Consider the following 114061-nt stretch of genomic DNA (forward strand, 5'->3'; position numbering starts at 1 on the left):
TGCCGTGGTTCTGGAGGAGGCAGGCGGTGCGGTCGGTGAGGGCCCGGAGCATGTGCTCGGCGAGTTCCTCGGTGCCGTAGGTCGCGTAGGGGGCGACGCGGACGGGGCCGCCGAGGGCCGCGGACATGTAGTGGATCAGCGGAAGCTCGGAGACGAGGGTGGAGACGGCCGTCGCGTATACGGCGTGGGTGTGGACGATCGCGCGGGCGTCGGTGGTGCGGTGGACGGCGAGGTGCATGGGCAGCTCGCTGGTGGGGACCAGGGTGCCGAGGACCTGGCGGCCGGTGAGGTCGACGCCCGTGATGTCGTCCGGGCCGAGCCGGTCGTAGGGCACGCCCGACGGTGTGACCAGGATGATGTCGCCGACCCGGACGGAGACGTTGCCGGAGGTGCCGACGACGAGGCCGTCGGCTACTGTGCGGCGGGCCGTCGCCACCAGGTCGGCCCAGGCGGCGGCCGTCTCGTCCCCCGGGTCGTGATGCTGCTCGGACATGCCCTGATCCTGCCCCTTCATCCGACACTCCGATGCCCTGCCCAGTTCACCTGGCGTTCACCTGAGTTACCTACGTTCAACAAGCCAATGACCTTCGAACGATTGCCTGGGTAAATGGAAAACCTCTCACTGATCCTCGCGATTGTGGTGGTGACCGCACTCGCGTTCGATTTCACGAACGGTTTTCACGACACCGCCAACGCGATGGCCACCACCATCTCGACCGGTGCGCTCAAGCCCAAGGTCGCGGTGGCCATGTCCGCCGTCCTCAACCTTGTGGGTGCTTTCCTCTCCGTCGAGGTCGCCAACACGATCTCCAAGGGTCTGGTCGACGAATCAGGCATCCGTCCCGAGGTCATCTTCGCCGCTCTGGTCGGCGCGATCCTCTGGAACCTGCTGACGTGGCTCGTCGGTCTGCCGTCCTCCTCGTCGCACGCCCTGATGGGCGGACTGATCGGCGCGACCGTCGCCTCGGCGGGCTTCGGTGCCGTGCACGGTGACGTTCTGGTGACCAAGGTGCTGCTCCCGGCGATCGCGGCCCCGCTGGTGGCGGGCCTCGCGGCGATGTTCGCCACGCGGCTGAGCTACACCCTGGGCAAGAAGGCCGACGGCAAGGCCGCGGCGAAGGGCTACCGCGCCGGGCAGATCGCCTCCGCCGGTCTGGTCTCGCTGGCCCATGGCACCAACGACGCCCAGAAGACGATGGGCATCATCACCCTCGCCCTGGTCGCCGGCGGCTCCATCGCCCCCGACTCCGACCCGCCCATGTGGGTCATCCTGTCCGCGGGTCTGGCCATCGCGCTCGGCACCTACCTGGGCGGCTGGCGCATCATCCGCACCATGGGCAAGGGCCTGACCGACCTCCAGCCGCAGCAGGGCTTCGCCGCCCAGACCTCCGCCGCGACGGTCATCCTGGCCTCCTCCCACCTGGGCTTCTCGCTCTCCACCACGCACTCGGTGTCCGGCTCCGTGATGGGTGCCGGCCTCGGCCGCAAGGGCGGGGTGGTCCGCTGGTCCACCGCGACCCGGATGTTCGTCGCCTGGGGTCTGACCCTGCCGGCCGCCGCGCTGGTCGGCGCGCTCGCCGAGTACGTCACCGGCTTCGGCGACTGGGGCACCGCGCTGGTGGCCGTCTTCCTGATCGCCTCCAGCGCCGCCATCTGGAAGCTCTCGCGCCGCGAGGTCGTCGACCACACCAACGTGAACGACGCCGACGACGAGGAGCCGGCCGGAGTGGTCACCACGGCGATCGCCGCGGTCACCCCGCCGCCGGCGGGCGTCATGGCCGAGGAGCTCTCCGAGGACCTGTCGGCCACCATTCCCGCCCCGGCGAGCGCCGACCCGGCCGCTCCCAAGGCCGCGGTCTGACCCCCACACCCCGCTTTAAGGAATCAGCAGCATGAAGATCGACTGGGCGGCCCTCGGCTCCGTCTTCGGCGTCAGCCTCGTGGTCACCGTGGCCCTGGTGGGCCTGTTCACCCTCGGCGTCGTCGGCCTGTCCCGCCAGGAGCGGGCCGCGGCCCAGGGCGGCTCGGCCGCCCTCGCCGTCACCGGCGCCTACGCCTGCTTCGCCGCCTGCGCGGCGGCGGTGGCGTACGGCATCTACCTGATCATGGCGTGATCCACCTGATCATGGCGTGAGGCCCGGCGTCTGACGCCCGGCCCTTTGCGAGGGGGCCGTCACGGACAAGGAGAGTCCGTGACGGCCCCCTCGTGCTTGAGGACGGCCTTCTCGGCCTTGGTGTAGGTGCCGGGCCAGTGGCGGCAGAGGGCGGCCTGCCAGGTGTCGGGGTCCAGGGGGATGGCCAGGTCGCCGTTCTCGTCCCGTACGTCCAGCCGGTCGCCGGTCAGGCGGAGGTCCTCCGACGCGGCGTCCAACGGGATGGTGACGTAGGGCTCGTCCACGTCCTGCGGACGCCACACGTCCATGAACTCGTCCGGCCCCACCGTGCCGCTGAGCAGGGTGCCGTCGTCGGCGAGTGCCATCACCTGGATGTCCTCGCTGCTCTCGATGGTCTGTCCCACGAGGTCGCCGTCGGTCAGTTCGCGCCGGGCGATCGTCCTGCTGTCGAGCGGGACGGCGATCAGTTCCCCCTGCGGGGCGACGGTCAGGCCGAGGCTGACCGCGTCCGTCGCCATCGTGAGGAGACTGGTGGGCGTCTTCACCCCCGTGTCGACGTTCCGGACGGCGATCCTGCCCCCGCTGTCCGCGATCACCACCTCGTGCGGATGCGAGGGGCGCACCGCGAAACCGGCACACGGGCCGACGCCGCAGGGCCTGTTCTCCACCACACGACGGGTTCCCGACGCGGCGTCGTAAAGGATCAGCTCGTCCTCAGTGAGGATCACGATCCTGCTGCCGTACAACGGGGCGGCGAAGCCGATCGTGCTGGTGACGGGCACGGTGTGCTCGTGGGCGCCCTGGTCCGCGGTGCGGACCGACAGCATGTCGTGCCTGTCGTACCAGAGGACGAGATGACGGCTGTCCGCGGTGAAGAACACCTCCGGAGGGCCGGCGGCAGTGGCGTCCCATTCAGCCATGACCATGGGTTCGGCGCTCAGCTCCGCACCCACGCGTGCGACGGTCAGCCAGGTGTTGCTGGTCTCCCCGTCCTCGTCGGTGCCCATCGACCGGGCGTGGTGGACACCGTCGGCGCTTCTCGCGTACGCGCCGAACGAGTAGGCGCCATCGGTGTCCGGCCTCAGCAACGGCTTCCGGTGCTCCGGCGTGGTCCGCAGCACGAGCAGATCGGATCCCACGGCCGTCAGCACGCACGGGGCTCCCCCCGGCCCGGGCACGACGGCGGGACGCTGTGCCCACTCCAGCGCGCCGGTCCAGACCGGCGCACCGTAGCGCGCGCCCGTGCGCAGGTCCGTCACCCAGAGCGCGGGATCTTCGGCGCCCTGCACTACATAGCGTCCGGTGGCGTCGACCCCGCCCATCCGCATCGCCACGACCGGCGGGCCGGTGGCATCGGGCCCGGTGAGGGAATGGAACGTATACCGCCCGAGCCCGCCGTCGACGACGACGCCCTTGCCGCGCCCGGCGAGGGACTCGGCCGACCGGAACGTACGCAGCACCCTCCCGGTGCTCAGGTCGTGCACGGTCGCCGTCCCTGTGCTGGAGTCGTCGGACTCGATCATCTGGACGGCTGCGGTGCCGTCCCCCACGAGGGCGGCATCCACCGGAGTCTCGCCCTTGGCGTCCACGGGGACCGGGCGGCCGTCGGCGGTGTCCCAGACGTCGACCGTCCAGCCGCGTCCACGGTCCTCCGAGAAGTCGTCGGCCACTCTCAGGAGACGACCGCCGCTGTCGGAGAAGTCGAGCGCCGTGGTGTTCCGCCTCTCGGTCACGCGGGTCCACAGCCGCTTGCGACGGCGCAGGTCGTGAAGCGTCGTCGAGCCGTCCTCCGTGGCGACCGCCAGCAGACGCCCGTCGTCGCTCAGTTCGACGGCGTCGGCCACACCGGGCTGGTCGAACACCCGCCACGACCGCGGCCGACCCTGCAGAAGGCCCGTCCAGACGCGCACCCGCCGCTCATTGGCCTGGGCCGAGGACAGGGTCACCACGGTGGAGCCGTCGGCGGTCGTGTCGAGGGACCCGATGTCCTCGTCGGCGGGGCCGGCGTGTCCCCTGATCACGGCGGCGCCCCTCAAGTAGGCGTCCAGCAAGGCCTGTCTGGCCTCCTTGCCCTCATGGTTGTGCCAGGCCGCCATGGCCAGATGCTGTGACATCAGCGGACGGGTCGACGCCAGGCGTCCCGCCTCCTCCGCCAAGGCACGCGCCGCGATCACCCGCCCCCTCGACTCCAACCGCGTCCCCCTGTCCCACGCCGCCACCGCCAGCCCTCCCGCGAGCAGCGCCAGCACGACCAGGACGGCCACCGCCAGCCGCCATCTGCGCAGCCCCCGCTGCTGATGCCGTCGGCCCGCCTCGATGAAGTCGCGCTCGGGCTGGGTGATGTCGTCGCGGTGCTCCAGGGAGGCCAGTTGTTCCAGGGACGTGGCCAGCATGGTGCCCCGCAGCAGGGCGCCCGTCTCGCGGCCTGTTTCCTGCCAGTGGGCGAGGGACTGCAGGAGGCGTTCCTGCCAGGCGCGGAAGTCGCGGGAGGCCTCCAGCCAGGTGCGCAGGCGGGGCCAGGCGCGGACGAGTTCCTCGTGGGCGAGGTCGACGAGGGGGTCGCCGTCGGGGCCGTGGGTGATGCGGACGAAGCGGGTGCGGGTGGCCAGGGCTTCGGCGGTGGCGCGGAGTTCGGGGGGCAGGGGGGACAGGCGGACCGGTTTGCGGGTGAAGCCCGCCGCGTCGTCGGGGCGGGCCAGTTGGGTGAAGAGGCGGCGGACGGGGGCCTCGCCGTACTCGGCGATGACCTCGCCGACCCGTTGTTCGGCGTGGGCGGACAGGGCTCCGGCGACGCCGCCCAGGGCCTCGTAGCCGGTGTGGGTCAGGCGGATGCCCTTCTCGTGCGACCACAGTTCCGTCAGGGCGAACTCGACCATCGGCAGATGACCCGGCTCGCCCTCGGCGTCGTCCACGATGCGTTCCGCGAGGCCGGGTTCGAGGGTGAGGCCGGGGACGCGGGCCGCCGGGCCCTCGACGGCGCGCAGGAGGGCCGCGCGGTCCAGAGGCGCGACGACCTGGGCACAGTCGCTGAGGACGCGGGCCGTGGCGGGTTCGACGAGGTCGTCCAGCGACGCCGAGCGCAATGTGGCGAGGACCCGCAGGCGTCTGCCCTCGGCCGGTGCCGCGGCCAGGGCGATCGTCAGGCCGAGCAGCGTCCGTGCGGTGGCCGGTTCGGCGGCGACGGTCTCCTCCAACTGGTTGAGGAAGAAGACATGTCCGGCCGGGCCGCAGCTCTCCAGCACCCGTCGCCCCAGCGCGGCCGCGGCGCCGGCACCCTCGGCGTCCAGGACCTCCGCCAGCGCCAGGGCCGCCCGTTCCTGCTCCGGGACACCGGAGTCCCGCGCGAGCAGCGGGGCCAGCGCCCGCGCCAGAGTGAGCGAGGCTCGGGTGCCGGGCAGGGGCCGGATCTCGGACACCGTATGGCCGTCGGCGCGCAGGCGGGGCAGGACGCCCGCACGGACGAGGGAGGTCTTGCCGCTGCCGGACGGGCCCACGACGGGGACGACCAGGTGGCGTTCCACCGCGTCGACCAGCCGGTCCGTCTCCTCCTCGCGGCCGAAGAAGTGCTCGGCGTCCTCCTCGCGGAAGGCGTCCAGGCCGCGGTAGGGGCAGCGGCGCAGGCCCGGTTGGAGGTCGAGGAGCGTGGCGGCGGGGATGAGGTAGGAGGTGACGGCCGCGGGACCGCGGTCCGCCGCGACCGTCATGCCTACGACGGCGCCGACCTCCTCGTCCCACACCGGGGCCCCGCTGCACCCCGGGGTGATGCGGTGCGCCGTCCCCTCGGCCTCCATCGAGATCCAGCCGTGCCCCACGGCTCCGCGCAGCCGCCCGCCGATCCACGCGCCGTGCTCGGCGGCGGCGGGGAAGGCGAGGATGCGGAAGCGGTGGTCCCACACATCGCCGACCCCGGCGAGGGGGACGGGACCGCCGAAGGGCTCTGCAGAGGGCTGTGCGGAAGGCTCCCCGGAGAGTTCTGCCGAGGGCTCCCCGGAGGGCTCCCGCGAGAGCTTCCCGGACAGCTCCCCGCGGGGCTCCCCTGGAACCTCTCCTGAGGGCTCCCCTGAGACCTCCCCTGAGGGCTTCCCGGACAGCTCCCCTGAGGGCTCCCCCGAGGACCGCCCCTCCCCCGGCAGCAACCGCAGCAGCGCCACGTCCCCCGATCCGTCCGCCGTGACCGGGCGCCACGCCGACACGGACGCCCGGTGGACCGTGCCGCCCCGTTGCAGAGGGAACTCCACGGTCAGCGACGCCGTGGGGACCGTCGCGTCCCGGCCGTCGACGCGCAGGGCCTGCGCCACCACGTGGGCGCAGGTGGCCACCAGGCCCGGCGCGAGCAGGAAGCCCGTGCCGACCGCCGTGCCGTCGGCGTCCCGCACCCGGGCCACCGCGGGGCCGAGTGCCTCGGGAAAGCGGTCACCGGTCACTGCGTACGCACCTTTCGTCTCGCCCGTCCGACGTATTGCAGTCGGTACTGACGGAGCGTCACAAGCGGTGGCGCGGATTGCCGCCCGGCAGAGCGCATTTCCGCCCGAGTCGGTCCTCGCGGGCGGGCCGGCGTGGTAGCGGTGTGGGCCTCGGCACACTCCAGCCTCGCAGGTCAACAGCGAGTTGACGGGTGTTCGCGGGCCGTGGTGGACTGCCGGAGCCATCTACGGCGGCAGGAGAGGAAGCCGGTGCGAATCCGGCGCGGTCCCGCCACTGTCACCGGGGTAGCCATTCCCCGGGAGCCAGGAACTCTCACCGCCGGTCTCGTCGAACCAGGGCGCGGACACCCTGAGTGAGGACATATCGCCATGCGCGGCTGCCCAACACGGTTCACCATCCCTGCCCTGCCCGCCTGTCCGGCCGGCTGAGCCCGATGCGTGCCGATCGCGTGTTCGCGTACGGCGCCGCCGCCGGCCTTCTCGGTGACCTCCTGCTCGGCGATCCGCGCCGCGGGCATCCGGTCGCCGCGTTCGGCCGCGCCGCGGGTGCCGTGGAACGGAGGCTGTGGCGCGACCACCGCGGCCGGGGCGCCCTGCACACCGCCGTGTGCGTCGGCGGCACGGTCGCCCTGGGCGCCGCGGCCGCCCGTGCCGTACGCCGCTCCCCCGCCGCCTCCGTCGCGCTGACCGGCGCCGCCACCTGGGCCGTCGTCGGCGGTACTTCGCTCGCACGCGAGGCCCGCGCCATCGGGCAGTCGCTCCAGGAGGGCGACATCGAGGGCGCGCGGGCCCGGCTGCCGCACCTGTGCGGGCGCGACCCGCAGGCGCTGGACGCCGACGGGATCGCCCGTGCCGTCGTGGAGTCGGTCGCCGAGAACACCTCCGACGCGGTCGTCGGCGCGCTGGTGTGGGGCGCGCTCGGCGGGGTGCCGGGGCTGCTCGGCTTCCGGGCGGTCAACACCCTCGACGCGATGGTGGGTCACAAGTCGCCCCGCTACCGCCGCTTCGGGTGGGCCTCCGCCCGCCTGGACGACCTCGCCGGCTGGCCGGGCGCGCGGCTGACCGCCGTACTCGCCGCGGCCGCGGGACCCGATCCGCGCGGTGCCGTACGCGCCTGGCGGGCCGACGCCGGCCGGCACCCGAGCCCCAACGCCGGGCCCGTGGAGGCCTCCTTCGCGGGCGCCCTCGGCGTGCGGCTCGGCGGCACGCTCTCCTACGGCGGCCGGGTCGAGCACCGGCCCGTGCTGAACGGGGCGACGGGACGCGCCGTCGCCGTCACCGACATCGGCCGGGCGGTACGGCTCTCCCGCCGGGTCGGCTGGCTCGCGCTCGGCGTGGGAGTCGCCGGGCGCCTGGTCGTGAAGGGGCGCAACAGCATGAGTGGGGGCGGAAGAACATGAGCTGGGGCAAGAGCATGGGCGGGGGTCTCCTCGTCGCCGGCACCACGTCCGACGCGGGCAAGAGCGTCGTCACGGCCGGGATCTGCCGATGGCTGGTGCGGCAGGGGGTCAAGGTCGCGCCCTTCAAGGCGCAGAACATGTCCCTCAATTCCTTCGTCACGCGCGAAGGCGCCGAGATCGGCCGGGCGCAGGCCATGCAGGCCCAGGCCTGCCGCGTGGAGCCCACCGCGCTGATGAACCCCGTGCTGCTCAAGCCCGGTGGCGAGCAGAGCAGCCAGGTCGTGCTGCTGGGCAAGCCGGTCGGCGAGCTGAGTGCGCGCGGCTATCACGGCGGACGGCAGCAGCAGTTGCTCGGCACGGTGCTGGAGTGTCTCACCGAGTTGCGGGGCACGTATGACGCGGTGATCTGCGAGGGTGCGGGCAGTCCGGCCGAGATCAATCTGCGCCGGACGGACATCGTGAACATGGGGATCGCCCGCAATGCCGGGCTCCCGGTGCTTGTCGTCGGCGACATCGACCGCGGGGGCGTCTTCGCGTCCTTCTTCGGAACGGTGGCTCTGCTCTCCCCCGAGGACCAGAAGCTCGTCGCGGGGTTCCTCGTCAACAAGTTCCGGGGCGATGTCTCCCTGCTGGAGCCGGGCCTGGACATGCTGCTCGGCCTCACCGGGCGCCCCACCTACGGAGTCCTGCCCTTCCAGCACGGCCTCGGCATCGACGAGGAGGACGGGCTGCGGGTGTCCCTGCGCGGGACGGTCCGGGAGTCGAACGTGGCCCCGCCGCACGGCGAGGACGTCCTGCGCGTCGCGGTGTGCGCGATCCCGCTGATGTCCAACTTCACGGACGTGGACGCGCTCGCCGCCGAACCGGGCGTCGTGGTGCGGTTCGTGGACCGGCCGGAGGAGCTGGCCGACGCGGACCTGGTCGTCGTCCCCGGCACCCGGGGCACCGTACGGGCGCTGGAGTGGCTGCGCGAGCGGGGCCTTGCGGACGCCCTCGTCCGCAGGGCTGCCGAACAGCGGCCGATCCTCGGCATCTGCGGCGGTTTCCAGGTCCTCGGCGAGCACATCGAGGACGAGGTCGAGAGCCGTCGCGGTCACGTGGACGGCCTCGGGGTCCTCCCCGTCAGGGTGCGGTTCGCCCGCGAGAAGACCCTCACCCGGCCGGTCGGCGAGGCACTCGGCGAACCGGTCGAGGGGTACGAGATCCACCACGGCGTGGCCACCGTCCTCTCGGGTGAGCCCTTCCTGGACGGCTGCCGCGTCGGCCAGACCTGGGGCACGCACTGGCACGGCTCGCTGGAGTCCGACGGCTTCCGGCGCGCCTTCCTGCGCGAGGTCGCCGCCGCCGCGGGCCGCCGCTTCGTGCCGGCGCCCGACACCTCCTTCGCCGCGCTGCGCGAGGAGCAGCTCGACCGGCTCGGCGACCTGATCGAACAGCACGCGGACACCGACGCGCTGTGGCGGCTCATCGAGTCCGGCGCGCCACAAGGACTGCCTTTCATTCCACCGGGAGCACCCGCATGAGCACAGTGTTGTTGTTGTCGACCGCCGACACGGATCTGCTGGCGGCCCGTGCCTCGGGAGCGCCGTACCGGATCGGCAACCCGACCCGGGTGGACGTCGCCTCCGAGCTGCCGGCGCTCGTCCAGGGCGCGGACATCGCCGTCGTACGGCTTCTCGGCGGCAAGCGCGCCTGGGAGGACGGGCTCGCCACGCTGAAGGAGGCGGGCATCCCGACCGTGCTGCTGGGCGGCGAGGCCGTACCGGACGCCGAGCTGATGGCCGAGTCCAGCGTGCCCGCGGGTGTCGTGGCGGAGGCGCTGAAGTACCTGGTCGAGGGCGGCCCCGAGAACCTGGTCGAGCTGTCCCGCTTCCTGTCCGACACGGTGCTGCTGACCGGCGAGGGCTTCGCCGCGCCGCAGAAGATGCCGGAGTACGGCGTCCACGGCGAGCGCGCTCTCGTCGAGGGCCGCCCGACCGTCGGCGTGCTCTTCTACCGAGCCCACGAGCTCAGCGGCAACACGGCGTTCGTGGACACCCTGTGCGACGCGATCGAGGCCCGTGGCGCCAACGCCCTGCCGGTGTACTGCGGTTCGCTGCGCGGCGCTGATGCCGGGCTGTACGAGATCCTCGGGCAGGCCGACGCCCTGGTCGCCACGGTCCTCGCGGCGGGCGGCACGCACGCCTCGCAGGCGTCGGCCGGCGGTGACGAGGAGGCGTGGGACATCGGGGCCCTCGCCGATCTGAACATCCCTGTGCTGCAGGGGCTCTGCCTGACCTCGTCGAAGAGGGCCTGGGACGAGTCGGACGCCGCCCTGTCCCCGATGGACGCCGCGATGCAGGTGGCGATCCCGGAGTTCGACGGGCGTCTGATCACCGTGCCGTTCTCCTTCAAGGAGCAGGGCCCGGACGACGTCCCGGTGTACCGGGCCGACCCCGAGCGGGCCGCGCGCGTGGCCGGGATCGCCGTACGCCACGCGCAGTTGAAGCACAAGCCGAACGCGGAGAAACGGCTCGCGCTGGTCTTCACCGCGTACCCGACCAAGCACTCGCGTGTCGGCAACGCGGTGGGACTGGACACGCCCGCGTCGGCGGTGCGGGTGCTGGACGCGCTCAAGGGAGCCGGTTACGTCGTCGAGGGGCACCCCGACAACGGTGACGAGCTGATCCACCGGCTCATCAACGCCGGTGGCCACGACGTGGAGTGGCTGACCGAGGAGCAGCTGGCCGCCGCGCCCGCACGCGTGCCGCTGGCGGACTACCGGGCGTGGTTCGACAAGCTCGACCCGGAGCTGCGGGACGCCATGCTGGAGGCGTGGGGCGAGCCGCCGGGCTCGCTGTACGTCGACGGGGACGACATCGTGCTGGCGTCCCTGCAGTTCGGGAACGTCGTCGTGATGATCCAGCCGCCGCGCGGCTTCGGCGAGAACCCGATCGCGATCTACCACGACCCGGACATGCCGCCGTCGCACCACTACATGGCGGCCTACCGCTGGCTGGAGAACAGCTTCGGCGCCGACGCGATCGTGCACATGGGCAAGCACGGCACGATGGAGTGGCTGCCCGGCAAGGGCCTCGGGCTCAGCGGCGGTTGCGCCCCGGACGCGGTCCTCGGCGACCTTCCGCTGATCTACCCGTTCATCGTCAACGACCCCGGTGAGGGCACCCAGGCCAAGCGGCGCGGCCACGCCACGGTCGTCGACCACCTGGTCCCGCCGATGGCACGCGCCGACACCTACGGCGACCTGGCCAAGCTGGAGCAGCTCCTCGACGAGTACGCGCTGGTCAGCGACCTGGACCCGACGAAGGCACCGGCCGTGCGGGCGCAGATCTGGACCCTCGTCAAGGCGGCCGAGCTGCACCACGACCTGCATGTGGACGAGCAGCCGGACGAGGACGAGTTCGACGAGTTCGTCATGCACATCGACGGCTATCTGTGCGAGATCAAGGACGTGCAGATCCGCGACGGCCTGCACATCCTGGGCGGCGGCCCGGTCGGCGAGCCCCGGGTGAACCTGGTGCTGGCCGTGCTGCGTGCCTCGCAGGTCTGGGGCGGACAGGCGAACGCGCTGCCGGGCCTGCGGGCCGCGCTGGCCGCCCACTTCGGGCTGGTCGAGAAGGAGTTGCTGGCCGAGCCGGGTGCTCCGGTGAAGGTGCCGGTGGAGCTGACGGACCTGGTGGAGGGCCCGTCCCGTACCGCCGCCGACGCGATCGACCTGCTGGAGCAGCTGTGCCGGCGGTTCGCCGAGGGCATGGAGGCCCGGGACTGGGCCGTGGCCTCGGTGCCCGCGCTGGTGCGCGAGGTCGTCGGGGTCGAACTCCCCGAGGCCGTCGCGGTGCTGGAGTTCGCCTGCGACGAGGTCGTGCCGCGGCTCGCCCGGACGACGGACGAGATCGGGCACATCCTCAGGGCTCTCGACGGCGGTTACGTCCCGGCCGGGCCCTCCGGCTCCCCGACGCGCGGCCTGGTCAACGTGCTGCCGACGGGCCGGAACTTCTACTCCGTCGACCCCAAGGCGATTCCCTCGCGGCTGAGCTGGGAGGTCGGCCAGTCGCTGGCGGACTCGCTGGTCCAGCGGTACCTCCAGGACACCGGCGCGTACCCGAAGTCGGTGGGCCTGACCGTCTGGGGCACCTCCGCGATGCGCACCCAGGGCGACGACATCGCCGAGATCCTGGCGCTGCTGGGCTGCCGTCCGGTGTGGGACGAGGCCTCGCGGCGGGTGACCGGCTTCGAGGTGATCCCGCTCGCCGAGCTGGGCCGGCCGCGCATCGACGTCACCGTCCGTATCTCCGGCTTCTTCCGGGACGCGTTCCCGCATGTCGTCGGGCTGATCGACGACGCGGTGCGCAAGGTGGCCGAGCTGGACGAGCCGGCCGAGCAGAACTACGTCAAGGCCCACGCCGACGAGGACACCGCCGAGCACGGCGACCGGCGCCGCGCGACGGCCCGTGTCTTCGGCTCCAAGCCGGGCGCGTACGGCGCCGGCCTGCTGCCGCTGATCGACGCCCGCAACTGGCGCTCCGACGCCGACCTCGCCGAGGTGTACGCCGTCTGGGGCGGCTACGCCTACGGGCGCGGGCTCGACGGGCGGGCGGCGCGCGGGGACATGGAGACGGCGTTCAAGCGGATCGCGGTCGCCGCGAAGAACGTCGACACCCGCGAGCACGACCTGGTCGACGCCGACGACTACTTCCAGTACCACGGCGGCATGGTCGCCATGGTCCGCCACCTCACGGGCGCCAACCCCGAGGCGTACGTGGGCGATTCGGCGACGCCGGACCAGGTGAAGACGCGCACGCTGGGCGAGGAGACGCACCGCGTGTTCCGGGCCCGTGTGGTCAACCCGCGCTGGATGGCGGCCATGCGGCGCCACGGCTACAAGGGCGCCTTCGAGATGGCGGCGACCGTGGACTACCTGTTCGGCTACGACGCCACGGCGGGCGTGGTCGACGACTGGATGTACGAGAAGCTCAGCGCCGAGTACGTCTTCGACCCGGAGAACCGGGACTTCATGAAGCAGTCCAACCCGTGGGCGCTGCGCGGCATCACCGAGCGGCTCCTGGAGGCGGCCGAGCGCGGTCTGTGGGCCGAGCCGGACGCGGAGACGCTGGAGCGGCTGCGGGCCACCTACCTGGAGCTCGAAGGCGACCTGGAGGGCGACCAGTGACGACTCCCTTTCCTTTCACGGCCGTTGTCGGCCAGGACGATCTGCGGCTCGCGCTGCTGCTGAACGCCGTGTCGCCGGCGGTCGGCGGTGTGCTGGTGCGCGGCGAGAAGGGCACCGCCAAGTCGACGGCCGTCCGGGCCCTTTCGTCGCTGCTGCCGCAGGTGCCGGTCGTCCCCGGCTGCCGGTTCTCCTGCGACCCCGCGTCCCCCGACCCCGCCTGCCCGGACGGGCCGCACGAGCCGGGCCCCGGCACCGAGCGGCCCGCCCGCATGGTCGAGCTGCCCGTCGGGGCCTCCGAGGACCGGCTGGTCGGCGCGCTGGACATCGAGCGGGCGCTCGCGGAGGGCGTGAAGGCCTTCGAGCCGGGCCTGCTGGCCGACGCGCACCGCGGGATCCTCTACGTCGACGAGGTCAACCTGCTGCACGACCACCTGGTCGACCTGCTGCTGGACGCGGCCGCGATGGGCGCCTCGTACGTCGAGCGCGAGGGCGTGTCCGTGCGGCACGCCGCGCGGTTCCTGCTGGTCGGCACCATGAACCCCGAGGAGGGCGAGCTGCGGCCGCAGCTCCTGGACCGGTTCGGCCTGACGGTCGAGGTGGCCGCCTCGCGGGAGCCCGACCAGCGGGTGGAGGTCGTACGGCGGCGGCTGGCGTACGACGACGACCCGGCCGGGTTCGCCGCGCGCTGGGCCGAGGAGGAAGCCGCCGTGCGGCAACGGATCGTCGCCGCACGGGAGTTGCTGCCGCAGGTGCGGCTGGGCGACGGGGCGCTGCGGCAGATCGCGGCGACCTGTGCGGCCTTCGAGGTGGACGGCATGCGGGCCGACATCGTGATGGCGCGTACCGCCACCGCGCTGGCGGCGTGGGCGGGGCGGACCGATGTGCTCGCCGAGGACGTCCGGCAGGCGGCGCTGCTCGCGCTGCCGCACCGCAGGCGGCGTAATCCGTTCGACGCGCCGGGCCTGGACGAGGACAAGCTGGACCAGACGCTGGAGGAGTTCTCCGGGGACTCCCCGGACGACGACCCCGACCCCGACGGCCCCGGTGGCGGTGGCGGCGGGCAGCCGTCCCCGGACGCCGGGCCCGAGGGCGGGGACACCGCCGCGCGGCCGGAGGCCGGTGAGGGCGGCGAGCCCCAGCCGTCCGGCGCCGGTGAGCAGTCCGCCGTACGGGCCGCCGAGCCGTTCCGGACGAAGGTGCTGAGCGTGCCGGGGATCGGTGAGGGTGCCGCCGGGCGGCGTTCGCGGGCGCGGACCGCGCACGGGCGGACGACCGGTGCGCGGCGGCCGCAGGGCGCCCTGACCAAGCTGCATCTGGCGGCGACCGTGCAGGCGGCCGCTCCCCACCAGCGGGCGCGCGGGCGCTCCGGGCGGGGGCTGGTGGTGCGCCGGGACGATCTGCGGCAGGCGGTCCGGGAGGGGCGTGAGGGCAACCTCGTGCTGTTCGTGGTCGACGCCTCCGGGTCGATGGCCGCCCGGCAGCGCATGAGCGCCGTCAAGGGTGCCGTGCTGTCGCTGCTGCTCGACGCCTACCAGCGGCGGGACAAAGTGGGGCTGGTGACCTTCCGGGGCTCGGCCGCCGAGGTCGCGCTGCCGCCGACCTCTTCGGTGGACGCGGCCGCCGCCCGCCTCGAATCCCTGCCGACCGGTGGGCGTACGCCGCTGGCGGCCGGGCTGCTCAAGGCGCACGAGGTGCTGCGGGTGGAGCGGCTGCGGGACGCGGGGCGGCGGCCCCTGGTGGTCGTGGTGACGGACGGGCGGGCGACCGGAGGGCCCGAGCCGCTGCTGCTCGCCTCGAAGGCGGCCGGGCTGTTCGCGGCCGACGGCGTCGCCTCCGTGGTCGTGGACTGCGAGTCGGGGCCGGTGCGGCTCGGGCTCGCCGGGAAGCTCGCGGGCGAGCTGGGCGGGACCGCCGTGACGCTGGACGAGCTGCGGGCCGACAGCATCGCCGGACTGGTGAAGAACGTGACGTCGTCGAGGAGGGCCGCGTAATGCCGCAGGGACAGCCGAGTGTGGTGCCGGACGATGGACTGACCACGCGTCAGCGCAGGAACCGGCCGCTGGTCGTGGTGCACACGGGCATCGGCAAGGGCAAGTCGACGGCCGCGTTCGGGCTCGCGCTGCGGGCCTGGAACCAGGGCTGGCCGATCGGGGTGTTCCAGTTCGTCAAGTCGGCGAAGTGGAAGGTCGGCGAGGAGAACGCGCTGCGCGTGCTCGGCGCCTCCGGCGAGGGCGGCACCGTCGACTGGCACAAGATGGGCGAGGGCTGGTCCTGGGTCCAGCGCGACGCGCAGATGGACAACGAGGAGAAGGCCCGCGAGGGCTGGGAGCAGGTCAAGCGCGACCTGGCCGCCGAGACGTACCGGCTGTACGTGCTCGACGAGTTCGCGTACCCGATGCACTGGGGGTGGGTCGACACCGACGAGGTCGTCGACGTGCTCCGCAACCGGCCCGGGACCCAGCATGTGGTGATCACCGGGCGCAACGCCCCCGAGAAGCTGGTGGAGTTCGCCGACCTGGTCACCGACATGTCCAAGGTCAAGCACCCGATGGACGCCGGCCAGAAGGGCCAGAGAGGCATCGAGTGGTGACCCTGTGATGTCCTCCTCCTCGTCCGTGTCCGTTCCCCGGCTGGTCGTCGCCGCGCCGTCGTCCGGCAGCGGCAAGACCACCGTCGCCACGGGGCTGATGGCCGCGCTCGCCGCGCGGGGGCTCGCCGTGTCCCCGCACAAGGTCGGGCCGGACTACATCGACCCCGGCTATCACGCGCTCGCCACCGGGCGCGTGGGGCGCAACCTCGACGCTTACCTGTGCGGGGCCGAGCTGGTCGCTCCGCTGTTCCTGCACGGGGCGCGCGGGTGCGACATCGCGGTCGTCGAGGGTGTGATGGGGCTGTACGACGGGGCGGCCGGGGAAGGGGAACTGGCCTCGACCGCTCATGTCGCCAAGCTGCTGCGGGCGCCGGTGGTGCTCGTCGTGGACGCGTCCTCGCAGTCGCGGTCCGTGGCGGCGCTGGTGCACGGTTTCGCGTCCTGGGACCCCGAGGTGCGGGTCGCGGGCGTGATCCTGAACAAGGTCGCCTCCGACCGGCACGAGCAGTTGCTGCGGGACGCCCTGGACTCCTCCGGGGTGCCGGTGCTGGGCGTTCTGCGGCGGGCTCCTCAGGTGGACACGCCGTCCAGGCATCTGGGGCTGGTGCCGGCAGCCGAGCGGCGGGCTGCCGCCGTGGAGGCCGTCGCCGCGATGGCCGCGCAGGTGTCGGCGGGGTGTGATCTGGAGGCGCTGGTGGCGCTGGCGCGGGGTGCCGGGGCGTTGTCGTGTGCGGCTTGGGACGCGGCTGAGGCTGTGGCTTCTTCGCCCCCGCCGCCCCTTCCCGTCCCGACCCCGGGGGCTGCCGCCCCCGGACCCCCGCTTCGGCCTGAACGGCCTCGTCCTCAATCGCCGGACAGGCTGAGAATTGCCGTTGCCGGTGGGCAGGCTTTCACCTTCTCCTACGCCGAGCACACCGAACTCCTCACCGCCGCCGGAGCCGAGGTCGTCACCTTCGACCCGCTCCGCGACGAGCAACTCCCCGAGGGCACAAGGGGGTTGGTGATCGGCGGCGGGTTCCCGGAGGTGTACGCCGCCGAGCTGTCGGCCAACGAGGCGCTGCGGAAGGCCGTCGCGGCCCTCGCGCAGTCCGGTGCCCCGGTGGCCGCCGAGTGCGCCGGGCTGCTGTATCTGTGCCGGGAGCTGGACGGGCAGCCGATGTGCGGGGTGCTGGACGCCGGGGCGCGGATGTCGGAGCGGCTCACGCTCGGGTATCGGGACGCGGTGGCTGTGTCGGACAGTGTGCTGGCCGCCGCCGGGACCCGGATGCGGGGCCACGAGTTCCATCGCACGGTCGTCGAGCCGGGCGCCGGGGCGGCTCCGGCGTGGGGGGTGCGCGCCCCTCGGAAGCGCGTCGAAGGTTTCGTACAACAAGGTGTGCACGCGAGTTATCTGCACACGCACTGGGCGGCCGAGCCCGGTGTGGCCCGTCGGTTCGTGGAGAGGTGCCGGACGTCATGAGCAGCAGGCTGATCGGAGTCGGGGTGGGCCCGGGCGACCCGGAGCTGGTGACCGTCAAGGGGGTCAACGCGCTGCGGGCCGCCGATGTCGTGGTCGTGCCCGTGATGGACACCGGTGAGCGGGGGCGGGCCGAGGCGACGGTGCTGCACTACGTCTCCGAGGAGAAGGTCGTCCGGGTCGTGTTCGCGCTGAACGAGCGGACCGACCGGGGGCGCCGGGAGGCCGCCTGGGACGCGGCGGGCGACAAGGTCGCAGAACTGCTGCGCGCGCACGGCACCGTCGCCTTCGCCACCATCGGCGACCCCAATGTGTACTCGACGTTCACCTATCTCGCGCAGACCATCGGCGACCTCGTGCCCGGCGTCGCAGTGGAGACCGTGCCCGGCATCACCGCCATGCAGGACCTCGCCTCGCGTTCCGGCGCCGTACTGACGGAGGGCACCGAGCCGTTGACGCTGGTGCCGGTCACCGCGGGGGCGGCCGTGCTGAAGGAGGCGCTGGCCGGGCCGGGCACGGTGGTGGCGTACAAGTTCGGGCGGCTGGCCGCGGAGGTCGCCGAGGCGCTGCGGGAGAGCGGGCGGATCGAGGACGCCGTGTGGGGTGCCTCGCTCGGGCTGCCCGAGGAGACGATCCGCCCGGCCGCGGGTCTTGGTGAGGAGCCTCTGCCCTATCTGTCGACGCTGATCGCGCCCGCGCGGCGGGACGGCGGACGGGGCGGCAAGCTGTGACGTCGCCCGTGTCACTCGGCCAGGCCCACCACCAGCCAGATGAACCCCGCGCCCGCGACCGTGCACAGCAGCGTCGAGCGGGCCGGGTGCGTGTGGTGGGCCTCGGGCAGAATCTCGGCGGCGGCGAGGTAGAGCAGGGCGCCGCCGAAGAAGCCGAGATAGCCGCCCAGCAGGGGCTCCGGGATGCTGACGAACGCGGCGGCGGCCGCGCCCACGACCGGTGCCGTCGCGTCGGCGACCAGCATGGCGATCGCCCGGCGGCGGGCGTTGCCGTACAGGGTCGTCAGGGTGAAGGTGTTGAAGCCGTCCGCGAAGTCGTGCGCGATCACGGCGACCGCGACGGCCGTTCCCATGCCGCCGCCCACCTGGAAGGCCGCGCCGATCGCGACGCCGTCCATCGCGCTGTGCAGCACCATCGCGGCGGCGGCCGTGAGGCCCACCTCGGGCGCGCGGTGCCCGTGCTCCTGCGCGGCCCCGTGAGCCGCGCGGCGCGTCGCCAGCAGACGTTCCACCGTATGGGCGAACAGGAAGCCGGCCACGAACAGCAGCAGGGCCGCCGGTACGGCGAACACCTCGTCGCCCGCGGCCTGAAGCGCCTCGGGCAGCAGGTCGAGGCCGACGACGCCCAGCATCAGGCCCCCGGCCAGGCCCAGCACCAGGTGACGGCGGTCGGTGACACGGCCCGCCGTCCAGCCGCCGGCCAGCGTCATCAGGAACGCGCCGAGCGCGACAAGGACCGCCATGGCCCCTTGGTAGCGGATCGACCGGCGTCCGCGCACATCCAGCAGCAGCAACCGCAGTAACACGTAGGAGAGGACCGATTCCCATGGCCGATGCCCCCACCGGCAAGGTGACCTTCGTCGGTGCCGGCCCCGGCGCCGCCGATCTGCTGACGTTCCGGGCCGCGCGCGCGATCGCCGAGGCCGACGTCGTGATCTGGGCGGCGAGCCTGGTCCAGGCGGAGGTCCTCGAGCACGCGCGCGAGGGCGCGGAGATCCTGGACTCCGCCCAGATGTCCCTGGAGGACGTGGTCGCCGTGTACCGGCGCGCCCGTACGGAGGGCCTGCGCGTCGCCCGTATCCACTCCGGCGACCCGGCCCTGTGGGGCGGCACGCAGGAGCAGGTGGACCGGTGCGCCGAGATCGGCATCGAGACCGAGATCGTGCCGGGCGTGTCGTCCTTCTCGGCGGTGGCCGCGCTGGCGCAGCGCGAGCTGACCATCCCCGAGGTGGCGCAGTCGGTGGTGCTGACCCGGCTGGGCGGCGGTAAGACGCCGATGCCGCCCGGCGAGGAGGTGCGCGAGTTCGCCAAGCACGGCACCACCATGGCGATCTTCCTGTCGGCGGCCCGCAGCGGCCAGCTCGTGCGGGAGCTGCTGGAGGGCGGCTATCCGACGGCCACGCCGGTCGTCATCGCCTACCAGGCGACCTGGCCGGAGGAGCTGGTCGTGAAGTGCACGATCGGCACGCTGGAGGAGACGGTCAAGGAGCACAAGCTCTGGAAGCACACGCTGTTCCTGGTGGGCCCGGCGCTCGACGCGCACGGCACGCGCTCGCACCTGTACCACCCGGGCCACTTCCACGGCTACCGCAAGGCCGACCCCGAGGCCCGCAGGGCCCTGCGCGAGCGGGGTGCCTCCACGTGATCACGGTCGTCGGGCAGCCCGTCCCCGCGGGCGTCCTGGCCGGTGCGGAACTCGTCGTGGGCGGCCGGCGGCATCTGGAGGCGGTCACGCTGCCGGAGACGGCCGAGCGGCTCGTGCTGGGCCCGCTGGCGCCGGCCCTCGACACCGTCGCGGCGTACGTCGAGAAGGAACGGTCCGTCGTCGTGCTGGCCTCGGGCGACCCGGGGTTCTTCGGGATCGTGCGGGCGCTGGCCGAGCGGTTCGGCCCCGAGCTGCTGGACGTACACCCCGGCGTGTCCTCGGTGGCGACCGCGTTCGCGCGGGCCGGCCTGCCGTGGGAGGACGCCGTGGTGGTCAGCGCGCACGGGCGTGATCCGCGTACGGCGGTCAACATGTGCCGGGCGTACCCGAAGGTCGCCGTGCTCACCGGGCCAGGTGCCGGACCGGCCGAACTCGGGGCCGCGCTGCGGGCGTACGACCGTGTCCTGGTCGTCGCCACCGCGCTGGGCTCCGCCGAGGAGCGGCTGGAGCGGGTCACGCCCGCCGAGGCCGCCGCCCGCGACTGGGGCACGGCGGTCAGTGTCGTGCTGTGCCTGGACGAGCGGCGCGCGCTGGGTCCCGTACGCGCGCATGCGGGGCTGCCGTTGCCGGCCGCCGGGTGGGCGCTGGCGGAGGACGCGTTCGCACACCGCGACTCGATGATCACCAAGTTCGAGGTGCGGGCACTGGCGCTGGCCCGGCTCGGGCCGCGGCCCGGTGACCTGGTCTGGGATGTCGGCGCGGGCTCCGGTTCGGTGGCCGTGGAGTGCGCGCGGCTGGGCGCGGCGGTGACGGCCGTGGAGAAGACCGCGGACGGTGTGGAGCGGGTGCGCGCCAACGCGGCCGCGCACGGCGTGGACGTGCACGTGGTGCACGGGGCGGCGCCGACCGTACTGGATCGTCTCGACGATCCCGACGCCGTGTTCGTGGGCGGCGGCGGGCGTGAGCTGCCCGCCGTGGTCACCGCGTGCGCGCGGCGGGCGCGGCGGACCGTGGTGGTCGCCATGGCCGCGATCGACCGGGTGCCGGCGGCCCGTGCGGCGCTCGTCGGCGCCGGATTCACCTGCGACGGCGTGCTGCTGCAGTCGTCGCGGCTGGCCCCCCTGCCGGGTGAGGTGACCCGGCTGGCGGCGGCCAATCCCGTTTTCCTGCTGTGGGGCGTGCGGCCCCCGGCCCTCAGTGAAGGAGTACGTCAGTGATCGGCCTCATTTCCGCCACCGCGGCGGGGGCGGCGGCGCGCGACCGGCTGGCCGCGGCGTGGCCGGAGCGGACGCGGGTGTACGACGGTCCCGTCGCCGACGCCGTACGGCAGGCGTTCGCCGAGTGCGAGCAGTTGGTGTGCTTCCTGGCCACGGGCGCGGTCGTCCGGCTCGTGGCGCCCCTGCTGGGCGACAAGGCGAGCGACCCGGGTGTGGTGTGCGTCGACGAGGGCGGGCGGTACGCCGTGGCCCTGCTCGGCGGGCACGGCGGCGGCGCCAACGAACTGGCCCGCGAGGTCGGCGAGTCGCTGGCGGCCGAGCCGGTGGTGACGACCGCGACGGACGCGGTCGGCATCCCCGGCCTGGACACCCTCGGCCTGCCCTACGAGGGCGATGTCGCCGCGGTGACCCGGGCGCTGCTGGACGGTGAGCCGGTCGCCCTGGAGACGGAGGTGGCGTGGCCGCTGCCCCCGCTGCCGCTGGGGGCCGAGGGCGCCCACCGGGTGCGGGTGACCGACCGTGCGGGCGAACCGGCCGCCGGGGAGGTGTGGCTGCGTCCGCCGACGCTGGTCGTCGGGGTCGGCGCCTCCAAGGGGGCGCCGGTCGAGGAGGTCCTCGGGCTGATCTCGCGCACGCTTCAGGACGCGGGCCTGTCCCCTCGTAGCATCGCCGAACTCGCCACCGTGGACGCCAAGTCGGAGGAGCCCGGCATCGTCGGGGCCGCCGCGCGGCTCGGGGTGCCGGTGGTGACGTACCCGGCCGAGAAGCTGGCGGACGTGACGGTGCCGAACCCGTCCGACGCGCCGCTCGCGGCCGTGGGCACGCCGTCGGTGGCCGAGGCGGCGGCGCTCGTCGGCGGAGGCGAACTCCTCGTGCCGAAGCGGAAGTCGGAGCGCGCTGACGGCCTGCCCGCGATGGCGACCTGTGCCGTCGTACGACGTCCGGGGCGCGGGCGGCTCGCGGTGGTCGGGCTGGGCCCCGGCGCGCGGGACCTGCTCACCCCGAGGGCGAAGGCGGAGCTGCGCCGGGCGTCGGTGCTGGTCGGCCTCGACCAGTACGTCGACCAGATCCGCGATCTGCTGCGGCCGGGTACCCGGATCCTGGAGTCCGGCCTCGGTGCCGAGGAGGAGCGGGCGCGCACGGCGGTCGCCGAGGCCCGCAAGGGGCAGGCGGTCGCGCTGATCGGCAGCGGTGACGCGGGCGTGTACGCCATGGCGTCCCCGGCGCTCGCGGAAGCGTCCGACGACATCGACGTGCTCGGGGTGCCGGGGGTGACGGCCGCGCTGGCGGCCGGGGCGATCCTGGGCGCGCCGCTGGGCCACGACCATGTGTCCATCAGCCTGTCCGACCTGCACACGCCGTGGGAGGTCATCGAGCGGCGGGTGCGGGCGGCGGCCGAGGCGGACATCGTCGTCACCTTCTACAACCCGCGTTCGCGGGGCCGTGACTGGCAGCTGCCGAAGGCGCTCGGCATCCTCGCCGAGCACCGTGCTCCCGAGACGCCGGTCGGTGTCGTGCGCCAGGCCTCGCGACCGGACGAGTCGAGCCGCGTGACCTCGCTCGGCGAACTCGACCCGGCGTGGGTGGACATGATGACCGTCGTGACGGTCGGCAACACCGCGACCCGGAACATCGCGGGGCGCATGGTGACGCCGCGCGGCTACCGCTGGCAGGAGGCCGCCCGGTGAACCGTGTCGTCCACCCCATCGAGGAGGAGTCCTACCGCCGGCTGCGCGCCCGGCTGGACACCTCGCACTTCCCGCCGCTGACCCGGGCGGTGGTGGAGCGGGTCATCCACTCCGCCGCCGACCTGGAGTACGCGGACGACCTCGTCATGGACGAGGGCGAGCTGGAGAAGGCGCATGCCGCGCTGCACGCGGGCGCGCCCGTCGTCGTGGACGTGGAGATGGTCGGCGCGGGCATCACCCGCCGGGAGACCGTCTGCCGGCTCAAGGACGGCGTGGCCGGGCCGGGGCTGACCCGCTCGGCGCACGGCATCCGGCTCGCCTTCGAGCAGGTCGGCCCCGGCGCCCTCTGGGTGATCGGCAACGCGCCGACCGCGCTGGAGGAGCTGCTGACCCTGGACGCCGCCCCGGCGCTCGTCATCGGCCTGCCCGTCGGTTTCGTCGGCGCGGTCGAGTCCAAGGCCGCGTTGCGCGAGAGCGGCCTGCCCGCCGTGAGCAACGTGTCCGAGAAGGGCGGGTCGGCGGTCGCCTCCGCCGCCCTCAACGCCCTGCTGTACCACCCCGTTTCGCAGTCGAAGGAGACCCTGTGACCACCCCGCCGCCCGCCCTGCTCATCGCCGGACACGGCACCCGGGACGACGCCGGAGCGGAGGCCTTCCGCGACTTCGTACGGGAGCTCGGCCGCCGCCACCCCGAACTGCCCGTCGCGGGCGGCTTCATCGAGCTGTCGCCGCCGCCGCTGGGCGAGGCGGTGACCGAGCTGGTCGAGCAGGGCGTCCGGCGGTTCGCGGCCGTACCGCTGATGCTGGTGTCCGCCGGGCACGCCAAGGGCGACATCCCGGCGGCGCTGGCCCGCGAGAAGGAGCGGCACCCCGGGATCTCGTACACCTACGGCCGTCCGCTCGGACCGCACCCGGCGCTGCTGAGCGTGCTGGAGCGGCGGCTGGACGAGGTGCTCGGCGACTGGGACCGGGGCGAGGTGACCGTGCTGCTGGTGGGGCGCGGCTCCACAGACCCGGACGCCAACGCCGAGGTACACAAGGCGGCGCGGCTGCTGTGGGAGGGGCGCGGGTACGCGGGCGTGGAGACGGCGTTCGTGTCGCTCGCGGCGCCGGACGTGCCCGGCGGCCTCGACCGGTGCGCGAAGCTCGGGGCGCGGCGCGTCGTCGTGCTGCCCTACTTCCTGTTCACCGGCATCCTGCCGGACCGGGTGCGGGAGCAGACGCAGGCCTGGGCCGCTGAGCACCCGGAGCTTGAGGTGCGGTCGGCGGACGTCATCGGTCCCGAGCCGGAGCTGCTGGACCTGGTGATGGAGCGGTACCGGGAGGCGGTCAAGGGCGATCTGCGGATGAACTGCGACTCGTGCGTGTACCGGATCGCACTGCCGGGCTTCGAGGACAAGGTGGGGCTGCCGCAGCAGCCGCACTTCCACCCGGACGACGACGGTCACCACCACCACGGCCATGGGCATCACCACCACGGTGGGCACGCGCATGCGCACTGAGGAGGGTGCCGGGCACGATCTGCGGCACCACGGGGACGCGGAGGTCCGGGACGACGGCTCGGGTCTGGTGGACCTGGCCGTGAACGTCCGCGCGGACACGCCGCCCGCCTGGCTGCGGGAGGTGATCGCCGGGTCGCTGGCCGGTCTGGCGGCGTACCCGGACGGGCGGGCGGCCCGGGCGGCGGTCGCGGCGCGGCACGGGGTCGGGCCCGAGCGGGTGCTGCTGACGGCCGGGGCGGCGGAGGCGTTCGTGCTGCTGGCGCGGGCGCTGAAGGTGCGGCGACCGGTGGTGGTGCACCCGCAGTTCACCGAGCCGGAGGCCGCGCTGCGGGACGCCGGGCACAGTGTGGACCGGGTGCTGCTGCGGGAGGCCGACGGGTTCCGGCTGGATCCCGGGCTGGTGCCGGAGAGCGCGGACCTGGTGGTGGTCGGCAACCCGACGAACCCGACCTCGGTGCTGCACCCCGCCGAGACCCTGGTACGGCTGGCCCGGCCGGGGCGGACGCTGGTGGTCGACGAGGCGTTCATGGACGCCGTGCCGGGTGAGCGGGAGGCGCTGGCCGGGCGGACCGACGTGCCGGGGCTGGTGGTGCTGCGCAGCCTGACCAAGACCTGGGGTCTGGCCGGGCTGCGCATCGGGTACGTGCTGGCCGCGCCGGAGGTGATCGCCGAGCTGGAGCGGGCGCAGCCCTTGTGGCCGGTGTCCTCCCCCGCGCTCGCCGCCGCCGAGGCGTGTGTCGGCCCGCAGGCCCTCGCGGAGGCGGCCCATGCGGCGCATCGCGTCGCGGCGGACCGGGCCCATCTGCTGGCGGGGCTGGAGTCCTTCGCCGCGGCGGGGGTGCGCGTGGCCGGGCCGCCGGAGGGTCCCTTCGTGCTCGTCCGGGTCCCTGGCGCGACGCGTGTGCGTGCCCGTCTGCGCGAGCTGGGCTACGCGGTCCGGCGCGGGGACACGTTCCCCGGCCTCGACCCGGACTGGCTGCGGGTCGCTGTGCGGGACCGGGCGACGGTGTCCGACTTCCTGGACGCGCTCCGGGTCGCTCTGAGCTGAGCCCCAGGGGGCTCCGCCCCCTGGACCCCCGACCTATGCCCACGGCCAAGAAGGCCGAGCCCGGGGGGCATGTCGCCCGGGCAGGCACCAGCAGTGACCACGACGGCGGGGCAGCCGCCGACGGCGCGCAACCGAAGGGGGAGAGCCAAGCCTCTCGGCGGAGTTCTACGGGCGGTGCGCGGGTGGGAGAACGGCCGCGAAGCGGCGAGACGGCGGGAAGGCCGCCAACGGCGAGCAACCACAGCGGCGAGACGGCGGGAAGCCGAAGGACGCGCCTCAGCCCCTTCTGCGCCGCGTCACCGTCACCACTCCCCCGCCCACCACGCAGAGCGCCACCGCACCGGCCGCCACGTACGGCGTCACCGCACTGCCCCCCGTCTCCGCGAGCCCCGGCTCCTCGTGCCCGCCCTGGGGCTCGACCGGCGGCGCGGAAGCAGGGCTCGGCGGCGTCTCGCAAGTGGACTTGGCGAGGGTCAGGGTGCCCTCGACCTCGGCCACGTTCAGCTTCAACGGGTTCACCGACACGGTCAGTTCGAGGGCGGTCGCGGCGGCCGTGCGGGACGTCGTCCGCCGCTGGGAGAGGTCCAGGCGAACGTCTCCCACCCCCGGCACGTTCACCTCCGTCGGCCCGCCCGCCGTCAGCGTGACGCGCTTGCCGAGGACGGTCACCGTGCCGAGCACGTTCGCCTCGGCGACGGGCGCTTTCCCGGTCTCGCAGACCGCGCTGGAGGTGACCTCCTCGACCTCGATCAGGGACAGCAGGGGCAGACCGGGGACATGCAGCCGGGCGTGGGCGAGGCGGGTACGGCCCTCGGCCTTCCCGGCGTCGACGGTGGCCTTGGCCTCGGCCACCTCCGCGCTCAGGACGCTGACGGGCTGTCCGCCGTCGACGCCGTCCAGCTCGACGGTCAGGGTGGACTTCTCGGCGCTCCGCGGTGCCTGGACCTCGTTCAGCGAGACCGCGAGCGGGACGTTCACGGTCTTGTCGAGCAGGGCCACGTCGAGCCCGGTGCGCAGGACGACGGCGCTCGCGCGACCCTGGTCGGGGGTCGCGTGGGCCAGGGCCGCGGGACCTGCGGCCAGGGCCGTGGCGACCGCGGCGGCGGCGCATCTGCGTGCGGGCATACGGACGTTCGTGCCGTTCACTGTGGGACCCCCAGAGGAGACGTGCTGTGGGACCCCGCAAGAATTACGCACGGAGAGTGAACGGGCAGCGATCCAGCGTCACTTCACCCCATCGTGGGGTTTCCGGCCATGCATTCGATTCGTCCGGTACGGGTGTTCCCGGCCGTCACCCTCAGGCGCCCGAGGAGTGAACTCGCAGGTCGATCGGTCAGCACACGCGCGGGAGTGCACAACGACGTCCCTGCCCGCCGGTAACGTCGCGTCAGCTCACCACACGCCCGTTCAGCACCACCCGCCGCGGCGCCGCCAGCACCCGGACGTCCGCGCGCGGGTCCGTCTCGTAGACGACGAGGTCGGCCGGGGCGCCCTCGTCCAGGCCGGGCCGGCCCAGCCAGCTCCGGGCCGACCAGGTCGTCGCCGCGAGGGCGTCGAGCGCGGGGATGCCGGCCGTGACCAGCTCGGCGACCTCCTCGGCGACCAGCCCGTGCGGGAGGGAGCCGCCGGCGTCGGTGCCGACGTAGACCGGGATGCCGGCGTCGTAGGCGGCGCGGACGGTGTCGTAGCGGCGTTCATGGAGCCGGCGCATATGGGCGGACCAGCGGGGGAACTTGCTCTCGCCGCCGGCGGCGAGCCGCGGGAAGGTCGCGATGTTGACGAGGGTCGGCACGATCGCGACACCGCGCTCGGCGAACAGCGGGATCAGGTCCTCGGTGAGGCCGGTGGCGTGCTCGACGCAGTCGATGCCCGCCTCGACCAGGTCGGGCAGGGAGTCGGTGGCGAAGCAGTGGGCCGTGACGCGGGCGCCGAGGCGGTGGGCCTCCGCGATGGCCGCCTCGACCGCCTCGCGCGGCCAGCAGGCGGTCAGGTCGCCCACCTCGCGGTCGATCCAGTCGCCGACCAGCTTGACCCAGCCGTCGCCGCGCCGGGCCTCCTGGGCGACGTACGCGACGAGGTCGGCGGGCTCGATCTCATGGGCGTACCCGCGCAGGTAGCGACGGGTGCGGGCGATGTGCCGGCCCGCGCGGATGATCTTCGGGAGGTCCTCGCGGGCGTCGGTCCAGCGCGTGTCGGAGGGCGAGCCCGCGTCGCGGATCAGCAGTGTGCCCGCCTCGCGGTCGGTGAGGGCCTGCTTCTCGGCCTCCTCCTCGGGGACCACGCCGTGCGCGCCCAGGCCCACATGGCAGTGCGCGTCGACCAGGCCGGGCAGCGCCCACCCCTCGACCTCGCGCACCTCACGGGCGCCGGCGGGACGGTCGTAGGAGATCCGTCCGTCGACGACCCACAGCTCGTCCCGGACGTCCTCCGGGCCGACCAGGATCCGGCCCTTCACGTGCAGCACCGCGCGTTCGCTCATGAACGGCACCTTAGTCAGGCACTCCCGCACGACGGGAGCCGCCCACCTCGCTGAGAGGGGCGGCTCCTGTCAGGCGGCCGGACGGTTCAGTCGGTCTTGCCCACCTGGTCGCTGGTCTCCTCCTCCACCTGGGCCATCGCGGGGTCCAGCAGGCGGGAGAGGAAGTGGCGGGTGCGCTCGTGCCGGGGACGGGTGATGACCTGCTCGGGGGCGCCGTCCTCGACGATCACGCCGCCGTCCATGAAGACGACCCGGTCGGCGACCTCGCGGGCGAAGGTCATCTCGTGGGTGACGACCATCATGGTCATGCCCTCCTGGGCCAGCATGCGCATGACCGCGAGGACGTCCCCGACCAGCTCGGGGTCGAGCGCCGAGGTCGGCTCGTCGAAGAGCATCACCTCGGGGCCCATGGCCAGCGCGCGGGCGATGGCGACGCGCTGCTGCTGGCCGCCGGAGAGGGAGGACGGGTAGGCGTCGGCCTTCTCGGCGAGGCCGACCCGCTCCAGGTTCTCCGCGGCAACCTTGGCCGCCTCCGCCTTGCCCCGCCGCAGCACCCGGCGCTGGGGCAGCGTGAGGTTCTCGGTCACCGTCAGGTGGGGGAAGAGGTTGAACTGCTGGAAGACCATGCCGATCCGGCGACGCACGGCGTCGATGTCGACGTCCGGGTCGGTGACCTCGGTGCCGCCGACGAAGACCTGGCCCTTGGTGGGCTCCTCCAGCAGGTTCACGCACCTGAGCAGCGTGGACTTGCCGGAGCCGGAGGGGCCGATGACGCAGACGACCTCGCCCTGGCCGATCTCCAGGTCGATGCCGCGCAGCACCTGGTTGTCCCCGAAGGACTTGTGCAGATCCTTGACCTGGATCTCCGGTCGGCTCATTTCACGGCCTCCTGGGCCTTGGCCTCCATACGGCGGACGACGAAGCCGAGCGGGATCGTCACCAGCAGGTAGCACAGGCCGGCGACGAGGATCGGCGTGGAGTTGGCGGTGGTGCTGGCCAGGTCCCGGCCGAACTTGGACAGTTCGCGCTCCTCCAGCGTGACACCGAGGAGCAGCACGAGGGAGGAGTCCTTGAAGAGGATGACGAACTCGTTGGTCATCGGCGGCAGGATGATCCGGAAGGCCTGCGGGATGATGATCGAGACCATCGCCCGCGCGGGCGAGAACCCAAGCGAACGGGCCGCCTCCAGCTGCCCCTTGGGCACCGCCTGGATACCGGCCCGGAAGGTCTCCGCGAGGTAGGCGGCGCCGACCAGGCCGAGCGCGAGGGCGGCCTTGCCGTACGTCCCGCCGACGATCTCCGTGCCCGGGAAGGCCAGCGGGACCGCCACACCGATGAAGATGAAGATCAGCAGCGCGGGCAGGCCGCGGAAGATCTCGATGTAGACACCGGCCGCCCAGCGGTACGGCCCGACGGACGACAGGCGCATCAGCGCGAGCACCAGTCCGAGCACCAGGGCCAGGACGAACCCGGACACGGTGTACAGCACGGTGTTCTTGAGCGCCAGCGTGATGACGTCCGGGAACATCTGCCGCGCGACGTCCTTCTGCGCGAACTGGTTCTGCAGCCGGTCCCAGTCCGCCCCGACCGCGAGGGCGATCAGGGCCGCGACGAAGACGACGTACTGCGCAGCCCGCGACAGGCGCCGCTTCTGGCGCCTGGTCAGGCCCTTCTTCTTCGGCTGGAGTTCGGTGTCCGCAGCGGTCATCAGGAGGCGGCCGGGGACGCGGCGGACTCGTCGTACGGACCGATCCACTGCTCGTACAGCTTCTTGTACGTGCCGTCGGACTTCGCCTCGGCGAGCGCCTTGTTGATCGCGGCGAGCAGCTTGGCGTTGCCCTTCTTCACCGTGAAGCCGTACTGCTCACCGGTGTTGATCTGCTCGGCGACCTGGAAGGCGGCGGCGTTGGCCTTGTCCTTCAGCCAGCCCTGGACGACCGGGTAGTCGATGACGACGGCCTCGACCTGGCCGGTGCGCAGGCCGTTGATGACGGCGTCGGAGGACTCGAAGGAGACGGGGTCGAGGCCCTTGCTCTTGGCGTAGTCCTCACCGGTGGTCTGCGCCTGGGCGCCGACCTTCCTGCCCTTGAGGTCGGCGAAGGACTTGATGCCGCTCTTCTTGTCGACCAGGACGGCCTGGGTGGCGTCGAAGTACGGGTCGGAGAAGTCGACGTTCTTCTTGCGCTCCGCGGTGATGGTCATGCCGGCCGCGGCCAGGTCGCACTCGCCGGAGTTGAGGAAGGCGCCGGTCTTGAAGTTCTCGAACGGCGTGTCGAGGATCTGCTGCTTCACCCCGAGGTCGTCGGCGACGAGGTCGATCAGGGAGACGTCGAAGCCCTGCACCTTGCCGTCGATCTCCGACTGGAAGGGCGGGTAGGGCAGGTGGGTGCAGGTGGTCAGCTGTCCGGCCTTGACCAGCTCGACCCCGCCGGCGGCGGTCTTCTTGCCGCTGCCGCCGTCGTCGGAGGAGGTGCAGCCGGCCACGAGGACCAGCCCGGCCGTCGCGGTGATGGCGGCCAGGGCGCGGGCCCGGCGGCCGAGGACGGTGTTCACGGGTGGACCTCCTGGTAGGGAACTGTGCGTTCCGATTATAAGGAGATGTTTGAGGGTCTCAAATCAATCCCATGGTGCGACGGCTGTCCGGCCTAAGAAAACGGCCGTCCGGCCCACACAGCGGCCGTCCGGCCCGAGGAGTGGGCGGTGACCTAGGCTCGACCGCAGCCGCCCCTTGAGTGAAGAGAGCACTGCTGTGACCCACCCCTTCCTGGACCTCGCTCCGCTGAGCGCCGCCCGGTTCGCCTCGATCGAGGACCGGGTGGCACGCCTCCTCCATACCCGCCAGGACGTGGTGATCATGCAGGGTGAGGCGCTGCTGCCGCTGGAGGGGGCCATCCGGGGGACGGCGGGGCCGGGCACGACCGCGCTGAACGTGATCACGGGCCCCTACGGGCAGACGTTCGGCGACTGGCTGCGCGACTGCGGTGCCACGGTGATCGACCTGGCCGTGCCGTTCCATACGGCGGTGACCGCCGGGCAGATCCGGCAGGCGTTCCGGCGCCACCCGGAGATCGACTTCGTGTCGCTGGTGCACGCGGAGGCGGCGACCGGCAACACCAACCCGGTCGCGGAGATCGGTGAAGTGGTGCGCGAGCAGGGCGCGCTGTTCTACCTGGACGCCGTCGCCTCGGTCGGCGCGGAGCCGGTGCTGCCGGACGCGTGGGGCGTGGACCTGTGTGTGATCGGGGCGCAGAAGGCGATGGGCGGCCCGGCGGGTGTGTCGGCGGTGTCGGTGAGCGAGCGGGCCTGGGCGCGCATGGCGGCGAACCCGAGGGCGCCGCGCCGCTCGTACCTGTCCCTGCTGGACTGGAAGGAGCGCTGGGTCGACGCCGGCCGCAAGGCCCTGCTGCACGCCCCGGCGCAGTTGGAGATGCTGGCACTGGAGGCGTGCCTGGAGCGCATCGAGGCCGAGGGCCTGGACGCGGTGATGGCCCGTCACCGGCAGGCCGCGCTGGCCGTGCGCGAGGGCGTGGCCGGCCTGCCGGGCCTGGAGCCGTACGTGTACGAGGTGCGGGACGCGGCACCCGTGGCGACCACCCTGCGAGTGCGGGACGGGCTGGTCGCCTCGGAGGTCGTCGCCCGGGCGCTGGCGGCCGATCCGTCGGTGCCGCTCGCCGCGGGCGGGGGCGCGCTGGCCGCGGAGATGATCCGGGTCAACCACTACGGGGCCTGTGCGAGCGAAGAGGCCGTCCGGGCGAGTCTCGCCGCGCTGCGTTCCGCCGTCTGAATGCAGATTTCATTTCCCAGGCAATTCACTGAATTCACTCGAACTTAGTCGCCCATATTCTTCTGCCCGGTTTCCCCGGGGGTAAACGCGAAGATTTTGCGAACGCGATTCGCAGTGTGACGCGCTCCACAGGCGGCCCGATATGCCCTTTTCTCCTGGGGCATATCGGGCCAAAGTCATCAGCGCTCGCGCCCGCGTGATAACACGAAAGCGGCCCGGACCCAAGGCCCTGCGGCGATGCAATTTTGAATTTACGTCGCTAAATTCAATCCGCATGACTGCCGCACCAGCAGACCTGCACATAGACCGCCCCACGGTTTCCGACGGAGCCGCGCTCTGGCGGCTCGCGAAGGAATCCGGAAACCTCGATCTGAACTCGTCCTACAGCTATCTGCTGTGGTGCCGTGACTTCGCCGGCACCTCCGCGGTGGTGCGCGGGGACGACGGGGAGCCGGTGGGGTTCGTGACCGGGTATCTGCGGCCGGACCGGCCCGGGACCCTGCTCGTGTGGCAGGTCGCCGTGGACGGCGCCCACCGCGGCCGCGGGCTCGCGGCGCGGCTGCTCGACGGGCTGGTGGCCCGGGTCGCCGGTGAGCAGTCGGTCGTGTACGTCGAGACCACCATCACCCCGGGCAACACCGCCTCCGAGCGGCTGTTCACCTCGTTCGCCGCACGGCACGGCGCCCGTGTCGAGCAGGAGGTGCTGTTCGACCGGGGCCAGTTCCCGGACGGCCCGCACGATCCCGAAGTGCTGTACCGCATCGGCCCGTTGACCCTCCCGACCCGTTGAGCCAGCCGGCTTCCGTCGGACCTTCCGCCGGATCTTCCGTCGCATTGAGGAGCGAATCGTCGTGACCATCACCCAGCCCGACCTCAGCGTCTTCGAGACCCTGGAGTCCGAGGTGCGCAGCTACTGCCGCGGCTGGCCCACCGTCTTCGACCGCGCGCGCGGCAGCCGTATGTACGACGAGGACGGCCATGAGTACCTCGACTTCTTCGCCGGCGCCGGATCGCTGAACTACGGCCACAACAACCCCGTCCTCAAACGGGCGTTGCTCGACTATCTGGAGCGCGACGGCGTCACCCACGGCCTCGACATGTCGACGACGGCCAAGCGCGCCTTCCTGCAGACCTTCCAGGACCTGATCCTGCGGCCGCGGGACCTGCCGTACAAGGTGATGTTCCCGGGCCCGACCGGCACCAACGCGGTCGAGTCGGCGCTGAAGCTGGCCCGGAAGGTGAAGGGGCGCGAGGCGATCGTGTCGTTCACCAACGCCTTCCACGGCATGTCGCTGGGCTCGCTGGCCGTCACCGGCAACGCCTTCAAGCGGGCCGGGGCCGGTATCCCGCTGGTGCACGGCACGCCGATGCCGTTCGACAACTACTTCGACGGCACGGTCCCCGACTTCCTGTGGTTCGAGCGGCTCCTCGAGGACCAGGGCTCCGGGCTCAACAAGCCCGCCGCGGTGATCGTGGAGACCGTGCAGGGCGAGGGCGGCATCAACGTCGCCCGGCCCGAGTGGCTGCGCGCCCTGAAGGAGCTGTGCGAGCGGCAGGACATGCTGCTGATCGTCGACGACATCCAGATGGGCTGCGGTCGTACCGGCGCCTTCTTCTCCTTCGAGGAGGCCGGCATCGTCCCCGACATCGTCACCGTCTCCAAGTCCATCAGCGGCTACGGCCTGCCGATGTCGCTGTGCCTGTTCAAGCCGGAGCTCGACGTGTGGGAGCCGGGCGAGCACAACGGCACCTTCCGAGGCAACAACCCGGCGTTCGTCACCGCCACGGCCGCCCTTGAGAGCTACTGGGCCGACGGCTCCGCCATGGAGAAGCAGACCCGCACGCGTGGCGAGCAGGTCGAGCAGGCGCTGATCGGGATCACCGAGGAGAACCTCGCCGACGTACGCGAGTACCGCGGGCGCGGTCTGGTGTGGGGCCTGGAGTTCCACGACAAGGCGCGCGCCGAGCGGGTCGCCCGCCGCGCCTTCGAACTCGGGCTGCTCATCGAGACGTCCGGCCCCGAGAGCGAGGTCGTCAAGCTGCTGCCCGCTCTGACCATCACCCCGGAGGAGCTGGACGAGGGCCTGAGGATCCTCGCCCGGGCCGTCCGGGAGACCGCCCCCGCCATCACCGTCTGACCAGGAGGGACCGCACCACCGTGATCGTCCGTTCGTTCAAGGACATCGAGGGAACCGACCGCCATGTGAAGGCCGCGTCCGGGACCTGGGAGAGCAAACGCATCGTCCTCGCCAAGGAGCGCGTCGGCTTCTCCCTGCACGAAACGATTCTGTACGCCGGGACGGAGACGTCGATGTGGTACGCCAACCACGTCGAGGCCGTCGTGTGCGTCGAGGGCGAGGCCGAACTCACCGACCACGAGACCGGGACGTCGTACACGATCACTCCCGGCACGATGTACCTCCTGGACGGTCATGAGCGGCACTCGCTGCGCGTCCTGGAGGACTTCCGCTGCATCTGCGTCTTCAATCCGCCCGTCACGGGACGGGAGGACCACGACGAGAACGGCGTCTACCCCCTGCTCACCGAACCCGAGGAGGTGTGATCCAGTGACCGCCACCGTCACCGACCTCTACCCCACCCGCGGCACCGCCGAGGTGCAGGTCCCGCGCCAGGACCCCGTCGTGTGGGGCTCCCCCGACACGCCCGGTCCCATCGCGACCGCCGACCTCCAGGCGTACGAGCGCGACGGCTTCCTCGCCATCGACCAGCTCATCACCGACGACGAGGTCGCCGTCTACAAGCAGGAGCTGGACCGGCTGGTGACCGACCCGGCGATCCGCGCGGACGAGCGCTCGATCGTCGAGTCGAAGTCGAAGGAGATCCGCTCGGTCTTCGAAGTGCACCGGATCAGCGAGGTGTTCGCGTCCCTGGTGCGCGACGAGCGGGTCGTCGGGCGGGCCCGGCAGATCCTCGGCTCGGACGTGTACGTCCACCAGTCGCGGATCAACGTCAAGCCCGGCTTCGGCGCCAGTGGCTTCTACTGGCACTCGGACTTCGAGACCTGGCACGCCGAGGACGGCCTGCCGAACATGCGGACCGTGTCCGTCTCGATCGCGCTGACCGAGAACTACGCCACCAACGGCGGGCTCATGATCATGCCGGGCTCGCACAAGACGTTCCTCGGCTGCGCGGGCGAGACGCCGAAGGACAACTACAAGAAGTCGCTGCAGATGCAGGACGCGGGCACGCCGTCCGACGAGGCCCTGACCTCCATGGCCTCCGAGCACGGCATCCGGCTGTTCACCGGCCGCGCCGGGTCGGCGACCTGGTTCGACTGCAACGCCATGCACGGCTCCGGGGACAACATCACCCCGTTCCCGCGCAGCAACGTCTTCATCGTGTTCAACAGCGTGGAGAACACGGCGGTCGAGCCGTTCGCGGCGCCGGTACGGCGACCCGAGTTCATTGGTGCGCGGGACTTCACGCCCGTCCGGTGAACCACCGCGCGAAGGGGGCCTGCCGATCTTGGCGGGCCCCCTCGCCGTGTCACAGCGCCGGGTAGTCCGTGTAGCCCTTGGCGTCGCCGCCGTGGAACGTGGCCGGGTCGGCCTCGTTGAAGGGGCCGCCGGCCCGGAGGCGGGCAGGCAGGTCGGGGTTGGCGAGGAAGAGCCGGCCGAAGGCGAGGAGGTCGGCGGTGCCGTCCTCGATCAGGGTCAGGGCGTCCGGGCCGGTCGGCCCCTCGGTGGCCGGGTTGAGGACGACCGTGCCGCTGAACCGCTTGCGCAGGGCGAGGGTGAGGTCGCGCAGGCCGGGGCTCTCCAGGATGTGGAGGTAGGCCAGGCCGAGCGGCTCCAGTTCGGCGACCAGCGCGGGGTAGGTGGTCTCGGCGTCGGGCTCGCTGATGCTGTCGTACGGGTTTCCGGGTGAGATGCGCGGGGCGGTGCGCTCGGCGCCGATCGCGGCGGCGACGGCACGCACGGTCTCGACGGCGAAGCGGATGCGGTGCTCCGCCGGGCCGCCCCACTCGTCGGTGCGCCGGTTGCTGTCGGGCGAGAGGAACTGGTGGATGAGGTAGCCGTTGGCGCCGTGCAGTTCGACGCCGTCGAAGCCGGCCTCGATCGCGTTGCGGGCGGCGGCGGTGAAGTCCTCGACGGTCTTGCGGACCTCGTCGGCGGTCAGTTCGCGCGGGGTGACGTAGTCCTTGGGTCCCTCGTGCGTGTACACCTGGCCGTCGGCCGCCACCGCGGAGGGGGCGACGTTGTGCAGTCCGTCGGGCAGCAGCGCGGGGTGCCCGATGCGGCCGACGTGCATGAGCTGGGCGAAGATCCGGCCGCCCGCCGCATGCACGCGTCTGTGAACTCCCGCCAGGCGGCGGTCTGCTCGGCCGAGTGCAGGCCGGGGGTGTCGGGGTAGCCCTGTCCGACGGCGGAGGGCTGCACGCCCTCGGTGACGAGGAGACCGGCGGAGGCCCGCTGGACGTAGTACTCGGCGGTGAGCGCGGTCGGGGCACCGCCGGCTCCGGCGCGATGGGGGTCCCCCCGCGCGAGCGGATTCGAGCGTGCGGGAGGGTCATCGGTGCCATGACGATGCGGTTGGCCAAGCGGATGCCGGACAGGTCGATCGGGTCGAACGCGGTGGTCGTCGAACGCGGTGGTCATGGTGGCTACCGAGAAGACATAGGGGGACCGGGCCACGGAATTATGTGGCGGCCAAGTAATTGAACCGAGAGTCACTGCAGCCCATTGCTTGGTCGGCCAAGCTAATCTCGGGGGAAGTAGGGTCACGAGTCCTACGACGATCAGGGAGGAACGCCCCATGGAGGAGGCCGCCTGTACCCGGCTGCCCGCCGCCGCGCACTGTGGGCCGGTCAGCCACGCCATCAGCCGCGCCGCACGGCTGCACCGCACGACCGCGGCCGGGCTGTTGCGCCGCCTCGGGCTCTATCCGGGCCAGGAACTGGTGATGATGCACCTGTGGGAGCAGGGGCCGAGCCGCCAGTCGGACCTGATCAGGATGCTGGACCTCGACCCGTCCACGATCACCAAGATGCTCCAGCGTCTGGAGCAGGCGGGGCATGTCCGCCGGCTGCCCGACCCGGCGGACCGGCGCGCGGTCCTGGTGGAGGCGACCGAGGGCAGCACCGAGCTGCTGACGGAGGTCGAGCGGGCCTGGGGCACCCTGGAGGAACGCACCCTGGCCGGTCTGTCCGCGACCGAGCGGGAGCAGTTCCTCGCACTGCTCCTCAAGGTCGAGGGCAACCTCTGCGCCGAGGCCCGCTGACCGCCGCGTCGGCCCGTCAGCCGGACAGCGCCTCCAGCAGCCGGTCCACGTCGGCCTCGGTGTTGTACAGATGGAAGGACGCCCTCAGGTTGCCGGCCCGGTCGGAGACCTGGATGCCCGCCTCCGCCAGCCGGGGCTGGAGGTGGTCGAGGCCGGGCACGGAGACGATGGCCGACCCGGGCGAGGGCAGCGGCTCGTGGCCGAGGGCGGCGACGCCCGCGCGGAAGCGGTCGGCCAGGGCGAGGTCGTGGGCGTGGATCGTGTCCACGCCGATCTGCTCGACGAGTTCGAGGGACGCGCGCAGCCCGGCGTAGCCGAACAGGCTGGGGGCGATGTCGAAGCGCCGTGCGGAGTGGGCGAGTTCGGCGACGGGCCCGTAGCAGCTGTCGAAGGGCACCTCGCCCGCGACCCATCCGGCGAGCAGCGGGGTCAGCCCGCCGAGGTCCTCGGGCACGGTGAAGAACACGGCGCCGTGCGGGCCGAGCAGCCACTTGTAGCCGACGACGGCGACGTAGTCGTACGCCCCCGCGTCCAGCGGCAGCCAGCCGACCGCCTGGGAGGCGTCGACATAGGTGCGCGCGCCGTGCGCCCGGGCCGCCTCGCGGATCCCGGCCAGATCGGCGACCCGGCCGTCGGCGGACTGGGCGGCGCTGAAGGCGACGAGCGCGGTCTCCGGGCGGACCGACTCGGCGAGCCGCTCCAGCGGGACGGCCCGCACCTTGAGGTCGCCGCGCATGTGGAAGGGGTTGACCAGGGAGGCGAAGTCGGCCTCGGCGGTGAGGACTTCGGCTCCGGCGGGCAGCGAAGCGGCGATCAGGCCGCCGTACTCGGCGACCGAGCCACCGGTCGCGACGCGCTCGACCGGGACTCCGGTCAGCCGGGCGAAGGAGGCGCGGACGGCCTCCACGTCCTCGTACAGCGGGCCCAGCGGCAGGCCCTTGGCCCGCATCCGCGCCGCCCCGTCCAGGGCGGTCACGGTGCGGGCCGGCAGCAGGCTGTTGCTCGCGGTGTTGAGAAAGGTGTTCTCCGGGGAGAACTCGGCACGGACGAGGCTCTCGAAGGTCTCCATGGGACCACTGTGATCCCCTCATGACCTATCAGTCCATTGCGAATTTTTCCGTACGCGCACCAAGGACTGCTTATAGATCGGCTCTGACCTGCGGTTCAGCTCTGCTGGGGCACCGCGCAGCCGTCGGGGCCGCATGCGTCCGCGCCGGCCTGGTCGATCAGGGTCAGCGGGGAACGCTCGCCCCAGGCCTGCGCGAGGGCCTGCGTGAACACCTCGGCGGGCTGGGCGCCGGAGACGCCGTACGTGCGGTCGAGGACGAAGAACGGCACGCCGTTCGCGCCGAGCTGGGCGGCCTCGCGCTCGTCGGCTCGGACCTCGTCGGCATAGGCGTCCTCGTCGGCCAGCACCTCGCGGGCGGCGCCCGCGTCCAGGCCCGCCTCGACGGCCAGCTCGACCAGCCGCTCGTCGCCCTCGGTGAACACGGACCGCTCCTCGGCGAAGTTGGCCCGGTACAGCAGCTGGAGCAGCTCGTCCTGGCGGCCCTGCTCCTTGGCGAAGTGCAGCAGGCGGTGCATGTCGAAGGTGTTGCCGTGGTCGCGGCCGCGGGTGCGGTACTCCAGGCCCTCGGCGTGGGCCTGCGCGCCGACGTTGTCCTCGGCGGCCTCGGCCTGCGCCTCGCTCATGCCGTACTTCTGCGCGAGCATCGGGATGACGGGGCCGGCGTCGCTCTTGGCGCGGCCGGGGTCGAGCTCGAAGGAGCGGTGCACGACCTCGACCTGGTCACGGTGCGGGAAGGCCGCCAGCGCCTTCTCGAAGCGGGCCTTGCCCACGTAGCACCAGGGGCAGGCGATGTCGCTCCAGATCTCGACGCGCATGTTCTTCGGCTTCCTTCGGTCGTACGGCACGTATACGGAGACCTCCTCCGCTATTACGTGAACCTTCAACCGTCGGGGTTCATTCCCCGCGGACGTCCAGCCGCAGGGTGAGGTGATGGTCACCTTCGGCCGGGGGCCGCTCCGGGTCGGGCCGCCAGCCCTGGCGGGCGTAGAAGGCCTGGGCCCGGCGGTTGTCGACATGCACGCTCAGTACGGCGGTGCGCCGGCCGTCGGCCCGCCACTGCTCCAGGCAGGCCGCGTGCAGGGCGGTGCCGATGCCGGAGCGCCAGTGGTCGGGGTCGACATGGAACTGACGCAGGTCGACGGTGTCGGCGGGCACCGCCTCGACGGTGCGGAACGAGGCGAGGCCCACGATCCGGCCGCCCTCGACGACACACAGCACCTGCCCGTTCGGCCGCTCGATGGCACCGAGCCAGGCGGCCCGCCAGTCGGTGCCGTCGTCCGGGACGCCGTCCGGGTAGTACGTCGCTCTGGCCCGGGCGTGCAGCGCGGCGACCGCCTCCGCCTCGGCCCGCACGACGGTCCGGATCACCCGGCTTCCGGTCACTCGCTCAACGATCACGCCGGCTAGGACGCATTTCCGGCCACCCGGGTTCCGGATTCAGCTGCCGTCCCGCAGGTCGGCCGGCCAGCTCGGCCGGAACTCGATGTGGTCGTAGGTCACCACACAGCCCTCGCCGAGCGGCGCCTGCGCCATGAACCCGACCAGCGCCGCGCCCGTCTCCTCCTCGCCGCCCAGCGTGAACAGCCGCACGAACGTCCACCGCTCCCCGTCCCGCGAGGCATGGAACGCGAACGCCCGCCCGGTCCTGCTCACCCTGAGCCACACCGAACTCCCCGCCACCGTGAAGGAGTTGGCGTCGTCGGAGTGCCCCCGGGTGACCACCGTGCACACCGTCGGCACATCCGGGGAGTACTCCAGGCACAGCTTCGCCCAGGCCCGCTCCCCCACATGCACGTACAGCACCCCGGCATCGAAGGCCGCGTTGAACCCCACGGTGACCCGGGCGATCAGCTGAAAGTCCCCCTCGGGCGCCCCGAGCAACCGCGGCGCATCCGAAGCGGAGTCCAACGCCTCCCCGGTGGGCGGCACGAACCGATCCTGCCGCGCACCGGCCCACCCACTGAGCACACCATCGTCGTACGACCAGTGCCCGTCGGGCCCGTAAGTGCGCAGGGGGAAGGGCAGTTGGGGAAGCGATACGTCCATTGCCTGATTCTCTCAGTTGGCCTTTTGAGGGGCGCGGGGCTGTTTCGATGTGCGGCTCCGCCGCGTGGGCGCGAGCAACCACAACGCACGGAATGCCCGCGAAACACCCGCGCCCCTACGGCGCTCAGCGCTCCAAACGCCCGTTGAACCTGCGAGGCAGCCCCAGCGGGTTGTCGTCCTTCAGCTCAGCCGGCAGCAACGCCTCCGGCGCCCCCTGATACACCACCGGCCGCAGCCACCGCTCGATCGCGGTACCACCCACGGACGTGGACGTGGACGTAGTCGCCGGGTAGGGACCGCCATGGTGCTGCGCGGGCGCCACCGCAACCCCGGTCGGCCAGCCATTGACCAGCACACGCCCCGCCAGCGGCGTCAGCTCCGCGAGCAGCTCAGGCCCACGCCCCTCCCCCGCGGCCTCCTCGGCAGAGACATGCACGGTCGCGGTGAGGTTCCCCGGCAGCCGGGACAGCACCTGCCGGGCCTCGCCCTCGTCCTCGTAGCGGGCCACGACGGTGACCGGCCCGAAGCACTCCTCCAGGAGCAGGTCGTAGGAGCCCTCACTGGTGAGCTTCTCGGCCGGGACGGTCAGGAACCCGGCGCTGACGGTGTGCTCGCCGCCCGCCCCGGGGGTGACCGGGGACTCCACCCCGTCCAGCTCTCCCCGCTCGGCGACGCCGGCGACGAAGTTGTCCCGCATACGGTGATCCAGCAGGACACCGGCGTCCGTGTCGCTGACGGCGTCGGTGAGCGACTTGACGAGCCCGTCACCGGCGGAGCCGCTCGGCACGAGCACCAGCCCCGGCTTCACGCAGAACTGCCCGACGCCCAGCGTCATGGAGCCCGCCAGCCCCGTACCGATGGCCTCGCCGCGCTCGGCGGCGGCGGCCTCGGTGATCAGGACCGGGTTCAGCGAGCCCAGCTCGCCGTGGAAGGGGATCGGCACCGGGCGGGCCGCGGCCGCGTCGAAGAGCGCGCGGCCGCCTCGTACGGAACCGGTGAAGCCGGCCGCGGAGACCAGCGGGTGCTTGATCAGCTCGACGCCGGCCTCGAAGCCGTGCACCAGGCCGAGGACGCCCTCGGGGATGTCGTGCCGCGCGGCGGCCCGCCGCAGCACGGCGGCGACCAGCTCGGACAGGCCCGGGTGGTCGGGGTGGGCCTTGACCACGACCGGGCAGCCCGCGGCGAGCGCGCTGGCGGTGTCGCCGCCGGGCACGGAGAAGGCGAAGGGGAAGTTGGAGGCGGAGTAGACGGCGACGACGCCCAGCGGCACCTTGTAGCGGCGCAGGTCCGGGATCGGCGGGGTGGCGGTGTCGTCGGGGTGGTCGATGACGACGTCCAGGAAGGCGCCCTCGTCGACGATGTCCGCGAAGGCGCGCAGCTGGAAGCAGGTGCGGGCGAGCTCACCGGTGAGCCGGACCGGGCCGAGCGCGGTCTCGGCGTCGGCGGCCTCGACCAGCTGGTCCCTGGCCGCCTCCAGCTCGGTGGCGGCCGTGCGCAGGAAGGCGGAGCGGACCGCACGGTCGGCGAGCGCGGCCCGGGCATCGTGCGCGGCACGGACGGCGGCGTCCACCTCCTGGGCCGTGGCCTCCACCGCAACCTGTTCCCGCTGCTTCCCGGTACGGGGGTCGACACTCCAGACTGGTGCTGCTGCCACCGCAGATCCCTCCACGTATTCACTGGGTGAATCACCAGGTCGTTCGATATACTGAACACCGTCTCTGGTGATGAACGTTCGTCGGAGACTCTATCCTCAGCTTCTCGTCGAATGAAGGGGTCCAGGGCGACATGTCGGCAGGCGAGACGGGGGGCGGAGCGCAGGTCAAGTCCGCTGTACGGACGGTCGAACTGCTCGAGTACTTCGCCGGACGCCCCGGCATGCATTCCCTCGCGGCGGTCCAGGAGGCCGTCGGCTATCCCAAGTCCAGTCTGTACATGCTGCTGCGCACCCTGGTGGAGCTCGGCTGGGTGGAGACGGACGCGACCGGCACGCGGTACGGCATCGGCGTACGGGCGCTGCTGGTCGGCACCTCGTACATCGACGGCGACGAGGTGGTCGCGGTGGCCCGGCCCACGCTGGACCGGCTCTCGGACGACACCACCGAGACGATCCACCTGGCCCGCCTGGACGGCACCAACGTCGTCTATCTCGCCACCCGCCAGTCGCAGCACTATCTGCGCCCCTTCACCCGGGTCGGGCGGCGGCTGCCCGCGCACTCCACGTCGCTGGGCAAGGCGCTGCTGAGCACGTTCTCGGACGAGCAGGTGCGCAAGATGCTGCCGGAGACGCTGCCGGCGCTGACCGAGAACACCATCACCGACCGGGAGCGGCTCATCGAGGAGCTGCACCAGGTCCGTGAGCAGGGGTACGCGGTCGACCGTGAGGAGAACACGCTCGGCCTGCGCTGCTTCGGTGTGGCGATTCCGTACCGCACTCCGGCGCGTGACGCGATCAGCTGCTCGGTGCCGGTGGCCCGGCTGACCCCCGCCCACGAACAGATGGTGAAGGACGCCCTCTTCGACGCCCGCGACCGGCTGACCCTCGCGACCCGGAGGCTCTGAGCGGCTAGGGTCGCACCCATGGACGTCGTACTGCGCCCCGTTCACGACAGCGATCTGCCGGTGTTCTTCCGGCAGATGAACGACCCCGAGTCCCTGACCATGGCCGCGTTCACCCCGCCCGACCCCGCCGACCGGGCGGCCTTCGACGCGCACTGGAAACGGATCCGCGCCTCCGACGCCGTCAACCGGACCGTCCTGCTGGACGGTGACGTGGTCGGCAGCGCGGCGGTTTACGGGGAGCCGGGCGAGCGCGAGGTGACGTACTGGATCGACCGCGCCTACTGGGGGCGCGGCATCGCCACGGCCGCGCTGCGCGCGCTGCTGGCCGAGGTGCCGGAGCGCCCGCTGTACGCGCGTGCCGCGGCCGACAACTCCGGGTCGGTGCGCGTGCTAGAGAAGTGCGGGTTCCGGGTGACCACGCAGGCGCGGGGCTTCGCCAACGCGCGGGGTGCGGAGATCGACGAGTTGGTGCTGGTGCTGGAGGGCTGAGCCCGCGGGAGGTTCTCTCCGCCGTGCGGCGGAGGCGGATCGTCGGGCAGCAGGACGTGCGGGGTGCGGTGTCCGCGGGAGCGTGGAGGCATGACGCAGACAGTCCCCGCAGTCCCCGCCTCCGCCACTCCCGCCGCCCCGACCACACCCGACCGCCTCCGCAGGGTGCTGCGGGCCGTCGCCCTCGTCGCCTGCGCCCCGTATCTGAGCCTCAAGATCGCCTGGATCGCCGGGAGTCATCTCGGTATCCCGGACGGCAGCTCGCTGCTCGAGCACCGGGCCGAGATGGCCGTCGCCAACGGCGTCACCGTGCTGATGGACGCGATGGTGATCGTGCTGACGCTCCTGCTGACCCGGCCGTGGGGCCTGCGGGTGCCGGCGTGGCTGCTGGTGCTGCCCATGTGGGGAGCGGCCGGGCTGCTGACCCCGATCATGACCGGCTTCCCGGTGCAGCTCGCGGTGAAGGCGCTCGGCGGGACCGTGCGCAGTGCCGACGGCGGACGGGAACCGTTCCTCGACGAGTGGGTGTTCGGCGTCGTCTACACCGGGTTCATCGTGCAGGGCCTCGCTCTCGGGACGCTGTTCGTGCTCTACGCCCGAGACCGCTGGGGTCATCTGTGGCAGGGGCGCGTCTGGGACCTGCCGCGCGCGCTCACCGGCACCGGACAGCGGGTCGTCGCCGCCCTGGCCGCCGTCCTGGCGCTGCTGCCGCTGACCGCGCACCTGCTGTGGGCGAGCGGCAGCACGACCGGGCTCAACGCGGGCCGGATCGCCGACCGGACCAGCGATTTCTACGTCCTTCAGGTCCAGGACGCCGCTTTCCTCGCCGTCGCCGTCGCGGGCGGCCTGCTGCTCGCCTTCCGGCGCGGGCGTGCCCTGCCCGTCAAGGTGCCGCTCGCGCTGGCCTCGGTGGGGTCCGCGGCGACGGCCTGCTGGGCGCTGTGGCTTTCGGTGGCCTCGCTGCTCTCCCTGGACGATGCCGACCATCGGCCCACGACACTGATGGTCCTCGCCTACGCTGGCCAGATGATCACCGGCATACTCGTCGCGGGCCTGGTCGTCCGCTTCCTCGTCTCACGCTCGGCGGCCGCGAACCGCCTTGCGGCGTGAGCGCGTTCGTCCGGACGCTGTTCGGGCGGCGGGCGCGCCGGCGGTGGATCCATCTGATCCTCGGCGGCGCGCTCGCCATGCCGTACGTCTTCGTCGGCCAGCTGATCGTGGGCCCGGCCATGGACGCGCGGTACGTCTTCTACGACTTCGTCTGGCAACTCGTCTCGTTCGCGGTCGGGTTGCCGCTGGCGGCCGTCACCTCGCTGTTCCCGCTGACCCGGACCCTGGAGTCGGGGGCGGTGCGCGCGCTGTGCGGCGTCGACGCGGACTCGCTGGCGTACGGGCCCGCGCGCAGCCGGGCGGCGAAGCGGCGGACGGCCGCGTGGTTCACGCTGCATCTGGGGCTCGGCGGGATCGTGTCCGGGATGTCGCTGGCCGTGCCGCCGCTGGCGGTGGTGCTGATCGCGCTGCCGGTCGTGGCGGGGCTCACGGGCAGCCGCATGGGGATGCCCGAAGTCTTCGGCAGCCCTTGGGTGCTGGCGCTGTCCGCGCCGGCCGGTGTGGCCGTGCTGGTGGCGCTGGCCGCGGTCGCCGCCGGGTGCGGGGCGCTGCTCGCCCGGTGGGCGCCGGTGCTGCTCGGGCCCGGCCCCGAGGACCGGCTCGCGGCGGCCGAGGCGCGCGCCGCCGACCTGGCCGTGCGCAACCGGCTCGCGCGCGAGCTGCACGACTCCGTCGGCCACGCCCTCAGCGCGGTCACCCTCCAGGCGAGCGCGGCCCGCCGGGTGCTGGACAGCGACCCGGAGTTCGTGCGTGAGGCGCTCGCCGCGATCGAGGACACCACCCGGCGCACGGTCGGTGAACTGGACGCCGTCCTGGGCGTGCTGCGGGCCGGCGACGCCCCCGGCACGGCCCCGGCGCCGACCCTCGCCGACGACCTGGAGGGCCTGCTGCGCCGCACCCGCGCGGGCGGCACCGAGCTCACCGCCGACATCGCCGCGGACCCCGCCGCCGTACCGCCGATGGTGTCCCGGGAGGCCTACCGCATCGTGCAGGAGGGGCTGAGCAACGCGCTGCGGCACGCGGGCGGCGAGGTGCCGGTCGGGCTGCGGCTCGCCGTCGCCGACGGCGGCCTGGAGATCACCGTGGAGAACCCGGTGACCGGCGCCGCCACCCCCTGCCGGCCCGGCGGCGGACACGGGCTGCGCGGCATCGCCGACCGCGCCCGGCTGCTGGGCGGGACGGCCGAGGCGGGGGCCGTGGAGGGAACGTGGCGGCTGCGGGTGCGGCTGCCGCTGACAGCACAGCCGTCGCAGTCCGCACCGCCAGTCCAGTCAGGACAGTCACCGTCAGCACCGTCGGAGGGAAGCGCATGACCGACCGCCCGATCCGGATCGTCCTCGCCGACGACGAGCGCATGGTGCGCACCGCGCTGCGCGCCATCCTGTCCGCCGAACCGGGGTGCGAGGTGGTCGGCGAGGCCGCGACCGGCGCCGAGGCGGTGTCCGTGGTGCGGGAGGCGCGGCCCGACGTGGTCCTGATGGACGTCCGGATGCCCGGGACGGACGGCATCCGGGCCACCGAGCAGATCCTCGCCACGATGCAGGAGCCGCCGCGCATCGTCGTCGTCACCACCTTCGAGAACGACTCGTACGTGTACGACGCGCTGCGCGCCGGAGCCGCCGGGTTCCTGCTCAAGCGGGCGGAGGCGGACGCGCTGGTGCAGGCGGTGCGGCTGGTCGCGCACACCGACACCCTGCTCTTCCCCGCGGCGGTACGGGCCCTCGCGGTGGAGCACGGCCGGGCGACCGCGGCGCCTCCGGCGTGGGTGGGGCGGCTCACCGGCCGGGAGAGCGAGGTGCTGCGGCTGATGGCGGCCGGGCTGACCAATGCGGAGATCGCCCGGCGCATGGAGGTGGGCGCCGCGACGGTGAAGTCGCATGTGGCGGCGGTGCTGGCGAAGACCGGGACCCGGGACCGCACGCAGGCGGTGATCGCGGCGTACGAGGCGGGGTTCCTGAAGGGCTCCTCCTGACCCGGACACGAGCCCTGCGCATGAGAGGCGCATGAGAAAAGCGGGCGGAAGGGAACGATCCGGTCGGAGTCGTTCGTCTAGTGATCGGGATGAACAAGACGATCAGGCGCGCGTCGGTCTTCACGCTGCTGCTGGTGTTCGCTCTGCTGGTCAGGGCGACCTGGGTGCAGTTCTACGAGGGCAGGGCGCTGGCAGAGGACAAGGACAACCGGCGGAACGCGATCGCGCTGTACAGCGAGCCGCTCGGCAACATCGTGGTGGGCGGAGAGGCGGTCACCGGCTCGGCCCGGACGACGAGCGGCGACCTCAGATACAAGCGCACGTACACCGACGGCGAGCTGTACGCGGCCGTGACCGGCTACAGCTCGCAGGTCTTCGGCGCCACCCAGCTGGAGGGCGTCTACCAGGACCTGCTGGACGGCACCGACACCCGGCTGCAGACCGTGATGGACACGGTCACCGGCAAGCGCGCCGACCCGGGCGATGTGCTCACCACGATCGACCCGGACGTGCAGAAGGCGGCGTACGAGGCCCTCGGCGACAAGAAGGGCGCCGCTGTCGCCATCGACCCGGAGACCGGCCGGATCCTCGCGGTCGTCTCGACCCCGTCGTACGACCCCGCGGACCTGGCCACCGGTGACTCCGACGTCTGGACGCGGCTGCAGAAGGACGCCGACAAGCCGATGACCAACCGCGCGCTGCGCCAGCCGCTGCCGCCGGGCTCCACCTTCAAGCTGGTCGTGGCCGCGGCGGCGCTGGAGGACGGGCTGTACTCCTCGGTCGACGACAGGACCGTCAGCCCCGACCCGTACCCGCTGCCCCAGTCGGACCGGGACCTGAGCAACGAGAACCCCTCCGCACCCTGCGAGAACGCCTCCATACGCGTGGCGCTCCAGTACTCCTGCAACAACGTCTTCGGCAAGATGGCCGTCGACCTCGGCCAGGACAAGGTCCGGGCGATGGCGGAGAAGTTCGGCTTCAACGACGACGAGCAGGACGTGCCGGTGCGCGCCTACGAGAGCGTGTACCCGAAGGACATGGACAAGGCGCAGACCGCGCTGTCCGGCATCGGCCAGTTCGACGTCACCGCGACGCCGCTGCAGATCGCCATGGTGTCGGCGGCGATAGCCAACGGCGGTGAGCTGGTCTCGCCGCACATGGTGTCGCGGATCACCGACAGCGACGGTGATGTGCTGGAGGACTACGACGACAACGCCTCCGGCACGCGCATAGTCAGCTCCTCCACGGCCGAGCAGTTGCGGTCGGCGATGCAGACGGTCGTGGAGGAGGGCACGGGGACGAACGCGCAGATCGACGGCGTCACGGTGGGCGGCAAGACGGGCACCGCCCAGCACGGCACGAACAACTCCAAGACGCCGTACGCCTGGTTCACCTCGTACGGCACGTCCGACTCGACCGGCAAGCAGGTCGCTGTCGCGGTGATCGTGGAGCAGTCCGACGCGGCTCGCTCCGAGGTGAGCGGCAACGGCCTGGCCGCGCCGGTCGCCAAGGCCGTGATGGAGGCCGCGCTGGCGGACTAGGGCCTTTCTTCCGGATCAGGCCTCAGGCGAGCAGCTGCTTGACCGGGTCGATCGCGAAGTACACCAGGAACAGGGCCGAGGCGCCCCACAGCAGCCAGTGGACCTCCTTGGCCTTGCCCAGGGCCGTCTTGATGACGACGTAGGCCAGGAAGCCGGCGCCGATGCCGTTGGTGATGGAGTAGGTGAACGGCATCACGGCGATGGTGAGGAAGGCCGGGATGGCGATGTCGAACCGGTCCCAGTCGATGTACTTGACCTGGGTCATCATCAGGAACCCGACGGCGACCAGGGCAGGGGCGGCCGCCTGGAGGGGGACGATGGTGAGCAGCGGGGTGAACAGCAGGGCGAGGGCGAACAGGCCGCCGGTGACGAGGTTGGCGAAGCCGGTGCGCGCGCCCTCGCCGACGCCGGCCGCCGACTCGATGTAGGAGGTGGCGGAGGAGGCCGAGGAGGCGCCGCCCGCGACGGCCGCGGCGCCGTCGATGAGCAGCACCCGCCCGAGGTTCGGGACCTTGCCCTCCTCGTCCAGCAGGCCCGCCTCGGCGCTGACGCCGACGACTGTGCCCATGGTGTCGAAGAAGTCGGACAGGATCAGGGTGAAGATCAGCAGGACGACCGTGATGACGCCGACGCCGGGCTCGTCGAAGGCGCCGAACAGGCTGAACTGACCGAGCAGCCCGAAGTCCGGGGTGTCGACGACCTTGTCGGGCCACTCCGGGGTGGTCAGGCCCCAGCTCTGCACGTCCGCGGCGGCGTTGATCGCCATCGCGACCAGCGTCGTCGTCACGATGCTGATGAGGATCGCGCCCTTGACCTTGCGGGCCAGCAGGGCGACGGTCAGCAGCACGCCGAGGCAGAAGACGAGGATCGGCCAGCCGGCCAGGGTGCCGGTGCCGCCCAACTGCACCGGCACGGTGGTGTTCGCGGCGTCCGGGATGCGGCTGACGAACCCGGCGTCGACGAAGCCGATGAACGCGATGAACAGGCCGATGCCGACGCTGATCGCCTGCTTCAGCGGCTGCGGGATGGCGTGCATGACGGCCTCGCGCAGCCCGGTCACCACCAGCAGGCAGATCAGCAGGCCTTCGAGGACGATCAAGCCCATCGCGTCGTCCCAGCTCATCAGCGGGGCGATCTGGAAGGCGACCACGGCGTTGAGGCCGAGCCCGGCGGCGAGCGCGAGCGGCAGATTGCCGCCGACGCCCATGATGACCGTCATCACGGCCGCCACCAGGGCCGTGGCGGTGGTGAGTTGGACCGGGTCGAGCGCCTCGCCGTACCGGTCCTTGGCGCTGCCCAGGATGATCGGGTTCAGGACGAGGATGTAGGCCATGGTGAAGAACGTGGCGAAACCGCCGCGTATCTCCCGGCTGATGGTGGATCCCCGCTCGGAGATCCGGAAATACCTGTCGAACATGGCGGACAACTCCTCGGCGCCTGCTTGATCGTGTGCGGATGCTGGCTGGATTGTTCCCCCGTCGAACCGGTTTCAGGTTTTCCCCGTGTTACGGAATCGGGTTCGGGATGCCATACCGCGTTCGAAGACCCGTACGGATCGCTGATACAGTGCCGGATCTCGTCCCGGCGTACGGCTGTTCGACGCCTGGGGAACCACAGCGAGGAGAAACAGCCCGTGGGCACAGTCGTCGACGACGCCGCCTCCGTGGAGTTCCATGCCTTCTTCGAGCGCCATTACGCCGAACTCGCCCGCCTCGCCCACCTGTTGACCGGCGAGCCGGACGCGGCCGACGACCTGGCGGCGGACGCGCTGCTCGCGCTGTGGCACCGCTGGGACCGGGTGCGCGCGGCCGACCATCCGGTGGCGTACGCGCGCGGTGTGGTCGCCAACCTGGCCCGCACCCGTATCCGCAGCGCGGTGCGCGAGCGGCGGCGGATCGCCCTTTTCTGGCCGCGCGGCGAGGAGAGGACCGAGAACCCGGACGTCGCCGGCGCGGTCGACGTGCAGGCCGCGCTGCGCCGGCTGCCGTTCCGCAAGCGGGCCTGTGTGGTGCTGCGGCACGCCTTCGACCTGTCGGAGAAGGACACCGCGCTGGCCCTGGGTGTGACGGTGGGTACGGTGAAGAGCCAGACCTCGAAGGGCATGGCCGAGCTGCAGCGGCTGCTCGGGGCACAGGGAGCGCCGCGGCAGGTGCAAGCGGCGATGGCGCGCAGCGGCGAGGCCGGAGGAAGGAACCGATGACGCGGGACGTGCACGACGAGCTGCGCGCCCGGCTGCGCGAGGCGGCCGAGGCGCATCAGCCGGACCGCGCGCGCATCCTGGCCAGGATCGAGCGCGGCATGTCCGAGCAGACCCGGGCGGACCACCGGTCCCGGCGGCAGCCGGTGTTCGGCTGGCTGCGGGTCGCGGGCGCCACGGCCGCGGTCGCGGGTGTCCTGGCGGTCGGCGGCTATGCGGTCGCCTCGGCCGTGAAGGAGGAGCCGGCCCCGCCGCAGCGCACGGTCGCCGAGTCGGCGACGCCCACGCCGTCGCCGGACGCGACGAGCCGGCCGCCCGCCTTCCCCGCGGACCCGACACCGAGCCCCAAGGACACCTCGAGCCGGCCCTCGCGGCCGTCCGACCGGCCCGGCAGCGCATCCCCGTCACCGACCCCGACGGCACCGGTCTCGTCCGCGCCGCCCGCCTCCGGTGAGCAGGACGGCCCGCTGTGGTCGGACGGCTCGGTGGACCCGCACAGCAACGACTTCTGGGCGCAGAGCAACATCACGCTGAAGACGACCGAGGAACTCACCGCGCTCACCGTGCGGTTGGAGGTGGCGCAGACCGGCGGGGTGTCCTCCACGGGCGCCTGGCGCTCGCTGCCGGAGGACGACTTCGCCTTCACGGCCGAGGAGCGGGACGGCTTCCTGGTCTACACATGGACGCTCAAGGAGGGCCGTACGGTCCCGGCGGGCGAGTGGGTGTTCGCCGGGCAGTACGACCACGAGCGCGGCGGCCGGGACGCGAAGGACGACCGGTACGCGGCGACCGCGACGGCGGACGGCCAGGAGCTGTCCGTGGCGGGCGGCTTCGCGCCCCACGGCGACAACGACACGGCGTCCGACGGGGACTCGTGAAGGGGGACTCGTAAAAGGGGACCTGTAAAGGGGGACTCGTAAAGGGGGACTCGGCAAAAAATCTCGGGAGACGCGGCAACCCCTTCCCTGCCGGTGGCGACAAGGAGACGCAAGGATCCCCCACCACGCAAGGAATGCGTATGACAGCACGACCCGAACAGCGTGTCCGTCACCGTCGCCGCGTCACCCGGCGGCGGGCGGTCATCGGCGGCGCCGCCGCCCTCGGCATCACCGCGGCGGCCGTCGTCACCACGACGATGCTGTCCTCGGCCGGCGCCGCGTCCTCCTGGCCGACGGCCACCGGCAAGAAGGCCGTCACCAGCACCATCAAGGTGTCGGGCAGCTACGACGGCAAGTACCAGCGCTTCTACGGCAGTGGCGCCCTCGGCGGCGACAGCCAGGACGAGGACCAGGACCCGGTCTTCCAGCTGGAGGACGGCGCCGTCCTGAAGAACGTCATCCTGGGCGCCCCGGCCGCCGACGGCATCCACTGCCTGGGCAGCTGCACGCTGCAGAACGTCTGGTGGGAGGACGTCGGCGAGGACGCCGCCACCTTCAAGGGCAAGTCGGCGTCGGCCGTGTACACGGTGTACGGCGGCGGCGCGCGGCACGCGGACGACAAGGTGTTCCAGTTCAACGGCGCGGGCAAGCTGGTCGTCACCAAGTTCCAGGTGTCGGACTTCGGCAAGCTGGTGCGCACCTGCGGTAACTGCAAGACGCAGTACAAGAACCGCCAGGTGATCATCACCGACGTGGACGTGACCGCGCCGGGCAAGTCGATCGTCGGCATCAACGCCAACTACGGCGACACCGCGGCCCTGCGCAAGGTGCGCATCCACGGCGACAGCGGCAAGAAGATCAAGCCGTGCACCCGCTTCCAGGGCAACAACACCGGCGCAGAGCCGAAGGAGCTGGGCACCGGTCCCGACGGCACGAACTGCCGGTACACCGCCTCGGATCTCTCGTACGAGTGATCGCCTGAGCTGCCGGCCGCCCCCCGGCCGGCCTCCGGGCCGCGACCCCCATCGCGCCCGGACACGGAACGCCCCCGCCGATGACGATCGGCGGGGGCGTCTCCCTTGTCCTGAAGGTTCCTGAAGGTCACTTCATGGTCGCGCCGATGGCCGTGGAGCCCGTCGTCAGGAAGGGTGTCGCGGGCAGCGAGCCGCCCGCGCCCCGAGGACCGTACGCACCGGCCGCGCTGATGGAGACGAACGCCGGAGTCGCCACCCCCGCGTCCCAGTTGTTGGCCGCGGACACGGTGGCCCGCCCGAGCCTGGCCCTGCCGTCGCCGTTGCCGACCGCGAGGTTGCGGGCGAGGCGGGCCCGGCCGGTGGCGAAGTAGAAGCCGTCCTCGGTGTTGGCGTAGGCGGTGTTGCGGTAGAGCACGACGGCACCGGTGTTGGAGTTCTCGGTGAAGCCGTGCAGGGCGTTGTCCCAGGCGGCGTTGTTGCGGACCCGGTGGGCCACGGAGACGCCGCCGCCACCGAGCTTGAAGCCGTTGCCGTTGCCCTCGAAGGCGGGGTCGTTCCAGCGGTTCTCGCCGTTGCCGAACGCCCAGGAGTTCTTGACGGTGACCGGCGAGGAGAACTGCCAGAGGTCCAGCCCGTCGTCCGCGTTGTCGTAGAGGCGGGCGCCGTCGAGGACGTTGCCGGTGCCGGAGCCGAACTTGATGGCGATGCCGTCGGCGTTCTGGCCGTGGGCGGCGGCGTCGTAGTTGCCGTGGCTGTCCAGGTTCCGCACGAGGTTGTCCGTCGTGCCGTCGCCGCGCAGGGTGAAGCCGGAGTCGCCGTTGTCCGCGGTGACCAGGTTCTGGAAGACGCCCCCGGTGGAGGAGGTGACGACGAGGCCCTGGGCGGGGGCCTTTTCGAAGGTGAGGTTCTGGATCGTCCAGTAGCTGCCGTGGATGCCGGCGAGCCAGGAGCCTGCGGGCAGCCCGGAGCCGTCGATGCGGACCTTCTCGGTGGCGTAGGCCTCGAGGGTGATGCGGCGGGTGGCCGTGCCGCTCGCGGTGGACTTCAGGGTGGCGGTGGGCCGGTAGGTGCCGCCGCGGACCTGGATGACCGTGCCGGCGGTGGCGCTCCTCACCGCTGCCTCCAGCTGGGCGGTGGAGGAGACGGTCACCGTGGAGGAGGCGGCCTCGGCGCCGCCGTTCGACAGGCCGAGGCAGACGCCGCCCGCGCCCGCGGCGAGGGAGACGGCCGCGGCGATCGAGAGGGTGCGGGCCCTGCGGTGGCGTCCGGTGCTCTGACGCACTGGGGCGTTCCTTTCCTGGGGGATGCGTGGGGTCTTACGTCAGCGGGTCGCCGCCGTGCGGCATGAGGTTGCCGTCACCGCACGAAAACCACCGAAACTTTCGCTTCCGCTGAGCCCGCCCGCACCGATTGACCCGCTGTCCCCCACTGGTGACACTCCGAAGGCACGCCATTCAACAGAATCCCCCAGACTCTCACAGGATGTGCCATGCACCCCGGCAGGCTCGTGCTCCCCCTACTGGCCCTCCTCCTCTCGCTGATGTCCGCCCCGCCCGGCACCGCAGCCCCAGGAGCTCCACCCGTGAAGCAACCCCACTACGCCGGCTACCTGTTCGCCTACTTCACCGGCGAGGGCACCGCCGACGGCGAGCAGATCCGCTACGCCCTCAGCCGCGGCAACGACCCGCTGCACTGGCGCGAACTGAACGCCGGGAAGCCGGTGCTGACCTCGACCATCGGCGAGAAGGGCCTGCGCGACCCGTTCGTCATCCGCTCCCCCGGGGGCGACAAGTTCTTTCTGATCGCCACCGACCTGCGCATGTACCGCGGCTCCAGCGGCAGTTGGGACCAGGTCCAGCGGCACGGCAGCAGGTCGATCATGGTCTGGGAGTCCACCGACCTGGTCCACTGGACCGACCAGCGGCTGGTGAGGGTCTCCCCCGACAACGCGGGCAACACCTGGGCGCCGGAGGCCTACTGGGACGACACGCTCGGCACGTACGTCGTCTTCTGGGCGTCGAAGCTGTACGCGGCCGACGACCCGGAGCACACCGGCTCGACGTACAACAAGATGCTGTACGCCACCACCGACGACTTCCGCACCTTCAGCGAGCCGAAGATCTGGAACGACCCCGGCTACTCGGTGATCGACTCCACGGTGGTGGAGCACGAGGGCACGTACCACCGCTACACCAAGGACGAACGCGACCCGAGCAGTTCCAGCCCCTGCTCCAAGTTCATCACCGCGGAGAAGTCGACGACGCTGACTGCGACGAAGTACGACTTCGTGGCGGACTGCATCGGCAGCGGCGCGATCAGCCGCGGCGAGGGGCCGACGGTGTTCAAGTCGAACACCGAGGACAAGTGGTACCTGTTCATCGACGAGTACGGCGGCCGCGGCTACGTCCCCTTCGAGACGACCGACCTCGACTCGGGCGAGTGGACCATGTCGGAGAACTACCAGCTCCCGGCGAGCCCCCGTCACGGCACCGTCCTGCCGGTGACGCAGGAGGAGTACGACCGTCTGCTGGCCGCCTACCCGGCGACGCCGGCCTCGGTCGTGGACGTCACCGCGAAGGGACAGCGGGGGTACGCGATCGTCACCGAGGCCGCCTCGAAGGTGGTTCTGCCGATGGCCCCGCACGCCCAACGAGCCGCTCTGGCCCCCGAGTTCGCCGTCGCCGCGGGCGCGACCCTCAGTCCGCCGTCGGGCACGCGGCGCGACTTCCGCACACCGCGGACGTACACGGTGACGGCGGCGGACGGCACGCGCCGCACCTGGACGGTCGAGGCGGTGCCCACCCGCAGCCCCGTCCTGCCGGGCCTCACCGCCGACCCCGATGTGCGCTATCTGGACGGCGAGTACTGGATCTACCCCACCACGGACGGCTTCCCCGGCTGGAGCGGCACCCGCTTCAAGGCCTACTCCTCCAAGGACCTGGTCCACTGGAAGGACCACGGCGTCGTCCTCGACCTGGGCCCGGACGTGGCCTGGGCGGACAAGAACGCGTGGGCTCCGGCGATCGCCGAGAAGGACGGCCGGTACTACCTCTACTTCTGCGCCGAGCAGCAGATCGGCGTCGCGGTCGCCGACTCACCCGCCGGCCCCTTCACCGACGCGCTCGGCGAACCTCTCGTGGCGAAGGGCCGGTTCACCGGCCAGATGATCGACCCGGCCGTGTTCACGGACGACGACGGCACCTCGTACCTGTACTGGGGCAACAGCCGCGGCTACGTCGTCCCGCTGGCCGACGACATGGTCTCCTTCGACGCCGCGCAGGTGAAGGACATCACCCCGGCGAACTTCCGCGAAGGCTCGTTCGTGGTGAAGCGGCAGGGGACGTACTACTTCATGTGGTCCGAGGACGACACCCGCAGCCCGGACTACCACGTCGCCTACGCCACCGGCCCGACCCCGCTCGGCCCGTGGACCGAGCGGGGCACGATCCTGTCGAAGCGGCCCGAGTACGGCATCCTCGGCACGGGCCACCACTCGGTGGTGAACACGCCCGGCACCGACGACTGGTACATCGTCTACCACCGGTTCGCGCTGAACGGTCCGGGCCGCCCCGGCGGGGACGGCACGCACCGCGAGACGACGATCGACCGGCTGTGGTTCGCCGCGGACGGTACCCTTCAGCCGGTCGTGCCGACCCTTGAGTCGGTCGAGCCGGTGAAGGCGCTCAGCTGACGAAGTACGTCGGGTTCGGCAGCTTGTAGGTCCGGTCGGCGTAGCCACCCTCGAGGTCGCTGTACTGGTCGCCGAAGTTGGCGACGATCTCGTACCCGAGGTCGTCCTCGATGTGCCGGCGGGTGCCGGACTTGTACTGAACGGTCGTGCAGTTCCAGGTGCCCGGCGTGGCGCACGCGCTCAGGTAGGCCGGCGGGTTCGCCTTGTCCTTGAGGAACATGTGGTCGGCGTCGAGGTTCACATCGGCGCCGACCTTCTTCAGGTTCTCGGTGGCGGCGGCGCGCTGGGACTCGCTCAGCCCGGAGTTGTAGAAGACCTCGACGCCCTTGGACTGCGCGTACCGCACCAGCTCGGGGCTGCCGAAGACGGCCGGGCGGTCGGCCCGGTTCACGTAGTCGGCCCAGGTGGCGGAGTTGTACGTGTAGTTGGTCTTCTTCTCGTAGTCGAGGCTGAGCAGCAGCGTGTCGTCGATGTCGAAGACGACCGCGGGCCGCTCGCCGTGCTTGTGGGCCTTGCGGGCCGCCTTGTCGATGTACCGCATCGCGGACGCGTCGATGTCCGCGAGATCCTGGGCGTACGGGCTGTCGGGGGACGCCTGGTAGACACCGTTCGCGTCGAGCGTGGTGCCGTAGTAGGTGTCGATGTCCTTGACGAGGAGCCCGATGTTGTAGGGCTCGTGGGTGCTGTTCGCGGTCGACTGGCCGGCCGTGGCCGCGCCGGCGCCGTACAGGGCGGCACCGGTGACGACGCAGGCGGCGGCGACGGCCGCGAGACGCAGAGGCTTATGCATGCCAGGTTTCTACGCGCGTCACCTCCATCGGGTCAAGCCACCGTACGGGGCGGCCCGTCGGCGCCCGACCAGGTCACAGGACGGTGTCCAGCCAGGTGAACACCTCGTCCTGCATGCGGGCGTCGAAGACATGGCCGCGGTCCGGCCAGGTCCTCAGGTGCAACCGCTGCTCGGCGTGACGGGAGCGCCAGACGGCCCGCAGCCTGGCGTGGGCCGCGCGGACACCGGCGGCGGGGAACAGCGGGTCGAGCCCGCCGTCGAAGAACAGCATCGGCCGTGGGGCGGCGATGCTCGCGACGTCGGGGAGGTCCAGGTGCCGGGCGAGCCCGGGATGGAGCATGTGGAAGGCGGACTGGCCCCGCAGCGCGTTGTTGCCCGGGGTCATCAGCTGTTTCAGCCCGGTCATCCAGCACACGCTCGCGGCGGCCGCGATGTCGTCGCTGAGCGCGGCCGTCTGCCAGGCGCGGAAGGCCCCCATGGAGAAGCCGAGGGCCGCGACCCGGCGGCCGTCCACCCGGTCGAGCCCGGCGAGGAACCCGGCGGCACGGGCGTCCTCGCGGGCCATGAGCCCTGCCAGGGAGGAGCCGAGCTGGTAGAGGCTGCTCGCGAGGGCCTGCTGCTGTGCGTGGGCGAGCGGGCCGCGGTCGCCCCAGCCGAGCGCGTCGGCGGCCAGCACGACATGCCCGCGCCGGGCGAGTTCGTCACCGAGGAACCGGCCGCCGTAGCACCGCTCGGCCCAACCGTGCGCGGACTCCAGGCGGTTGTCGTCGTACCAGGGCCGGACGACCTTCTCCTTGCCGATGTCGAACCGCGAGCCGTGGTCGTGCAGGAGCAGCACGGCGGGGAACGGCCCGCTGCCCTCGGGGGTGAGCAGCAGGGCCCGGACCCGCTCGTGGCGGGTGAGGGAGAGGGTGACCGACTCCTTGGTGAAGCCGTCCCCTTGAGCCCGCTCCCCGAACTCCGGGTCGTACGGCGTGCAGTCCTGCCGGTCCACGACGAGCGCCCGCTCCAGCTCGGCGCGGGCGGCCGCGCGCCAGGCGTCGAAGTCGCGCACCGGCGCGTTCCCCCAGGCCAGCGGGAAGGTCAACTCGTCCTTGAGGGTGGCATGGAAGGGCGGCAGCACGGCTTCAGGGCCTCTCGTACGGCGTCCAGTCCCCGAGGTAGGTCCGCGGTGTGTGCAGGGACGCCTCCTGCTCCGTCAGCTGCGGCCGGTTCTCCGGGACCGTGACGGCGGACCCGGGGCCGGAGTTGGCGTACTCGGCGAAGCGCATGGTCTGCCACGGGTAGGCCTCGCGCATATTGATGTACGGCGTCACCGCGTCGATCCCCGGCCCGATCCAGGTGTCCCGGACGACGAGGGAGGGCCGGGCCGTCGTCTCGTACGACGGCACCCAGGGCCGCGCGATCTTGTACGCCCCGTCCTCCGCGCCCGAGGTGATCCGGCCGCGCACGGCGAGGAACCCGTAGGGGTTGGCACGGGCGGTGGAGGGCGCGAAGACCATGCCCTTGGGGGTGAACGGCACGTCCCGCGCGAGCGTGTGGAAGCGGCAGCGGTCGAAGACGGCACGGGCCCGCCCGAAGACGAAGTCGACGTCTCCTTCGATGTGGCAGTCGCGGTAGTAGTGCCGGTCGAAGGTGTCCAGGGCGCCGGTGTCGGCGAAGAGGGTGTCCTGATGGGCCAGCAGCCGTACCCGCTCGAAGTGCGAGCGGTCGCCGGTCACGTACGCGGCGACGGCCTGGGTGCCGGTGATCTCCGGGTGGTCGGCGCGCAGCCAGTCGTTGGCGAGGGTGAGGTCGCGCACGGTGAGGCCGGGCGCGGCGGAGGTGAAGGTTGCCGAACCGGCCGTGCCGTAGGTGCCGGAGCCGTCGGGCTTCGGGGTGCCGTTGGCGTTGTCGTAGACGATGACCGTGTCGCGCGGGTCGCGGGTGGCGCCGCGCAGGGTCAGCCCGGCCTTGTCGGCGGGAATCTTCACGACCTCCCGGTAGGTGCCGGGGTGGACGACGATCGTCCAGCCGGGCCCGGTCACCGCGTCGACGGCGGCCTGCACGGAGTCGCCGGGCCGGACGTGCAGGACGCGTCGGCCGGCGGCGAGGGCGGAACCGCCGGAGGTGGCGACAAGCCCGGCGGTGATCCCGGCGAGGAGGGTGCGGCGGCGCATGCTCAGCACTCCTTCCACGGGGTCCAGTCGCCCAGATAGGCCGCCCGGGTGGCCGACTCGCCCTGTTCCTCGGTGAGTTGGGGGCGGTTCGCGGGGTCGGTGATCTCGGCCCCCGGCCCGGTGTTGCGGTACTCGGCGAAGCGCTGCTGCTGCCAGGGGAAGGAGTTCGACATGTTGGCGTAGGGCGCGACGGCGTCGATGCCGGGCCCGAGCCAGGTGTCGCGCACGGTCAGCATCGGACGGGCGGTCGGGTCGGAGCTGGGCACCCAGGGCCGGGCCAGCTTGTAGTGGGCGTCGGGCGCCTCACTGCTGACGCGGCTCCTCGTCACCAGGTAGCCGCGCGGGTTGGCCCCGGCGGTGGACGGCGCGAACACGAAGCCGTACGGCGCGGCGGCGAGGTCGGTGCGGTCCAGGGTGCGGAAGTGGCAGTGCGCGAAGACGGCGGTGGCACGCCCGAAGACGAAGTCGACGTCGCCCTCGACATGGCAGTGGGCGTAGTACTGCCGGGCGAACACACCGAGCGCGACGGAGTCGGCGTACAGGGTGTCCTGGTGGCCGAGGAAGCGGCAGTGGTGGAACGCGGCCCGGTCGCCCTGCACCTTGATCGCGACGGCCTGGGTGCCCGAGACGCCGGGGTGGTCGGCGCGCAGCCAGTCGTTGGCGAAGGTGATCCAGCGGGCGGTGAAGCCGTCGGAGCGGATCAGGGTGGTGGCGGAACCGGAGGTGCCGTAGGTGCCGGAGCCGTCGGGCTTGGGCGTCCCGGCGGCGTTGTCGTACACGACGACCACGTCGCGCGGGTCCTCGCTCGCTCCGATCCAGGACATCTCGGGGGCGGCGACGGCCACGGTCTCCCGGTAGACGCCGGGCGCGAGGACCAGGGTGTACCCGGTTCCGCCGGCGGCGTTAACGGCGGCCTGGACCGTGGTGAAGTCGCCGCGGCCGCGCGGATCGACGTAGAGCGTCGTGGCGGTGAGCCGGGCGGCCGGTGAGCCGTAGCGGCCGAAGGACCCGTGCGGCGGGCGGGTCCCGGCGTACGCGGGCAGCGGCGCGAGGCCGAGGGCGGCGCCGGCGACGAGGAATCCCCGTCGGGAGAGGCTGGCCATGGGGAGGTGCTCCTTCACGGTGCGGGGCGTGAGGGGATGGGCCGGGGCGGACGGGCCCGTGATGGGGCCGCGGTGCGGACCGCCCCGGCCGGCTCGGGGTGCGGTCAGCGCAGCCGGCCGGCGCCCGCGCGGTGGCGGACGAGACCGGGCACGGCCCACGCGGGGTCGACCTTGGTGCGCAGCTCGGGCGTCCAGCCGGCGCCGGACTGGAGGGTCTCGGCGGGGATCTCCGCGTTGTGCACGGCGATCAGGTCGACGGGCGTGCCGTTGACGAGGTTGCCCGCGGCGGTGAGCGGCGCCTCGTTCCACTTCTTGAGGATCTTGGCGGGGCTGACGCCCGCGGGCAGCGTGAAGGCGTTGTGCTCGGCGACGAGTTGCGACTCCTTGCCGATGCCGAAGCTGTAGGAGTAGGTGGTGTCGCCGATGAAGTGGTTGTTGTACGAGTCGACCTGTCCGAAGCGGACGCGGGGCGCACGCTCGACGAGGTCGCGGAACAGGTTGTGGTGGAAGGTCACCTTCAGGTGACCCCGGTCGGTGGCGGTGGTCGCGGCGTTGTCGCTGTTGCCGATCAGGATCGTCTTGTCGTGGTCGGCGAAGACGTTCCAGGAGGCGGTGACGTAGTCGGAGCCGCGGACGATGTCCAGCTCGCCGTCGTGCTGCTGGTAGAGCATCCCGAAGTAGGTGGGGGCGGCGCTGTCGGGGTGGCTGCCGTCGGTGAAGGTGTTGTGGTCCATCCACACATGGGTGGAGCCGTACACCACGACGGAGTCGTACTCGGAGTTCCAGTTGCCCTTGGACCCGTCCTTGGGGTCCCACTGCGGGAAGCAGTCGATGGGGCTCTCGAAGGTGAGGTTGCGGACGATGACGTTGTCCACGCCCTTGATCTGGAGGCTGGCGCCCTTGAGGCCGGCGCCCCGGCCGACGCCGATGATGGTGGTGTTGGCGGGCACCTCCACCTTGATGAGCTGGTCCTGCACGGCGGCCGACGCACGCCGCAGTCCCTCGGGGCTGTCGTCGGGCTCGCCGTCCAGCCGGGTCTCCAGCCCCCAGGTCTCGGGGGCGTACTTCTCCAGGTAGGCGGCGAAGTCGTAGCCGGGCACGGCGAGGGCGTCACAGCCGTCGGCGACGGCGTCGATGGTGCCCCTGACCTTGACGATCTTCGGCGCGGAGCCGCCCTCCGCGAGCGCGGCCCGGAACTCCGCCAAGGTGCGGACGGTGGAGACGTGCTCGGCGTCGGCGGCGGCGCCTCCACTGGTGCCGGTCCCGTACGACCCCCACCCGTCCCCGGCCGGCAGCACCTGTCGGGCGACGTCGTGCCGCCCGCCGCCGTGCGCGACGGCGCCTCCGGTGACGGACAGCACCAGCGCGGTGCAGCCGAGCACAGTAATGACACGTCCATGACATTTACGGATATTCACGCTGCGGCTCTCCTAGTTACTCGACATCCGACGGCCAGGTGATCCACGAGTCCGGGATCTCGTCCTCCAGCCGGAGCACGTCCCGCGGCGCGAGCACCCGGGCCCGCACCAGCTCCCGCGCCACCATCCGGGCGACCGCGATCGCACCCGGCGGATTGAAGTGCGTGTTGTCCTGCTCTGTCGCGGTCCAGTTGAAGTACGCCTTGGTCTCCTCGACCCCCAGCTCCTGCCACAACGCCAGCGACAGCGCCTGGACGTCGAGCAGCGCGACCCCCTCCTCGGCGGCCAGCGCCCGCATCGCCGCCGGGTACTCCCCATGGCTGGGCAGCGCCTTCCCCGCGCCGTCGAACCTCCGCCGCTCCACGGACGTCGCCAGCACCGGCCGGGCACCTCGCGCCCGCGCCCCCTCGACATACCTCCGCAGATACTCCTGATACGTCGACCAGGGCTCGGTGTACCGCGTCGGATCCGTCGTCTTCTCGTCGTTGTGCCCGAACTGGATCAGCAGAAGGTCCCCCGGCCGGATGGCCGAGAGAATGACATCCAGCCGCCCCTCGTCGATGAAACTCTTCGAACTCCGCCCGTTCACCGCGTGATTGGAGACGACCCGGTCCTTGTGGAGAAAGAACGGCAGCGCCATTCCCCACCCGGTCTCGGGCGCGGCGGAGACATATTTCTGGGCGGCGGTGGAGTCACCGGCGATGTAGAGCGTGCGGCTGGAATGCCGTGAGGCATGAGCGGGGCTGCTGACGGCAGCGCCGAGGGGAACGGCGGCAAGTGCGGCGGCAGCGACCTGTCGACGGCTGAGGGACACGCCTTGAACCTTTCAACGGAGGGCGAGTTATCAGGGGCGCGGGGCAGTATCGATGTGCGGCTACCGCCGCGTGCGCGCGACCAGCCAGGGACGGCCCGCACCCTGCACAGCACAGGCCGCCCCACGGCGAGACTCAGAAAAGAACGGTCAGCCGTTCTGCTGCTTCCACTCCGCCTGAGCCTCGTTCAGCTGCTCGGCAAGCCCGTCCAGGAATTCCTTCGCACTCATCTTCCCCAGCAGCACCTTCTGGAAGTTCGGCTCGTTGTCGGCCTTGGAAATGGTGTTCCAGTCAGGCAGGTAGTACGGCAGCTGCACGATGGTCGTCGACCCGTCGGTCAGCGCGGCAGCGGCCAGCTTCGTCGGCTCGGCCTTGGTCACCCACGCGTCCGAAGCCGCCTCCGTGTTCGCCGGCACCTGCCCCGCCGACTCGTTGAACTTCGAGTTCTCCGCGTGCGACAGCGCGAACTCGATGAACTTCCAGGCGGCGTCCTTGTTCTTGGAGTTCTTGAACAGTCCCAGCCCGTCGACCGGGTTGGACACCTGGACCCGCTTGCCGGCGGAGCCCACCGGCTGCGGAATGCCCCGGAACTTCTCCGTCCCGAACGCCTTCACATGGTCCTGGTACGAGCCCAGGTTGTGGTTCAGCATGCCGATCGTGCCGGAGTCCCACTGCGCGACCATCTTGGTGAAGTCGTTGTTCAGGTCGGCCGCGGGGGTGCTCTTCTTGAACAGCCCGGCGTACTTCTCCAGTGCGGCGACGTTCTTCGGGTCGTTCACCGTCGTCTTGTCGCCGTTCCAGAACGACGTGATCCCGGACTGCCCGTACATGGAGTCGAGCGCCTGCGCGATGGAGCCCGCGCCGCCCCGGATCGTGTAGCCGAACTCGTTCTTCTTGGCGTCGGTCAGCTTCTCCGCCGCCTCGTAGAACTTGTCCCAGGTGGTCGGCTCGTCGAGGCCCGCCTTCTCGAACAGGTCGGTGCGGTAGTAAAGGACGCCGTTGTTGGCGGAGGTCGGGATCGAGTACAGGGTGCCGTCGCCGCCGCCGGCGGCCTTCATGGACTCGACCATGTCCTTGTTGAGCATGCCCTTCAGGGCGGACTTGTCGAGCCGCTCGTCCAGCGGCTCCAGCGCGTTCTGCGCGGAGAACCCGGCGAGCATGGCCGCGCCGACACCGCCGACGTCCGGCAGGCCGCCGCCCTGGATGGCGGTGTCGACCTTGGACTGGTACTCGGTGGAGGCGATACCGACGTACTCGACGTCGATGTCCGGGTTGGCCTTCTCGAAGTCGGCGATGATCTCCTTCCAGACATCGGTGCGGACACCGCCGTTGTTGTCCCAGAAGACGATCTTGCCCTTGCCGTCGCCCTCGGCGCCCGTGCCACCGCCGCCACTGCCGTCGTCGCCGCAGGCGGTCGCGGTCAGGGCGAGCACGGATCCCAGGGCCACGGCCGCGGCGGCCCGCCTGCTTCTGCTGCTGCTGATCTTCATCGGTCGGCTCTCTTCTTCTGGATCCAACGGGATTCCATCGGGGGACATGAAGTCGGGGATTCCATCGGGGGATATGAAGTTGTGGGGGGTCAGCGGGTGTGCGGCGCCCAGTCGTCGGCGCCCCGGAGGTAGTCGTCGACGCCGTACGACTCCACGTCGGCGTCACTCATCTGCGGCCGGTCCGCGCTCACCACGGCACCCGGGCCGTAGGTGTGCCACTCCGCGAACCGCGCGTCCTTCCACGAGAAGCCGCTCATGTCGGTCCACGGCGCCGACTTGATCGCGGCGGGCAGCTCGGTCTCCCGGATCAGGACCTGGCCCACGGCGTCCGGCTCCCCGCCCGGATGCCAGGGCCGGCCGAGGTGGAAGGACCCCTCCGGGGCGTCGCTCACGATCCGCGACCGGGTGATCAGGAACCCGTACGGGTTGCCCTTCCAGGTCGAGGCGGCCGTGATGTAGCCGTTGTTGCTGGTGGAGCCCCGGCTCAGGGCCCGGATCACCGACCGGTCGATGACGGTCGTCGCCCGCCCGTAGACGAAGTCGACGTCGCCCTCGATGTAGGAGTCGCGGATGTAGACCCGGCTGACGGTGGTCAGCTTGGGGCTGTCGGTCATCAAGGTGTCCTGGTTGCCCAGGAAGGCGGTGTCCTCGAAGACGATCCGGTCACCGGTCGTCTTCACCGCCAGCGCCTGCTCGCCGTTCAGCTCGTGCGCGGCCTCGTCGAAGTCGTTGCTGAAGGTGAGATGGCGCGCCGTGACGTCGCTCGCGGCGATCCGTACGGTGGCGCTCCCGTTGGAGCCGCCGTACGCGGCCGGTGTGTCGTAGACGATGACGGTGTCGGACCGGTCCTGTCCAGTCCCCTGCACAATGATGTTCGGCTTTGTCGCGGGAATGTAGACCTTCTCGCGATACGTCCCCGGTGCGACGGCGAGCGTCACCGGCACGTCGTTGCCGTCCGGCACGGCGTCCACGGCGGCCTGCACGGTCGGGTACGCGCCCGGGACGTGCAGGACGACCCCGATCTGCCGCTGCGGCCCGGAGAACCGCCCGACCAGCGCCGGCACGGCGGCGGCCGGGTCCAGCCGGTAGGCGTAGAACTCCCGCGGATCGAAGGCGGCACCCCACTCGTCGTGCCGGCCCGTGGTGTTCCTCAGGATCGACCCGCGCTGCACCAACTCCGCGGTGGCGTCCGCCTGATAGGGGTGCTGGACGTCGTCGTAGTAGCTGTTCTCGATGACCATCTTGGTGCGCCCGCGCGACCAGTTGCCGTACGTCCACACGGGGTCGCCCGGATCGGCCTGTGCCGTCAGGTAGTTGTTGTACAGGTGCGCGTAGGCGGCGTTGTCCACGGACGGGTTGCGCTGCTTGGTGCGGGCGAACCAGTTGTGGTCGATCGTGATCTGGGTGCGGACGTTCGACGTCCAGCCCAGCCCGAATGTCTTGTTGTTGTTCTCGAAGCGGTTGTAGGAGACGGTCACGTACTCGCTGTCCTTGCGGATGTCGAGCTGGCCGTCGCAGATGTTCGAGAAGCGGTTGTGGTCGACCCAGACGTGATGGGCGGTGTCCATCTGGATGCCGTCGAAGTCGGTGTCCTTGCAGTCCCAGTTGCCCTCGACCGCCGAGTCGCGGATCGTCAGATTGCGGATGATCACGTTGTGCGTGCCGGGGTTCAGATGCAGCTCGCCGTGGACGATCTCGCCGGTGTCGCCGACGCCGATGACCGTCTTGTCGGAGGCCACGTCGATCTCGGCACCGAACGGCTCCACCGCGATCGAGCCCTTGACCCGGATGACGTACGGCTCCTCGGCCGCCGCGTACCGGGCCAGCGAGGCCGCGTCGGTGACGGTGACGATCTTGCCGCCGGCCCCGCCGGTGGTGCCGCCGGCGAGGGAGGCGAAGCCATGGGGCACGTCGGTGAAGCGGGTGCCCGCCGCGGTGGCGGGAGCGGCCGGTGCGGCCTGGGCCTCCCCCACCGACCCCAGGCCGAGCGAGGCGACGAGGGCCGCGGCGGCGGCCACGGCTCTGCCGGCGCCCGGCAAGCGCTTGCTACGGAGGTGCGTCATTGCGGCTCCCAACAGGCTGACGAATGCGGTGCGTTACTGCGGCGTGATCCTGAAGTGCGTGAAGGTGGCGGTGCCCGCGTGCCCCTGGCCGGCGGGCGCGAGGGCGACGAGGCCGAGCAGGGCACCGACCCAGCGCCACGGCGTGGCGGCGAAGACCTGCCCGGACGGCGTCCAGCCGTCGCCGAGGTCGGCAAAGAACCGGCAGCGGGCCCCGGCGCCGATCTCGATCCGCAGGCGCGCCCGCCCCTCGGGCGCGGGCCGGGCCCGGGCCGCGTCCCGCTCCCCGTCGGCGACGCCCTCGGCGAACCGGTGCACCAGCTCGGCCGTGCCGTCGGCCGCGCGCTGCAGCCCGATCCACGAGAAGGCGTCCCCGAGCACCGCGAGCCCGGCCCGCGCGCCCGGCTCCTCGCTGTCCAGGCGCAGCCCGACCTCGACCGTGCAGGGCATGCCGGGCAGGCGCTGGGTGAGGACGTTCGGCAGCCTGCGCAGGTCGTGCGCGTCGGCCGAGCGGACGCAGGCGAGCTTCAGGCCGTCGCCGGAGTGGTGGGTGGCCCAGCCGTCATGGGGGTTGGCGGTCCACTGCCACTGCCTGCCGAACCGGCCCCCGGGGAAGTCGTCGTCCGTGGCGGGCGCGGCGGGCGGCTGGGGCGGCAGGTCGGGGAGCTTGTGCACAGTGACCGGGGCCCCGTCGTCGCCCATGACCGGCCAGCCGTCGGCTCCCCAGCGCATCGGCTGGAGGTGGACGACCCGGCCGTACGCGCCGCGCTGCTGGAAGTGCACGAACCAGTCCTCCCCTGAGCCTGTGCGCACCCAGCCGCCCTGATGGGGGCCGTTGACGTCGGTGTCCATCTGCTCCAGGACGACCTTCTCCTCGTACGGCCCGAAGAACCCGCGTGAGCGGAAGGCGCCCTGCCAGCCGGTCTCCACTCCCCCGGCCGGGGCGAGGATCCAGAACCAGCCGTCGTGCTTGTACAGCTTGGGCCCTTCGAGGGTGAACCAGCCGGGGACGCGGTCGGCGTCCACGATCAGCGTGCCGTCATCGAGCAGCCCGGTGGCGTCGGGCCGCATCCGGTGGCCGGTGAGCCGGTTCTTCACCCCGGAGCGGGACTTGGCCCAGGCGTGCACCAGGTAGGCCTCGCCGGTGTCCTCGTCCCACAGCGGGCAGGGGTCGATCAGGCCCTTGCCCTCCTTCACCAGGTGCGGCCGGGTCCAGGGCCCCCTGATCTCGGGGGCGTTGACCTGGAAGATGCCCTGGTCGGGGTCGCCCCAGAAGATCCAGAAGCGGTCGTCGTGATGGCGCAGCGAGGGCGCCCAGACCCCGCAGTCGTGCCGGGGCCGCGCGAACTCCTCGGCGGGCTCCAGCCGGTCCAGGGCGTGGCCCACCAGCGTCCAGTTGACCAGGTCCCGGGAGTGCAGCAGGGGCAGGCCCGGGACGCGGCCGAAGCTGGAGGCCGTGAGGTAGAAGTCGTCGCCGACGCGCAGCACGTCCGGGTCGGACCAGTCGGCGTTCAGGATCGGGTTGGTGTACGTCACTGGGCGACCGCCTTCCGGATCAGCGCGGCCGCCTCGGTGCGGTCGAGGCGGCCGTCGGCGACGACCGTGACGACACGGCGTACGAGGGTGTCGCCGGGGGCGATCGCGACGCGCTCGGTGTGGGCGAGGGAGGAGCCGACGCCCGGGTACTCGGCGGTGCGCACGAACCAGGGGTCGCGGCGGGTGGCGTCGGTGGCGCCCGCGAAGACGAGCGTCCAGGTGCTGCCTGCGAGGGCCAGCCACTCGGCCGCCCGGCCGTGCACCTGTTCCTCGCCCGCGGCGTCGGGGGTGAACACCTCCGGCGCCTCGGCCTCCTTGCGCGCCCGCCAGAAGAAGCCTCCGTAGGCCGCGCCGGGGCGGCCGTTGGTGGCGGGGCTGCCGACGGACAGGGTGCCGGGGGTGGTGTTGGTCAGGGCGAAGGTGAAGTCCAACGCCCAGGCCGTGTCGCTCAGTTCGGTCGTGGCGACGGTACGGCGCTCGTGCAGCAGCTCGCCCCGCGCGGCGACCCAGCGCAGTTCCTCGACGAACCCGTCCGGGTCGCGCAGCTGGAAGGCGACGTGCCGCTGGGCGCCGTGGTTGTCCAGCTCGGTGGGGCCCTGGTCGCGCACGAAGGTGCGGCCGCCCCAGAAGTTGTGCCCCTCGACGTCGGGAACGGCGACACCGACGCCGAGGTGGTGCGGGTGGTCGGCAGGGCTCAGTTCGGTGACGGCCGTGCCGGCGAGGGTGGTGACGGGGTGCAGGTAGGGGCGCGGGGAGAGCCGGCCGGGCAGCTCGGGCCGGGTGACATAGCGGCCGACGGGGCGACCGGCGGCGCTCAGCACCGGGGACTCGGTCATCACAGGCTCACCTCGTCGGGGGCCGGGACGGCCCAGGGCGCGCCCAGTTCGGAGTAGAGGGCGAGGGTGTCGGCGCAGGCCGCGACCAGTCCGTCGACACCGGGCACGACCCGGCGCCGCTCGGCGGGCAGCAGCCGCCAGGCCGACCCGGGCAGCGCAGCCGGGTCGGGAGCCTGCCGGATCGCCTCGACGACCTTCATGAACGCGCCGGTCGCCTCCGGCGGGACCAGCAGTTCGGCACCGGCCGTGAGGTGGGCGGCGAGGTTCTCCAGCAGGTCGGTGCGGCCGTACTCGAACTCCTCCGGGCCGTGCCCGGCGCGCTGGAGCAGCACGCGGTCCTGCTTGTACCAGAAGGTGATCCGGCCCCGGCTGCCGTGCACCAGGACGTACGGCTCGTCGGGCCGCTCCGCGCACAGGGTCGCGGCGACGGCGACCGTGCGGCCCCCGCTGGTCGTGACGCGGACGCAGGAGGTGTCGTCGGCCTCGATGGCGTTGGCGTGCCACAGCTCGGTCTCGACCTCGGTCACGTCCTCGGCCCGCCCGGCGCCGGCCAGCGCGAGGGCGGTGGCGACGGCGTGCGCGAGGGGGTTGGTGAGCGCCCCGTCGATCACGTCGGCGCCGTTCAGCTGCCGTCGGCCGGCCCAGGGCGCCCGCCGGAAGTAGGCCTCGTCCCGCGCCCAGGCGCCCGCGCCCCCGACCCCGGTGACCTCACCGATCGCGCCCTCGGCGATCAGCCGGCGGATCGCGGGCACGGCGTGCGAGCCGAGCGACTGGAACCCGATCTGGCAGACGACCCCCGCCGCCGCGACCCCGTCGGCCATCCGCCGGAACTCGGCGTACGACGGTGCCGGCGGCTTCTCCAGGAGCAGGTGGACACCCCTGCGGGCGGCCGTCAGCGCCAGGTCGGTGTGGGTGGGGATCGGCGTGCAGACGACCGCGGCCTCGGCGCCGGTGGCGTCGAGCAGCGCACCGAAGTCGGCGGACTGGGCGGGCAGTTCGCCGCCGAACTCCTCCTCGGTGAGCGGGGTCAGCTCGCAGATGCCGGCGAGCCGGACGAGTCCTTTCGCCTGGAGCCGCCTGATGTTCTCGACATGCCAGCGGCCATGGCCGCGCGCACCCGCCAGCACGATGGGCAGGCTCATGGAATCCTCCCGGCGCCCGCGCCCTTGCGCACGGCCCGGTCGGCCGCCTGGGCGCTGTCGATCCCGCCGTGCAACACGGGCGTCCAGCCGACGTCGGCCGTCAGATCGCGCTCGCTGCCGGAGTTGTAGGTGTTGTGGATGGCCAGCAGATCGACGGGGAAGCCGTTGAACAGCGTGCCCCGCTGGTACAGCGCGCTGCCGTTCCAGCTCTTGACCAGGTCGGCGACCTCGACGTGCCCCGGCACGGTGAAGGCGTTGTTCTCCGCGTAGACGGCCGACTCGGTGCTCACGCCGATCGAGTAGCGGTAGTCGTGGGCGTCCTCGGGGACGACATAGCGGTTGTTGTAGAGGTGGACCTGCCCGAACCGCACGCGCGGTGCGCGCTGGACGACGGACTCGAACTGGTTGTGGTGCAGGGTGACCCGGAGCCTGCCGCGGTCGGCCGTGGCGGAGTCGCTGTTGCCGATGAGCATGGCCTTGTCGTGGCCCAGGAACCGGCTCCAGGAGACGGTGACCAGGTCGGAGGCGTTGGTGATGTCCAGCAGTCCGTCGTGGCGCAGGTAGTTGCGGCCGAAGTAGGCCGGCTCGTCCTCGTCCGGGTGGCCCTTGTCGCTCGCGGTGACATGGTCGACCCACACATGGGTGGCGCCGGCCAGCCACAGGTTGTCGTACGCCGTCTTCCAGTCGCCGAGGCCGCCGGTGTTGGGCTGCCAGACGGGGAAGCAGTCGTAGGCGTCGCGCAGTTCGAGGTTGCGGACGATGACATTGTCCGCGCCCCTGACCTGAAGGCTGGCGCCCTTCAGTACGGCGTCGTCCCCGAGCCCCACGATCGTGGTGTGGGAGCCGACGTTCAGCACGACCCGCTCGGCCTGGCGGGCGGCCGAGGCCTGGCGGGCCTCCTCCTGCGGGCCGCTGGGCTTGGCGGCGCCCCAGGTGCGGGGGTCGTAGGCGGCGAGGTACTGCTTCAGGCTGTAGCCGTCGGTGGCGTAGTCGTCGCAGTCCAGGCGGCGGCCCTGGTCGTCGGTGTTGGCGTCGATGGTCCCGGCGACCCGGATGATCTTCGGGGTGTCGCTGCCGCCGTCGAGGGCGCGCACGAGCTCGGCGCGGTCGGTGACGGTGAAGACATGGGCGTCGTCGGCGGCGGACCCGCCGGTGGTCCCGGAGCCGTACGCCGCCCAGCCGTCGCCGGCGGCGAGGGTGTCGCGGGAGATGTCCCGCCCGTCGGCGTGCGCGGGGACGCTGAGGACCGCCAGGAGAGCCAGCGGCACGAGAAGGCGGTGCTTCCTCATCCCTTCACCGCCCCCGCGCTGAAGCCGGTGATCAGCCACTTCTGGATGAAGGCGAACACGAGCACGACCGGCACGGCCGCGATGATGCCGCCCGCCGCCAGCGCCCCGAGGTCCACGCTGTCGGCGCTCATCAGGGTGTTCAGGCCGACCGGGATGGTCTGCTTGTCGGGGTTGTTGAGGAACATCAGGGCGAACAGGAAGTGGTTCCAGGAGTGCACGAAGGCGAAGGAGCCGACAGCGATCAGACCGGGCCGCAGCAGCGGCAGGACGATGATCCGGAAGGCCGTGAACCGGTTGCAGCCGTCCACCCACGCCGCCTCCTCCAGGGAGTACGGCACGTTCTTGATGAAGTTGCTGATCAGGATCATCGACAGCGGCAGCTGGAACACCGTCTCGGCGATGATGACGCTGCCCAGCGAGTTGATCATCTGCAGCTCGGCGAAGATCTCGAACAGCGGCACCAGCAGCAGCGCGCCCGGCACGAACTGGGAGCACAGCAGGGCCAGCATGAACGCCCGCTTGACCTTGAAGTTGAACCGGGCGAGCGCATAGCCGCCGGCCAGGGCGACGATCGTCGTCATCACCAGCGTGGCGAGGCCGACGAGCAGGCTGTTCTCGAAGTACGTACCGAAGCTCCGCTCGTTCCAGACCTTCTCGAAGTGCTCGCCGGTGATCGGCCAGGGCAGCAGCGAGGTGGAGCCGGAGGGGCGGACCGCGAACAGCAGGATCCAGTAGAAGGGGATGAGGGTGAACACCAGGTAGACCGACAGCGGCACATAGATCTGCCAGCGCGGGACCTCGTCCCAGGTGCGCTCTCTGCCGCTCGGGGCGTCGGGCGTCCGCCGCGGGACGACCACGCGAGTCTCGGGGATGGCCTCCTTGACCGTCACTTGTCCTCACCTCCGAACTTGCTCAGCCGCAGATAGACGATCGAGCAGAAGAGCAGGATCACGAACGCCACCGTGGTCAGCGCGGACGCGTATCCGAAGTCATGGGATTCGACACTGGTGTTGGCGATGTAGAGCGGCAGGGTCGTGGTCTCTCCCGCCGGGCCGCCGCCGGTCAGCGTGTACAGCAGGTCGACGTTGTTGAACTCCCACACCGCCCGCAGCAGCGTGGACAGGACGATCGCGTCCTTCAGGTGCGGCAGCGTGATGTGCCAGAACTGCTTGATCCGGCCGGCCCCGTCGACCTCGGCGGCCTCGTAGAGGTCCTTGGAGACGGACTGGAGGTCGGCGAGGATGAGGATCGCGAAGAAGGGCACGCCGCGCCACAGGTCGGCGACGATCGCCGCCGGGAACACGGTGGAGGTGTCGGACAGCCAACTGGTGCCGTAGGACCCGATGCCCATGTCGGCGAGGTAACGGGTGATGCCGGTCTGGGAGTTGTAGAGCAGCACCCAGATCGCGGAGGTCAGCACACCGGACACGGCCCAGGGCGAGAACACCAGGGCACGGCCGATCGCCCGCCCCACGAAGGTCTGGTTGACGATCAGCGCCAGCGCGAGCCCGAACAGCAGCTGCAGTGCGACCTCGACGAACACCCACTTGGCGCTGAAGGTCAGGGTCGACCAGAACTGCGGGTCGTCCGTGAAGATCCGGACGAAGTTGTCGAAGCCCGCGTACCCGTTCCGCCAGGGCTTGGTGGGGTTGTAGTTCTGCAGGCTGTAGTAGAAGACGCTGATGACGGGGTACGCGATGAAGCCCAGCATCAGCAGGGCCGCCGGCGCGATCAGCAGATAGGGAAGTCTGCGCGGTGTGGCGGAGGCACGGCGCCGCCTCGGTGGCGCGGGCGGTTTCGCCACGGCTGCGGCTTGGGCCATGACTGTTCTCCGTTCGTGTGCGTGTGAAGCGCTTGCCGGTAGTCGTTCGAAATATCGGCCAAGAAAAAGGGGTGTCTAGCCCGCGTACGGGTCCTGCACCTTGCCGGGCCGCGCGAGGAACTCGAAGTCGCAGCCGGTGTCCGCCTGGGTGATCTGCTGGTCGTAGAGGAATCCGTAGCCCCGCTCGTAACGGGCGGGCGGAGGCGTCCAGTCGGCACGCCGCCGCCCCAACTCCTCGTCGTCGACGTGCAGATGAAGGGACCGCGCCTCCACGTCCAGCGTGATGAGATCACCGGTCCTGACCAGCGCGAGCGGCCCGCCGACGTACGACTCGGGCGCCACATGCAGCACGCACGCGCCGTAACTGGTGCCGCTCATCCGGGCATCGGAGATCCGCACCATGTCCCGCACCCCCTGCTTGAGCAGATGGTCCGGAATGGGCAGCATGCCGTACTCGGGCATGCCCGGCCCGCCCTTGGGCCCGGCGTTGCGCAGCACCAGCACGCTGTCGGCGGTGATCCCGAGCGCCGGGTCGTTGATGGTGCGCTGCATGGTCCGGTAGTCGTCGAAAACAACAGCCGGCCCGGTGTGCTTGAGCAGATGCGGCTCGGCGGCGATGTGCTTGATGACAGCACCGTCCGGGCACAGATTTCCGCGCAGCACGGCGACACCGCCCTCACCGGCGACGGGATTCTCCCGGGCGCGGATGACATCGTCGTTGTGCACCTGAGCCCCCGCGATCTGCTCGCGCAGGGTGTCGTACGAGACGGTCGGCCGGTCCAGATGCAACAAGTCGGGTATCCGCGACAGGAACCCGGGCAGCCCACCGGCGAAGTGGAAGTCCTCCATGAGGTACGTCTGTCCGCCCGGCCGCACATTGGCGAGCACGGGCACGGTCCGCGCGATCCGGTCGAAGTCGTCCAGCGTGAGCCGGACCCCGGCCCGCCCCGCCATGGCGATCAGATGGATGACGGCGTTGGTGGACCCCCCGAGCCCGAGGACAGTGGTGACGGCATCCTCGAAGGCCTCACGCGTGAGGATCTGCGAAAGCCGCCGATCCTTCCGCACCAACTCCACGGCGACCATGCCGGCCTTGGCGGCCATCCGGTCATGGGCGGAGTCGACGGCGGGAATGCTGGACGCACCGGGCACGGTCACCCCGAGCGCCTCGGCGGCAGCAGTCAGCGTCGAAGCCGTCCCCATGGTCATGCAGTGCCCCGGGGACCGGGCGAGCCCGTTCTCCAGCTCCGCCATCTCGCAGTCGCCGATGAGGCCGGCCCGCTTGTCGTCCCAGTACTTCCACATGTCCGTACCGGAGCCGAGCACTTCATTGCGCCAGTGCCCGGGGAGCATGGGACCGGCAGGCACGAAAACGGCCGGCAGGTCGGCGGAGGCGGCCCCCATCAACAGCGCGGGCGTGGACTTGTCGCAGCCGCCCATCAGCACGGCCCCGTCCACCGGATAGGACCGCAGCAGCTCCTCGGTCTCCATGGCGAGCATGTTCCGGTACAGCATCGGGGTCGGCTTCTGGAAGGTCTCGCTCAGCGTCGAGACCGGGAACTCCAGCGGGAAACCGCCGGCCTGCCACACGCCCCGCTTCACGGCCTGCGCACGCTCGCGCAGATGCACATGGCAGGGGTTGATGTCGGACCACGTATTGAGAACAGCCACAACTGGCTTGCCCAGATGCTCCTCGGGCAGATACCCGAGCTGCCGGGTCCGCGCCCGATGGCTGAAGGACCGCAGCCCTTCGGTCCCGTACCACTGATGGCTGCGAAGCTCCTCCGGTCGCGTCATATGGACCACCCGGCAGCGATGGCGGCGACTTCGGCCCGCTCGCTCTCCGGCAGCGGCCGGCTGGGCGGGCGAACGTCACGCCGGCACAGCCCGAGCGCGGCGAGCGCCTCCTTCACGACGGTGACGTTGTTGGCGGAGGCGTCGGCGGCACGCAGCTCCTCGAACCGCCGGATCTGCTCCCAGACCTTCATCGCGGCCGCGTAGTCCCCGGACCGCAGCGCCTCGATCATGTTGAGCGAGACCGCGGGCGCGACATTCACCAGCCCGGAGGTGAACCCGGTTGCACCGGCGGAGAAATAAGACGGCGCATAGGGCTCGGCAAGCCCGGCCACCCACACGAACCGCTCCAACCCGGCATCACGCGCGAAGCCGGCGAACCGAGCGGCGTCCGGGACGGCGTACTTCACCCCGATGACGTTGGGACAGACATCGGCGAGCTCGGCGAGCCGAGCGCCCTCCAGCTGCGCGTTACGGATGTACGGCACGACACCCAGCTCGGGAACGGCCTCGGCGACCGAGCGGTGGTAGTCGACCCAGCCGTTCTGCGAGACGTACGGATGCACGGGCTGGTGCACCATGACCATCGCGGCACCGAGGTCCCGGGCATGCCGGGCGGAGGCGACGGCGGTGGGCACGTCATGCCCCACCCCCACGAGCACCACGGCCCGGTCGCCCACTTCCTCCATGGTCAGCTCGGTGACGAGACGGCGCTCCTCGGGAGTCAGCGCGTAGAACTCGCCGGTGTTGCCGTTGGGGGTCAGAGTCCGGACGCCACCGTCCAGCAGCCGACGCAACAGAGCCCGGTAGGCGTCCTGCTCCACCGCCCCGTCCTCGGCGAACGGGGTGACCGGGATCGCCACCACGTCGGCCAGGGCCGCCCGTTGGGTCTCGAACGTCGTTGTCATGCCTGACCGTCCTCTCCCTGGGCCTCGCCGGCCGTTTCCGGGAAGGCCCGTAGCACGAACGACGCGATGTGATCGTGAAGCGCACGGGCGGCACCGTCGGCGTCGCCCGCCAGGGCGAGACGCAGGATCTCCTGATGCTCACGGGCCTCCCGCTCCCACGAAGGGGAGGCGGCCCAGGCGACGGCTGACACCAGGGCTGCCTGGTCGCGCACCTCGTCGAGCATCCGCCCGAGCAGCGGATTGCCGCAGGGCAGATACAGGGCCCGGTGGAACTCCCGGTTGGCCAGGGAACGTTCGGCGGTGTCACCGGCGTCGTCGGCACGCGAGAGCGCGGCACGCGCGGCGTCCAGCGAGGCCCCTCGCCGCACCGCGCGCCGCAGCGCCTCGGGCTCCAGCAGCAGCCGCACGTCGTAGACCTCGCGCGCCATGTCCGCATCGACCATGCGCACCGTGACGCCCTTGTACTGGCTCATCACGACCAGCCCGGTCCCGGCCAGCGTCTTCAGCGCCTCCCGCACGGGGGTCTTCGACACCCCGAACTGGGCGGCGAGCTCGGTCTCGACCAGTGCCTGACCAGGCGTCAACCGACCAGTGAGAATACGGCGTTTGATCTCCTCCAGCACGAACTGCGTGCGGGAGGGGATCGGCGTGGGCACAGAGGTCATGCGCGCCTCTCGGATCTGACGTATCGCGTCTCATATATGACGTACGAAGTACGACGCGACGAAGCTAGAAGCGCACCCAGGTTTCGTCAATGCTTCTGACAAAAGAAAGTTCAGACGGTCCGGGTCTCCCCTTCACGGGCCATGGACGTCGGTCCCCCGAACACGGCAGCCGCCCGCTCGACCGCCTCCTCCCGGTCCAGCGACGGCCCGACATGCGTGACGAGCAGCTCCCGAGCCCCCTTCGCGCACGCCCCGGCGTCCTCCGGCGTCAGATGCACCTGCCGTTCGCCTTCGCGACCGCGGTCGATGTCGGCCTCGCACACGAACAGATCCGCGCCCCGCGCCAGTTCCCCCAGCGCGTCACAGGGCCCGCTGTCCCCCGAGTACGCCAGCACACTCCCCTGGCACTCCGCCCGCAGCCCGTACGCCTCCACGTCGTGCACCACGGCCCGCGCGGTCAGCGTCAGGTTCCAGTGCCGCACGGAATGCCCGTCGTACAACGGCCGGAAGTCGAACACGTCCCTCAGGAACTCCACGTCCGTCCGCCCGAAGAACCCCGCGATCCGCCGGTCGCACCCCTCGGGCGCGTACACCGGAACGGGGCCGGCCAAGGTGATCCCGCCGTACGCGAAGGCGTAGTGCGCGGCCAGCAGATCCGCGCAGTGATCCGCATGCAGATGCGACACCCAGATCGCCGTCAGCCGCGCCGGATCCATGTGCCTCCGCAACTCCGCGAACGTCCCGAACCCGGCGTCCACCCATACCTCCGCCCCACCGCCGCGCAGCAGATAGCCGGACGTGGGGCGGTCCGGCCCCGGGTGCGGAGATGCGGTACCGAGCACAGTGAGGCTGAGGGGCATGCCCCGGAGCGTACGTTTCCCTCCGGGGGTTGGCCGCGCATTTGGCGTGCCGCCGCGCCTCCCCGCCATCCCACCTGCCCCCTTCCCGCCGTACGCGACCGCGGGCCGCCGTGGGCTGATCGCGCAGTTCCCCGCGCCCCTTAAGGACACGACCGTCAGCCGCGTACGGTCGCAAGGAGCCACGGACGGTGGGCATTGGGGCCAGTCGCGGACGGCGGGGAGGGGACGGGACGGGGGGTTGTCCGCCCGCAGCGGCCGGCGGAAACCCCGAGCACCTCTATGAGGAACCAGATCGCCGGACCGAGGACGGACAACCCCCCGGCCCGGGGCCCCCCCCCCCCCCCCCCCCCCGGCGCGGCGCCCCCCCCCCCCCCCCCCCCCCCGCCGCCCCCCCCCCCCCCCCCCCCCCCCCCCGGCCCGGCCCCGTCCCACCCACCCAGCGGATGCGCTACGGCAAGCCCCACCGAAGCCGCGCGGGCCGCCGCAGGCATCCGGCACCGGAACTCATGGCCCCCCACCCAAGGCACGTCACATCTAAGGCACCTGCCCGATCCCCCCACCCCCACCTCAGCCCGAGGATCACCAGGCATGACCAGCCAGGCAAGACTGTTCCTCACCGCCACCGTGATCTCCGGCTTCGGCACCTCCGCCCTCTGGCTCGCCTCCGGCATCTGGGTGAAAGACCTCACCGGCTCCAACGGCCTCGCCGCGCTCTGCCTGCTGGCGATGTGGGCCCCCAGCCTCGCCGGCCCGGCGCTGGGCACCGTCGCCGACCGTCTCCCCCGCAAGCCCCTGCTGATCGCCACGAACCTGCTCCTGGCAGCGCTCCTGCTCACCCTCCTCACCCTGAACACCCCGTCGGACCTGTGGCTCCTCCTCACGGTCCTCACCCTGTACGGCGCCGCAGGCGTGGTCACGGACGCCGCGGAGTCGGCCCTGGTGGCAGGCACCCTCCCCCCGGCCCTGCTGGGCGACTTCAACGGCCTGCGCATGACGGCGAACGAGGGCATGAAACTCCTGGCGCCCCTCGCGGGAGCGGCCCTGTACAGCACGCACGGCGGCCCCGCGGTCGCCGCACTGGACGCGGCGACGTTCCTCGCGGCGGCAGCGCTGTACACCCGCCTGACCCCACAGAAGGAGGCCCCACACCCGGCCACCCCCACCCCCTGGCGGACCCAGATCAAGGACGGCACCGGCCACCTACGCCGGCACGCAGGCCTCCACGCCCTCGTCCGCACCGCAGGCCTCACCATGCTGATCGCGGGCATCAACGGCGCCCTCACCTACGCGGTCGTGGACGCCCTCCACCACGCCCCCACCTACGCGGGCACCCTCGCGGCAGCCCAGGGCGCCGGCACGGTCGTCCTCGGCCTGTTCTCCGGCCGGGCCCTGCGCCACCTGGGCGCCCCCCGCTTCGCCGCGGCCGGCATCGCCCTCACCGCGGCGGCGATCGCCCTGCGCGCGATCCCGTCGGACCCGGTCGCCCTGGCCTGCGCGGCGGCGACTGGAGTGGGCCTGCCCTGCCCGTTGATCGCCGCGTTCACGGCGGTACAGCGCGGCACACCGGACGCCCTCCTGGGCCGCGTCTCGGCCACGGCGAGCACCCTGGTGTTCGCCCCGAACGTGATCGGCCTGGCCACGGGAGCGGCCCTGGTCGAGCTGCTCCCGCACGGCCCGCTCCTGATCGCCCTGGGCGTGACCCTGCTCGGAATCCTGGCTCACAGCCCCCTGATCGCGCGCCGCACGGCGTCGAGGTCCCCGTCGGACGCCAACCCGGCGTGATAGAGCCGCACTTCGTTCGCCCCGAGGGCACGCGCGCGTGCCATGTCGTCACCGAGGGCGTGGGGCCGCCCGCCCATCCCGGACACGACGGTGAAGTTGGCCGCGATCACCGCGCCCTGAACCTCCTGCGCCCCCTCCTGCTCGGCGAACGGCGTGACCAGCCCGGCCCCACCGGTGCAGGGCACGACGACCCCGTCCGCGACGGCCAGTACGTGCGCCGGGTCCACCCCGGCGTTCGCCCCGCAGTGGTACGACACCGGATCGGCGTGCAGCAGCACCTGGAACCCCTCGGGCGCGGCCTCCCGCACCGCGGCCACGGCGTCCTCCTGGAGCCCGCGGGCGACCGAGTCGCGCCACGCGCGTGTGGCCGCGGCCTCCGTCTCCCCGAGCAGCTTCTCGACGCCGGCCCAACCCCCGTCGGAGGGGGACGCTCCCCGCCACACCGGCTCCAGCGCCTCGCGCACCCGCACCGCGAGGGCGTCCGGGTCGAGCCCCTGACCGGCGTACCCCTCACGGCAGTCGGCGCAGAAGCACAGCGACATCAGGTACTGCCCGGCATCGCCGAGCCCGACCCCGCCGGTCTTGTCGTGGGCGTGCAGATGCGCGAGCCCGTACCAGCCGAGGGACTCCAGCTCGGTGCCCCGCGCGCCCGGCCGTACGGCGGCCTCGGCGGCGAGCTCGACGAGGTACGTGCGCGTGGCGGGCTGCGCGATGCAGGGAGCCCACGGGTAGCGGTCCCCGTAGGCGTTCACCACGGAGGTCTCCGGATGCTCGGCCCCCATCCGGGAGTTGTGCGCGAGGACGACCCAGCTGTGCACCTCGAGGCCCGCGTCGGCGAGCGCGGCACAGGCCTCGCCGAAGGCGTCACCGGGAGCCCAGTCCCCGGCGGCGTAGGGCCGCAGCTCCCGCCCGGCCCAGCGCTCGCTCTCCACCGGGTACAGCACGGCGGCATGCTCGGCGGTGACCACGCGATGGCGCGGATGGCGAGGGGTCAGGGCACGCGTCGAGTGGTAGGCGGACGCGAGTGTCACCTGGGGGACGCCGAGCCCGGCGATCCACTCGCCCGCCGCCGGGTCGCCGTTGACGTCCCAGGGGTAGACGAACGCCGACGCCTTCACGCGCTCTCCTCCTTCACCAGCTCGTACCCGCGCTCGATCAACTGGGCGAGCCGCTCCACGTGTTCCTCGGCCGGCTCGTGCAGCGGCGGCCGCACCTCCCCGACGTCCAGCCCCCGCAGCCGTACGCCCGCCTTGACGAGCGAGACGGCGTATCCGCGTCCCTGGGCGCGCAGTTCGACGAAGGGCCGGAAGAACCCGTCCAGCAGCCGCCGTACGACGGCCTCGTCGCCGACCTCAAGGGCCCGGTGGAAGGCCTGGGCGATCTCGGGCGCGAAGCAGAAGACGGCGGAGGAGTACAGCGGAACCCCGATGGCCCGGTAGGCGAGCTGGGTCTGCTCGGCGGTCGGCAGCCCGTTGAAGTAGAGGAAGTCGCCCGGCACCGCACCGCGCACGGCGCTGACGATCCGCTGCATCAGGTCGAGGTCGCCGAGCCCGTCCTTGAGCCCGATGATCCCTTCGGTGCGGGCGAGTTCGACGACGGTCTCCGGGGCGAAGACGGCGTTGTCCCGCTGGTAGACGATCACCGGCAGCGGCGTGGCACCCGCGATGTCCCGGTAGTGCCGCAGCAGCCCTTCCTGCCCGGCGACGACAAGGTACGGCGGCATGGCGAGCAGCCCGTCGGCCCCGGCGTCGGCGGCGAGGCGGGCGTAGCGCACGGCGAGCGCGGTGCCGTACCCGGCGCCCGCGACGACGGGCACCCGGCCGGCCGTCTCCTCCACGGCGGCGCGTACGCACGCCTGGTACTCCTCGGGCGTGAGCGCGTGGAACTCCCCGGTGCCGCAGCAGGCGAAGACGGCCGCGGCCCCGGCCTCGACACCGCGCCGCACATGCGCGCGGTAGACATCGAGGGCGACGGCGCCGTCGGCACCGTAGGCGGTGACGGGGAAGAACAGCGGCCCGCTGGGGATACCGAGTCGAGCGGCGAGGTCGGCAGGCGTCACGGACTCTCCCTAGAACGGGGCGACAACGGAGGCGTGCAAGTTTCTGATCGAAGTTTATGTTTATGAACGGCACCTCCGCCACCCTTGACGAGAAGCGAGGATGATCCATAACGTGTCCATGGATGTGAATACTGGACGTGAATACCGTTGACTCAGGGAGACCCTAGGATGCCCGCTCCCCGCACCGTCCTGCTCACCGGCGCCGCCGGCGGACTCGGCACCCTGATGCGGGGCCTGCTCCCCGAGTACGGCTACGACCTGCGCCTGCTGGACCTGCTCCCCATCGAGGGCGAGCCGGACGCGATCGTCGCGGACCTCGCCGACAAGGACGCCGTACGGGAGGCCGTACGCGGAGTCGACGCGATCATCCATCTCGCGGGGATCTCCCTGGAAGCCTCGTTCGAGAAGATCCTCAAGGCGAACATCGAGGGCACCTACCACCTCTACGAGGCCGCCCGCGAGGAGGGCGTCGGCCGGATCGTCTTCGCCTCCTCCAACCACGCCGTCGGCTACACCCCCCGCCCCCAGGGCGACACACCTCTCGATCCAAGCGTGCTGATCCCGATCGAGACCCCGCACCGCCCGGACACCTTCTACGGCCTGTCCAAGGCGTTCGGCGAGGACCTGGCGCAGTTCTACTGGGACAAGCACGGCCTGGAGACGGTCTCGGTCCGCATCGGCTCCTGCTTCCCCGAGCCGACCAGCGTGCGGATGCTCTCGGTGTGGATGAGCCCCGCCGACGGCGCCCGCCTCTTCCACGCGGCCCTCACCGCCGACCGCGTCGGCCACACCGTCGTCCACGGTTCCTCCGCCAACACCCGCCTGTGGTGGGACCTCACCTCCGCCCGGGCCCTCGGCTACGACCCCCAGGACGACTCCGAGCCCTACGCGGAGAAGCTCATCGCCGAACAGGGCGACCTCGACCCGGCCAACGAGGCCCACGCCCACCTGGGCGGCCACTTCGTGACGGACCCGCCGATCTGGCCGTACTGAAGCGGAACCGGTCACGAACCGGACCCTGAGCAACGCCGAACGGGCAGCACGACAACGCCCCCTCAGGGGCGCGGGGAACCCGCGCGACCAGCCACGACCGACCCGCGGGCGGCCCACCACAGCACCCCCATCCCGCGGCCCGAACGGTCACACCCGGTCAGAATCAGGCCCGCGACAGACCTGGTGACCCCCCTCCCACGCGCTGTAGAACTTCGGCATGAACAGAACCGCGGAAGAACGCCGGCGCGAGATCCTCCGCGCCGCGCGCACCACGGGTTCCGTCGACGTCAACGCACTCGCCACCACCCTGGGCGTGGCCAAGGAAACCGTACGGCGGGACCTGCGCACCCTGGAGGACCACGGCCTGGTCCGCCGCACCCACGGCGGCGCCTACCCGGTGGAGAGCGCCGGCTTCGAGACCACGCTCGCCTTCCGCGCCACCAGCCACGTCCCCGAGAAGCGCCGTATCGCATCCGCCGCGGCCGAACTGCTCGGCGACGCCGAGACCGTCTTCGTCGACGAGGGCTTCACCCCGCAGCTCATCGCCGAGGCCCTGCCCAGGGACCGGCCACTGACCGTGGTCACCGCGTCCCTGCCCGTCGCGGGCGCGCTCGCCGCGGCCGGGAACGCCTCCGTGCTGCTGCTCGGCGGCCGGGTGCGCTCCGGCACCCTCGCCACCGTCGACCACTGGACGACGAAGATGCTCGCCGGTTTCGTCCTCGACCTCGCCTACATCGGCGCCAACGGCATCTCCCGCGAGCACGGTCTGACCACCCCCGACCCCGCGGTCGGCGAGGTCAAGGCGCAGGCGGTGCGGGCCGCGCGGCGCACCGTCTTCGTCGGCGCCCACACCAAGTTCGGCGCGGTCAGCTTCTGCCGGTTCGCGGAGGTCGGCACGCTGGAGGCGATCGTGACGAGCACGCTGCTGCCGTCCGCCGAGGCGCACCGCTACTCGCTGCTTGGCCCGCAGGTCATCCGCGTCTGAAAAACGAACTCACTCTCCCTAGGGCACCTCCATACCCACCCCCGCCCCTTATCTCCCCATACGTCCAGGAGCGATCCATGCGAACCCCGAGCCGACGACGGCCCCCGCGAGCCCTGCTCGCCACGGCCGCCGCAGGGACGCTGCTCGCCCCGCTGCTCTCCGGCTGCTGGGCCGGAGCAGGCGGGTCCGGTTCCGGCGGTGACTCCATCAGCGTGCTGATGGTCAACAACCCGCAGATGGTGGAGCTGCAGAAGCTCACCGCCGCCCACTTCACCAAGAAGACCGGCATCAAGGTGAACTTCACCGTGCTGCCCGAGAACGACGTCCGCGACAAGATCAGCCAGGACTTCGCCAACCAGGCCGGCCAGTACGACGTGGCGACGCTCTCCAACTACGAGATCCCGATCTACGCCCGCAACGGCTGGCTCAAGGAGATGGACTCCTACGTCGCCAAGGACACGGCGTACGACGAGCAGGACGTCCTGAAGCCGATGCGCCGGTCCCTCACCGGCGACGACGGCAAGCTGTACGGCCAGCCCTTCTACGGCGAGTCGTCGTTCCTGATGTACCGCAAGGACGTGTTCGCGCGGCAGGGCCTGACCATGCCCGCCCACCCCACCTGGCGGCAGGTCGCCGACCTGGCCGCGCGGGTCGACGGCGCCGAGCCCGGCATGAAGGGCATCTGCCTGCGCGGACTGCCCGGCTGGGGCGAGGTCATGGCCCCCCTCACCACGGTCGTGAACACCTTCGGCGGCACCTGGTTCGACAAGGACTGGAAGGCCCGCCTCGACTCCCCGGAATGGAAGGAGGCGACACAGTTCTATGTCGACCTCGTCCGCGAGCACGGCGAGTCCGGCGCCGCCCAGTCCGGCTTCGCCGAGTGCCTGAACAACATGACCCAGGGCAAGGTCGCCATGTGGTACGACGCCACCTCCGCGGCCGGTCTGCTGGAGGCGGCCGACTCCCCGGTCAAGGGCAAGGTCGACTACGCCCCCGCCCCCGTCGAGCGGACGGAGTCCTCCGGCTGGCTCTACACCTGGGCCTGGGGCATCCAGGACGCCTCCCGCAACCCCGACAAGGCCTGGCAGTTCGTGTCCTGGGCGTCGAGCAAGGAGTACGAGCAACTGGTCGGCGACGAGATCGGCTGGTCGAACGTGCCCGCCGGCAAGCGCGCCTCGACGTACGAGAACGCCGACTACCGCGCCCGGGCCGCCGCCTTCCAGGAGATGACCCGGCAGGCCATCGAGGGCGCCCGCCCCGACGACCCCGGGGTGCAGCCGCGCCCCGCGCCCGGCATCCAGTTCGTCGGCATCCCCGAGTTCACCGACCTCGGCACCAAGGTCTCCCAGGAGATCAGCGCGGCGATCGCCGGACGCGAGTCCGTCGACTCGGCCCTGAGGAATGCGCAAGCGCTCGCCGAGAAGATCTCCGAGGAGTACGAGGGACGATGACCGCCACCACGACGGCCCCCGCGGCCCCCACCGCCGTACGCACCGCGGGCACCTCCCGGCCCCGCCTGCGCGCCTGGGCCACCCGCGCCCCGCTGCTGCCCGCCCTGGTCTTCATGATCGTGGTGACCCAACTGCCCTTCGTGGCCACGCTGGTGATCTCGTTCTTCGACTGGAACTCCCTCTACCCCGACGCCCGCCGCTTCACCGGCCTCGCCAACTACGGGGAGGTCCTCACCGATCCGGACCTGCGCCGCTCGGTGTGGACGACGGTGCTGCTCACCGCGGCCGTGGTGCTGGCGAGCCTGGTCCTCGGCCTGCTCCTGGCGCTGCTCCTGGACCGCCGCTTCCGCGGCCGGGGCGTGGTGCGCACCTTGCTGATCGCCCCGTTCCTGGTGGTGCCCGTGGCGGCGGCGCTGCTGTGGAAGCACGTCCTCTACAACCCCGAATACGGCCTGCTCAACGGCCTGTTGCACTACGTCGGCGGGCCCCAGCCGGACTGGGTGTCGAACACCCCGCTGCTCGCGGTCGAGGCCGCCCTGGTGTGGCAGTGGACGCCGTTCATGATGCTGATCCTGCTGGCGGGCCTGCAGAGCCGCGACCAGCAGCAGATCGAGGCGGCCCGGGTGGACGGCGCGAGCGACTGGCAGATCTTCCGCCATCTCACGCTCCCGCATCTGCGCCGCTACCTCGAACTGGGCGCCCTGCTGGGCTCGATCTACATCGTCCAGAACTTCGACGCGGTCTTCACGATCACGTCCGGCGGCCTCGGCACGGCGAACCTGCCCTACACCGTCTACCAGAGCTTCTACCAGGCCCATGAGAACGGCCTCGCCTCGGCCGCGGGCGTCCTGGTGGTCATCGGCTCGATCGTCATCGCGACCCTCGCGCTGCGCGTGGTGTCGTCCCTGTTCCGCGAGGAGGTGTCGCGGGCATGAGCGTCGTCCGCAGAAACGGCCTGGGCCTGGTGGCCTGGCTGGCCGGCATCGTGTTCTTCCTGCCCATCGCCTGGATGGCGCTGACGTCCCTGCACTCGGAGCAGGACGCGGCGACCAATCCGCCGTCCTTCACCGCGGGGCTCACCCTGGACGGCTACCGGGAGTTCTTCGGCGTGGGCGGCGGCGCGAGCCCCTGGCCGGCGTTGATCAACTCGACGGTGGCGTCGGTGACCTCGACCCTGTGCGTGCTGGTGCTGGCGCTCCCGGCGGCGTACGCGCTGTCGATCCGTCCGGTGAAGAAGTGGACGGACGTCCTGTTCTTCTTCCTGTCGACGAAGATGCTGCCGGTGGTGGCGGGGCTGCTGCCGGTCTACCTGTTCGCGAGGAACACGCACACCCTCGACAACATCTGGCTGCTGGTCGTCCTCTACACCTCGATGAACCTGCCGATCGCGGTGTGGATGATGCAGTCCTTCCTCTCCGAGGTGCCGGTGGCGATCATCGAGGCCGCGAAGGTGGACGGCGCGAGGCTGCCGACGATCCTCGCCCGCGTCGTGGCGCCCATCGCCCTCCCCGGCATCGCCGCGACCGCGCTGATCTGCTTCATCTTCAGCTGGAACGAGCTGCTGTTCGCACGCGTGCTCACGGGTGTCGTGGCCGGGACGGCCCCCGTGTTCCTGACCGGCTTCATCACCAGCCAGGGCCTGTTCCTGGCGAAGGTGTGCGCCGCGTCGCTCGTCGTCTCCCTGCCGGTGCTCGCCGCGGGGTTCGCCGCCCAGGACAAGCTGGTCCAGGGCCTGTCGTTGGGAGCCGTGAAATGAAGGCCGCCGTCATCGAGTCCGTGGGCCGGGCCGTCGTCGAGGAGATCCCGGACCCGGCACCGGGCCCGCGCGAGGTCGTGGTCGAGGTCGCCGCGTGCGGCCTGTGCGGCACGGATCTGCACATCCTCCAGGGCGAGTTCGCGCCCAAGCTGCCGATCGTGCCCGGGCACGAGTTCGCCGGCGAGGTCGTCGCCGTCGGCACCCGGGTCACGGAGCTGTCGGCGGGCGACCGGGTGGCGGTCGACCCGTCGCTCTACTGCCACGAGTGCCGCTACTGCCGTACGGGCCACAACAACCTGTGCGAGCGCTGGGCGGCGATCGGCGTGACGACGGCGGGAGGCGCGGCGCGCTACGCGGTGGCCCCGGTGGCCAACTGCGTCAAGCTGCCCGACCACGTGCGCACCGAGGACGCGGCGCTGGTGGAGCCCCTGTCGTGCGCGGTGCGCGGCTACGACGTGCTGCGCTCCCGCCTCGGCGCACACGTCCTGATCTACGGCTCCGGCACGATGGGCCTGATGATGCTGGAGCTGGCCAAGCGGACGGGCGCGGCGAGCGTGGACGTGGTGGACGTGAACCCCACCCGCCTGGAGACGGCCCGCCTGCTGGGTGTCTCGGCGTCCGCCGCGAACGCCGACGAGCTGGACCGGCCCCAGGGCTGGGACCTGGTGATCGACGCGACGGGCAACGCCGCCGCGATCCAGGACGGTCTGGAGCGGGTGGCCAAGGCCGGCACCTTTCTCCAGTTCGGCGTCGCCGACTACGCGACCCGGGTGACCATCGACCCGTACCGCATCTACAACCAGGAGATCACCGTCACCGGCTCGATGGCGGTCCTGCACAGCTTCGAGCGGGCGGCGGAGCTCTTCGCGGGCGGCGTCCTCGACCCGGACGTCTTCATCAGCGACCGCATCCCCCTGGAGCGCTATCCGCAGGCACTGGAGCAGTTCGCGGCGGGGGTGGGCCGGAAGATCGTGGTGGTGCCGTAGAGGCTCGGTACCGCACCCTCCGGCCGACTGTCACGGGCGGTGGGTGGGCAATGGCCGGGGGTCCAGAGGGCGGAGCCCCCTGGCGGGTCCGCGGGTGACAGGCCACGCTCCCCTTTCGGCCCTCAGGTAAGGGAACAGTAAAGCGCCCTCGCTCGTTCATGAGGCATGACAGCTATGACCCCCGGCTCGAACATCCCGCTCCCCGCCGCCCGCGTGACGGTGGACGTCACCGCCCCGGTGCGGCTGGACGTCTCGGGCCTGCTGCTCACCGCCGACGGCAAGGTGCGCTCCGACGACGACTTCATCTTCTACAACCAGCCCGCCGGCCCGGGCGTGACGTACCGCTCCGGCGGCGGCGCCGCGCCCGACGCGATCACGGTCGACACGACCGCCCTGCCCCCGGGCATCGAGAAGATCGTCGTCACCGCGAGCCCGGACGCGGCCGGCCAGACCTTCCAGGGCATCGAACCGACGGCGACCCTGCGCAACGCCGACGACAACAGCGTCCTGGCCACGTTCACGCCCCCGCAGCTCGGCGCCGAGACCGCGCTGGTGATCGTGGAGATCTATCAGCGCGGCGGCGTCTGGAAGGCCCGCGCGGTCGGTCAGGGGTATGCCAACGGCCTGGCCGGCATCGCCACCGACTTCGGCGTGACGGTGGAGGAACCCTCCGCCCCCGCCCAGCCCGCCGCCCCGGCCCAGCCCGTCGCGCCCCCGCCGCCCGCCATGCAGCCGCCGGTCGCCCCGCCGGTCCCGCCGCTGAGCACGCCTCCGGCTCCCCCGGCCCCCTCGGCCCCTCCGGCCGCGCCCGCGGCCGCCCCCGGCGCCGGGAAGATCAACCTCGACAAGGGCCGGGTCAGCCTCCAGAAGAACCAGACCGTGTCCCTGGTCAAGGGCGGCCGGCCGCTGCTCTCCCAGGTCAAGATGGGCCTCGGCTGGGAGCCGGCGTACCGCGGCAAGGACATCGACCTGGACGCGTCGGTCATCGCGTACGGCCCGCAGCGCAACCACGTCGACAGCTGCTACTTCGGCAAGCTGACCATCGTGGGCGGCGCGATCCGCCACTCCGGCGACAACCTCACCGGCGAGGGCGGCGGGGACGACGAGGTCATCACGGTCGACCTGGGCCGTCTCCCCCAGGAGGTCACCGGTCTGGTCTTCACGGTGAACTCCTTCTCCGGGCAGAAGTTCACGGAGGTCGCCAAGGCCTACTGCCGTCTGATGGACGCGGCGACCGGCGAGGAACTCGCGCGCTTCGACCTCACCAACGCCGAACCGCAGACGGGCGTGATGATGGCGAAATTGATTCGCCAGTTCTCCGGCGAATGGGAGATGACGGCGATGGGAGATTTCGTGAAGGCACGCACGGTCCGCAACATGGTCAAGCCGGCGGCCCAGGCCCTGTGAGACGAGGGGCGCCCCGCAGAGGGGCGCCCCTCGGGCCGGCTCGACCAGGCGAGCGACCTCCGGCAACCGCTGGTGATCAGGTCACGCGCCGGCCCGCATCGGCCGCCTGCGGACACTCCTCGTCCGCGCTCGGCCACCTGGTGTCGTCCACCGTCATCACGAAGTACGCCATGCTGAATTCCCCCGAATTCGTCCGTCGTTCACCGAGGGAGACGCTTCGGCGGCGGCATCGGCTGCATATATGCCGGGCCGAATCGAAAAGGGCCGGATTTCGGCGGCGGCGCCTCCCGAGTAATCACTCTAGGAGGGCCGCCACGGCACGAGCGAGTCAATAAACGAGGGCCGGTTCCCTTGCAGGGAACATCAGTTCCCTTGTGCGGAACGCGCCTTGAAGGCGGCCTTGCGCGCCTCCTTGGCGACCTTCTTGTCGGGGTGGAGCCGGCCCATCGCCTCCAGCACATCGGCGGTCGCCGGATGGTCGACCCGCCAGGCGGCCGCGAAGAACCCGCTGTGGTGCTCGGCGAGCCCCTCCACGAGAGCCTGGAGCTCCTCGGAGTTGCCCTCGGCCGCCAGCTGCGCGGCCAAGGTGTCGACGGTCAGCCAGAACACCATCGCCTCGGACGGCGGCGGCACGTCCGCCGCACCCCGCTCGGTCAGCCACACCCGGGCCAGCCCGCCCAGCTCGGGGTCGTCCAGCACCTCGCGCAGCGCGGGTTCCGCCTCAGCGCCGACCAGGGACAGCGCCTGCTGGCAGCGCAGCCGGCGCAGCGGCCCGCCCGCGTCGGCGCCCCGCGCGGCGGCGAGCAGTTCCCGGGCGGCGGCCAGCGGCGCGCGGCGGGTCAGCCACTGCTCGGTCTCGGCCTGCGCGGCACGCGGCCCGAAGGCGGCGGTGCCGTCGAGGAGGGCGTCCGCACCCTTGTCCGCGAGCTCGCCGACGGCCGGAGCGGCCTGTCCGGCCTCCAGCAGCCGGGCACGCAGCCCGTACAGGCCGAGCGGGGTCAGCCGGACCATGCCGTAGCGGGAGACGTCGGTGTCGTCGACGGGCGCGTCGGCGTCAGCGTCATCGGCGGCCTCGGCCATCAGCGCCTCGTCGACCGGCCGGTACTCCACGAGCCCGGCCGGCTCCAGCACCCGGAACTGGTCGTCGAGGCGCATCATCGCGTCGGAGACCTGCTCCAGCACGTCGTTGGTGGGCTCACCCATGTCGTTCGGGACGATCGCGGACGCGGCCAGCGCGGGCAGCGGCACGGGCCCCTCACCGGGGCCGTCCTCGCTGACGGTGAGCAGATAGAGGTTGGCCAGGACGCGGTCGAGGAAGTCGGCCTCGGCCTGCGGGTCCCAGTCGAGCCGGGAGAAGTCGACGGTGCCGCCCTCGTCCAGCGCGTCGACCAGGTCGTCGAGGTCGGGCACGCTCGCGTCGGCGAGCAGCGTCTCCAGGGCGTCCTGCCACACGCCGAGCACGTCGAGCGGGGAGCCGGAGGTGAGCAGGGCGAGGTCCGGGCCCGCGGTGACGGTGCCGGCCTCCTCGTCGACGACCTCGACGAGCCCGGTGTCGACGGCGACCCGCCAGGCCTCGCTCGCCAGCGCCGCGGCGTCGTCGCCGTCGAGGCCGAGCACCTCGGCGGCGGCCGGGAGCTGTGCGTCGGCCAGACCGCCGCCCGCGTCGACGCGGGTGTCGGGTCCGGCCCAGCGGGCGAGCCGGGCCGCCCGGGACAGCACCGGCGTGGACAGCGCGTCACGCGCCAGCTCCGCTTCGGACGCAAGCCGCACCGGCGGCAGGGGGGAGCTGTCTGACATGGGCCTGATTCTCCTAGGGCGCCTGGACGGCCGTATCGCACGTACAACGGCTGGGAACGTCGCTCAGCCTAGACGGATTTCCACCCATGCCGCCCGGTTCATCTGCCGGCCAGGTTCCGTACATGGCCGAAACCTTGACAACTGACGGGGACAGGCAGGAAATTGACGCGCGTAGAAATGGGGGGAACACCTGTACACCGGGACGCTACGCGCGTCACGGTCCAGCCATCGACCCACCCTCGTCCCGGCGCTTCACGAAAACGTCCCCGGAGGGATCCCTTGCCCAGCAAGTCTTCCGCGCGCCTCGCCGCGCTCACCGTCGCCGCCGTGTGCTCGGCGGCAACCACGGTCGTGCTGACCTCGCCCGCCCACGCCGACGCCGTCCGCGTGCACGACGTCCAGGGCACCACTCGCATATCCCCGTACGCGGGCAAGCAGGTCACCGACGTGACCGGAATCGTCACCGGTGTGCGCACCTACGGCTCCTCGAAGGGCTTCTGGATCCAGGACCCGCAGGCCGACGCCGACCCGGCCACCAGTGAGGGCGTGTTCGTCTTCACCAGCTCCACGCCGAAGGGCGTGGCCGTCGGTGACGCGGTCAAGGTCTCCGGCACGGTCTCCGAGTTCGTCCCGGGCGGCACCTCCTCCGGCAACCAGTCGCTGACCGAGATCACCCGCGCGACCTTCACGGTGCTCTCCAGCGGCAACGCGGTCCCGGCCGCCGTGACCGTGGACGCCGACGCGGTGCCGGACGCCTACGCCCCGGAGGGCGACCCCGCCGCGAACGGCTCGATCAATGCGCTGCCGCTCAGGCCGTCGGCGTACGCGCTGGACCTGTACGAGTCCCTGGAGGGCATGAACGTCCAGGTCGCCGACACCCGGGTGGTGGGCGCCAGCGACCCGTACACCGAGCTGTGGGTCACGGTGAAGCCGGAGGAGCACGACAACCGCCGCGGCGGCACGGTCTACGGCTCCTACGCCTCCCAGAACGGCGGCCGGCTCATGGTCCAGTCGCTCGGCAAGCCCGCCGACTTCCCCGTCGCGAACGTCGGCGACACCCTGGCCGGCACCACCGCGGGCCCGCTGGACTACAACCAGTTCGGCGGCTACACCCTGGTCGCGAGCCGGCTCGGGTCGCTCGAGAGCGCCGGTCTGGAGCGGGAGACGACCGACAAGCAGCGCAACGGCGAGCTGGCGGTGGCGACGTACAACGTCGAGAACCTCGACCCGTCCGACGACACCTTCGCCGCGCACGCGTCCGCGATCGTGAACAACCTCCAGTCGCCCGACATCGTGTCCCTGGAGGAGATCCAGGACAACAACGGCGCGGTGAAGGACGGCACGGTCGCCGCCGACCAGACGGTAAGGAAGCTGATCGACGCGATCGCGGCCGCGGGCGGCCCGACGTACGACTGGCGCTCGATCGACCCGGTGGACCTCGCCGACGGCGGTGAGCCGGGCGGCAACATCCGCCAGGTGTTCCTGTTCAACCCCGAGCGGGTGTCGTTCACCGACCGCGCGGGCGGCGACGCCACCACCGCCGTCGGGGTCACCGAGGCACGCGGCAAGGCGGCGCTGACCGTCTCCCCCGGCCGCATCGACCCGGCGAACGCCGCCTGGAACAACAGCCGCAAGCCGCTGGCCGGCGAGTTCGTCTTCCGCGGCCGTACGGTCATCGTGGTCGCCAACCACTTCAACTCCAAGGGCGGCGACCAGGGCTTCACCGCGCAGTACCAGCCGCCGGCCCGCAGCTCGGAGACCCAGCGCCACGCGCAGGCGACGGCCGTGAACGCCTTCGTCAAGGACGTCCTCGCCGTGCAGAAGAACGCGAACGTCGTCGTCCTCGGCGACATCAACGACTTCGAGTTCTCCGGCACCGCGAAGGTCCTGGAGGGTGACGGCGAGCTGTGGTCGGCGATCAAGTCGCTGCCCAGGAGCGAGCGTTACTCGTACGTCTACCAGGGCAACAGCCAGGTCCTCGACCAGATCCTGATCAGCCCCGGCATCCGGCGCGGCTGCGACTTCGAGTACGACAGCGTGCATGTGAACTCGGAGTTCAACGACCAGATCAGCGACCACGACCCGCAGGTGCTGCGCTTCCACCCGTGAGGTCTCCCGGGGCCGGCCGGACAGCGTTCCGGCCGGCCCCGGCCCGTCGGACACTACAGCTCCGCTTAGCGATATCGCGTAGAAAATTTAAGTGGAGCTTCACCGAGCATCGGCCGACACTACCCTCATGACCCATACGCACCCTCCCTTCGGCCGCGCCCTGTGCGCGATGATCACGCCCTTCACCGCGTCGGGCGCGCTGGACCTCGACGGCGCGCAGCGGCTCGCCGACCGGCTGGTGACGCAGGGCTGCGACGGGCTCGTGCTGTCCGGGACGACCGGCGAGTCGCCGACCACGTCGGACGCCGAGAAGGCCGCGCTGATCAGGGCGGTCCGGGAGGCGGTCGGCGAGCGGGCGTCCCTCGTCGCGGGCGTCGGCACCTTCGACACCCGGCACACGGTCGAACTCGCCCTGGAGGCCGAGAAGTCGGGGGCGGACGGCCTGCTGGTGGTCTCGCCGTACTACAGCAAGCCGCCGCAGGACGCCCTGGAGGCCCACTTCCGCGAGATCGCGGACGCCTCCGGCCTGCCGGTCCTCCTCTACGACATCCCCGGCCGCACCGGCACCCGCATCGAGCCGGACACCCTGATCCGCCTCGCCGAGCACCCGCGCATCGTCGGCGTCAAGGACTGCTCCTACGACTTCCTGGCGGCTCAGAAGGTGTTCTCCCGCACCGACCTGGTGTACTACGCGGGCTGCGAGGAGCACAACCTCGCCCTGTACGCGGTGGGCGGCGCGGGATACATCAGCACGGTCGCCAATGTGGTCCCCCGTCATCTCCGCGCGGTGCTCGACGCGTTCGAGGCGGGCGACACGGTGCAGGCGGCCCGGCTCCAGCAACAGGCCACCGAGCTCATCGAGTTGATGATGGCGGCGGGCCTGCCCGGCTCGGTGACCGCCAAGTCCCTGCTGAACGGTCTCGGTCTGCCCGCCGGGCCGGTGCGCGCCCCGCTGCGGCCCGCCGACCGCGAGGCGGCGATCAGGCTCCGCACGGCGTACGACCGCCTGACGGCCGCCTGATCCACCGGGGCGTCAGCCGCCCTGCGGCCCCGGCCCGAGCAGCCGCACATGCTCCAGCACGTCCTCCATCGGGTCGTCGACCTGCCCCATGTTGACCAGGGCGACCCGATGCCCGTTGTGCGAGGCGGTGTTGGTCTCGTCGGCGTGCGCGACATCCGCCACCGACCAGCCCACCGCCGCCACGACCCCGGCCACCGCCACCCTCCGCGCCCACGCGTCCACCATCACTCAGCCCCTCGCTCGACGACCCCTCCGGCACCCTGCCATCCGCCGAAGCGGGCCCGAGGTCACGCTGAGCAACCCGAACGAGCCAACCCGGGCGACCGGACGATGACCCCGACGCCGGGCGTGAACCCTTCGGGCTCCTTCGGGGAACAGCGGGGTGACATGCTCACCAAGACCCTGTTCCCTGGAGGCCCCGTGACCGGACCGCCCTTCGCGGACGGCGACCTCGTCGCCCAGTCCCTGGAGGAGCCGGAGCTGTTCGCCCGGCTCTACGACCGGTACGCGCCGGACATCCACCGCTACGCCGCCCGCCGCCTGGGCGCCGGCGCGGCCGACGACCTCACCGCCGAGACGTTCCTGGTCGCCTTCCGCACCCGCAGCCGTTACGACACGGACCGCGGCAACGCCCGGCCCTGGCTGTACGGCATCGCCGCCAACCTCATCGGCAAGCAGCGCCGCACCGAGGTGCGGGCCCTCAGGGCGCTGGCCCGCACCGGACACGACCCGATCGCCGAGTCCTGGTCGGAGCGGGCCGACGAGCGGCTCGCCGCCGGCACCGCACAGGCCCCGCTGGCCGGCGCCCTGGCCGCGCTGTCGGCCGGTGACCGGCATGTGCTGCTGCTGGTGGCCTGGGCCGACCTGACCTACCCGGAGGTCGCCGAGGCGCTCGGCATCCCCGTCGGCACGGTCCGCTCCCGACTCAACCGGGCCCGCCGCAAGGTGCGTACGGCCCTGGGCGCCGACCCCGCATTCACGCTCGACCCCTCGGAGGTGGTCTGACATGGACGAGATGACGGCGGTCCGCGACCTGCGCTCCGACGCGCCCGTCGCCCGGCGCCCCGACCTGGTCGCCGGCCGCGAGCGGCTGCTGAAGGAGGCGGGCCGGGCCTCCCGTACGCGCAGGCTGCGCACGGACTGGCGGCTCGCTGCCGTCGGGGCGGCGGCCGCGATCACGGCGGCCGCGCTGATCGGCACCCAGGTCGTCGGCGACGGCGGCTCCGGCGACGTCCGGCCGGGGGCCTCGTACGCGATCGAGCTGGGCAGCGCGAAGGACCTGCTGAACCGGGCGGCGGACACGATCGCCGCCGGCCCCGCGGTCACCGCGCGCGACGGCCAGTGGATCTACGAGAGGACGGTCGAGGCGAACGCGACCGACGACGTGGACGGCCCGGAGACCCAGGAGGGCTGGAAGAAGTACGCGGACCCGGCCTTCGAGAACGGCAAGGAGGGCGACGACCACTCCCCCAGGGAGCAGTACACCTTCCTGACCGGCCTGCCGGACGACCCGCGGCAGGTCAGGGCGAAGGCGCGGGCGTTCTACTACGCCACCGACCCGACCGAGAGCCGCGTCGCGCACGAGTACCGCGCGCTCGGCGTCGTCCTCAGCCGCTCCTACCCCTACGACCCCGAGGGCCTGGCCAAGGTCTACCGGGCCCTGGCCACGGTTCCCGGGGTCCAGGTCGCCGAGGTCACGGACGCCCTGGGCCGGGACGCGATCGCCCTCTACCTGAAGAGCGGCGACCCCTCCGCCGGCCGCCAGGAGATCCTCCTGGACCCGGTGACGTACCTCTACCGCGGCTTCCGGCTCGTGGCGGGCAGCGGCGAGGAAGGCATGCGGAAGGGGGACGTCATCATCAGCGGGGTCCGGGAGAAGGTGGCCGTCGTGGACGGGGAGGGACAGCGGCCCTGAGGGCTGACCGGCAGGTGAGACGGGGGATGGCCGGTTCGCCCGGGCGGGGTGCGTCACGTTAGGTTGCCCTCATGACCGACACGACTGCTCCTCGCACCACCGGCGCCGTTGCCGCCGGCCTCGCCACGATCGCCGCCGACGGCACCGTCCTCGACACCTGGTTCCCCGCGCCCGAGCTCACCGCCGAGCCCGGCCCGGCCGGCACCGAGCGCCTGGACACCGAGCGCACCCGTGAGCTGCTCGGCGAGCACGGCGTGCAGGCCCTCGGCAAGGACGACGTCCGCGGCGTGGAGATCGTGGCGGTCCGTACGGTCATCTCCTCGCTGGACGACAAGCCGCTGGACACGCACGACGCCTACCTGCGGCTGCACCTGCTCTCGCACCGTCTGGTGAAGCCGAACGAGCAGAACCTGGACGGCATCTTCGGCCTGCTGGCCAACGTCGCCTGGACCTCGCTCGGCCCGGTCGCCGTGGACACGCTGGAGACGGTCCGCCTGGCGGCCCGCGCCCGCGGTCTGCACGTCAGCGTCTTCGGCGTGGACAAGTTCCCGCGCATGACCGACTACGTCGCCCCGGCGGGCGTCCGCATCGCCGACGCCGACCGGGTCCGCCTGGGCGCGCACCTCGCCGCCGGCACCACGGTCATGCACGAGGGCTTCGTCAACTTCAACGCCGGCACGCTCGGCACCTCCATGGTCGAGGGCCGCATCTCCCAGGGTGTCGTCGTCGGCGACGGCTCGGACATCGGCGGCGGCGCCTCCACCATGGGCACGCTGTCCGGCGGCGGCAAGGAGCGCGTGGCGATCGGCGAGCGCTCCCTGGTCGGCGCCGAGGCCGGCGTCGGCATCGCCCTCGGCAACGACTGTGTCGTCGAGGCGGGCCTCTACCTCACCGCCGGCACCAAGGTCACCCTGCCCGACGGCCAGATCGTCAAGGCCCGCGAGCTCTCCGGCGCCGACAACATCCTCTTCCGCCGCAACTCCGTCACCGGCGCCGTCCAGGCGGTCCCGAACAACGCGGAGTGGGGCGGCCTGAACGAGATCCTGCACAGCCACAACTGACGACGAACGGGCGGCCGCGCTGTGCGGCCGCCCGCTCCCTTTTCGCGTCCCGTCAGTTCTTGTGGATCACGATCGACCCGCCCGCGAGGGCGGTCGTCGGGTCGGCGTCGGGCGCCGCGCCGAGCTGGTTGTCGTAGACGAGGGTGTCGTCCGCGGTCTTCCAGATCCTGATCCGGAACGTGTCCGGCGTGCTGTCGGTGGCGCTGAGCATGAACGAGTAGCCGGAGGCGCCGTTCACCGTGCCGGTGCCCTTGTAGATGGCCTTGTTCCCGGCGACGACCAGCCACTGGTAGTCGGCGGAGTGGAAGTTGAGGTTCCCGGCCTTGAACTGGAACTCCGTGGAGCCGGTGGGTACAGTCGCGCCCTTCTTGTACTTCGACACGAAGCCGAAGTTGGCGCGCCCGGTGGCACTCGGGTCGGCCGGGTAGGCGCCGGCCGGCGAGTTGATCCAGCCGCCGCCGGTCACGAAGCCGCCGTCGGGGTCGTACACGACGACGAAGCCGCAGTGCTGGGTGTCGGTGCCACCGTCGTCGTCCGTGACGGTGACGGCGATGTCGTAGATGCCCGCACCCGCGTACTGGTGCGTGCTGCCGACCGGGGAGCCGACGCCCGGCACCTCGGTGGTCGTGCCGTCACCCCAGGCCACCGACAGGGTGTGGGTGTCGAGGGTGCCCGGGTCGGTGAACGTACCGGCGAAGGAGACGTCCGTGCCGACCGCGTGCGGGTCGACGGGGCAGCTGGTCAGGGTGAGGTCGGGAGCGACGTTGTTGACGGTCACGGTCGTGGAGTCGCCGTCCGTCAGGCCGTTGTCGTCGGTCACGGTGAGCGTCACGGCGTCGGCGCCGTCGTCGAGGCCGTTGTACGTGGCCACGGCCGCGCCGGCGTTCGTCAGCGTGCCGATGCCGGCGTCCGCGCCGCTCCAGGCGTACGAGACGACGGTGCCGTCCGGGTCATGGCTGCCGGAGCCGTCGAGCGGGACCGAGGAGCCCTCGTCGACGGCCTTGTCGGGCCCGGCGTCGGCGACCGGCGGCAGGCAGTTGACGGTGACGACGACCTTCGGGAAGGTCACCGAGGCGTTCTGGTCGTCCTGGTAGACGACGGACTTGTTCACGTCCAGCGGCCCGCAGGGCGCGCCGCGGTGCTTGACCTGGTAGGTGATCTCCAGGTTCTCGTCGCCGAGTTCGGCCCGCGACCAGGTGAACCCGTCGGCGGTGACGCCGCCCACGGACGAGCCGGCGAGGCTCGCGGTCACCGTGCCGGGCACCAGCTCCCAGGGCGCGTCGAGGGTGACGGCGATGGACGGGTGGGTGGCGCCGGGCACCACGACGGCCTCGACGATCTGCTTCAGCAGGGTGTCCAGGCTGCCGAAGTCACCGGCGGAGAAGGTGTTGTCGGAGCCGGGCCCGCTGGCGATGACCTCCAGGGTGGCCTGCTGGATGCCGCCGCCGACACCCACGGCGAAGACGGTGGCCTTGGCCTGCAGGGCGGTCGCCGCGGCGCCGGTGTTGCCGCTGGTGGCCTCGCCGTCGGTGATGACGATGACCAGCTGGTTGCGGCCCGGGTCGTCCGGCCCCATCACGTTGTTCGCCTCGTTCAGTCCGCAGGCGATGCAGGTCCCGGTGTTCTGCTTGGGGTTGGTGTCGATGGCGTTCAGGACGGCGTCCTTGTCGCCGCTGAGCGCGCTGACGGGCGGTGTCACCCCGTCGGCGAAGCCGACCACGCCGACCCGGCCGCCGTTGGTGAACAGACCGTGCGCGGCCACGCCGTTGACGACGCTCTTGGCGAAGTCCTTCAGCTGGCCCCACTCGGTGTTGTCGATGCTGCCGGACTCGTCGAGCACGAGCACCAGGTCGGTCGGGGTCGACTGGGTGCTCGACTCGCCGTCGAGTCTCAGCTTCACGGTCGAGACGCCGTAGCGGGCGACGGCCGTGGGGCTCGCCGAGGCGTCGGGTACGGGCGCGGCCGAGGCACGAGGTGCCAGGGCCACCATGCCTGCCAGGGCGAGCGCCAGGATCATGAACCCGGCCAGCCGCGCCCGTACGGAAGCGGGCATGGGCATGCGCGTACGCGTGGTTAACGCGTGCATTGATTCCCCCCTAGGAATCCCCCGGCGGGTGGGGCACACCGTTGTGCCGGCACTCCGCCTTTGTCCGCACGGAGCGTGCCGAGCCGACAGCGCTGCGTCAATAGATCCGACAGACCGAACATATGTGCACGCCTTGTGCGCCCCCTGTGTGCACCGCGTGTACGCCCGGTGCGAAGCCTGTGCGGGCATGAGAAAGCCCCGCCGGTGCTCGCGCGTCCGGCGGGGGCTTGCTCAGGGCTGTCAGACGTTGAAGCCGAGCGCCCGAAGCTGCTCGCGGCCGTCGTCCGTGATCTTGTCCGGACCCCACGGCGGCATCCAGACCCAGTTGATGCGCAGCTCGCTGACCAGCCCGTCCGTGGCGGACTTGGCCTGGTCCTCGATGACGTCCGTCAGCGGGCAGGCCGCCGAGGTCAGGGTCATGTCGATCGTCGCGATGTTCGCGTCGTCGATGTGGATGCCGTAGATCAGGCCGAGGTTGACGACGTCGATGCCCAGCTCGGGGTCGACGACGTCGTACAGGGCCTCGCGGATCTCGTCCTCGGAGGCCGGCTTCATCTCAACGGTCTCGCTCATGCCGTCTTCCTTTCCGCGTCGGCTCCGCCCAGGGCCTGGGCCGTCGCGTCCTTCCATGCCATCCAGCTCAGGAGGGCGCACTTGACCCGGGCCGGGTACTTGGAGACACCGGCGAACGCGACCGCGTCCTCCAGCACCTCCTCCATCGCGTCGTCGGGCTCGATCTTCCCCTTGGACTGCATCAGCTCCAGGAAGGTCTCCTGGATCTTCTGCGCCTCGGAGAGGTCCTTGCCGACGAGGAGTTCGTTCAGCACCGACGCGCTCGCCTGGCTGATCGAGCAGCCCTGGCCCTCGTACGAGACGTCCTCGACCGTGGTGCCGGCGTACCTCACGCGGAGCGTGATCTCGTCCCCGCACGTCGGGTTCACATGGTGCACCTCGGCGTCGCCGTCCCTCAGACCACGCCCGTGCGGGTTCTTGTAGTGGTCCAGGATGACGTCCTGGTACATCGAGTCCAGCTTCATGCGATCGCTCGCCAACCCCTCAGCCGAAGAAGTTCCGTACGTGCTCCAGCCCCTCGACCAGTGCGTCGATCTCGGCCGGCGTGGAGTACAGATAGAACGACGCTCGCGTGGTCGCAGGAATTCCGTAGCGCAGGCACACGGGCCGCGCGCAGTGGTGGCCGACCCGGACCGCGATGCCCTGCTCGTCGAGGACCTGGCCCACGTCGTGCGGGTGGATGTCGCCGAGCGTGAAGGAGATCGCGGCGCCCCGGTCCTCGGCCGTGGTCGGGCCGATGATGCGCAGGTCAGGGACCTCCGTGAGGCGCTTGACCGCGTACTCCGTGAGCGCGTGCTCATGGGCGAGGATCTTGTCCATGCCGATCGAGTTGAGGTAGTCGATCGCCGCGCCCAGACCGACCGCCTGCGCGATCGGCGGGGTGCCCGCCTCGAACTTGTGCGGCGCCGGAGCGTACGTCGACGAGTGCATCGACACGGTCTCGATCATCTCGCCGCCTCCGAGGAACGGAGGCAGGTCCTCCAGCAGCTCCTGGCGGCCCCACAGCACACCGATGCCGGTCGGGGCGCACATCTTGTGGCCGGTGAAGGCCACGAAGTCGGCCTGGAGGGCCTGTACGTCCAGCGGCATGTGCGGCGCGGCCTGGGAGGCGTCGATGCAGACCAGCGCACCGACCTCCTGGGCGCGGCGGACGATCGCCTCGACCGGGTTGAAGGTGCCCAGGATGTTGGAGACCAGCACGAAGGAGACGATCTTCGTCTTCTCGGTGATGATCTCGTCGATGTTGGACAGGTCGAGGCGGCCGTCGTCGGTGAGGCCGAACCACTTCAGCTTCGCGCCGGTGCGCTGCGCGAGCAGCTGCCACGGCACGATGTTGGAGTGGTGCTCCATCTCCGTGATGACGATCTCGGTGTCGGAGTCCACGCGGTAGGGCTCGTCGGCCCAGCCCAGCATGTTCGCGACGAGGTTGAGCGACTCGGAGGCGTTCTTCGTGAAGATCACCTCGTCGCGCGAGGGCGCGTTGATGAACTCGGCGACCTTGTCGCGCGCGCCCTCGTACAGCGCCGTGGCCTCCTCGGCGAGCACATGCACACCGCGGTGGACGTTGGCGTTGTAGCGCTCGTAGTACTCGCTCAGGGCGTCCAGTACCTGGCGCGGCTTCTGCGAGGTCGCCGCGTTGTCCAGGTACACCAGCTTCCGGCCGTCGTGGACCTGACGGTCCAGGATGGGGAAGTCCTTGCGGATCGCCTCGGTGTCGAGGAGGCCCGGCAGCTGCGTCACGCGGATACGCCACCCTTCGTGTATGCCTCGTAGCCCTCGTTCTCCAGCTTGTCGGCGAGCTCGGCGCCGCCGGACTCGACGATGCGGCCGCCGGAGAAGACGTGGACGAAGTCGGGCTTGATGTAGCGCAGGATGCGCGTGTAGTGCGTGATCAGCAGGGTGCCGACCTCACCGGTCTCGCGGACGCGGTTGACGCCCTCGGAGACGATGCGGAGCGCGTCGACGTCCAGGCCGGAGTCGGTCTCGTCGAGGATCGCGACCTTCGGCTTGAGCAGCTCGAGCTGGAGGATCTCGTGGCGCTTCTTCTCACCGCCGGAGAAGCCCTCGTTGACGTTGCGCTCGGCGAAGGCGGGGTCCATGTTGAGGCGCTCCATGGCCTCCTTGACCTCCTTCACCCAAAGGCGCAGCTTGGGGGCCTCGCCGCGGATGGCCGTGGCGGACGTACGGAGGAAGTTGGAGACCGAGACGCCGGGGACCTCGACCGGGTACTGCATCGCCAGGAACAGACCCGCGCGGGCGCGCTCGTCGACGGACATCTCCAGGACGTCCTCGCCGTCGAGGGTGACGGAACCGCCGGTGATCGTGTACTTCGGGTGACCCGCGAGGGAGTAGGCGAGGGTCGACTTGCCGGAGCCGTTGGGGCCCATGATGGCGTGCGTCTCGCCCTGCTTCACGGTGAGGTCGACGCCCTTGAGGATCTCCTTCGTGGCGTTGTCGGCCTCGACGGTGACGTGCAGGTCTCGGATTTCAAGCGTTGCCATGGGTGCCTCAGGACTCCTGGGTGACGGAGGCGCTGACGTCGACAAGGACGCTGCCCCCTTCGATCTTTACGGGGTATACGGGGACGGGGCGCGTCGCGGGAAGGCCGGACGGCTTGCCGGTGCGGAGGTCGAACGCGGAGCCGTGCAGCCAGCACTCGATCTGGCAGTCCTCCACCTCGCCCTCGGAGAGGGAGACGTTCGCGTGGGAGCAGATGTCGTGAATGGCGAACACCTCGCCCTCGGTCTGCACGACCGAGACCGGCGTGCCGTCGAGTTCCACCCGCTTCGGGGTGTCCTCCTCCAGCTCGCTCAGCTCGCAGGCGCGTACGAAGGCCATCAGACTGTGGCCTCCAGCTCCTCGTCGATCTTCGCGAGAAGGCGCTCCTCGATGTCGTCGACACCGATCTGCTGGACCAGCTCGGCGAAGAAGCCGCGGACCACCAGGCGACGGGCCTCGTCGGCGGGAATGCCGCGGGCCATCAGGTAGAAGAGCTGCTCGTCGTCGAAGCGGCCGGTGGCGGAGGCGTGGCCGGCGCCGACGATCTCGCCGGTCTCGATCTCCAGGTTGGGCACGGAGTCGACCCGGGCGCCGTCGGTCAGCACCAGGTTGCGGTTCATCTCGTACGTGTCCGTGCCCTCGGCCTTGGCCTCGATGAGCACGTCGCCGATCCACACCGCGTGGGCGCCCTCGCCCTGCAGCGCGCCCTTGTAGACGACGTTGGACTTGCAGTGCGGGACGTTGTGGTCGACCAGGAGGCGGTGCTCCTGGTGCTGACCGGCGTCCGTGAAGTACAGGCCGAACAGCTCGGCCTCGCCGCCGGTGCCGGCGTAGGTCACGCGCGGGTGGAGGCGGACGACGTCGCCGCCGAAGGTCACCACGACCGACTTGAACGAGGCGTCCCGCCCGATGAGGGCGTTGTGCTGGGCCACGTGCACGGCCTTGTCGTCCCAGTCCTGGACGGAGACGACGGTCAGCTTGGCGCCGTCGCCCAGGACGTAGTCGACGTTGGCGGCGAGGACCGCGTCACCGGTGTGGTCGATGACGACGACGGCCTCGGCGAAGGCGCCCAGCTCGATCACCTGGTGGCCGAAGCGGGTGCCGCCCTCGCCGTGCACGGCGATCCGGATCGGCTCGGTGAGGACCGTCTCCTTGGGGACGGTGACCACGCCGGCCTTCTCGAACGCCGAGTACGCCTGGGCGGCGATGCGGTCCACCGGGGTGCCCGCCTTGCCCAGGCGCGCGTCGTCGCGGCCGACGGTCTCGACGGTGACGCCCTCGGGGGCCTGCACGTCGACCTTCACGCCGTCGCCGGTGGCGACGGCGGTGCCGTCGTGCAGCCCGCGCAGGCGCTCCAGCGGGGTGAACCGCCACTCCTCCTCGCGGCCGTGCGGGACCGGGAAGTCCGCCACGTCGAAGGAGGGGGGCGCGCTCATGCGCGTGGCGACGGTCGACTCGGCGGCAACGGCCACCGCGCCGGCGGTGGTGGACCCCACCGGGATGTTCTGAGCCTCAGCCATGGCTGTCGGTCTGCTCTCTTCCTACGTCAGATTTCGCTAGCTGTGTCCAGGAGTGCGGGTCTTAACCGACCGCGCCTTCCATCTGCAGCTCGATCAGCCGGTTGAGCTCCAGCGCGTACTCCATCGGCAGCTCCTTCGCGATGGGCTCGACGAAGCCGCGGACGATCATCGCCATCGCCTCGAACTCGCTCAGACCGCGGCTCATCAGGTAGAAGAGCTGGTCCTCGGAGACCTTGGAGACGGTCGCCTCATGGCCCATGGACACGTCGTCCTCGCGGACGTCCACGTAGGGGTACGTGTCGGAGCGGGAGATGGTGTCGACGAGCAGCGCGTCGCACAGCACGTTGGACTTCGAGCCGTGGGCGCCCTCGCCGATCTCGACGAGACCGCGGTAGGAGGTGCGGCCGCCGCCGCGCGCCACGGACTTCGAGACGATGTTGGAAGAGGTGTTCGGCGCCATGTGGACCATCTTGGAGCCGGCGTCCTGGTGCTGGCCCTCGCCCGCGAAGGCGATGGACAGGGTCTCGCCCTTGGCGTGCTCGCCCATCAGGTAGACGGCCGGGTACTTCATCGTCACCTTGGAGCCGATGTTGCCGTCGATCCACTCCATGGTCGCGCCCTCGTAGGCGACGGCGCGCTTGGTGACCAGGTTGTAGACGTTGTTCGACCAGTTCTGGATGGTCGTGTAGCGGCAGCGGGCGTTCTTCTTGACGATGATCTCGACCACGGCGCTGTGCAGCGAGTCCGACTTGTAGATCGGGGCCGTACAACCCTCGACGTAGTGCACGTAGGCACCCTCGTCGACGATGATCAGAGTCCGCTCGAACTGGCCCATGTTCTCGGTGTTGATCCGGAAGTAGGCCTGGAGCGGGATCTCCACGTGCACGCCCGGCGGCACGTAGATGAAGGAGCCGCCCGACCACACGGCGGTGTTCAGGGAGGCGAACTTGTTGTCACCGACCGGGATGACGGTGCCGAAGTACTCCTTGAAGAGCTCCGGGTGCTCCTTCAGGGCCGTGTCGGTGTCGAGGAAGATGACGCCCTGCTCCTCCAGGTCCTCGCGGATCTGGTGGTAGACGACCTCCGACTCGTACTGGGCGGCGACACCGGCGACGAGGCGCTGCTTCTCGGCCTCCGGGATGCCCAGCTTGTCGTAGGTGTTCTTGATGTCCTCGGGCAGGTCCTCCCAGGACTCCGCCTGCTTCTCCGTGGAGCGTACGAAGTACTTGATGTTGTCGAAGTCGATGCCCGACAGGTCCGAGCCCCAGTTCGGCATGGGCTTCTTGTCGAACAGGCGCAGGCCCTTGAGGCGGAGCTTCGTCATCCACTCCGGCTCGCTCTTCTTCGCGGAGATGTCGCGGACGACGTCCTCGCTCAGACCGCGCTTCGCGGAGGCACCGGCCTCGTCGGAGTCGGCCCAGCCGTATTCGTACTTGCCCAGGCCCTCGAGCTCAGGGTGGGCAGTCTCCGTGGGGAGAGTCATGCGGGGTTCCTCCCGGCCGTGCTTGCAGGTGCGTCAGTGGAAATCTTGGGGATGAACGTCGTGCATACGCCGTCGCCGTGGGCGATGGTCGCGAGCCGCTGGACGTGGGTCCCGAGCAGCTCGGCGAAGAACTCGGTCTCCGCCTCGCACAGCTGGGGGAACTGCTCCGCGACATGAGCCACCGGGCAGTGGTGCTGGCACAGCTGCTCGCCGAGCTGCCGACCGGGTGCGCTGCGCGCCGTAGCAGCGTACCCGTCGGCCGACAGGGCTTTGGCCAGGGCTTCGGCCCGCTGTTCGGGGGCGACCGCCTCGACTGCCTCGCGGTACGTGCCCGCCTGCGCTGCGATACGGGCCCGGGCGAAGGCGGCGACCGCTTCCTGGCCGCCCTCCTGCTCGGCGATCCAGCGCAGCGCGTCCGCGGCGAGTTTGTCGTAGGACTGGTCGAAGGCGTCGCGGCCGCAGTCGGTGAGTGCGAAGACCTTGGCGGGGCGGCCGCGGGTGCGGGTGCCGTACACGCGCTGTTCGCGGGCTTCGACGACGTCGTCGGCGACCAGGGCGTCGAGGTGGCGGCGGACGGCGGCCTGGGTCAGGCCCAGCCGGGCGGCCAGCTCGGCGACGGTCGACGGCCCGTGGTCCAGGATGGACCGCGCGACCCGGTTGCGTGTCGAACGCTCTCCGGTCGCGAGTTCCTCCTGAGGGGCCCCCGTGGGGGTCTCCCGAGCCTCGCCGACGTTTTTCACAACGCCATTGTTGCGTAATTCCTCAGACCGGGGCAAGCGCCGTTCGGATCACCCGACGGTGCCCTGCGTCACTTAGGTATACCTAATGTGACCTGCGGAAACGATCTTTGATCGATCAAATGCGACCCCTCTGACCAGGGCTCTTCGCACCCGCGCACCACAGCACCCCCCGGCGAACCTAGACTCTCGAACCATGCGAACCGATCCCGTCCTCCAGGTGCAGTCCCTGGTCAAGCGGTACGGCGAGAAAACCGCGGTGGACGGCCTCGATCTGGTGGCCCGGCCCGGAGTCACCGCCGTACTCGGACCCAACGGCGCCGGCAAGACGACCACGGTCGAGACGTGCGAGGGGTACCGCAGGCCGGACTCCGGCACGGTGCGTGTCCTGGGTCTCGACCCGGTGCGGCAGGCGGCCGCGCTGCGTCCCCGGATCGGCGTGATGCTCCAGTCCGGCGGCGTCTACTCCGGCGCTCGCGCGGAGGAGATGCTGCGCCATGTGGCCAAGCTGCACGCCCACCCGCTGGACGTGGACGCGCTGATCGAACGCCTCGGGCTCGGCTCCTGCGGCCGCACGACCTACCGGCGGCTGTCCGGCGGCCAGCAGCAGCGGCTCGCCCTGGCCATGGCGGTCGTGGGCCGCCCCGAGCTGGTGTTCCTCGACGAGCCGACCGCCGGACTCGACCCGCAGGCCCGCCGCGCCACCTGGGACCTCGTCCGCGACCTGCGCGCCGACGGTGTCTCGGTGATCCTCACCACCCACTACATGGACGAGGCCGAGCAGCTCGCCGACGACGTCGCGATCATCGACGCGGGCCAGGTCATCGCCCAGGGCTCCCCCGAGGAGCTGTGCCGCGGCGGCGCCGAGAACACCCTGCGCTTCACCGGCCGCCCCGGCCTCGACGTCGGCTCGCTGCTCAAGGCGCTCCCCGCGGACAGCGCCGCCGCCGAGCTGACCCCCGGCTCCTACCGGGTCACCGGCAAGGTCGACCCCCAGCTGCTGGCCACCGTCACCTCCTGGTGCGCCCAGCACGGCGTGATGCCGGACCGCATCTCGGTGGAGCGGCACACGCTGGAGGACGTTTTTCTCGAGCTGACCGGCAAGGAGCTGCGCTCGTGAGCGCCACTGGTACGTACACCCCGAACCCGGGCGCGGCGCCCCTGGGACGCATGATCGCGGCCCAGGCGGTGCTGGAGACGAAGATGCTCCTGCGCAACGGCGAGCAACTGCTGCTCACGGTCGTCATCCCGACGCTGCTGCTGGTGCTGTTCGGTTCGGTGGACATCGTCGACACCGGCGAGGGCGAGGCCGTGGACTTCCTCACGCCCGGCATCCTCGCGCTCGCGGTGATGTCGACCGCGTTCACCGGCCAGGCCATCGCGACCGGCTTCGAGCGCCGCTACGGCGTGCTCAAGCGGCTGGCCGCCTCACCGCTGCCGCGCTGGGCCCTGATGACCGCGAAGACGGCGTCCGTGCTGGTCACCGAGGTCCTCCAGGTGCTCCTGGTGACGGTGATCGCCTTCGCGCTGGGCTGGAACCCGCACGGCAACCCCTTCGCCGTCCTGCTGCTCCTGATCCTCGGCACGGCAGCGTTCTCCGGGCTCGGCCTGCTGATGGCGGGCACGCTGAAGGCGGAGGCGACCCTCGCGGCCGCGAACCTGGTGTTCCTGCTGCTGCTCGTCGGCGGCGGGGTGATCGTGCCGCTGGACAAGTTCCCCTCCGGCGTCCAGGACGCGCTGGCCCTGCTGCCCATCTCGGCGCTGTCCGACGGGCTGCGGGACGTGCTGCAGCACGGGGCCGGCATGCCGTGGGGCGACCTGGGGATTCTCGCGGTGTGGGCGGTCGTGGGGCTGGCCGCGGCGGGCCGCTTCTTCCGCTGGGAGTAGGCACACCGGGGCCCCTCGTGAACGCGTGCACAAGCGGGCGCCTACGATGGTGCGCGTGCCAAAGCTGACCCGCGCCGACGCCGCCGAGGCCGTGCGCAACCCGCTCGCCTTCATCGCCGCACGCTGGACGCCGACCCCTCGGACGGTCCAGCGGGCGGCTCTCGCCGCGCTCCTCATGGCGGTCGTGATCGTCGTCACCGGCGGCGCCGTCCGCCTCACCGGCTCGGGCCTCGGCTGCCCGACCTGGCCGAAGTGCACCGACGACTCGCTGACCACCACCAGCGAGATGGGCCTGCACGGCTACATCGAGTTCGGCAACCGCATGCTGACGTACGTGCTGTGCGCCGCCGTCGGCTGGGCGATCATCGCCGCGCGCTCCGAGAAGCCGTACCGGCGCAGCCTGACCCGCCTCGGCTGGGCACAGTTCTGGATCGTGATGGGCAACGCGGTGCTCGGCGGCATCGTGGTGCTCGTCGGCCTGAACCCGTACACGGTCGCGGCCCACTTCCTGCTGTCCACCGCGCTCATCGCGGTGGCCACGGCGATGTGGCAGCGCACCCGTGAGGGCGACGTGGAGCCTCGGCCCCTGGTCGGCCGGTCCGTGCAGCAGCTGGTGTGGGCGCTGGTCGCCGTCACCGTCCTGCTGATCGCCGTCGGCACGGTCGTCACCGGCGCGGGCCCGCACGCGGGCGACTCCAGCGAGGTCGAGCGCATGCCGCTGAACTGGGAGGACGTCAGCAAGCTGCACGCCGTCCTGGCCTGGATCACGGTCACCCTGACCTTCGCCCTGTGGTTCGTCCTCAAGGCGGTCGACGCCCCGAAGGGCCCGCTGGGCCGCACCCGCGACCTGTTCGTGGTGCTGCTCGCGCAGGGCGTCATCGGGTACGTCCAGTACTTCACCGATCTGCCCGAGGTCCTGGTGGGCGCGCACATGCTCGGCTCCTGCCTGGTGTGGATCGCGGTGCTGCGCGTCCTGCTGGCGCTGCGCGAACGCCCCGAGACCGAGGTGGCGGACCTGCCGGTTCAGCCGTACGAGGCGACCAGCGCGTCGATCGCCGGGCCCAGGTAGGCCCGGGTCAGGTCGGCTCGGCGGGCCGTCCATTCGTCGCCGGGCGGCACCGGGGTGCCGTAGCGGCGGGCGCGGATGTCCTCCACGAGCTCGCCGGGCGCCCCGAGGCCGGGCAGCAGGTCCAGGGCCTCGCGTTTGGAGATCAGCCGCCCGTCGCTCAGGGTCGCGCTCGCGCGGGCGAAGGTGAGCAGGCCGAGGTCGACCCAGACGTCCCGGGTCCACAGCCGGGCGTCGGCGAGGGCAGGGCGCCAGTAGTCCCGCTGGTCGCGTACGACGAACCGGGCCAGCTGTCCGTCCGGCACCGGCGGCAGCAGCCCGGCGGGCGGCCGCCCGTGCAGCACCCGGCCGAAGGCGTGCAGCTCGGTGCGGGTCACCGGGGTGACGGGCCGTTTGTACAGCTCCTCGTGCGCCCAGGTCAGATGGGGCCGCGCCGGGTCGTCCATGGTCGTCGGCGTCAGATAGGTGCAGTGCAGCAGCGGGGCCAGCGGCTCCCTCCGCAGCCGGGCGTGCACCAGCGCCAGCCGCCAGACCGTACGCGGACCGATGCCGTCCAGTACGGCGATCAGGTCGAGGTCGCTGCGGCCCTCCTGGTAGTCGCCGCCGGCCAGGGAGCCGTGGGCCCAGACGGCGACGGGGTCCAGTGGGGCCAGGTGGGCGAGGAACCGGTCGAGTAAGGCGTCGGTCTGCATGGGCCCAGTCTGGACAGTTCAGTCCAGGCCGTACACCCTGCGCGCGTTGCCCGCCGCGACCATGCCCGCGACCCGCTGGGCGTCCCCCAGCGACCAGGCGCCCTCCGCGACCCACGCGCCCAGCACCCGGGCGAGCCCCTCCCGGAACAGCCGGGCGCCGACCACATGCAGCTCGGGCAGCGCGTGGGCGCCGCTGGAGAAGAGGACCTTGCCGAAGGGGGCCAGCTCCAGGATCTCCGCGAGGACCGTGGCCGCGCGGGCCCCGGTGCGGGCCAGGGCCGCGCCCGAGTCGGCGTACACATGCGGGAAGACACCTGCGAGGTGGGCGGCGTGCCGGTGGTACGGGTAACCGTGCAGCAGCACCAGGTCGGTGCCCAGGCCCGCGGTCGCCCGCACGAAGTCGGTGAGCAGCACCGGGTCGGTGCGGTCGATGCGCAGGCCGGGCTCGCCGAGGCCCGCGTGCAGTTGGAGGGGCCTTCCCGAGGCGACGGCGATCCACAGCAGGTGCCGCAGCAGGACGGGGTCGCTCAGCTCGCCGCCGACCCTGCGGCCGGCCAGCCAGCGGCCCGCGGCGCCCCGCACCTCGCCGGGTCCGGGCGGCTCGGGTGCCAGCGCGAGGCCGTGCCGTACGCCGGCGACGGAGGTGAAGGCCACCGCGTGCGCGGCGGCGCCGTGCACCGACTCGGCGAGGTTGGCGAGGAAGGACTCGACGGTGCCGGAGGTGTCGGCGACCTGCTCCGCGAGCAGCTCCAGCCGGACGACCTCGCGGGCCTGGGCGGCGGCGGCCGTGGCCATCTCGTCCGGCCCGGTCAGGTCGCCCGGCAGGCCGGTGTCCATCAGGTACGTCGTGATGCCGCTGCCGCGCAGCAGCCTGCGGCCGGCCTCCAGGACGCCCAGTTCACGGCGGCGTGCGAGATAGCGGGCCGGGGAGCAGTGGGGTTCCAGGCCCAGCAGGGGCGGACACCAGCGGCGTACGGCGAAGCCGGTCTGGGTGTCGAAGAGGGTGGTGCCGGGGGCGGGCGGGCCCTCGGTACGCGACAGCTGGGCCTCGAAGGTGCCGAGGCCCAGCTCTGTTCTCAGTACGCCGTGGCAGTACTGGTCCACGAGGGACGGCGTCTCGATCATCCCGGCTTCCCGTGTGGGCGTGTTGCTGTTACACGTCCTAACGGGTGACAGGGGATTCGGGTGCGCCTGTTCAGAGGGGCGGCTGGGCTCGTTCGGCGGCTACCGGCCGTTCGTGGCTGGTCGCGCCCACGCGGCGGAGCCGCATATTGATACAGCCCCGCGCCCCTGACTACGTCACCTAACCGCCGATCTGGATGCCCGCCATCCGCTTCCACTCGTACGCGCCGGTCTTCACCTTCGCCGCGAACTCCCCGTCGAAGTCCTCGTGGGTGGTGATGCCGGACTTGGCCACGGCCTGCTGGGCGATGGCGTACGTGGGGGCGACCAGGTTGCCCCACTCGCCGTCCTCGCCGACGAGGGCGATGCGGGCGCCGCGCTCGCCGATGTACGCGACCTGTCCCTCGGCACCGCCGTGGGCCTTGGCGAAGGCGCTGATCTGCTTGGCGAGCCGGGCGACCTTGCGCTCGGCGTTCGCGTCAACCTGCTGCGTGTCTGCCATGGACAGGATGCTACCGAGCGGTAGATCGTTCGGCGACGTGACGCTTGCCTCAGCTTCTACCGCAGGAACGGGTCCACCGCGACCGCGACGAAGAGCAGCGAGACATAGGTGATGGACCAGTGGAACAGGCGCATCTCCTTGAGCTTCGCGCCCGTCACCTCGGCCTTGGCCCGGTTCTGCAGGGCGTGCGCCTCCCACAGCCACCAGCCGCCCGAGGCGAGGGCGACGGCGGTGTAGAACCAGCCGGTGTAGCCGAGCGGGGTGAGCAGCAGCGACACGGCGACCATGACCCAGCTGTAGAGCACGATCTGCTTGGCGACAGTCTTGTTGGAGGCGACGACCGGCAGCATGGGCACGCCCACGCGCGCGTAGTCCTCCTTGACCTTCATGGACAGCGGCCAGTAGTGCGGCGGCGTCCAGAAGAAGATGACCAGGAAGAGGATGACGGGCGCCCAGGACAGGGAGTCCTTCACCGCGCTCCAGCCGATCAGCACCGGCATACAGCCCGCGATGCCGCCCCACACGATGTTCTGCGCGGTGCGGCGCTTGAGGATCATCGTGTAGACGACGACGTAGAAGAGGAGCGCGCCGAGGGAGAGCCAGGCGCTCAGCCAGTTGACCGTGAGGCCGAACAGCAGGGTGGAGACCACCGCGAGGGCGATGCCGAAGGCGAGGCACTCGCGCGGGCTGACCATGCCGGTCACCAGCGGCCGCTGCGAGGTGCGGTCCATCAGCGCGTCGATGTCGCGGTCGATGTACATGTTCAGCGCGTTGGCGCCGCCGGCCGACAGGTAGCCGCCGACGCAGGTGAGCAGCACCAGACGCAGGTCCGGCACGCCCTGCTCGGCGAGGAACATCACCGGAACGGTGGTGATGAGCAGCAACTCGATGATCCGCGGCTTGGTCAGCGCCACGAACCCCTTGACCCGGGCCCCGAACGGCCGCCGAGCCGGGCTCTCGCTCGTCCCGATAACCCCCGCAGGACGGGATTCAACGGCCGTCACGCACACCCCTGACAGAGACATCCCAGCAAGCCCGCCCGTGTGAAGTCCGGGTAAAGGCTCGCGCGTACCACGCCACTGTAGACGTTGCCCAGACCCGGACATTCGCGGGGGTCGACTCGTGTTGAGCGGCGCGGTCGGAAGAGCCCGGCGGCTCTCGGTTGAGCACTCGTTCGAGCGGCTCCGTATTCACTTGCCGAAAAGCGTCACAGCCCAGTCGGCAGGCGGATGTCCGAGAGTCCCGGCAGTCTGGAATGAGCCGAAAAAACGCACGTCCTTACGGGGGTAGGCTCAACACGGCCGGTGTGCGTCGAGCGCATCGGCGGCCGGTGGGCGCGCGCCCGGAAGACCGGCTACCCGACATGTGGAGAGGAGCCCTGACTCAGGGTGAGCACCAAGCCGACCACCACAGACCTCGAGTGGACCGAGTTGGACCAGCGGGCCGTCGACACCGCCCGCGTCCTGGCCGCCGATGCCGTACAGAAGGTCGGCAACGGCCATCCGGGTACGGCGATGAGCCTGGCGCCTGCCGCCTACACCCTCTTCCAGAAGGTGATGCGGCACGACCCCGCCGATGCCGACTGGGTCGGCCGCGACCGCTTCGTGCTGTCCGCCGGCCACTCGTCCCTGACCCTCTACACCCAGCTCTACCTGGCCGGCTTCGGCCTGGAGCTGGACGACCTGAAGTCGTTCAGGACCTGGGGCTCCAAGACCCCGGGCCACCCCGAGTACGGCCACACCGTGGGCGTGGAGACGACCACGGGCCCGCTGGGCCAGGGTGTCGCCAACGCCGTGGGCATGGCGATGGCCGCCCGCTACGAGCGCGGTCTGTTCGACCCGGAGGCCCCCGCCGGGGAGTCCCCCTTCGACCACTACGTCTTCTGCATCGCCGGTGACGGCTGCCTCCAGGAGGGCATCTCCGCCGAGGCGTCCTCGCTGGCCGGCCACCAGAAGCTCGGCAACCTGGTCCTGCTGTGGGACGACAACCACATCTCGATCGAGGGCGACACCGAGACGGCCGTCTCCGAGGACACCGCCAAGCGCTACGAGGCCTACGGCTGGCACGTCCAGCGCGTGGAGCCGCAGGCCAACGGCGACCTCGACCCGAAGGCGATCTACGCGGCGATCCAGAAGGCCAAGGCGGTCACCGACCGGCCGTCCTTCATCGCCATGCGCTCGATCATCGCCTGGCCCGCCCCGAACGCCCAGAACACCGAGGCCGCGCACGGCTCGGCGCTGGGCGACGACGAGGTCGCGGCGACCAAGCGCGTGCTGGGCTTCGACCCGGAGCAGAGCTTCGAGGTCTCCGACGAGGTCATCGGTCACACCCGGCAGGCGCTGGAGCGCGGCCGGCAGGCCAAGGCCGAGTGGGAGAAGTCCTTCCAGGAGTGGCGCAACAGCAACCCCGAGCGGGCTGCCGAGTTCGACCGCATCAACAAGGGCGAGCTGCCGACCGGCTGGGAGGAGAAGATCCCGGTCTTCGAGCCCGGCAAGGGTGTCGCCACCCGTGCCGCCTCCGGCAAGGTGCTCCAGGCGCTCGGCGCGGTCATCCCGGAGCTGTGGGGCGGCTCGGCCGACCTGGCCGGCTCGAACAACACCACGATCGACAAGACCTCGTCGTTCCTGCCCGCGGGCAACCCGCTTCCCGAGGCGGACCCGTACGGCCGCACCGTGCACTTCGGTATCCGCGAGCACTCCATGGCCGCGGAGATGAACGGCATCGCGCTGCACGGTCACACCCGGATCTACGGCGGCACCTTCCTGGTGTTCTCCGACTACATGCGCAACGCCGTGCGGCTGTCGGCGCTGATGCACCTGCCGGTGACGTACGTCTGGACGCACGACTCCATCGGTCTCGGCGAGGACGGCCCGACCCACCAGCCGGTGGAGCACCTGGCCTCGCTGCGCGCCATCCCGGGCCTGAACGTCGTACGCCCGGCGGACGCCAACGAGACCGCGATCGCCTGGCGCGAGATCCTCAAGCGCTACACGAAGGTGTTCGGCAAGGGCGCCCCGCACGGTCTGATCCTGACCCGCCAGGGTGTGCCGACGTACGAGTCGAACGACGACGCGGCCCGCGGCGGCTACGTCCTGTTCGAGGCGTCGAACGGCACGCCGGAGGTCATCCTCATCGGCACCGGTTCCGAGGTGCACGTGGCCGTCGAGGCGCGCGAGCAGCTGGAGGCGGCCGGGGTCCCGACGCGGGTGGTGTCCATGCCGTCCGTGGAGTGGTTCGAGGAGCAGGACCAGGGGTACCGGGACAGCGTTCTGCCTCCTGCCGTGAAGGCGCGTGTCGCGGTCGAGGCCGGTATCGGTCTGACCTGGCACAAGTACGTCGGTGACGCCGGCCGGATCGTCTCCCTGGAGCACTTCGGTGCGTCCGCCGACGGCAAGGTCCTCTTCCGCGAGTACGGCTTCACCGCCGAGAACGTGGCCGACAAGGCGCGGGAATCGATCGCCGCAGCTCAGCGCTGACGCTGACATACGACACGTAGGAGATGCATTTTCCATGACAGACGCACTCAAGCGCCTCTCCGAGGAGGGCGTCGCGATCTGGCTGGACGACCTGTCCCGCAAGCGGATCACGTCCGGCAACCTGGCCGAGCTGATCGACCAGAGCTACGTCGTGGGCGTCACCACCAACCCGACGATCTTCCAGAAGGCGATCTCGTCGGGTGACGGCTACGAGCAGCAGCTGACCGATCTGGCCGCCCGCAAGGTGACCGTCGACGAGGCCGTCCGCATGATCACCACGGCGGACGTCCGGGACGCGGCCGACATCCTGCGCCCGGTCTACGACCGGACGAACGGCCAGGACGGCCGGGTCTCCATCGAGGTCGACCCGCGCCTGGCCCACAACACCGCCGCGACCATCGCCGAGGCCAAGCAGCTGGCCTGGCTGGTGGACCGGCCCAACACCCTGATCAAGATCCCGGCCACCAAGGCGGGTCTGCCGGCCATCACCGAGGTGATCGGCAACGGCATCAGCGTCAACGTCACGCTGATCTTCTCGCTGGAGCGCTACCGCGAGGTGATGGACGCCTACCTGGCGGGCCTGGAGAAGGCGAAGGAGAAGGGCCTGGACCTCTCCCTCATCCACTCCGTGGCGTCCTTCTTCGTGTCCCGTGTGGACACCGAGATCGACAAGCGCATCGACGCGCTGGGCACCGACGAGGCCAAGGCCGCGCGCGGCAAGGCCGCCGTCGCCAACGCGCGGCTCGCCTACCAGGCGTACGAGGAGGTCTTCTCCTCCGACCGCTGGAGCAAGCTGGAGAACGCCGGCGCCAACAAGCAGCGTCCGCTGTGGGCGTCGACCGGTGTGAAGGACCCGGCGTACAAGGACACGCTGTACGTCGACGACCTGGTGGCGCCGAACACGGTGAACACCATGCCGGAGGCCACGCTGCTGGCCACCGAGGACCACGGCCAGATCACCGGTGACACCGTCGCCGGCACGTACGAGCAGGCCCGTGCCGACCTCGACGCGGTCGAGAAGCTCGGGATCGCGTACGACGACGTGGTCCAGCTCCTTGAGGACGAGGGCGTCGAGAAGTTCGAGGCGTCCTGGAACGACCTGCTGACCTCGACCGAGGCCGAGCTGAAGCGTCTCGCTCCCTCGGAGGGCTGAATTGTCAAGCAGCAACCCGCTGCGTGACCCCGCCGACCGACGGCTCCCGCGTATCGCGGGGCCGTCGGGTCTGGTGATCTTCGGCGTCACGGGCGATTTGTCACGTAAAAAGCTGATGCCCGCCGTGTACGACCTCGCCAACCGGGGCCTGCTGCCGCCGGGCTTCTCCCTGGTGGGCTTCGCCCGCCGCGAGTGGCAGCACGAGGACTTCGCGCAGGAGGTCCACGACGCGGTCAAGGAGCACG

At 71.5% G+C, this 114061-nt stretch carries 100 protein-coding genes, 1 pseudogene and 1 riboswitch (2 of these 102 only partly in view); of the genes and pseudogenes, 50 read left to right on the plus strand and 51 right to left on the minus strand.

Going from position 1 to position 114061, the window contains the following annotated elements; genetic code table 11:
• Positions 1-493 carry the 5' portion of a class II aldolase/adducin family protein gene (locus ACIQ6Y_RS06690; protein ID WP_404033850.1) on the minus strand. It extends 173 nt beyond the left edge of the window, so 493 of the gene's 666 nt are visible here — the first part of the coding sequence; it begins with the start codon at positions 491-493; its stop codon lies off the left edge, out of view.
• Positions 494-607: 114 nt separating this feature from the next.
• Here ACIQ6Y_RS06690 and ACIQ6Y_RS06695 point away from each other — a divergent pair, with 114 nt between their 5' ends.
• Together ACIQ6Y_RS06695 and ACIQ6Y_RS06700 are read left to right on the plus strand one after the other, a co-directional pair.
• The gene (locus tag ACIQ6Y_RS06695) at positions 608-1861 is read left to right on the plus strand and encodes an anion permease (RefSeq protein WP_404033852.1); all 1254 of its coding nucleotides are present in this window, start codon (positions 608-610) and stop codon (positions 1859-1861) included.
• A gap of 31 nt (positions 1862-1892) precedes the next feature.
• The gene (locus ACIQ6Y_RS06700; protein WP_404033854.1) at positions 1893-2114 is read left to right on the plus strand and encodes a hypothetical protein; all 222 of its coding nucleotides are present in this window, start codon (positions 1893-1895) and stop codon (positions 2112-2114) included.
• Positions 2115-2173: 59 nt separating this feature from the next.
• Here ACIQ6Y_RS06700 and ACIQ6Y_RS06705 read toward each other — a convergent pair whose 3' ends face one another.
• Positions 2174-6538 carry a trypsin-like peptidase domain-containing protein gene (locus ACIQ6Y_RS06705; RefSeq protein ID WP_404033856.1) on the minus strand — a complete coding sequence of 1455 codons (4365 nt, stop codon included), beginning with the start codon at positions 6536-6538 and terminating at the stop codon, positions 2174-2176.
• A 190-nt stretch (positions 6539-6728) separates the two neighbouring features.
• A riboswitch (cobalamin riboswitch) is annotated at positions 6729-6872 on the plus strand.
• A gap of 100 nt (positions 6873-6972) precedes the next feature.
• Between ACIQ6Y_RS06705 and ACIQ6Y_RS06710 the strand changes: the two genes are divergently transcribed.
• Genes ACIQ6Y_RS06710 through cobI form a run of 7 tightly spaced genes read left to right on the plus strand, consistent with a single transcriptional unit; the run spans position 6973 to position 17885 of the window.
• Positions 6973-7938, plus strand: a complete 966-nt coding sequence (locus ACIQ6Y_RS06710; RefSeq protein ID WP_404033858.1) for a cobalamin biosynthesis protein — start codon at positions 6973-6975, stop codon at positions 7936-7938.
• A gap of 14 nt (positions 7939-7952) precedes the next feature.
• The gene (locus ACIQ6Y_RS06715; protein WP_404036307.1) at positions 7953-9461 is read left to right on the plus strand and encodes a cobyric acid synthase; all 1509 of its coding nucleotides are present in this window, start codon (positions 7953-7955) and stop codon (positions 9459-9461) included.
• Entirely contained in the window at positions 9458-13108 is a 3651-nt protein-coding gene (gene cobN / locus ACIQ6Y_RS06720; protein ID WP_404033860.1) for a cobaltochelatase subunit CobN, read from the plus strand. The genes ACIQ6Y_RS06715 and cobN overlap by 4 nt, the downstream gene beginning before the upstream one ends.
• On the plus strand, positions 13105-15099 hold the full coding sequence (locus tag ACIQ6Y_RS06725; RefSeq protein WP_404033862.1) for a putative cobaltochelatase: 1995 nt from the start codon (positions 13105-13107) through the stop codon (positions 15097-15099). The genes cobN and ACIQ6Y_RS06725 overlap by 4 nt, the downstream gene beginning before the upstream one ends.
• Positions 15099-15698, plus strand: a complete 600-nt coding sequence (gene cobO, locus ACIQ6Y_RS06730) for a cob(I)yrinic acid a,c-diamide adenosyltransferase (protein WP_404033864.1) — start codon at positions 15099-15101, stop codon at positions 15696-15698. The genes ACIQ6Y_RS06725 and cobO overlap by 1 nt, the downstream gene beginning before the upstream one ends.
• A 4-nt stretch (positions 15699-15702) precedes the next feature.
• Positions 15703-17157 carry a cobyrinate a,c-diamide synthase gene (locus ACIQ6Y_RS06735; protein ID WP_404033866.1) on the plus strand — a complete coding sequence of 485 codons (1455 nt, stop codon included), beginning with the start codon at positions 15703-15705 and terminating at the stop codon, positions 17155-17157.
• Positions 17154-17885, plus strand: a complete 732-nt coding sequence (gene cobI / locus ACIQ6Y_RS06740) for a precorrin-2 C(20)-methyltransferase (RefSeq protein WP_404033868.1) — start codon at positions 17154-17156, stop codon at positions 17883-17885. Before ACIQ6Y_RS06735 ends, cobI begins: the two co-directional genes overlap by 4 nt.
• Positions 17886-17896: 11 nt before the next feature.
• Here the strand turns inward: cobI and ACIQ6Y_RS06745 are convergent, their stop codons facing one another.
• Positions 17897-18628, minus strand: a complete 732-nt coding sequence (locus tag ACIQ6Y_RS06745; RefSeq protein WP_404033870.1) for a ZIP family metal transporter — start codon at positions 18626-18628, stop codon at positions 17897-17899.
• Between the two features lie 83 nt (positions 18629-18711).
• Between ACIQ6Y_RS06745 and cobM the strand changes: the two genes are divergently transcribed.
• The 6 genes from cobM to cobC are packed head-to-tail and all read left to right on the plus strand — an operon-like array spanning position 18712 to position 24984.
• Positions 18712-19530 carry a precorrin-4 C(11)-methyltransferase gene (gene cobM, locus ACIQ6Y_RS06750; RefSeq protein WP_404033872.1) on the plus strand — a complete coding sequence of 273 codons (819 nt, stop codon included), beginning with the start codon at positions 18712-18714 and terminating at the stop codon, positions 19528-19530.
• Positions 19527-20747, plus strand: coding sequence for a precorrin-6y C5,15-methyltransferase (decarboxylating) subunit CbiE (gene cbiE / locus ACIQ6Y_RS06755; RefSeq protein WP_404033874.1), 1221 nt, complete (start codon positions 19527-19529; stop codon positions 20745-20747). The genes cobM and cbiE overlap by 4 nt, the downstream gene beginning before the upstream one ends.
• Positions 20744-22435 (plus strand): precorrin-3B C(17)-methyltransferase, encoded by a 1692-nt coding sequence (gene cobJ / locus ACIQ6Y_RS06760; RefSeq protein ID WP_404033876.1) that lies wholly within the window; start codon positions 20744-20746, stop codon positions 22433-22435. Before cbiE ends, cobJ begins: the two co-directional genes overlap by 4 nt.
• Positions 22432-23022 (plus strand): precorrin-8X methylmutase, encoded by a 591-nt coding sequence (locus ACIQ6Y_RS06765; protein WP_404033878.1) that lies wholly within the window; start codon positions 22432-22434, stop codon positions 23020-23022. Before cobJ ends, ACIQ6Y_RS06765 begins: the two co-directional genes overlap by 4 nt.
• On the plus strand, positions 23019-23936 hold the full coding sequence (locus ACIQ6Y_RS06770) for a sirohydrochlorin chelatase (protein WP_404033880.1): 918 nt from the start codon (positions 23019-23021) through the stop codon (positions 23934-23936). Before ACIQ6Y_RS06765 ends, ACIQ6Y_RS06770 begins: the two co-directional genes overlap by 4 nt.
• Entirely contained in the window at positions 23896-24984 is a 1089-nt protein-coding gene (gene cobC, locus ACIQ6Y_RS06775; RefSeq protein WP_404033882.1) for an Rv2231c family pyridoxal phosphate-dependent protein CobC, read from the plus strand. Before ACIQ6Y_RS06770 ends, cobC begins: the two co-directional genes overlap by 41 nt.
• 276 nt (positions 24985-25260) lie before the next feature.
• On the opposite strand, the gene ACIQ6Y_RS06780 is transcribed toward cobC, so the two are convergent.
• From ACIQ6Y_RS06780 to ACIQ6Y_RS06800, 5 genes are all read right to left on the minus strand, one after another.
• Positions 25261-26130 carry an SCO1860 family LAETG-anchored protein gene (locus ACIQ6Y_RS06780; RefSeq protein ID WP_404033884.1) on the minus strand — a complete coding sequence of 290 codons (870 nt, stop codon included), beginning with the start codon at positions 26128-26130 and terminating at the stop codon, positions 25261-25263.
• 241 nt (positions 26131-26371) lie between these two features.
• The gene (locus tag ACIQ6Y_RS06785; RefSeq protein ID WP_404033886.1) at positions 26372-27463 is read right to left on the minus strand and encodes an amidohydrolase family protein; all 1092 of its coding nucleotides are present in this window, start codon (positions 27461-27463) and stop codon (positions 26372-26374) included.
• An 86-nt stretch (positions 27464-27549) separates the two neighbouring features.
• On the minus strand, positions 27550-28341 hold the full coding sequence (locus ACIQ6Y_RS06790; protein ID WP_404033888.1) for an amino acid ABC transporter ATP-binding protein: 792 nt from the start codon (positions 28339-28341) through the stop codon (positions 27550-27552).
• The gene (locus ACIQ6Y_RS06795; protein ID WP_404033890.1) at positions 28338-29171 is read right to left on the minus strand and encodes an amino acid ABC transporter permease; all 834 of its coding nucleotides are present in this window, start codon (positions 29169-29171) and stop codon (positions 28338-28340) included. Before ACIQ6Y_RS06795 ends, ACIQ6Y_RS06790 begins: the two co-directional genes overlap by 4 nt.
• Positions 29171-30016 (minus strand): transporter substrate-binding domain-containing protein, encoded by an 846-nt coding sequence (locus tag ACIQ6Y_RS06800; RefSeq protein ID WP_404033892.1) that lies wholly within the window; start codon positions 30014-30016, stop codon positions 29171-29173. The genes ACIQ6Y_RS06795 and ACIQ6Y_RS06800 overlap by 1 nt, the downstream gene beginning before the upstream one ends.
• 196 nt (positions 30017-30212) lie before the next feature.
• Here ACIQ6Y_RS06800 and ACIQ6Y_RS06805 point away from each other — a divergent pair, with 196 nt between their 5' ends.
• From ACIQ6Y_RS06805 to thpD, 5 genes are all read left to right on the plus strand, one after another.
• Complete coding sequence (locus tag ACIQ6Y_RS06805; protein ID WP_404033894.1) at positions 30213-31247, plus strand: pyridoxal-phosphate-dependent aminotransferase family protein; 1035 nt, start codon at positions 30213-30215, stop codon at positions 31245-31247.
• A gap of 274 nt (positions 31248-31521) precedes the next feature.
• A complete protein-coding gene (ectA, locus tag ACIQ6Y_RS06810; RefSeq protein ID WP_404033896.1) occupies positions 31522-32037 on the plus strand; it encodes a diaminobutyrate acetyltransferase in 516 nt (171 codons plus the stop codon).
• A gap of 61 nt (positions 32038-32098) precedes the next feature.
• Positions 32099-33385, plus strand: a complete 1287-nt coding sequence (gene ectB / locus ACIQ6Y_RS06815) for a diaminobutyrate--2-oxoglutarate transaminase (RefSeq protein ID WP_404033898.1) — start codon at positions 32099-32101, stop codon at positions 33383-33385.
• 20 nt (positions 33386-33405) lie between these two features.
• Positions 33406-33810 (plus strand): ectoine synthase, encoded by a 405-nt coding sequence (locus tag ACIQ6Y_RS06820; protein WP_404033900.1) that lies wholly within the window; start codon positions 33406-33408, stop codon positions 33808-33810.
• A 4-nt stretch (positions 33811-33814) separates the two neighbouring features.
• Positions 33815-34705 carry an ectoine hydroxylase gene (gene thpD / locus ACIQ6Y_RS06825; protein WP_404033902.1) on the plus strand — a complete coding sequence of 297 codons (891 nt, stop codon included), beginning with the start codon at positions 33815-33817 and terminating at the stop codon, positions 34703-34705.
• 49 nt (positions 34706-34754) lie between these two features.
• On the opposite strand, the pseudogene ACIQ6Y_RS06830 reads toward thpD, so the two are convergent.
• Positions 34755-35790 (minus strand): annotated as a pseudogene (locus tag ACIQ6Y_RS06830) (alkene reductase).
• A 233-nt stretch (positions 35791-36023) separates the two neighbouring features.
• Here ACIQ6Y_RS06830 and ACIQ6Y_RS06835 point away from each other — a divergent pair.
• Positions 36024-36488 carry a MarR family winged helix-turn-helix transcriptional regulator gene (locus ACIQ6Y_RS06835; RefSeq protein WP_404033904.1) on the plus strand — a complete coding sequence of 155 codons (465 nt, stop codon included), beginning with the start codon at positions 36024-36026 and terminating at the stop codon, positions 36486-36488.
• Positions 36489-36504: 16 nt separating this feature from the next.
• Here the strand turns inward: ACIQ6Y_RS06835 and ACIQ6Y_RS06840 are convergent, their stop codons facing one another.
• From ACIQ6Y_RS06840 to ACIQ6Y_RS06860, 5 genes are all read right to left on the minus strand, one after another.
• Complete coding sequence (locus ACIQ6Y_RS06840) at positions 36505-37557, minus strand: aminotransferase class V-fold PLP-dependent enzyme (protein WP_404033906.1); 1053 nt, start codon at positions 37555-37557, stop codon at positions 36505-36507.
• 95 nt (positions 37558-37652) lie between these two features.
• Positions 37653-38372 (minus strand): DsbA family oxidoreductase, encoded by a 720-nt coding sequence (locus ACIQ6Y_RS06845; RefSeq protein ID WP_404033908.1) that lies wholly within the window; start codon positions 38370-38372, stop codon positions 37653-37655.
• A 79-nt stretch (positions 38373-38451) separates the two neighbouring features.
• Entirely contained in the window at positions 38452-38955 is a 504-nt protein-coding gene (locus tag ACIQ6Y_RS06850) for a GNAT family N-acetyltransferase (protein WP_404033910.1), read from the minus strand.
• A 39-nt stretch (positions 38956-38994) separates the two neighbouring features.
• Entirely contained in the window at positions 38995-39603 is a 609-nt protein-coding gene (locus ACIQ6Y_RS06855; RefSeq protein ID WP_404033912.1) for a DUF1349 domain-containing protein, read from the minus strand.
• A 124-nt stretch (positions 39604-39727) separates the two neighbouring features.
• Positions 39728-41257 (minus strand): aldehyde dehydrogenase (NADP(+)), encoded by a 1530-nt coding sequence (locus ACIQ6Y_RS06860; protein ID WP_404033914.1) that lies wholly within the window; start codon positions 41255-41257, stop codon positions 39728-39730.
• Between the two features lie 131 nt (positions 41258-41388).
• Here ACIQ6Y_RS06860 and ACIQ6Y_RS06865 point away from each other — a divergent pair, with 131 nt between their 5' ends.
• The 6 genes from ACIQ6Y_RS06865 to ACIQ6Y_RS06890 all read left to right on the plus strand — a co-directional run bounded on the left by ACIQ6Y_RS06865 (position 41389) and on the right by ACIQ6Y_RS06890 (position 47274).
• On the plus strand, positions 41389-42162 hold the full coding sequence (locus ACIQ6Y_RS06865; RefSeq protein WP_404033916.1) for an IclR family transcriptional regulator: 774 nt from the start codon (positions 41389-41391) through the stop codon (positions 42160-42162).
• Between the two features lie 18 nt (positions 42163-42180).
• A complete protein-coding gene (locus ACIQ6Y_RS06870; RefSeq protein WP_404033918.1) occupies positions 42181-42651 on the plus strand; it encodes a GNAT family N-acetyltransferase in 471 nt (156 codons plus the stop codon).
• 90 nt (positions 42652-42741) lie between these two features.
• Entirely contained in the window at positions 42742-43761 is a 1020-nt protein-coding gene (locus ACIQ6Y_RS06875; RefSeq protein ID WP_404033920.1) for a hypothetical protein, read from the plus strand.
• A complete protein-coding gene (locus ACIQ6Y_RS06880) occupies positions 43758-45074 on the plus strand; it encodes a sensor histidine kinase (protein WP_404033922.1) in 1317 nt (438 codons plus the stop codon). Before ACIQ6Y_RS06875 ends, ACIQ6Y_RS06880 begins: the two co-directional genes overlap by 4 nt.
• Positions 45071-45733: a response regulator gene (locus ACIQ6Y_RS06885; RefSeq protein ID WP_404033924.1), complete on the plus strand. Its 663-nt coding sequence runs from the start codon at positions 45071-45073 to the stop codon at positions 45731-45733. The genes ACIQ6Y_RS06880 and ACIQ6Y_RS06885 overlap by 4 nt, the downstream gene beginning before the upstream one ends.
• 89 nt (positions 45734-45822) lie before the next feature.
• The gene (locus tag ACIQ6Y_RS06890; protein ID WP_404033926.1) at positions 45823-47274 is read left to right on the plus strand and encodes a peptidoglycan D,D-transpeptidase FtsI family protein; all 1452 of its coding nucleotides are present in this window, start codon (positions 45823-45825) and stop codon (positions 47272-47274) included.
• A gap of 22 nt (positions 47275-47296) precedes the next feature.
• On the opposite strand, the gene ACIQ6Y_RS06895 is transcribed toward ACIQ6Y_RS06890, so the two are convergent.
• Positions 47297-48691 (minus strand): NCS2 family permease, encoded by a 1395-nt coding sequence (locus ACIQ6Y_RS06895; protein WP_404033928.1) that lies wholly within the window; start codon positions 48689-48691, stop codon positions 47297-47299.
• 216 nt (positions 48692-48907) lie between these two features.
• On the opposite strand from ACIQ6Y_RS06895, the gene ACIQ6Y_RS06900 reads away from it, so the two are divergent.
• The 3 genes from ACIQ6Y_RS06900 to ACIQ6Y_RS06910 all read left to right on the plus strand — a co-directional run bounded on the left by ACIQ6Y_RS06900 (position 48908) and on the right by ACIQ6Y_RS06910 (position 51323).
• A complete protein-coding gene (locus ACIQ6Y_RS06900; protein WP_404033930.1) occupies positions 48908-49474 on the plus strand; it encodes a SigE family RNA polymerase sigma factor in 567 nt (188 codons plus the stop codon).
• A complete protein-coding gene (locus tag ACIQ6Y_RS06905; RefSeq protein WP_404033932.1) occupies positions 49471-50349 on the plus strand; it encodes a hypothetical protein in 879 nt (292 codons plus the stop codon). Before ACIQ6Y_RS06900 ends, ACIQ6Y_RS06905 begins: the two co-directional genes overlap by 4 nt.
• Before the next feature lie 140 nt (positions 50350-50489).
• Positions 50490-51323: a pectate lyase gene (locus ACIQ6Y_RS06910; RefSeq protein WP_404033934.1), complete on the plus strand. Its 834-nt coding sequence runs from the start codon at positions 50490-50492 to the stop codon at positions 51321-51323.
• Between the two features lie 127 nt (positions 51324-51450).
• Here ACIQ6Y_RS06910 and ACIQ6Y_RS06915 read toward each other — a convergent pair whose 3' ends face one another.
• Positions 51451-52605: a right-handed parallel beta-helix repeat-containing protein gene (locus ACIQ6Y_RS06915; RefSeq protein ID WP_404033936.1), complete on the minus strand. Its 1155-nt coding sequence runs from the start codon at positions 52603-52605 to the stop codon at positions 51451-51453.
• A gap of 207 nt (positions 52606-52812) precedes the next feature.
• Between ACIQ6Y_RS06915 and ACIQ6Y_RS06920 the strand changes: the two genes are divergently transcribed.
• Positions 52813-55014 carry a family 43 glycosylhydrolase gene (locus tag ACIQ6Y_RS06920; RefSeq protein WP_404033938.1) on the plus strand — a complete coding sequence of 734 codons (2202 nt, stop codon included), beginning with the start codon at positions 52813-52815 and terminating at the stop codon, positions 55012-55014.
• Here the strand turns inward: ACIQ6Y_RS06920 and ACIQ6Y_RS06925 are convergent.
• The 18 genes from ACIQ6Y_RS06925 to ACIQ6Y_RS07010 all read right to left on the minus strand — a co-directional run bounded on the left by ACIQ6Y_RS06925 (position 55007) and on the right by ACIQ6Y_RS07010 (position 75698).
• Positions 55007-55804: an HAD family acid phosphatase gene (locus tag ACIQ6Y_RS06925; RefSeq protein WP_404033940.1), complete on the minus strand. Its 798-nt coding sequence runs from the start codon at positions 55802-55804 to the stop codon at positions 55007-55009. The two genes, ACIQ6Y_RS06920 and ACIQ6Y_RS06925, sit on opposite strands and share 8 nt — an antisense overlap.
• A 73-nt stretch (positions 55805-55877) precedes the next feature.
• On the minus strand, positions 55878-56927 hold the full coding sequence (locus tag ACIQ6Y_RS06930) for a dienelactone hydrolase family protein (RefSeq protein ID WP_404033942.1): 1050 nt from the start codon (positions 56925-56927) through the stop codon (positions 55878-55880).
• Between the two features lie 4 nt (positions 56928-56931).
• On the minus strand, positions 56932-57963 hold the full coding sequence (locus ACIQ6Y_RS06935) for a pectinesterase family protein (RefSeq protein WP_404033944.1): 1032 nt from the start codon (positions 57961-57963) through the stop codon (positions 56932-56934).
• Between the two features lie 2 nt (positions 57964-57965).
• Positions 57966-59066 carry a pectinesterase family protein gene (locus ACIQ6Y_RS06940; protein WP_404033946.1) on the minus strand — a complete coding sequence of 367 codons (1101 nt, stop codon included), beginning with the start codon at positions 59064-59066 and terminating at the stop codon, positions 57966-57968.
• Positions 59067-59170: 104 nt separating this feature from the next.
• On the minus strand, positions 59171-60448 hold the full coding sequence (locus tag ACIQ6Y_RS06945; protein ID WP_404033948.1) for a polysaccharide lyase family 1 protein: 1278 nt from the start codon (positions 60446-60448) through the stop codon (positions 59171-59173).
• Positions 60449-60500: 52 nt separating this feature from the next.
• The gene (locus ACIQ6Y_RS06950; protein ID WP_404033950.1) at positions 60501-61298 is read right to left on the minus strand and encodes a rhamnogalacturonan acetylesterase; all 798 of its coding nucleotides are present in this window, start codon (positions 61296-61298) and stop codon (positions 60501-60503) included.
• 147 nt (positions 61299-61445) lie between these two features.
• Entirely contained in the window at positions 61446-62786 is a 1341-nt protein-coding gene (locus ACIQ6Y_RS06955) for an ABC transporter substrate-binding protein (RefSeq protein ID WP_404033952.1), read from the minus strand.
• An 89-nt stretch (positions 62787-62875) separates the two neighbouring features.
• Positions 62876-64849 carry a pectinesterase family protein gene (locus tag ACIQ6Y_RS06960; RefSeq protein WP_404033954.1) on the minus strand — a complete coding sequence of 658 codons (1974 nt, stop codon included), beginning with the start codon at positions 64847-64849 and terminating at the stop codon, positions 62876-62878.
• Positions 64850-64882: 33 nt separating this feature from the next.
• Positions 64883-66382: a family 43 glycosylhydrolase gene (locus ACIQ6Y_RS06965; RefSeq protein ID WP_404033956.1), complete on the minus strand. Its 1500-nt coding sequence runs from the start codon at positions 66380-66382 to the stop codon at positions 64883-64885.
• Positions 66379-67218 carry a PmoA family protein gene (locus ACIQ6Y_RS06970; RefSeq protein WP_404033960.1) on the minus strand — a complete coding sequence of 280 codons (840 nt, stop codon included), beginning with the start codon at positions 67216-67218 and terminating at the stop codon, positions 66379-66381. The genes ACIQ6Y_RS06965 and ACIQ6Y_RS06970 overlap by 4 nt, the downstream gene beginning before the upstream one ends.
• Positions 67218-68360: a Gfo/Idh/MocA family protein gene (locus ACIQ6Y_RS06975; protein ID WP_404033962.1), complete on the minus strand. Its 1143-nt coding sequence runs from the start codon at positions 68358-68360 to the stop codon at positions 67218-67220. The genes ACIQ6Y_RS06970 and ACIQ6Y_RS06975 overlap by 1 nt, the downstream gene beginning before the upstream one ends.
• Positions 68357-69649, minus strand: coding sequence for a polysaccharide lyase family 1 protein (locus tag ACIQ6Y_RS06980; RefSeq protein WP_404033964.1), 1293 nt, complete (start codon positions 69647-69649; stop codon positions 68357-68359). Before ACIQ6Y_RS06980 ends, ACIQ6Y_RS06975 begins: the two co-directional genes overlap by 4 nt.
• On the minus strand, positions 69646-70521 hold the full coding sequence (locus tag ACIQ6Y_RS06985) for a carbohydrate ABC transporter permease (RefSeq protein WP_404036309.1): 876 nt from the start codon (positions 70519-70521) through the stop codon (positions 69646-69648). The genes ACIQ6Y_RS06980 and ACIQ6Y_RS06985 overlap by 4 nt, the downstream gene beginning before the upstream one ends.
• Positions 70522-70535: 14 nt before the next feature.
• Positions 70536-71471: a carbohydrate ABC transporter permease gene (locus ACIQ6Y_RS06990; protein ID WP_404033966.1), complete on the minus strand. Its 936-nt coding sequence runs from the start codon at positions 71469-71471 to the stop codon at positions 70536-70538.
• Positions 71472-71546: 75 nt separating this feature from the next.
• The gene (gene araD / locus ACIQ6Y_RS06995; protein WP_404033968.1) at positions 71547-73268 is read right to left on the minus strand and encodes an L-arabinonate dehydratase; all 1722 of its coding nucleotides are present in this window, start codon (positions 73266-73268) and stop codon (positions 71547-71549) included.
• A complete protein-coding gene (locus ACIQ6Y_RS07000) occupies positions 73265-74173 on the minus strand; it encodes a dihydrodipicolinate synthase family protein (RefSeq protein ID WP_404033970.1) in 909 nt (302 codons plus the stop codon). Before ACIQ6Y_RS07000 ends, araD begins: the two co-directional genes overlap by 4 nt.
• Positions 74170-74838 carry a GntR family transcriptional regulator gene (locus ACIQ6Y_RS07005; protein WP_404033972.1) on the minus strand — a complete coding sequence of 223 codons (669 nt, stop codon included), beginning with the start codon at positions 74836-74838 and terminating at the stop codon, positions 74170-74172. Before ACIQ6Y_RS07005 ends, ACIQ6Y_RS07000 begins: the two co-directional genes overlap by 4 nt.
• 110 nt (positions 74839-74948) lie before the next feature.
• Positions 74949-75698 carry an MBL fold metallo-hydrolase gene (locus ACIQ6Y_RS07010; RefSeq protein ID WP_404033974.1) on the minus strand — a complete coding sequence of 250 codons (750 nt, stop codon included), beginning with the start codon at positions 75696-75698 and terminating at the stop codon, positions 74949-74951.
• 588 nt (positions 75699-76286) lie between these two features.
• Between ACIQ6Y_RS07010 and ACIQ6Y_RS07015 the strand changes: the two genes are divergently transcribed.
• Complete coding sequence (locus tag ACIQ6Y_RS07015; protein ID WP_404033976.1) at positions 76287-77480, plus strand: MFS transporter; 1194 nt, start codon at positions 76287-76289, stop codon at positions 77478-77480.
• Here ACIQ6Y_RS07015 and ACIQ6Y_RS07020 read toward each other — a convergent pair.
• Both ACIQ6Y_RS07020 and ACIQ6Y_RS07025 read right to left on the minus strand, forming a co-directional pair.
• Entirely contained in the window at positions 77417-78598 is a 1182-nt protein-coding gene (locus tag ACIQ6Y_RS07020; protein WP_404033978.1) for a hypothetical protein, read from the minus strand. The two genes, ACIQ6Y_RS07015 and ACIQ6Y_RS07020, sit on opposite strands and share 64 nt — an antisense overlap.
• Positions 78595-79539, minus strand: a complete 945-nt coding sequence (locus tag ACIQ6Y_RS07025; protein ID WP_404033980.1) for a 5-dehydro-4-deoxyglucarate dehydratase — start codon at positions 79537-79539, stop codon at positions 78595-78597. The genes ACIQ6Y_RS07020 and ACIQ6Y_RS07025 overlap by 4 nt, the downstream gene beginning before the upstream one ends.
• Before the next feature lie 168 nt (positions 79540-79707).
• Here ACIQ6Y_RS07025 and ACIQ6Y_RS07030 point away from each other — a divergent pair, with 168 nt between their 5' ends.
• The 7 genes from ACIQ6Y_RS07030 to ACIQ6Y_RS07060 all read left to right on the plus strand — a co-directional run bounded on the left by ACIQ6Y_RS07030 (position 79708) and on the right by ACIQ6Y_RS07060 (position 87117).
• Positions 79708-80532 (plus strand): NAD-dependent epimerase/dehydratase family protein, encoded by an 825-nt coding sequence (locus ACIQ6Y_RS07030; protein WP_404033982.1) that lies wholly within the window; start codon positions 79708-79710, stop codon positions 80530-80532.
• A 217-nt stretch (positions 80533-80749) separates the two neighbouring features.
• Positions 80750-81517, plus strand: a complete 768-nt coding sequence (locus ACIQ6Y_RS07035) for a DeoR/GlpR family DNA-binding transcription regulator (protein ID WP_404033984.1) — start codon at positions 80750-80752, stop codon at positions 81515-81517.
• A 77-nt stretch (positions 81518-81594) separates the two neighbouring features.
• Complete coding sequence (locus tag ACIQ6Y_RS07040) at positions 81595-82968, plus strand: ABC transporter substrate-binding protein (protein ID WP_404033986.1); 1374 nt, start codon at positions 81595-81597, stop codon at positions 82966-82968.
• The gene (locus tag ACIQ6Y_RS07045) at positions 82965-83903 is read left to right on the plus strand and encodes a carbohydrate ABC transporter permease (RefSeq protein WP_404033988.1); all 939 of its coding nucleotides are present in this window, start codon (positions 82965-82967) and stop codon (positions 83901-83903) included. The genes ACIQ6Y_RS07040 and ACIQ6Y_RS07045 overlap by 4 nt, the downstream gene beginning before the upstream one ends.
• Positions 83900-84724 (plus strand): carbohydrate ABC transporter permease, encoded by an 825-nt coding sequence (locus ACIQ6Y_RS07050; protein ID WP_404033990.1) that lies wholly within the window; start codon positions 83900-83902, stop codon positions 84722-84724. The genes ACIQ6Y_RS07045 and ACIQ6Y_RS07050 overlap by 4 nt, the downstream gene beginning before the upstream one ends.
• Positions 84721-85710, plus strand: a complete 990-nt coding sequence (locus ACIQ6Y_RS07055) for a zinc-dependent alcohol dehydrogenase family protein (RefSeq protein WP_404033992.1) — start codon at positions 84721-84723, stop codon at positions 85708-85710. The genes ACIQ6Y_RS07050 and ACIQ6Y_RS07055 overlap by 4 nt, the downstream gene beginning before the upstream one ends.
• A 174-nt stretch (positions 85711-85884) precedes the next feature.
• A complete protein-coding gene (locus ACIQ6Y_RS07060) occupies positions 85885-87117 on the plus strand; it encodes a TerD family protein (RefSeq protein ID WP_404036313.1) in 1233 nt (410 codons plus the stop codon).
• A 363-nt stretch (positions 87118-87480) separates the two neighbouring features.
• Here ACIQ6Y_RS07060 and ACIQ6Y_RS07065 read toward each other — a convergent pair whose 3' ends face one another.
• Positions 87481-88914, minus strand: coding sequence for a hypothetical protein (locus ACIQ6Y_RS07065; protein WP_404033994.1), 1434 nt, complete (start codon positions 88912-88914; stop codon positions 87481-87483).
• A gap of 279 nt (positions 88915-89193) precedes the next feature.
• Between ACIQ6Y_RS07065 and ACIQ6Y_RS07070 the strand changes: the two genes are divergently transcribed.
• Positions 89194-91023 (plus strand): endonuclease/exonuclease/phosphatase family protein, encoded by a 1830-nt coding sequence (locus ACIQ6Y_RS07070; RefSeq protein WP_404033996.1) that lies wholly within the window; start codon positions 89194-89196, stop codon positions 91021-91023.
• Between the two features lie 127 nt (positions 91024-91150).
• A complete protein-coding gene (gene dapA / locus ACIQ6Y_RS07075; RefSeq protein ID WP_404033998.1) occupies positions 91151-92044 on the plus strand; it encodes a 4-hydroxy-tetrahydrodipicolinate synthase in 894 nt (297 codons plus the stop codon).
• A gap of 12 nt (positions 92045-92056) precedes the next feature.
• On the opposite strand, the gene ACIQ6Y_RS07080 is transcribed toward dapA, so the two are convergent.
• Positions 92057-92269 (minus strand): hypothetical protein, encoded by a 213-nt coding sequence (locus ACIQ6Y_RS07080; RefSeq protein ID WP_404034000.1) that lies wholly within the window; start codon positions 92267-92269, stop codon positions 92057-92059.
• Positions 92270-92464: 195 nt separating this feature from the next.
• Between ACIQ6Y_RS07080 and ACIQ6Y_RS07085 the strand changes: the two genes are divergently transcribed.
• From ACIQ6Y_RS07085 to dapD, 3 genes are all read left to right on the plus strand, one after another.
• Positions 92465-93049, plus strand: coding sequence for an RNA polymerase sigma factor (locus ACIQ6Y_RS07085; protein WP_404034002.1), 585 nt, complete (start codon positions 92465-92467; stop codon positions 93047-93049).
• Between the two features lies 1 nt (position 93050).
• The gene (locus tag ACIQ6Y_RS07090; RefSeq protein WP_404034004.1) at positions 93051-93959 is read left to right on the plus strand and encodes a CU044_5270 family protein; all 909 of its coding nucleotides are present in this window, start codon (positions 93051-93053) and stop codon (positions 93957-93959) included.
• A 71-nt stretch (positions 93960-94030) separates the two neighbouring features.
• Positions 94031-95020, plus strand: coding sequence for a 2,3,4,5-tetrahydropyridine-2,6-dicarboxylate N-succinyltransferase (dapD, locus tag ACIQ6Y_RS07095; protein WP_404034006.1), 990 nt, complete (start codon positions 94031-94033; stop codon positions 95018-95020).
• A 52-nt stretch (positions 95021-95072) separates the two neighbouring features.
• Here the strand turns inward: dapD and ACIQ6Y_RS07100 are convergent, their stop codons facing one another.
• The 9 genes from ACIQ6Y_RS07100 to ACIQ6Y_RS07140 all read right to left on the minus strand — a co-directional run bounded on the left by ACIQ6Y_RS07100 (position 95073) and on the right by ACIQ6Y_RS07140 (position 103921).
• The gene (locus ACIQ6Y_RS07100; protein ID WP_404034008.1) at positions 95073-97079 is read right to left on the minus strand and encodes a VWA domain-containing protein; all 2007 of its coding nucleotides are present in this window, start codon (positions 97077-97079) and stop codon (positions 95073-95075) included.
• Positions 97080-97346: 267 nt separating this feature from the next.
• A complete protein-coding gene (locus ACIQ6Y_RS07105; protein WP_399639644.1) occupies positions 97347-97679 on the minus strand; it encodes a metal-sulfur cluster assembly factor in 333 nt (110 codons plus the stop codon).
• Positions 97676-98143, minus strand: a complete 468-nt coding sequence (gene sufU / locus ACIQ6Y_RS07110; protein ID WP_404034011.1) for a Fe-S cluster assembly sulfur transfer protein SufU — start codon at positions 98141-98143, stop codon at positions 97676-97678. Before sufU ends, ACIQ6Y_RS07105 begins: the two co-directional genes overlap by 4 nt.
• Before the next feature lie 19 nt (positions 98144-98162).
• Positions 98163-99419 carry a cysteine desulfurase gene (locus ACIQ6Y_RS07115; protein ID WP_404034013.1) on the minus strand — a complete coding sequence of 419 codons (1257 nt, stop codon included), beginning with the start codon at positions 99417-99419 and terminating at the stop codon, positions 98163-98165.
• Positions 99416-100180 (minus strand): Fe-S cluster assembly ATPase SufC, encoded by a 765-nt coding sequence (gene sufC / locus ACIQ6Y_RS07120; RefSeq protein ID WP_404034015.1) that lies wholly within the window; start codon positions 100178-100180, stop codon positions 99416-99418. The genes ACIQ6Y_RS07115 and sufC overlap by 4 nt, the downstream gene beginning before the upstream one ends.
• Before the next feature lie 7 nt (positions 100181-100187).
• Positions 100188-100517 carry a bifunctional 3-phenylpropionate/cinnamic acid dioxygenase ferredoxin subunit gene (locus tag ACIQ6Y_RS07125; RefSeq protein WP_404034017.1) on the minus strand — a complete coding sequence of 110 codons (330 nt, stop codon included), beginning with the start codon at positions 100515-100517 and terminating at the stop codon, positions 100188-100190.
• Positions 100517-101698: a Fe-S cluster assembly protein SufD gene (gene sufD, locus ACIQ6Y_RS07130; protein ID WP_404034019.1), complete on the minus strand. Its 1182-nt coding sequence runs from the start codon at positions 101696-101698 to the stop codon at positions 100517-100519. The genes ACIQ6Y_RS07125 and sufD overlap by 1 nt, the downstream gene beginning before the upstream one ends.
• A 61-nt stretch (positions 101699-101759) precedes the next feature.
• Entirely contained in the window at positions 101760-103181 is a 1422-nt protein-coding gene (gene sufB, locus ACIQ6Y_RS07135; protein ID WP_404034021.1) for a Fe-S cluster assembly protein SufB, read from the minus strand.
• On the minus strand, positions 103178-103921 hold the full coding sequence (locus tag ACIQ6Y_RS07140; protein ID WP_404034023.1) for a helix-turn-helix transcriptional regulator: 744 nt from the start codon (positions 103919-103921) through the stop codon (positions 103178-103180). Before ACIQ6Y_RS07140 ends, sufB begins: the two co-directional genes overlap by 4 nt.
• 193 nt (positions 103922-104114) lie before the next feature.
• Here ACIQ6Y_RS07140 and ACIQ6Y_RS07145 point away from each other — a divergent pair, with 193 nt between their 5' ends.
• Genes ACIQ6Y_RS07145 through ACIQ6Y_RS07155 form a run of 3 tightly spaced genes read left to right on the plus strand, consistent with a single transcriptional unit; the run spans position 104115 to position 106874 of the window.
• The gene (locus ACIQ6Y_RS07145; RefSeq protein ID WP_404034025.1) at positions 104115-105038 is read left to right on the plus strand and encodes an ABC transporter ATP-binding protein; all 924 of its coding nucleotides are present in this window, start codon (positions 104115-104117) and stop codon (positions 105036-105038) included.
• Positions 105035-105805, plus strand: coding sequence for an ABC transporter permease (locus ACIQ6Y_RS07150; protein WP_404034027.1), 771 nt, complete (start codon positions 105035-105037; stop codon positions 105803-105805). Before ACIQ6Y_RS07145 ends, ACIQ6Y_RS07150 begins: the two co-directional genes overlap by 4 nt.
• 46 nt (positions 105806-105851) lie before the next feature.
• Entirely contained in the window at positions 105852-106874 is a 1023-nt protein-coding gene (locus tag ACIQ6Y_RS07155; protein WP_404034029.1) for a heme A synthase, read from the plus strand.
• Here the strand turns inward: ACIQ6Y_RS07155 and ACIQ6Y_RS07160 are convergent.
• From ACIQ6Y_RS07160 to ACIQ6Y_RS07175, 4 genes are all read right to left on the minus strand, one after another.
• Positions 106829-107563 (minus strand): nucleotidyltransferase, encoded by a 735-nt coding sequence (locus ACIQ6Y_RS07160; protein ID WP_404034031.1) that lies wholly within the window; start codon positions 107561-107563, stop codon positions 106829-106831. The genes ACIQ6Y_RS07155 and ACIQ6Y_RS07160 overlap by 46 nt on opposite strands.
• Positions 107564-107581: 18 nt before the next feature.
• Positions 107582-108688, minus strand: a complete 1107-nt coding sequence (locus ACIQ6Y_RS07165) for an amidohydrolase family protein (RefSeq protein WP_404034033.1) — start codon at positions 108686-108688, stop codon at positions 107582-107584.
• A 178-nt stretch (positions 108689-108866) separates the two neighbouring features.
• Positions 108867-109187, minus strand: coding sequence for a hypothetical protein (locus tag ACIQ6Y_RS07170; RefSeq protein ID WP_404034035.1), 321 nt, complete (start codon positions 109185-109187; stop codon positions 108867-108869).
• A gap of 56 nt (positions 109188-109243) precedes the next feature.
• On the minus strand, positions 109244-110212 hold the full coding sequence (locus ACIQ6Y_RS07175) for a heme o synthase (RefSeq protein ID WP_404034037.1): 969 nt from the start codon (positions 110210-110212) through the stop codon (positions 109244-109246).
• Positions 110213-110575: 363 nt separating this feature from the next.
• Between ACIQ6Y_RS07175 and tkt the strand changes: the two genes are divergently transcribed.
• The 3 genes in view from tkt to zwf are tightly spaced (at most 34 nt apart) and all read left to right on the plus strand, a layout consistent with a single transcriptional unit that may run on beyond the window.
• Positions 110576-112663, plus strand: coding sequence for a transketolase (gene tkt / locus ACIQ6Y_RS07180; protein ID WP_404034039.1), 2088 nt, complete (start codon positions 110576-110578; stop codon positions 112661-112663).
• A 34-nt stretch (positions 112664-112697) separates the two neighbouring features.
• Entirely contained in the window at positions 112698-113816 is a 1119-nt protein-coding gene (gene tal, locus ACIQ6Y_RS07185) for a transaldolase (protein WP_404034041.1), read from the plus strand.
• A gap of 1 nt (position 113817) precedes the next feature.
• Positions 113818-114061, plus strand: partial view of a glucose-6-phosphate dehydrogenase gene (gene zwf / locus ACIQ6Y_RS07190; RefSeq protein ID WP_404034043.1) — the 5' end (the start) only. Its footprint extends 1280 nt past the window's final position; 244 of the gene's 1524 nt are visible here — the first part of the coding sequence; the start codon lies at positions 113818-113820; the stop codon falls past the right edge of the window.

The organism is Streptomyces sp. NPDC096205 (assembly GCF_044763135.1).
GTDB lineage: Bacteria > Actinomycetota > Actinomycetes > Streptomycetales > Streptomycetaceae > Streptomyces.

Bases quoted from the DNA above. Each gene is read 5' to 3' on its own strand.
- ACIQ6Y_RS06970 (WP_404033960.1), bottom strand. From the start codon at position 67,218: ATGACCGAGTCCCCGGTGCTGAGCGCCGCCGGTCGCCCCGTCGGCCGC.
- ACIQ6Y_RS06885 (WP_404033924.1), top strand. From the start codon at position 45,071: ATGACCGACCGCCCGATCCGGATCGTCCTCGCCGACGACGAGCGCATG.
- ACIQ6Y_RS06745 (WP_404033870.1), bottom strand. From the start codon at position 18,628: ATGGCGGTCCTTGTCGCGCTCGGCGCGTTCCTGATGACGCTGGCCGGC.
- ACIQ6Y_RS06695 (WP_404033852.1), top strand. From the start codon at position 608: ATGGAAAACCTCTCACTGATCCTCGCGATTGTGGTGGTGACCGCACTC.
- ACIQ6Y_RS06700 (WP_404033854.1), top strand. From the start codon at position 1,893: ATGAAGATCGACTGGGCGGCCCTCGGCTCCGTCTTCGGCGTCAGCCTC.
- ACIQ6Y_RS06785 (WP_404033886.1), bottom strand. From the start codon at position 27,463: ATGAGCGAACGCGCGGTGCTGCACGTGAAGGGCCGGATCCTGGTCGGC.
- ACIQ6Y_RS07170 (WP_404034035.1), bottom strand. From the start codon at position 109,187: ATGGCAGACACGCAGCAGGTTGACGCGAACGCCGAGCGCAAGGTCGCC.
- cobO (WP_404033864.1), top strand. From the start codon at position 15,099: ATGCCGCAGGGACAGCCGAGTGTGGTGCCGGACGATGGACTGACCACG.
- cobC (WP_404033882.1), top strand. From the start codon at position 23,896: ATGGGCATCACCACCACGGTGGGCACGCGCATGCGCACTGAGGAGGGT.
- ACIQ6Y_RS06875 (WP_404033920.1), top strand. From the start codon at position 42,742: ATGACGCAGACAGTCCCCGCAGTCCCCGCCTCCGCCACTCCCGCCGCC.
- ACIQ6Y_RS07030 (WP_404033982.1), top strand. From the start codon at position 79,708: ATGCCCGCTCCCCGCACCGTCCTGCTCACCGGCGCCGCCGGCGGACTC.
- ACIQ6Y_RS06710 (WP_404033858.1), top strand. From the start codon at position 6,973: ATGCGTGCCGATCGCGTGTTCGCGTACGGCGCCGCCGCCGGCCTTCTC.
- ACIQ6Y_RS07015 (WP_404033976.1), top strand. From the start codon at position 76,287: ATGACCAGCCAGGCAAGACTGTTCCTCACCGCCACCGTGATCTCCGGC.
- ACIQ6Y_RS07155 (WP_404034029.1), top strand. From the start codon at position 105,852: ATGGTGCGCGTGCCAAAGCTGACCCGCGCCGACGCCGCCGAGGCCGTG.
- ACIQ6Y_RS06865 (WP_404033916.1), top strand. From the start codon at position 41,389: ATGTCGGCAGGCGAGACGGGGGGCGGAGCGCAGGTCAAGTCCGCTGTA.
- ACIQ6Y_RS07000 (WP_404033970.1), bottom strand. From the start codon at position 74,173: ATGACAACGACGTTCGAGACCCAACGGGCGGCCCTGGCCGACGTGGTG.
- cobM (WP_404033872.1), top strand. From the start codon at position 18,712: ATGGCCGATGCCCCCACCGGCAAGGTGACCTTCGTCGGTGCCGGCCCC.
- ACIQ6Y_RS07005 (WP_404033972.1), bottom strand. From the start codon at position 74,838: ATGACCTCTGTGCCCACGCCGATCCCCTCCCGCACGCAGTTCGTGCTG.
- dapD (WP_404034006.1), top strand. From the start codon at position 94,031: ATGACCGACACGACTGCTCCTCGCACCACCGGCGCCGTTGCCGCCGGC.
- ACIQ6Y_RS07175 (WP_404034037.1), bottom strand. From the start codon at position 110,212: ATGTCTCTGTCAGGGGTGTGCGTGACGGCCGTTGAATCCCGTCCTGCG.
- ACIQ6Y_RS06975 (WP_404033962.1), bottom strand. From the start codon at position 68,360: ATGAGCCTGCCCATCGTGCTGGCGGGTGCGCGCGGCCATGGCCGCTGG.
- ACIQ6Y_RS06980 (WP_404033964.1), bottom strand. From the start codon at position 69,649: ATGAGGAAGCACCGCCTTCTCGTGCCGCTGGCTCTCCTGGCGGTCCTC.
- ACIQ6Y_RS07145 (WP_404034025.1), top strand. From the start codon at position 104,115: ATGCGAACCGATCCCGTCCTCCAGGTGCAGTCCCTGGTCAAGCGGTAC.
- ACIQ6Y_RS07035 (WP_404033984.1), top strand. From the start codon at position 80,750: ATGAACAGAACCGCGGAAGAACGCCGGCGCGAGATCCTCCGCGCCGCG.
- ACIQ6Y_RS07160 (WP_404034031.1), bottom strand. From the start codon at position 107,563: ATGCAGACCGACGCCTTACTCGACCGGTTCCTCGCCCACCTGGCCCCA.
- ACIQ6Y_RS07090 (WP_404034004.1), top strand. From the start codon at position 93,051: ATGGACGAGATGACGGCGGTCCGCGACCTGCGCTCCGACGCGCCCGTC.
- sufD (WP_404034019.1), bottom strand. From the start codon at position 101,698: ATGGCTGAGGCTCAGAACATCCCGGTGGGGTCCACCACCGCCGGCGCG.
- araD (WP_404033968.1), bottom strand. From the start codon at position 73,268: ATGACGCGACCGGAGGAGCTTCGCAGCCATCAGTGGTACGGGACCGAA.
- ACIQ6Y_RS07165 (WP_404034033.1), bottom strand. From the start codon at position 108,688: ATGATCGAGACGCCGTCCCTCGTGGACCAGTACTGCCACGGCGTACTG.
- ACIQ6Y_RS06910 (WP_404033934.1), top strand. From the start codon at position 50,490: ATGACAGCACGACCCGAACAGCGTGTCCGTCACCGTCGCCGCGTCACC.
- ACIQ6Y_RS07010 (WP_404033974.1), bottom strand. From the start codon at position 75,698: ATGCCCCTCAGCCTCACTGTGCTCGGTACCGCATCTCCGCACCCGGGG.
- ACIQ6Y_RS06905 (WP_404033932.1), top strand. From the start codon at position 49,471: ATGACGCGGGACGTGCACGACGAGCTGCGCGCCCGGCTGCGCGAGGCG.
- ACIQ6Y_RS06895 (WP_404033928.1), bottom strand. From the start codon at position 48,691: ATGTTCGACAGGTATTTCCGGATCTCCGAGCGGGGATCCACCATCAGC.
- ACIQ6Y_RS07065 (WP_404033994.1), bottom strand. From the start codon at position 88,914: ATGTCAGACAGCTCCCCCCTGCCGCCGGTGCGGCTTGCGTCCGAAGCG.
- ACIQ6Y_RS06790 (WP_404033888.1), bottom strand. From the start codon at position 28,341: ATGAGCCGACCGGAGATCCAGGTCAAGGATCTGCACAAGTCCTTCGGG.
- ectA (WP_404033896.1), top strand. From the start codon at position 31,522: ATGACTGCCGCACCAGCAGACCTGCACATAGACCGCCCCACGGTTTCC.
- dapA (WP_404033998.1), top strand. From the start codon at position 91,151: ATGACCCATACGCACCCTCCCTTCGGCCGCGCCCTGTGCGCGATGATC.
- ACIQ6Y_RS06795 (WP_404033890.1), bottom strand. From the start codon at position 29,171: ATGACCGCTGCGGACACCGAACTCCAGCCGAAGAAGAAGGGCCTGACC.
- tal (WP_404034041.1), top strand. From the start codon at position 112,698: ATGACAGACGCACTCAAGCGCCTCTCCGAGGAGGGCGTCGCGATCTGG.
- ACIQ6Y_RS06715 (WP_404036307.1), top strand. From the start codon at position 7,953: ATGGGCGGGGGTCTCCTCGTCGCCGGCACCACGTCCGACGCGGGCAAG.
- ACIQ6Y_RS06835 (WP_404033904.1), top strand. From the start codon at position 36,024: ATGGAGGAGGCCGCCTGTACCCGGCTGCCCGCCGCCGCGCACTGTGGG.
- ACIQ6Y_RS06925 (WP_404033940.1), bottom strand. From the start codon at position 55,804: ATGCATAAGCCTCTGCGTCTCGCGGCCGTCGCCGCCGCCTGCGTCGTC.
- cobI (WP_404033868.1), top strand. From the start codon at position 17,154: ATGAGCAGCAGGCTGATCGGAGTCGGGGTGGGCCCGGGCGACCCGGAG.
- ACIQ6Y_RS06840 (WP_404033906.1), bottom strand. From the start codon at position 37,557: ATGGAGACCTTCGAGAGCCTCGTCCGTGCCGAGTTCTCCCCGGAGAAC.
- ACIQ6Y_RS07055 (WP_404033992.1), top strand. From the start codon at position 84,721: ATGAAGGCCGCCGTCATCGAGTCCGTGGGCCGGGCCGTCGTCGAGGAG.
- ACIQ6Y_RS07045 (WP_404033988.1), top strand. From the start codon at position 82,965: ATGACCGCCACCACGACGGCCCCCGCGGCCCCCACCGCCGTACGCACC.
- ACIQ6Y_RS06845 (WP_404033908.1), bottom strand. From the start codon at position 38,372: ATGCGCGTCGAGATCTGGAGCGACATCGCCTGCCCCTGGTGCTACGTG.
- ACIQ6Y_RS07050 (WP_404033990.1), top strand. From the start codon at position 83,900: ATGAGCGTCGTCCGCAGAAACGGCCTGGGCCTGGTGGCCTGGCTGGCC.
- ACIQ6Y_RS06955 (WP_404033952.1), bottom strand. From the start codon at position 62,786: ATGAAGATCAGCAGCAGCAGAAGCAGGCGGGCCGCCGCGGCCGTGGCC.
- ACIQ6Y_RS06890 (WP_404033926.1), top strand. From the start codon at position 45,823: ATGAACAAGACGATCAGGCGCGCGTCGGTCTTCACGCTGCTGCTGGTG.
- ACIQ6Y_RS07100 (WP_404034008.1), bottom strand. From the start codon at position 97,079: ATGCCCATGCCCGCTTCCGTACGGGCGCGGCTGGCCGGGTTCATGATC.
- ACIQ6Y_RS07105 (WP_399639644.1), bottom strand. From the start codon at position 97,679: ATGAGCGAGACCGTTGAGATGAAGCCGGCCTCCGAGGACGAGATCCGC.
- ACIQ6Y_RS06990 (WP_404033966.1), bottom strand. From the start codon at position 71,471: ATGGCCCAAGCCGCAGCCGTGGCGAAACCGCCCGCGCCACCGAGGCGG.
- sufB (WP_404034021.1), bottom strand. From the start codon at position 103,181: ATGACTCTCCCCACGGAGACTGCCCACCCTGAGCTCGAGGGCCTGGGC.
- ACIQ6Y_RS06935 (WP_404033944.1), bottom strand. From the start codon at position 57,963: ATGCGCCGCCGCACCCTCCTCGCCGGGATCACCGCCGGGCTTGTCGCC.
- ACIQ6Y_RS07060 (WP_404036313.1), top strand. From the start codon at position 85,885: ATGACCCCCGGCTCGAACATCCCGCTCCCCGCCGCCCGCGTGACGGTG.
- ACIQ6Y_RS07125 (WP_404034017.1), bottom strand. From the start codon at position 100,517: ATGGCCTTCGTACGCGCCTGCGAGCTGAGCGAGCTGGAGGAGGACACC.
- ACIQ6Y_RS06870 (WP_404033918.1), top strand. From the start codon at position 42,181: ATGGACGTCGTACTGCGCCCCGTTCACGACAGCGATCTGCCGGTGTTC.
- cobN (WP_404033860.1), top strand. From the start codon at position 9,458: ATGAGCACAGTGTTGTTGTTGTCGACCGCCGACACGGATCTGCTGGCG.
- ACIQ6Y_RS06920 (WP_404033938.1), top strand. From the start codon at position 52,813: ATGCACCCCGGCAGGCTCGTGCTCCCCCTACTGGCCCTCCTCCTCTCG.
- sufC (WP_404034015.1), bottom strand. From the start codon at position 100,180: ATGGCAACGCTTGAAATCCGAGACCTGCACGTCACCGTCGAGGCCGAC.
- ACIQ6Y_RS06855 (WP_404033912.1), bottom strand. From the start codon at position 39,603: ATGGACGTATCGCTTCCCCAACTGCCCTTCCCCCTGCGCACTTACGGG.
- ACIQ6Y_RS06940 (WP_404033946.1), bottom strand. From the start codon at position 59,066: ATGGCCAGCCTCTCCCGACGGGGATTCCTCGTCGCCGGCGCCGCCCTC.
- ACIQ6Y_RS06960 (WP_404033954.1), bottom strand. From the start codon at position 64,849: ATGACGCACCTCCGTAGCAAGCGCTTGCCGGGCGCCGGCAGAGCCGTG.
- sufU (WP_404034011.1), bottom strand. From the start codon at position 98,143: ATGAAGCTGGACTCGATGTACCAGGACGTCATCCTGGACCACTACAAG.
- ACIQ6Y_RS07040 (WP_404033986.1), top strand. From the start codon at position 81,595: ATGCGAACCCCGAGCCGACGACGGCCCCCGCGAGCCCTGCTCGCCACG.
- ACIQ6Y_RS07080 (WP_404034000.1), bottom strand. From the start codon at position 92,269: ATGGTGGACGCGTGGGCGCGGAGGGTGGCGGTGGCCGGGGTCGTGGCG.